This window comes from Paenarthrobacter sp. AB444 (assembly GCF_028736865.1).
Taxonomy (GTDB): domain Bacteria; phylum Actinomycetota; class Actinomycetes; order Actinomycetales; family Micrococcaceae; genus Arthrobacter; species Arthrobacter nicotinovorans_B.
Map to the genome: position 1 here is coordinate 568,718 of NZ_JAQZBY010000001.1, position 115,343 is coordinate 684,060.

The 115,343-nt window shown below is 63.4% G+C and carries 99 protein-coding genes (2 of these 99 running past the window's edge); 36 read left to right on the forward strand and 63 right to left on the reverse strand.

Annotated features, from left to right (window positions below; all coding sequences use genetic code 11):
* From PQ627_RS02615 to PQ627_RS02645, 7 genes are all read left to right on the forward strand, one after another.
* Positions 1-51, forward strand: partial view of a DUF6421 family protein gene (locus PQ627_RS02615; protein ID WP_274258229.1) — the 3' end only. 1,317 nt of this gene lie to the left of the window's left edge; 51 of the gene's 1,368 nt are visible here — the last part of the coding sequence; its start codon lies beyond the left edge, outside the window; its stop codon occupies positions 49-51.
* The gene (locus PQ627_RS02620) at positions 51-776 is read left to right on the forward strand and encodes an SDR family oxidoreductase (RefSeq protein WP_274258230.1); all 726 of its coding nucleotides are present in this window, start codon (positions 51-53) and stop codon (positions 774-776) included. Before PQ627_RS02615 ends, PQ627_RS02620 begins: the two co-directional genes overlap by 1 nt.
* A gap of 43 nt (positions 777-819) precedes the next feature.
* Positions 820-1,893, forward strand: coding sequence for a threonine aldolase family protein (locus PQ627_RS02625; protein ID WP_144662624.1), 1,074 nt, complete (start codon positions 820-822; stop codon positions 1,891-1,893).
* A gap of 71 nt (positions 1,894-1,964) precedes the next feature.
* On the forward strand, positions 1,965-2,621 hold the full coding sequence (locus PQ627_RS02630) for a DUF3000 domain-containing protein (protein WP_274258231.1): 657 nt from the start codon (positions 1,965-1,967) through the stop codon (positions 2,619-2,621).
* An 80-nt stretch (positions 2,622-2,701) separates the two neighbouring features.
* Complete coding sequence (locus tag PQ627_RS02635; RefSeq protein ID WP_274258232.1) at positions 2,702-4,024, forward strand: HRDC domain-containing protein; 1,323 nt, start codon at positions 2,702-2,704, stop codon at positions 4,022-4,024.
* Between the two features lie 196 nt (positions 4,025-4,220).
* Positions 4,221-5,495, forward strand: coding sequence for a thiolase family protein (locus PQ627_RS02640; RefSeq protein WP_274258233.1), 1,275 nt, complete (start codon positions 4,221-4,223; stop codon positions 5,493-5,495).
* A complete protein-coding gene (locus PQ627_RS02645) occupies positions 5,492-7,636 on the forward strand; it encodes a 3-hydroxyacyl-CoA dehydrogenase NAD-binding domain-containing protein (protein WP_274258234.1) in 2,145 nt (714 codons plus the stop codon). The genes PQ627_RS02640 and PQ627_RS02645 overlap by 4 nt, the downstream gene beginning before the upstream one ends.
* A 128-nt stretch (positions 7,637-7,764) precedes the next feature.
* Here PQ627_RS02645 and PQ627_RS02650 read toward each other — a convergent pair whose 3' ends face one another.
* From PQ627_RS02650 to PQ627_RS02685, 8 genes are all read right to left on the reverse strand, one after another.
* Positions 7,765-8,742, reverse strand: a complete 978-nt coding sequence (locus tag PQ627_RS02650) for an aldo/keto reductase (RefSeq protein WP_274258235.1) — start codon at positions 8,740-8,742, stop codon at positions 7,765-7,767.
* Between the two features lie 55 nt (positions 8,743-8,797).
* The gene (locus tag PQ627_RS02655; protein WP_144662510.1) at positions 8,798-9,022 is read right to left on the reverse strand and encodes a hypothetical protein; all 225 of its coding nucleotides are present in this window, start codon (positions 9,020-9,022) and stop codon (positions 8,798-8,800) included.
* 43 nt (positions 9,023-9,065) lie between these two features.
* Positions 9,066-9,626, reverse strand: coding sequence for a hypothetical protein (locus tag PQ627_RS02660; protein WP_144662511.1), 561 nt, complete (start codon positions 9,624-9,626; stop codon positions 9,066-9,068).
* On the reverse strand, positions 9,623-10,192 hold the full coding sequence (locus tag PQ627_RS02665; protein ID WP_274258236.1) for a DUF402 domain-containing protein: 570 nt from the start codon (positions 10,190-10,192) through the stop codon (positions 9,623-9,625). The genes PQ627_RS02660 and PQ627_RS02665 overlap by 4 nt, the downstream gene beginning before the upstream one ends.
* Complete coding sequence (dxs, locus tag PQ627_RS02670; RefSeq protein WP_144662513.1) at positions 10,189-12,162, reverse strand: 1-deoxy-D-xylulose-5-phosphate synthase; 1,974 nt, start codon at positions 12,160-12,162, stop codon at positions 10,189-10,191. Before dxs ends, PQ627_RS02665 begins: the two co-directional genes overlap by 4 nt.
* 177 nt (positions 12,163-12,339) lie before the next feature.
* Complete coding sequence (gene acnA, locus PQ627_RS02675; RefSeq protein ID WP_144662514.1) at positions 12,340-15,147, reverse strand: aconitate hydratase AcnA; 2,808 nt, start codon at positions 15,145-15,147, stop codon at positions 12,340-12,342.
* A 232-nt stretch (positions 15,148-15,379) separates the two neighbouring features.
* Entirely contained in the window at positions 15,380-16,756 is a 1,377-nt protein-coding gene (locus PQ627_RS02680) for a class I SAM-dependent RNA methyltransferase (RefSeq protein WP_274258237.1), read from the reverse strand.
* The gene (locus PQ627_RS02685; RefSeq protein WP_274258238.1) at positions 16,753-18,729 is read right to left on the reverse strand and encodes an APC family permease; all 1,977 of its coding nucleotides are present in this window, start codon (positions 18,727-18,729) and stop codon (positions 16,753-16,755) included. Before PQ627_RS02685 ends, PQ627_RS02680 begins: the two co-directional genes overlap by 4 nt.
* A 114-nt stretch (positions 18,730-18,843) precedes the next feature.
* Between PQ627_RS02685 and PQ627_RS02690 the strand changes: the two genes are divergently transcribed.
* Positions 18,844-19,515 carry a potassium channel family protein gene (locus PQ627_RS02690; RefSeq protein ID WP_144662625.1) on the forward strand — a complete coding sequence of 224 codons (672 nt, stop codon included), beginning with the start codon at positions 18,844-18,846 and terminating at the stop codon, positions 19,513-19,515.
* Positions 19,515-20,249 carry a potassium channel family protein gene (locus PQ627_RS02695; protein WP_274258239.1) on the forward strand — a complete coding sequence of 245 codons (735 nt, stop codon included), beginning with the start codon at positions 19,515-19,517 and terminating at the stop codon, positions 20,247-20,249. The genes PQ627_RS02690 and PQ627_RS02695 overlap by 1 nt, the downstream gene beginning before the upstream one ends.
* On the opposite strand, the gene PQ627_RS02700 is transcribed toward PQ627_RS02695, so the two are convergent.
* From PQ627_RS02700 to dut, 4 genes are all read right to left on the reverse strand, one after another.
* Positions 20,216-20,890, reverse strand: a complete 675-nt coding sequence (locus PQ627_RS02700; RefSeq protein WP_443192739.1) for a DUF3159 domain-containing protein — start codon at positions 20,888-20,890, stop codon at positions 20,216-20,218. The genes PQ627_RS02695 and PQ627_RS02700 overlap by 34 nt on opposite strands.
* Positions 20,891-20,994: 104 nt before the next feature.
* Positions 20,995-21,372: a hypothetical protein gene (locus PQ627_RS02705; protein ID WP_274258241.1), complete on the reverse strand. Its 378-nt coding sequence runs from the start codon at positions 21,370-21,372 to the stop codon at positions 20,995-20,997.
* Positions 21,365-22,123 carry a DUF3710 domain-containing protein gene (locus PQ627_RS02710; protein ID WP_274258242.1) on the reverse strand — a complete coding sequence of 253 codons (759 nt, stop codon included), beginning with the start codon at positions 22,121-22,123 and terminating at the stop codon, positions 21,365-21,367. Before PQ627_RS02710 ends, PQ627_RS02705 begins: the two co-directional genes overlap by 8 nt.
* 101 nt (positions 22,124-22,224) lie before the next feature.
* On the reverse strand, positions 22,225-22,755 hold the full coding sequence (gene dut / locus PQ627_RS02715; RefSeq protein ID WP_144662520.1) for a dUTP diphosphatase: 531 nt from the start codon (positions 22,753-22,755) through the stop codon (positions 22,225-22,227).
* Positions 22,756-22,849: 94 nt separating this feature from the next.
* On the opposite strand from dut, the gene PQ627_RS02720 reads away from it, so the two are divergent.
* Entirely contained in the window at positions 22,850-23,347 is a 498-nt protein-coding gene (locus tag PQ627_RS02720; protein WP_186313659.1) for a DUF3093 domain-containing protein, read from the forward strand.
* A gap of 39 nt (positions 23,348-23,386) precedes the next feature.
* On the opposite strand, the gene PQ627_RS02725 is transcribed toward PQ627_RS02720, so the two are convergent.
* Complete coding sequence (locus PQ627_RS02725; protein WP_018778688.1) at positions 23,387-23,686, reverse strand: DUF4193 domain-containing protein; 300 nt, start codon at positions 23,684-23,686, stop codon at positions 23,387-23,389.
* Positions 23,687-23,968: 282 nt separating this feature from the next.
* On the opposite strand from PQ627_RS02725, the gene sepH reads away from it, so the two are divergent.
* A complete protein-coding gene (gene sepH / locus PQ627_RS02730; RefSeq protein ID WP_274258243.1) occupies positions 23,969-25,312 on the forward strand; it encodes a septation protein SepH in 1,344 nt (447 codons plus the stop codon).
* On the opposite strand, the gene PQ627_RS02735 is transcribed toward sepH, so the two are convergent.
* From PQ627_RS02735 to PQ627_RS02750, 4 genes are read right to left on the reverse strand one after another with little or no spacing between them, the layout of a single operon-like run.
* A complete protein-coding gene (locus PQ627_RS02735) occupies positions 25,309-26,046 on the reverse strand; it encodes a thymidine kinase (protein WP_274258244.1) in 738 nt (245 codons plus the stop codon). The two genes, sepH and PQ627_RS02735, sit on opposite strands and share 4 nt — an antisense overlap.
* Positions 26,039-27,253, reverse strand: a complete 1,215-nt coding sequence (locus tag PQ627_RS02740) for an alkaline phosphatase family protein (RefSeq protein ID WP_274258245.1) — start codon at positions 27,251-27,253, stop codon at positions 26,039-26,041. The genes PQ627_RS02735 and PQ627_RS02740 overlap by 8 nt, the downstream gene beginning before the upstream one ends.
* Entirely contained in the window at positions 27,250-27,975 is a 726-nt protein-coding gene (locus PQ627_RS02745; RefSeq protein WP_144662524.1) for a DUF5998 family protein, read from the reverse strand. Before PQ627_RS02745 ends, PQ627_RS02740 begins: the two co-directional genes overlap by 4 nt.
* Positions 27,976-28,032: 57 nt before the next feature.
* Positions 28,033-30,720 carry a bifunctional acetate--CoA ligase family protein/GNAT family N-acetyltransferase gene (locus PQ627_RS02750; protein WP_274258246.1) on the reverse strand — a complete coding sequence of 896 codons (2,688 nt, stop codon included), beginning with the start codon at positions 30,718-30,720 and terminating at the stop codon, positions 28,033-28,035.
* Positions 30,721-30,775: 55 nt separating this feature from the next.
* Here PQ627_RS02750 and PQ627_RS02755 point away from each other — a divergent pair, with 55 nt between their 5' ends.
* Positions 30,776-33,292 (forward strand): DNA gyrase/topoisomerase IV subunit A, encoded by a 2,517-nt coding sequence (locus PQ627_RS02755; RefSeq protein WP_274258247.1) that lies wholly within the window; start codon positions 30,776-30,778, stop codon positions 33,290-33,292.
* Between the two features lie 69 nt (positions 33,293-33,361).
* On the opposite strand, the gene PQ627_RS02760 is transcribed toward PQ627_RS02755, so the two are convergent.
* Positions 33,362-33,745: a VOC family protein gene (locus tag PQ627_RS02760; RefSeq protein ID WP_144662527.1), complete on the reverse strand. Its 384-nt coding sequence runs from the start codon at positions 33,743-33,745 to the stop codon at positions 33,362-33,364.
* Positions 33,746-33,873: 128 nt separating this feature from the next.
* On the opposite strand from PQ627_RS02760, the gene PQ627_RS02765 reads away from it, so the two are divergent.
* Positions 33,874-34,392 (forward strand): DinB family protein, encoded by a 519-nt coding sequence (locus PQ627_RS02765; RefSeq protein ID WP_274258248.1) that lies wholly within the window; start codon positions 33,874-33,876, stop codon positions 34,390-34,392.
* Here PQ627_RS02765 and PQ627_RS02770 read toward each other — a convergent pair.
* From PQ627_RS02770 to PQ627_RS02785, 4 genes are read right to left on the reverse strand one after another with little or no spacing between them, the layout of a single operon-like run.
* Positions 34,389-35,399: a GNAT family N-acetyltransferase gene (locus tag PQ627_RS02770; RefSeq protein ID WP_274258249.1), complete on the reverse strand. Its 1,011-nt coding sequence runs from the start codon at positions 35,397-35,399 to the stop codon at positions 34,389-34,391. The two genes, PQ627_RS02765 and PQ627_RS02770, sit on opposite strands and share 4 nt — an antisense overlap.
* 9 nt (positions 35,400-35,408) lie before the next feature.
* A complete protein-coding gene (gene cydD, locus PQ627_RS02775; RefSeq protein WP_274258250.1) occupies positions 35,409-38,819 on the reverse strand; it encodes a thiol reductant ABC exporter subunit CydD in 3,411 nt (1,136 codons plus the stop codon).
* A gap of 6 nt (positions 38,820-38,825) precedes the next feature.
* Positions 38,826-39,908 carry a cytochrome d ubiquinol oxidase subunit II gene (gene cydB / locus PQ627_RS02780; RefSeq protein ID WP_144662531.1) on the reverse strand — a complete coding sequence of 361 codons (1,083 nt, stop codon included), beginning with the start codon at positions 39,906-39,908 and terminating at the stop codon, positions 38,826-38,828.
* An 18-nt stretch (positions 39,909-39,926) separates the two neighbouring features.
* Positions 39,927-41,531 (reverse strand): cytochrome ubiquinol oxidase subunit I, encoded by a 1,605-nt coding sequence (locus PQ627_RS02785; protein WP_274258251.1) that lies wholly within the window; start codon positions 41,529-41,531, stop codon positions 39,927-39,929.
* Positions 41,532-41,812: 281 nt separating this feature from the next.
* On the opposite strand from PQ627_RS02785, the gene PQ627_RS02790 reads away from it, so the two are divergent.
* Entirely contained in the window at positions 41,813-42,199 is a 387-nt protein-coding gene (locus PQ627_RS02790; RefSeq protein ID WP_274258252.1) for a BlaI/MecI/CopY family transcriptional regulator, read from the forward strand.
* Between the two features lie 5 nt (positions 42,200-42,204).
* A complete protein-coding gene (locus PQ627_RS02795; RefSeq protein ID WP_144662533.1) occupies positions 42,205-43,191 on the forward strand; it encodes a M56 family metallopeptidase in 987 nt (328 codons plus the stop codon).
* Positions 43,192-43,195: 4 nt separating this feature from the next.
* Here the strand turns inward: PQ627_RS02795 and PQ627_RS02800 are convergent, their stop codons facing one another.
* On the reverse strand, positions 43,196-43,753 hold the full coding sequence (locus PQ627_RS02800) for a Chromate resistance protein ChrB (RefSeq protein WP_274258253.1): 558 nt from the start codon (positions 43,751-43,753) through the stop codon (positions 43,196-43,198).
* A gap of 33 nt (positions 43,754-43,786) precedes the next feature.
* Here PQ627_RS02800 and PQ627_RS02805 point away from each other — a divergent pair, with 33 nt between their 5' ends.
* A complete protein-coding gene (locus PQ627_RS02805; protein ID WP_274258254.1) occupies positions 43,787-44,989 on the forward strand; it encodes an MFS transporter in 1,203 nt (400 codons plus the stop codon).
* A gap of 12 nt (positions 44,990-45,001) precedes the next feature.
* On the opposite strand, the gene PQ627_RS02810 is transcribed toward PQ627_RS02805, so the two are convergent.
* The gene (locus PQ627_RS02810) at positions 45,002-47,110 is read right to left on the reverse strand and encodes a DNA gyrase/topoisomerase IV subunit B (RefSeq protein ID WP_144662536.1); all 2,109 of its coding nucleotides are present in this window, start codon (positions 47,108-47,110) and stop codon (positions 45,002-45,004) included.
* A gap of 254 nt (positions 47,111-47,364) precedes the next feature.
* On the opposite strand from PQ627_RS02810, the gene PQ627_RS02815 reads away from it, so the two are divergent.
* Complete coding sequence (locus PQ627_RS02815; RefSeq protein ID WP_018778705.1) at positions 47,365-47,586, forward strand: DUF7455 domain-containing protein; 222 nt, start codon at positions 47,365-47,367, stop codon at positions 47,584-47,586.
* A 230-nt stretch (positions 47,587-47,816) separates the two neighbouring features.
* Here PQ627_RS02815 and PQ627_RS02820 read toward each other — a convergent pair whose 3' ends face one another.
* The 4 genes from PQ627_RS02820 to PQ627_RS02835 form a co-directional block, all read right to left on the reverse strand.
* Positions 47,817-49,127 (reverse strand): RNA polymerase sigma factor, encoded by a 1,311-nt coding sequence (locus PQ627_RS02820; RefSeq protein WP_144662537.1) that lies wholly within the window; start codon positions 49,125-49,127, stop codon positions 47,817-47,819.
* A gap of 244 nt (positions 49,128-49,371) precedes the next feature.
* Complete coding sequence (locus PQ627_RS02825) at positions 49,372-50,655, reverse strand: DUF4192 domain-containing protein (RefSeq protein WP_274258255.1); 1,284 nt, start codon at positions 50,653-50,655, stop codon at positions 49,372-49,374.
* A gap of 77 nt (positions 50,656-50,732) precedes the next feature.
* On the reverse strand, positions 50,733-52,088 hold the full coding sequence (locus PQ627_RS02830; protein WP_274258256.1) for an MFS transporter: 1,356 nt from the start codon (positions 52,086-52,088) through the stop codon (positions 50,733-50,735).
* A 34-nt stretch (positions 52,089-52,122) separates the two neighbouring features.
* On the reverse strand, positions 52,123-53,061 hold the full coding sequence (locus PQ627_RS02835; protein WP_274258257.1) for a proteasome assembly chaperone family protein: 939 nt from the start codon (positions 53,059-53,061) through the stop codon (positions 52,123-52,125).
* 276 nt (positions 53,062-53,337) lie between these two features.
* Here PQ627_RS02835 and PQ627_RS02840 point away from each other — a divergent pair, with 276 nt between their 5' ends.
* The 5 genes from PQ627_RS02840 to PQ627_RS02860 all read left to right on the forward strand — a co-directional run bounded on the left by PQ627_RS02840 (position 53,338) and on the right by PQ627_RS02860 (position 59,524).
* The gene (locus PQ627_RS02840) at positions 53,338-54,861 is read left to right on the forward strand and encodes a leucyl aminopeptidase (RefSeq protein ID WP_274258258.1); all 1,524 of its coding nucleotides are present in this window, start codon (positions 53,338-53,340) and stop codon (positions 54,859-54,861) included.
* A gap of 293 nt (positions 54,862-55,154) precedes the next feature.
* Positions 55,155-56,537 (forward strand): dihydrolipoyl dehydrogenase, encoded by a 1,383-nt coding sequence (gene lpdA, locus PQ627_RS02845; RefSeq protein ID WP_144662542.1) that lies wholly within the window; start codon positions 55,155-55,157, stop codon positions 56,535-56,537.
* Between the two features lie 113 nt (positions 56,538-56,650).
* Positions 56,651-58,411, forward strand: a complete 1,761-nt coding sequence (sucB, locus tag PQ627_RS02850) for a 2-oxoglutarate dehydrogenase, E2 component, dihydrolipoamide succinyltransferase (protein ID WP_274258259.1) — start codon at positions 56,651-56,653, stop codon at positions 58,409-58,411.
* A gap of 138 nt (positions 58,412-58,549) precedes the next feature.
* Entirely contained in the window at positions 58,550-58,903 is a 354-nt protein-coding gene (locus PQ627_RS02855) for a hypothetical protein (protein WP_144662544.1), read from the forward strand.
* Positions 58,904-59,095: 192 nt separating this feature from the next.
* Complete coding sequence (locus tag PQ627_RS02860; protein WP_274258260.1) at positions 59,096-59,524, forward strand: OsmC family protein; 429 nt, start codon at positions 59,096-59,098, stop codon at positions 59,522-59,524.
* Between the two features lie 104 nt (positions 59,525-59,628).
* Here PQ627_RS02860 and PQ627_RS02865 read toward each other — a convergent pair whose 3' ends face one another.
* Positions 59,629-63,129 carry a S41 family peptidase gene (locus PQ627_RS02865; protein ID WP_274258261.1) on the reverse strand — a complete coding sequence of 1,167 codons (3,501 nt, stop codon included), beginning with the start codon at positions 63,127-63,129 and terminating at the stop codon, positions 59,629-59,631.
* Between the two features lie 85 nt (positions 63,130-63,214).
* On the opposite strand from PQ627_RS02865, the gene PQ627_RS02870 reads away from it, so the two are divergent.
* Complete coding sequence (locus PQ627_RS02870) at positions 63,215-64,120, forward strand: TIGR01777 family oxidoreductase (RefSeq protein ID WP_274258262.1); 906 nt, start codon at positions 63,215-63,217, stop codon at positions 64,118-64,120.
* 1 nt (position 64,121) lies between these two features.
* Here PQ627_RS02870 and PQ627_RS02875 read toward each other — a convergent pair whose 3' ends face one another.
* Positions 64,122-65,717, reverse strand: coding sequence for a serine/threonine-protein kinase (locus PQ627_RS02875; protein ID WP_274258263.1), 1,596 nt, complete (start codon positions 65,715-65,717; stop codon positions 64,122-64,124).
* Between the two features lie 153 nt (positions 65,718-65,870).
* Here PQ627_RS02875 and lipB point away from each other — a divergent pair, with 153 nt between their 5' ends.
* The 3 genes from lipB to PQ627_RS02890 all read left to right on the forward strand — a co-directional run bounded on the left by lipB (position 65,871) and on the right by PQ627_RS02890 (position 68,420).
* Positions 65,871-66,539: a lipoyl(octanoyl) transferase LipB gene (lipB, locus tag PQ627_RS02880; RefSeq protein ID WP_144662548.1), complete on the forward strand. Its 669-nt coding sequence runs from the start codon at positions 65,871-65,873 to the stop codon at positions 66,537-66,539.
* Positions 66,536-67,543, forward strand: coding sequence for a lipoyl synthase (lipA, locus tag PQ627_RS02885; protein ID WP_144662549.1), 1,008 nt, complete (start codon positions 66,536-66,538; stop codon positions 67,541-67,543). The genes lipB and lipA overlap by 4 nt, the downstream gene beginning before the upstream one ends.
* Positions 67,544-67,658: 115 nt before the next feature.
* The gene (locus tag PQ627_RS02890; RefSeq protein WP_144662550.1) at positions 67,659-68,420 is read left to right on the forward strand and encodes a DUF4191 domain-containing protein; all 762 of its coding nucleotides are present in this window, start codon (positions 67,659-67,661) and stop codon (positions 68,418-68,420) included.
* Between the two features lie 98 nt (positions 68,421-68,518).
* On the opposite strand, the gene PQ627_RS02895 is transcribed toward PQ627_RS02890, so the two are convergent.
* Positions 68,519-68,956 carry an RDD family protein gene (locus PQ627_RS02895; RefSeq protein WP_274258264.1) on the reverse strand — a complete coding sequence of 146 codons (438 nt, stop codon included), beginning with the start codon at positions 68,954-68,956 and terminating at the stop codon, positions 68,519-68,521.
* 314 nt (positions 68,957-69,270) lie between these two features.
* Between PQ627_RS02895 and glnA (PQ627_RS02900) the strand changes: the two genes are divergently transcribed.
* Entirely contained in the window at positions 69,271-70,695 is a 1,425-nt protein-coding gene (gene glnA, locus PQ627_RS02900) for a type I glutamate--ammonia ligase (RefSeq protein ID WP_144662551.1), read from the forward strand.
* Between the two features lie 71 nt (positions 70,696-70,766).
* Here the strand turns inward: glnA (PQ627_RS02900) and PQ627_RS02905 are convergent, their stop codons facing one another.
* From PQ627_RS02905 to glnA (PQ627_RS02920), 4 genes are all read right to left on the reverse strand, one after another.
* On the reverse strand, positions 70,767-71,117 hold the full coding sequence (locus PQ627_RS02905) for a hypothetical protein (protein WP_274258265.1): 351 nt from the start codon (positions 71,115-71,117) through the stop codon (positions 70,767-70,769).
* 75 nt (positions 71,118-71,192) lie between these two features.
* Complete coding sequence (locus PQ627_RS02910; protein WP_274258266.1) at positions 71,193-71,717, reverse strand: GNAT family N-acetyltransferase; 525 nt, start codon at positions 71,715-71,717, stop codon at positions 71,193-71,195.
* A 43-nt stretch (positions 71,718-71,760) separates the two neighbouring features.
* Positions 71,761-74,772, reverse strand: coding sequence for a bifunctional [glutamine synthetase] adenylyltransferase/[glutamine synthetase]-adenylyl-L-tyrosine phosphorylase (locus PQ627_RS02915; RefSeq protein WP_274258267.1), 3,012 nt, complete (start codon positions 74,770-74,772; stop codon positions 71,761-71,763).
* Between the two features lie 9 nt (positions 74,773-74,781).
* Entirely contained in the window at positions 74,782-76,122 is a 1,341-nt protein-coding gene (gene glnA / locus PQ627_RS02920) for a type I glutamate--ammonia ligase (protein WP_144662555.1), read from the reverse strand.
* Positions 76,123-76,312: 190 nt separating this feature from the next.
* Between glnA (PQ627_RS02920) and panB the strand changes: the two genes are divergently transcribed.
* Complete coding sequence (panB, locus tag PQ627_RS02925) at positions 76,313-77,218, forward strand: 3-methyl-2-oxobutanoate hydroxymethyltransferase (protein ID WP_274258268.1); 906 nt, start codon at positions 76,313-76,315, stop codon at positions 77,216-77,218.
* Positions 77,219-77,258: 40 nt separating this feature from the next.
* Here panB and PQ627_RS02930 read toward each other — a convergent pair whose 3' ends face one another.
* The gene (locus PQ627_RS02930; RefSeq protein WP_144662557.1) at positions 77,259-77,423 is read right to left on the reverse strand and encodes an SPOR domain-containing protein; all 165 of its coding nucleotides are present in this window, start codon (positions 77,421-77,423) and stop codon (positions 77,259-77,261) included.
* Between the two features lie 108 nt (positions 77,424-77,531).
* On the opposite strand from PQ627_RS02930, the gene map reads away from it, so the two are divergent.
* From map to PQ627_RS02945, 3 genes are all read left to right on the forward strand, one after another.
* Entirely contained in the window at positions 77,532-78,410 is an 879-nt protein-coding gene (map, locus tag PQ627_RS02935; protein ID WP_144662558.1) for a type I methionyl aminopeptidase, read from the forward strand.
* A 72-nt stretch (positions 78,411-78,482) separates the two neighbouring features.
* Positions 78,483-79,286, forward strand: coding sequence for a polyphosphate--glucose phosphotransferase (gene ppgK / locus PQ627_RS02940; RefSeq protein WP_144662628.1), 804 nt, complete (start codon positions 78,483-78,485; stop codon positions 79,284-79,286).
* A 7-nt stretch (positions 79,287-79,293) separates the two neighbouring features.
* Positions 79,294-79,476: an SDR family oxidoreductase gene (locus tag PQ627_RS02945; RefSeq protein ID WP_274258269.1), complete on the forward strand. Its 183-nt coding sequence runs from the start codon at positions 79,294-79,296 to the stop codon at positions 79,474-79,476.
* A gap of 61 nt (positions 79,477-79,537) precedes the next feature.
* Here the strand turns inward: PQ627_RS02945 and nrdR are convergent, their stop codons facing one another.
* The 3 genes from nrdR to PQ627_RS02960 form a co-directional block, all read right to left on the reverse strand.
* Positions 79,538-80,041 (reverse strand): transcriptional regulator NrdR, encoded by a 504-nt coding sequence (gene nrdR / locus PQ627_RS02950; protein ID WP_144662559.1) that lies wholly within the window; start codon positions 80,039-80,041, stop codon positions 79,538-79,540.
* Between the two features lie 173 nt (positions 80,042-80,214).
* Positions 80,215-81,573, reverse strand: coding sequence for a histidinol dehydrogenase (hisD, locus tag PQ627_RS02955; RefSeq protein WP_274258270.1), 1,359 nt, complete (start codon positions 81,571-81,573; stop codon positions 80,215-80,217).
* Positions 81,574-81,577: 4 nt separating this feature from the next.
* Positions 81,578-82,111, reverse strand: coding sequence for a hypothetical protein (locus tag PQ627_RS02960; RefSeq protein WP_144662561.1), 534 nt, complete (start codon positions 82,109-82,111; stop codon positions 81,578-81,580).
* Between the two features lie 109 nt (positions 82,112-82,220).
* On the opposite strand from PQ627_RS02960, the gene PQ627_RS02965 reads away from it, so the two are divergent.
* Complete coding sequence (locus PQ627_RS02965; protein WP_337993525.1) at positions 82,221-82,721, forward strand: flavin reductase family protein; 501 nt, start codon at positions 82,221-82,223, stop codon at positions 82,719-82,721.
* Between the two features lie 49 nt (positions 82,722-82,770).
* Here the strand turns inward: PQ627_RS02965 and dnaE are convergent, their stop codons facing one another.
* From dnaE to dinB, 23 genes are all read right to left on the reverse strand, one after another.
* A complete protein-coding gene (gene dnaE, locus PQ627_RS02970; RefSeq protein WP_144662562.1) occupies positions 82,771-86,328 on the reverse strand; it encodes a DNA polymerase III subunit alpha in 3,558 nt (1,185 codons plus the stop codon).
* A 22-nt stretch (positions 86,329-86,350) separates the two neighbouring features.
* On the reverse strand, positions 86,351-87,277 hold the full coding sequence (locus PQ627_RS02975; protein ID WP_274258271.1) for an RluA family pseudouridine synthase: 927 nt from the start codon (positions 87,275-87,277) through the stop codon (positions 86,351-86,353).
* Positions 87,270-87,866 carry a signal peptidase II gene (gene lspA / locus PQ627_RS02980; protein ID WP_274258272.1) on the reverse strand — a complete coding sequence of 199 codons (597 nt, stop codon included), beginning with the start codon at positions 87,864-87,866 and terminating at the stop codon, positions 87,270-87,272. The genes PQ627_RS02975 and lspA overlap by 8 nt, the downstream gene beginning before the upstream one ends.
* Before the next feature lie 118 nt (positions 87,867-87,984).
* Positions 87,985-88,674 carry a DivIVA domain-containing protein gene (locus PQ627_RS02985; RefSeq protein ID WP_144662565.1) on the reverse strand — a complete coding sequence of 230 codons (690 nt, stop codon included), beginning with the start codon at positions 88,672-88,674 and terminating at the stop codon, positions 87,985-87,987.
* A 155-nt stretch (positions 88,675-88,829) separates the two neighbouring features.
* A complete protein-coding gene (locus PQ627_RS02990; protein WP_144662566.1) occupies positions 88,830-89,117 on the reverse strand; it encodes a YggT family protein in 288 nt (95 codons plus the stop codon).
* Positions 89,118-89,225: 108 nt separating this feature from the next.
* Entirely contained in the window at positions 89,226-89,762 is a 537-nt protein-coding gene (locus PQ627_RS02995; RefSeq protein ID WP_144662567.1) for a cell division protein SepF, read from the reverse strand.
* Positions 89,763-89,847: 85 nt separating this feature from the next.
* Positions 89,848-90,612 (reverse strand): YggS family pyridoxal phosphate-dependent enzyme, encoded by a 765-nt coding sequence (locus PQ627_RS03000; RefSeq protein ID WP_274258273.1) that lies wholly within the window; start codon positions 90,610-90,612, stop codon positions 89,848-89,850.
* The gene (locus PQ627_RS03005) at positions 90,605-91,318 is read right to left on the reverse strand and encodes a polyphenol oxidase family protein (protein ID WP_274258274.1); all 714 of its coding nucleotides are present in this window, start codon (positions 91,316-91,318) and stop codon (positions 90,605-90,607) included. Before PQ627_RS03005 ends, PQ627_RS03000 begins: the two co-directional genes overlap by 8 nt.
* Positions 91,319-91,344: 26 nt before the next feature.
* Positions 91,345-92,562, reverse strand: a complete 1,218-nt coding sequence (ftsZ, locus tag PQ627_RS03010; RefSeq protein ID WP_144662570.1) for a cell division protein FtsZ — start codon at positions 92,560-92,562, stop codon at positions 91,345-91,347.
* A 215-nt stretch (positions 92,563-92,777) separates the two neighbouring features.
* Positions 92,778-93,737 (reverse strand): cell division protein FtsQ/DivIB, encoded by a 960-nt coding sequence (locus tag PQ627_RS03015; RefSeq protein WP_274258275.1) that lies wholly within the window; start codon positions 93,735-93,737, stop codon positions 92,778-92,780.
* Complete coding sequence (murC, locus tag PQ627_RS03020; protein WP_274258276.1) at positions 93,730-95,100, reverse strand: UDP-N-acetylmuramate--L-alanine ligase; 1,371 nt, start codon at positions 95,098-95,100, stop codon at positions 93,730-93,732. Before murC ends, PQ627_RS03015 begins: the two co-directional genes overlap by 8 nt.
* Positions 95,097-96,212, reverse strand: coding sequence for an undecaprenyldiphospho-muramoylpentapeptide beta-N-acetylglucosaminyltransferase (gene murG / locus PQ627_RS03025; protein WP_274258277.1), 1,116 nt, complete (start codon positions 96,210-96,212; stop codon positions 95,097-95,099). Before murG ends, murC begins: the two co-directional genes overlap by 4 nt.
* 6 nt (positions 96,213-96,218) lie before the next feature.
* Entirely contained in the window at positions 96,219-97,520 is a 1,302-nt protein-coding gene (gene ftsW / locus PQ627_RS03030; RefSeq protein ID WP_274258278.1) for a putative lipid II flippase FtsW, read from the reverse strand.
* Positions 97,521-97,522: 2 nt separating this feature from the next.
* Positions 97,523-99,112 carry a UDP-N-acetylmuramoyl-L-alanine--D-glutamate ligase gene (gene murD / locus PQ627_RS03035; protein ID WP_400451616.1) on the reverse strand — a complete coding sequence of 530 codons (1,590 nt, stop codon included), beginning with the start codon at positions 99,110-99,112 and terminating at the stop codon, positions 97,523-97,525.
* Positions 99,094-100,203: a phospho-N-acetylmuramoyl-pentapeptide-transferase gene (gene mraY / locus PQ627_RS03040; RefSeq protein ID WP_144662576.1), complete on the reverse strand. Its 1,110-nt coding sequence runs from the start codon at positions 100,201-100,203 to the stop codon at positions 99,094-99,096. Before mraY ends, murD begins: the two co-directional genes overlap by 19 nt.
* Positions 100,200-101,690, reverse strand: a complete 1,491-nt coding sequence (locus PQ627_RS03045) for a UDP-N-acetylmuramoyl-tripeptide--D-alanyl-D-alanine ligase (protein ID WP_274258280.1) — start codon at positions 101,688-101,690, stop codon at positions 100,200-100,202. The genes mraY and PQ627_RS03045 overlap by 4 nt, the downstream gene beginning before the upstream one ends.
* Positions 101,691-101,696: 6 nt before the next feature.
* Entirely contained in the window at positions 101,697-103,328 is a 1,632-nt protein-coding gene (locus tag PQ627_RS03050; protein ID WP_274258281.1) for a UDP-N-acetylmuramoyl-L-alanyl-D-glutamate--2,6-diaminopimelate ligase, read from the reverse strand.
* Positions 103,329-103,429: 101 nt separating this feature from the next.
* The gene (locus tag PQ627_RS03055; protein ID WP_274258282.1) at positions 103,430-105,226 is read right to left on the reverse strand and encodes a peptidoglycan D,D-transpeptidase FtsI family protein; all 1,797 of its coding nucleotides are present in this window, start codon (positions 105,224-105,226) and stop codon (positions 103,430-103,432) included.
* A 42-nt stretch (positions 105,227-105,268) separates the two neighbouring features.
* On the reverse strand, positions 105,269-105,931 hold the full coding sequence (locus tag PQ627_RS03060) for a hypothetical protein (protein ID WP_274258283.1): 663 nt from the start codon (positions 105,929-105,931) through the stop codon (positions 105,269-105,271).
* A complete protein-coding gene (gene rsmH / locus PQ627_RS03065) occupies positions 105,928-106,956 on the reverse strand; it encodes a 16S rRNA (cytosine(1402)-N(4))-methyltransferase RsmH (protein ID WP_186313660.1) in 1,029 nt (342 codons plus the stop codon). The genes PQ627_RS03060 and rsmH overlap by 4 nt, the downstream gene beginning before the upstream one ends.
* Positions 106,957-107,090: 134 nt before the next feature.
* Entirely contained in the window at positions 107,091-107,522 is a 432-nt protein-coding gene (gene mraZ, locus PQ627_RS03070; RefSeq protein ID WP_026542500.1) for a division/cell wall cluster transcriptional repressor MraZ, read from the reverse strand.
* Between the two features lie 462 nt (positions 107,523-107,984).
* Positions 107,985-108,353 (reverse strand): DUF3040 domain-containing protein, encoded by a 369-nt coding sequence (locus PQ627_RS03075; RefSeq protein WP_144662582.1) that lies wholly within the window; start codon positions 108,351-108,353, stop codon positions 107,985-107,987.
* 251 nt (positions 108,354-108,604) lie between these two features.
* On the reverse strand, positions 108,605-109,867 hold the full coding sequence (gene dinB / locus PQ627_RS03080; RefSeq protein ID WP_144662583.1) for a DNA polymerase IV: 1,263 nt from the start codon (positions 109,865-109,867) through the stop codon (positions 108,605-108,607).
* Positions 109,868-109,939: 72 nt separating this feature from the next.
* Here dinB and PQ627_RS03085 point away from each other — a divergent pair, with 72 nt between their 5' ends.
* Positions 109,940-110,518: a hypothetical protein gene (locus PQ627_RS03085; RefSeq protein ID WP_274258284.1), complete on the forward strand. Its 579-nt coding sequence runs from the start codon at positions 109,940-109,942 to the stop codon at positions 110,516-110,518.
* Positions 110,515-111,609 carry a polyprenyl synthetase family protein gene (locus PQ627_RS03090; RefSeq protein ID WP_274258285.1) on the forward strand — a complete coding sequence of 365 codons (1,095 nt, stop codon included), beginning with the start codon at positions 110,515-110,517 and terminating at the stop codon, positions 111,607-111,609. The genes PQ627_RS03085 and PQ627_RS03090 overlap by 4 nt, the downstream gene beginning before the upstream one ends.
* A gap of 123 nt (positions 111,610-111,732) precedes the next feature.
* On the opposite strand, the gene PQ627_RS03095 is transcribed toward PQ627_RS03090, so the two are convergent.
* Entirely contained in the window at positions 111,733-112,086 is a 354-nt protein-coding gene (locus PQ627_RS03095) for an Rv2175c family DNA-binding protein (RefSeq protein ID WP_144662586.1), read from the reverse strand.
* Positions 112,087-112,343: 257 nt separating this feature from the next.
* Between PQ627_RS03095 and PQ627_RS03100 the strand changes: the two genes are divergently transcribed.
* Together PQ627_RS03100 and pknB are read left to right on the forward strand one after the other, a co-directional pair.
* The gene (locus tag PQ627_RS03100; protein ID WP_274258286.1) at positions 112,344-113,681 is read left to right on the forward strand and encodes a lytic transglycosylase domain-containing protein; all 1,338 of its coding nucleotides are present in this window, start codon (positions 112,344-112,346) and stop codon (positions 113,679-113,681) included.
* Between the two features lie 90 nt (positions 113,682-113,771).
* Positions 113,772-115,343: the 5' portion of a Stk1 family PASTA domain-containing Ser/Thr kinase gene (gene pknB / locus PQ627_RS03105; protein WP_274258340.1), read on the forward strand. Its footprint extends 468 nt past the window's final position; the window shows 1,572 of its 2,040 coding nt (coding positions 1-1,572); it begins with the start codon at positions 113,772-113,774; the stop codon falls past the right edge of the window.

Below are 115,343 nucleotides of genomic sequence, written 5' to 3' on the forward strand. Positions count from 1 at the left end.
CGTCCTGTCATCGAATCCACCACGGGCATCACGGGCGCCACGGCGGCCTGATGTCCCCACTGACAGTTCTGGTTACGGGCGGCAGCAGCGCTTCAGGCGTGGCTGTCGCCCGGGCCTTGTCCAGCGCCGGCCACCGTGTCCTGACTGTCGGTTCAGACCAGGCCCGGATTGAGGCGGCAGCCAGGGAGGCCGGCGACGGCGTGACTCCCCTGGTGTGCGATCTCGGCAGCCTGGAGTCCGTGCGCGGGCTGGCGGCGACGATGACGGACCACGGTGTTGGGGGCGTCGACGGAGTGATCCACCTCGTCGGCGGCTGGCGTGGGGCTACAGGCATCGAGGACCAAACAGATGCGGACTGGGAGGCACTTGAGCGCAGTGCCGTAACAACGCTGCGCAACGTATCCAGGGTCTTTTACGGCCAGCTTGAAGCTTCCCGCCAGGGCCGTTTCGCCATGGTGTCCTCAACCGCAGTCGCCAGCCCAACGGCCGCAGCTGCCAGCTACGCCGCCGCGAAAGCTGCTGCCGAGGCGTGGACATTGGCGGTCGCGGACGGCTTCCGTCGAACGCAGTCCCCTGAGGGAGACCCCAGCGGACAGCACAGCGCAGCTGTGATCCTGGTGGTCAAGGCGCTGGTGGATGAGTCCATGAGTCGCGCCCATCCCGGACGGCGGTTCCCCGGACATACCGACGTCGAAGAACTCGCAGCGGCCGTCGTCGGCCTTTTCGACCAACCAGCCTCCACCCTGAACGGCCAGCGGATCCTGCTGGCCAAATAGACTTGAAAGCGTGAACGAACAAGTGACAAGCACAACAGAGGCAATGCCCAGCGGGATCCAGGCTTCCGAGGCCGGCCAGCTGCACAACCCCGCGATCCGGGGTTTCGCTTCGGACAACTACTCCGGCGTCCACCCGGAGATCCTCGCGGCCTTGGCCGCCGCCAATGGCGGACACCAGGTCTCCTACGGCGAGGACGTGTACACGGCCCGGTTGCAGGCCGTCCTGGAGCAGCAGTTCGGCGAAGGCATTGAATCCTTCCCCGTATTCAACGGCACCGGCGCCAACGTCCTGGCGTTGCAGTCGCTCCTGCCCCGGTGGGGTGCAGTGATCTGCGCGTCCACCGCGCATATCAACATGGACGAAAACGGGGCTCCGGAGCGCGTCGGCGGGATCAAGCTCCTGCAGGTCCCCACCGAGGACGGGAAACTGACCCCGGACCTCATCGACCGCGAAGCCTGGGGCTGGGGAGATGAGCACCGCGCGCAGCCCCTGGTTGTTTCCATCACCCAGACGACCGAGCTGGGCACCTGCTACACGCCCGAAGAAGTACGTGCCATAGCCGACCACGCCCACTCCAAGGGCATGAAACTCCACATGGACGGCGCACGGCTGGCCAATGCCGCCGCCCACCTCGACGTACCCCTGCGTGCATTCACGCGTGACGCCGGCGTGGACATCCTCTCCTTTGGCGGGACCAAGAACGGCCTGCTCTTTGGCGAGGTGGTGGTAGCCCTCAACCCCGAAGCGGCTGACGGACTGAAGTTCCTCCGCAAAATGAACATGCAACTGGCGTCCAAGATGCGCTTCATTTCCGCGCAGTTCATTGCCTTGCTCGACGATGGGCTGTGGCTGCGTTCAGCCGCCCACGCCAACGCCATGGCCACCCGGCTGCGCAGCGCCGTTGAGGCGATCGACGGCGTCGAACCCACCCAGGCGACCCAGTCAAACGGCGTCTTCGCCATCCTGCCGGAGGGTGTCGCCGACCGCCTCAGGAAGTCCTTCGCCTTCTATGATTGGGACGCTGCCCGGCGCGAAGTCCGTTGGATGTGCTCCTTCGACACCACCGAAGAGGACATCGACACCTTCGTCGCGGCAATCAAGCACGAGCTGGCGTAACGCCGGCACCCCGGTCGTCCGGGGCGGCGAGCCTTCACGGGATCACCGCCCCGGACACATAATCTGCCAATGTGAACGCCCTCGCACAGGTTCCCCCGGACTTTCTCTTCGCCTTGGGAACGCTTCGAAAAGCACAGTGCCGCAGCGAATTGCGGCTTGATGAAATCCCCGCCCCCGCACGCTTGGCACCCTATGCAGTGGCCCTGGGTGCGGAAGTCTTCAGCCCGACCGCCGCCACGCGACAGGTACCCGTCCACGGGCCGGCCGCCAAGGCCTTCGCCAAAAGCCAAGGCAACAGCCCGTCCAGTGAAGAAGAAGACGAACTGGCCACGGGACGGTTTATCCTCCTCTACGACCCTGAGGGATCGGCCGTGTGGGAGGGCGAGTTCAGGATCGTCACCTACATCCGGGCCCAAATGGATGCCGAGATGGGCAATGATTCCATGCTTGGCTCCGTGGCCTGGACCTGGCTCGTGGAAGCCTTGGAACACCGCTCGGCCCCCTACAAGGCAGCAGGTGGAACAGCTACCAGGATTCTGTCCGAAAGCTTTGGGACCTTGGCCGAGCGTCCCGACACCATCGACATCGAACTCCGCGCTTCGTGGACGCCGTCCAGCGCCGACGTTCAATCCCACCTCGAAGCCTGGTCCGACATGGTCTGCACCTTCGCGGGGCTCCCGCCCCTGCCGCCAGGGGTCACAGGCCTGCCCAACAGGAGGCTCAATTGACCACCCGGCACCTGCCGATGGCTGCGCTCCGGAACGCAAAAGCGTCCCGGAAGGGGACGAATCGGTAAGCTTAAGCCACCATGACCCCTGAAAACCTGGAAAACACCACAGCCGGCGATCCGGCTGCTGATACCACCACCCATATCAAGGTAGACGGCTTCGACAGCCACGTCCCCGAAGTGATCGACCTCGACACCCCACGTGAAGGGGTCCCCCTGGTCATCGACACCATGGGCGGCCTGGAACGATGCGCCGCCGCCATCGCTGCCGGTACAGGACCCGCCGGAGTAGACGCGGAGCGGGCTTCCGGATTCCGCTATGGCCAGCGCGCCTTCCTGGTGCAGATCCGGCGGGAAGGCGCCGGAACCTGGTTGATCGACCCCGAACCGTTCGACAACCTCGACATCATCAATGATGCCCTCCGGGGAGTTGAATGGATCCTGCACGCAGCCACCCAGGACTTGCCTTGCCTGTCGGAACTGGGCATGTGGCCTGACAAGCTTTTCGATACCGAACTCGCTGCCAGGCTCGCAGGGCTCCCCCGTGTCGGGCTGGCGGCCGTCATCGAGCAACTGCTCGGTTTCGGTCTCGCCAAAGAACACTCCGCCGCTGACTGGTCCACCCGGCCACTCCCGGAACCTTGGCTTCGCTACGCAGCGCTCGACGTCGAGGTCCTTGCCGAGCTGCGCGAGGAACTCATCGAGTTGCTCGAAGCCGACGGCAAACTGGAGTACGCCGAACAGGAGTTCGCGGGCATCCTTGCCGCAGGCATTCCGGCACCGCGGGTGGATCCATGGCGGAAGACCTCGGGCCTCCACCAGATCCGGGACCGCAGGCAGCTGGCCGCCGTCAGGGAACTGTGGCTCGAACGCGACCAGCTGGCCCGCAAACGGGATGTGGCCCCCGGCCGGCTCATCCCCGATTCGGCACTCGTTGCCGCCGCCAAAGCCATGCCCACCACCGTCCCCCAGCTCCTTGCGACCAAGGGATTCCATGGGAGGAGCGCCCAGCGCGAGGCTCCACGCTGGCTGCGATGCATCACGACGGCCAGGAGCATGACGGATCTGCCGCCACTGCACCTGCCCACGAATGCCCCGCCGCCCCCGCGCGTGTGGGCGGACCGCGACCCCGAAGCAGCAGCACGCCTGGCGACGGCACGTCCCGCCCTCCAGGCGAAGGCCGACGAGCTCAACTTGCCCGTGGAAAACCTCCTCACCCCGGACTACCTCCGGAGAGTTGCCTGGCGGCCGCCGGCTGATGTGTCGCTGGCTTCGATCTCCGATGAACTGCGCACCCTCGGTGCAAGGGAATGGCGGATCTCCCTCGCCGCCCCGATACTGACCGAGGCATGCCTGAACCCCAAACCGCTGCCGGCCAAGGAATCAAAAGCCAAAGAACAGTAATCAGGAAATTGCAGTCCCTGCAGGGCCCGCCGCACGAACACGCGTTCAAGCGGCGGGCCCTTTTCGTTCCCGCAGGCACTGGGCTCCAGCCTCCACGGCCCTTGCACCCTAAGTTACTCACGAGTAACATTGCAGTAATGCCAACCGAAGCCCGCCCAGCGGACAACGGTGCCATGTCTCAACGAGGAGTTATTACATGAGTCCAACACGCAATGCCCAGCGGAACGTCCGTGACGTCGTCTTCGTGGACGGCGTCCGCACGCCCTTTGGCAAAGCCGGCGACAAAGGCATCTACGCGGGCACCCGCGCCGATGACCTGGTGGTGAAATGCATCCGCGAGCTCATGAGACGCAACCCTTCGCTTCCTGCCGACCGCGTCGACGAAGTAGCCATCGCGGCTACCACTCAGACCGGAGACCAGGGCCTGACGATCGGCCGCACAGCGGCCCTCCTGGCCGGCCTCCCCCGTTCGGTCCCCGGGTTCGCCATCGACCGCATGTGCGCAGGTGCCATGACGGCAGTAACGACGACGGCGAGCGGCATCGGCTTCGGCGCCTACGACGTCGTCATTGCAGGCGGCGTGGAGCACATGGGCAACCACCCCATGGGCGCAGGCGCGGACCCCAATCCGCGCTTCATGTCCGAACGACTGGTGGATCCCGCAGCCTTGAACATGGGCAATACGGCTGAGAACCTGCATGACCGCTTCCCCGCGATCACCAAAGAGCGCACGGACGCCTACGCCGCGGCATCCCAAGCCAAGCTGGCCGCCGCCTATGCCAACGAGCAGATCCAGCAGGACCTCGTACCCGTGGCCACCATGAAGCCGGGTCAGGGCTGGACCCTGAACACTACCGACGAGCCGCCACGCCCCGGCACCACGGTGGACGACCTTGCCGGATTGCGCACCCCTTTCCGCGCCCACGGCCGGGTCACTGCAGGCAATGCCGCGGGGTTGAACGACGGCGCCACCGCCGCCGTACTTGCGTCCGCAGAGGCCGCAGAAGAACTTGGGCTGCCCGTCAAGATGCGCCTGGTCTCCTACGCCTTCGCAGGCGTCGAGCCTGAAGTCATGGGCATCGGACCGGTCCCGGCCACCGAGAAGGCACTGAAGAACGCCGGCCTCGGCATTGATGATATTGGGCTGTTCGAGATCAACGAAGCCTTCGCCGTCCAAGTGCTCAGCTTCCTGGACCACTTCGGCATTCCCGACGACGACCCCCGCGTCAACCGCTACGGCGGGGCGATCGCCGTAGGTCATCCGCTGGCTTCCTCGGGCGTCCGGCTGATGAACCAGCTCGCGCGGCAGTTCGAAGAAGACCCGTCGGTCCGCTATGGCATCACCACCATGTGCATCGGTCTCGGCATGGGCGCGACCGTCATTTGGGAAAACCCACACCACGCCGATTACCAAGCTTCACTCCCCGAGCCGGCCACTGCCGCCACCACCACCGAAGGAGCCGCCGCATGAGCGCCGCCGAATTCCAGAAGCTCGCAGCACTGTTCCCCGACGAGGTTGTCACGCACTCCTACGTCCAGGACATCCAGCTCCCAGGCGGGGTGGGAACTTTTGCCCTCATTACGCTCGACAACGGCCTGGACCATTCCAAGCCCACCACACTGGGGCCGAACACCCTGGTTGAACTGGGCAACGTCCTGGAGGGCCTCAAGGAGCGGGCCGCGCGCGGCGAAATTGTCGGCGTCGGTGTCACCGGCAAGCCCTACTTCCTTGTCGCAGGTGCCGACCTTTCCGCCGTGAAGACGCTCAAGGAGCGCGAGCACGGGCTCTGGATGGCCCAGCTCGGCCATGCCGTCTACAGCACGTTGGCCAACCTCGGGGTGCCCAGCTTCGCCTTCATCAATGGTTTGGCGCTCGGCGGCGGGCTGGAGATCGCCCTTCAATCCACGTACAGGACTGTTTCCACCGGTGCCGGCGCCTTGGCACTCCCCGAGGCCTTCATCGGCCTGGTGCCGGGCTGGGGCGGGGTCTATATCCTGCCGCGCCTCATCGGTCCGGAAAACGCGGTCAAGGTGATGATCGAAAACCCGCTCAGCAACAACCGGACGCTCACCGGACCGCAGGCCTACGAGCTGGGGATAGCCGATGCCATCTTCGAGCCCGCGGACTTCGTGGAACAGTCCCTGGCATGGGCCGCACGCGTGATTTCCGGCGATGTCACACCCGAGCGCAGGAACGCGGTGGACGCCTCTGACGACACTGTGGCCACCCGCTGGGCAGCAGCGGTGGCGGCAGGCCGGGAGTTTGTCGAGGCCAAGACCTCCAACGCCTCACCCGCGCCGGCGAAGGTGCTGGACGTGATGGAAGCCAACCGGACCATGACGCAGCAGGAATCAGCGGAACTCGAATGCGAAACCCTGGCCGGGCTCATGCAGACCGACGAATTCCGCTCCACCGTGTACGCCTTCCTGGACCTCGTACAGAAACGATCCAAGCGTCCTGCCGGAGCTCCGGACCGTAAACTTGCACGCCCGGTGACCAAGATCGGCGTCGTCGGCGCGGGGCTGATGGCCAGCCAGCTCGCCTTGCTGTTCGCCCGTCAGCTCAAGGTGCCCGTGGTCATGACCGACATCGACCAAGCACGCGTGGACAAGGGCGTAGCGTACGTCCACGCCGAAGTGGACAAGATGCTGGCCAAGAAGCGGATCAAGCCGGACGCCGCCAACAGGACCAAGGCGCTGGTCACGGGTTCTGTCTCCAAGGCTGCCTTTGCCGACGCCGATTTCGTCATCGAGGCTGTTTTCGAAGAACTGCACATCAAGAAGCAGGTTTTCGCCGAAGTTGAGGAAATCGTCTCTCCCGACTGCATACTGGCGACAAACACGTCATCGCTGTCCGTCACGGCCATGGCTGAGGACTTGAAGCACCCCGAACGGCTGGTGGGCTTCCACTTCTTCAACCCAGTAGCGGTCATGCCCCTGCTGGAGATCGTGAAGGCTCCAAAGACCGACGACGCCGTCCTGGCCACCGCCTTCGAACTGGCCAAGGGACTCAAAAAAACAGCGGTACTGGTCAAGGACGCGGCCGCTTTTGTGGTTAACCGAATCCTCTTGCGTCTCATGGGAGAGGTCATCGCAGCCTTTGACGAAGGCACCCCGGCGGAGGTCGCCGACACTGCTTTGCGTCCAATGGGCCTGCCCATGTCACCGTTTACGCTCAGCGCCATGGTGGGACTGCCGGTGGCCCAGCACGTTCAAGAGTCCCTGCACGCAGCGTTCGGCGACCGTTTCCCGGTGTCACAGAACCTGCAAAAGTTGATCGACAACGGCGTGAAGTCTTTGTGGGTACCAGGGCCTGATGGGCAGCCCGTCATACCCGACGAAACGCTGGCCATAATGTCGTTCGGCAACACCCCTTCCACGGGCGCCGAAGTCCTTCGCCGCACCCAGGATGCCCTGGCCGAGGAAATCGGCCTCATGCTCGAAGAAGGCGTCGTTGCCGGCCCCGAGGACATCGACCTTTGCGTCATCATGGGTGCCGGCTGGCCGATGTTCCTGGGCGGGATCACCCCGTACCTGGACCGCGTTGGCGCCTCCGAACGCGTCAACGGCAAGCGGTTCCTGGCCCCGGGGATAGCGTCCGCCCCGGCCTAGATCACACGCTCTCTCACATCCCGCGGCATAAACCGGATCGCTCTCTCACCTTGGTGAGAGAGCGATCCGGTTTTTGTGTTTTTACGTGAGAGAGGGACGCATCAAAAGGGGCGGGATGTGAGAGAGGGCTAGAAAAGCGCCACCTTGGGTGACCTCGGGAAGATGTTGTCCAGTTCCTCCCGGTCCTCCTGGGTAGGAACCCAGCAGACAGCTTCAGCATTCTCGCGGATCTGCTCCGGACGGGTCGCACCGGCAATGACGCTGCTGACTCCGGTTTGGGCCGCCAGCCAGGAGAATGCCAGTTGCAGTTCGGTGATGCCCCGCTCCTTGGCGAACTGGCCGAAACGGCCCAACTGGTCCCAATCGGCGTCGTGAACCAGGTTGGTGCGTGTGTGGCTCAACCGCGAACCTTCCGGAGCTTTGCCAGCGGAATACTTGCCGGTCAGCAGGCCATTGGCAAGGGGGAAATAGGGAAGCACTCCCAAGGAGAAGGCCTCTGCTGCCGGAAGAACCTCGAGTTCAGCACGGCGGTCCAGCAGGTTGTAGTGGTTCTGCGTCGAAACGAAGCGCACACCACCGGATTGACGTCCCACGTATTCAGCCTGGGCGATCTGCCAACCGGCAAAGTTGGAGTGCCCGATGTACCGGACCTTGCCGCTGGATACCAGGTCGTCAAGGGCGGCAAGAGTCTCGTCGATCGGTGTGCGCGGATCCGGTGTGTGGAATTGGTAGAGGTCGATCCATTCCGTGTCCAGGCGGCGCAGGGATGCTTCAACTGCTTTCACGATGTACCGGCGCGAACCCCGGGCATCGAAATCGTTTCCGTTCACCCCGCGCATGTCCATGCCGAACTTGGTGCCGATAACGACGTCGTCCCGGCGCCCCTTGAGCGCTCTGCCGAGCATCGTTTCGCTGAGTCCCGGCTCACGTCCGTAGACATCCGCGACGTCGAAGAAGGTCACCCCGGCTTCGACGGCGGCGTGCACAACCGCGTTGGTGCCTTCCTGGGACTCAGTGGGCGTATTGGCACGTCCCAGATTGTTGCAGCCCAGCCCCACAGCTGAAACGGTCAGTCCGGAATGGCCAAGGCGTCGGTATTCAGTCATGAGCCCAGCCTATCCCGCCCTCAAGGCGAGATAGTCACCCTGGGCAACAAAACGCTTAGTTGCCCGCAGCTCCGTAGGAGATTCCTGATTCCTCCATGGCATCCTCAAGCTGGGCAATGGCCACCGGCCCCATCCCGTGGAGTTTGGAGACCTGCCCTTCCCCATACTCGGCCAGCTGCTCCAACGTCTCTATGCCCTGGTGGGCCAGAGCCCGCTTGGCAGGCGCCGCCAGTCCTTTCGGCAGAGGTGTATGTCCGGGCCAATTACTCTTTGACGGCATGGGGATCCTCCTGATGCGATGGAGCCAGTGCTGAGGGTGCTACTTAGAGACTAAAGCCAAGGCCCTGCTTGGGCGAGTGCTTAACCTTGAATGCCGTGGGATCGGCATAGGGCGCAGCAGCCACGGTGAGCTTGGTAAAGTCCAGGTCTTCCCCGCGGACACAGATCTTGATGGCGTTCACGGCCTTGTTGACGTCCGGGCAGAGGCAGAAGATGTTGAGGTGGCCGTTGCCGATTTCGGAGCGGTCCACGACGCCCAGGCCACGCCATGCCAGCTCCCCGGTCAGGGCCGTCTTGGCTTTTCGTTCAAGATGCCGGTCACGCTCGGTGCCGTCCTTTGTCTTGAGTGCAATCTGCGCCACCACCCAGAACTGCTCCGACTCGGGAATCTCGGCGTAGCCGTCTTCCTCGCACTGGGCAGCGAAGGCGGCCATCAATCCCTCAACGGAAGAATCGTCACTGACGTCGGTTTCATTGGTCTTGCTCTGGTGCCCTACGACGCCGTGGTTGACGACGAACTGCTTGTCGTCCTCGTCGTACCAGGCCTCCCGAAAGTGGAGCACACCCTCGTCGTCTGTCTTGTATGTCCGGATGATGCCGCTCACGCGCGTCCCTTCCTGAACCATTCGGCGCTCGGACTGTTCGGGTCCTGGATGTTGAATGGTGCTTGCATGGAGTGGACAGCCTCCAATAGCGCTGCGCATTCAGTGCGCATGGCGTCCACGGTTTCTTCCGGATAGCCCATGGCCACCCGGTGTTGCTCAAACTCGTCTTCGTCATCAACGAACACCCCACGCACGGTGGAGTGGATAACGTCCAAATCCATGTCGATCATGTGGAACTCGGTGACTCCCGGCTTGATGGGAGTCCAGTCGTGGGCGGTGGCAAGATCCACGTAAATCCGGAAATCCCCCGGGTAGCTGTCGTCGTAGAACGTCGCCACGAACTCGCCTGTCCGGGGAACCAGCAACAAGCAATCGGAGGCGGTGTAGAAGGCCGCTCCCGGGCGGGAGCAGAACTCCCCTTTGCCCTGGAAAATCCACCAGCCGTGGATGTCCTCACCGAGGTAACGGCCGGGCACCACCCAGTGGGCCGTGCCATCGAATTTCCTGTTCCGCGACACTACGAGGTCGCCGGGCAGCAGCGCGCCCGGTCCGCGATCGTTCCTCACAGAGTGGGCAAGCTGCCGGTGGTCGGGTGCTCCTGGCCCGGGAGGGGCCGCGCGAAGGGGACCTTTGTCCCCAAAACCTGGGCAACGACGTCGTGCGTGATCTTTTGGGCGGTGAGCCCAACGCGTTCCAGCACCTGTCCGCGGGAGCCGTGCACCAGGAACTCGACAGGCAGACCGACTTCATTCAGAGCGGTATCCACCCCTGCTGCGCGCATTTCCTGCCGAATACGTGAACCGACGCCGCCGGCTCGGACTCCGTCCTCGATGCAGATCACCAACCGGTGCCGGGCCGCCAAAGCAATGATTGATTTCCTGACGGGAAGGACCCAACGCGGATCAACCACAGTCGAGCTGATGCCTTGCGCGCCCAGACGGCCGGCCACATCAAGGGCCAGCTCCGACATCGCACCAACACTGACGATCAGGACGTCGTTCTCAGTGGATCCCTCGGGCCTGCGGGCGAGGATGTCCACGCCGTCGTGGAGCCGTTCAATGGCTTCGACTTCCGAGCCGACACTGCCCTTGGAGAAACGGACCACGGTCGGAGCGTCATTGATGGCGACGGCCTCGCGCAGTTCCTCACGGAGCCGGGTGGCATCACGCGGGGCAGCCAGATGCAGGCCCGGAACGATCTGAACCATTGCCATGTCCCACATGCCGTGATGGCTGGGGCCATCGGGACCGGTCACGCCGGCACGGTCGAGGACAACCGTGACACCGGCCTTGTGCAGCGCCACATCCATGAGGAGCTGGTCGAAGGCACGGTTCAAGAATGTTGCGTACACCGCAACGACCGGATGCAGGCCGCCAAAGGCCATTCCCGCGGCCGAGGTCAGCGCGTGCTGCTCGGCAATTCCCACGTCGATAACGCGCTCCGGGTGGCGCTCTGCGAACTTGTGCAGCCCCACCGGAATAAGCATGGCACCGGTAATGCCGACAATGTCCTCACGTTCATCGGCAATATCGGCGATCTCCTCGGCGAACACCGAGGTCCAGGACCTGGCTCCGGGAGTTTCGGTGGACTCCCCCGTCTCCGGGTCGATGATGCCTACGGCGTGGAACTGGTCCGCCTCGTTGGCCAGCGCCGGAGCATAGCCGTGGCCTTTTTCGGTCATGGCGTGCACGATCACCGGACCGCCGTAAGCCTTGGCGGTGTTTAGCGCATGCTCCATGGCTTGGAGGTTGTGTCCGTCCACAGGCCCGATGTACTTCATGCCGAGGTCCTCGAACATGCCCTGCGGAGCCCACCAGTCCTTGATGCCCTTCTTCATGGCATGCAGGCTCTTATAGGTGAACTGCCCGGCGGGGCCGCCGTTCTGCAGCTTCTTCTTCCACCAATCGAGCATTCGCTCGTAGGCCGGAGCCGTGCGGAGGGAGTCGATGGTGGGTCGAAGCGAGGCGAGGTAATCAGCCAGACCGCCGACGGTGGGGGCATAGGAACGCCCATTGTCATTGACCACGATCACGACGCGACGCCGCTTGTCCGCGGCAATGTTGTTGATGGCCTCCCAGGTCATGCCACCGGTCAGGGCACCGTCACCGACAATGGCGACGACGAACCGGTCGCCTTCGCCGGTCAGCTGGCGGGCACGGGAAATGCCGTCCGCCCAGGACAGTGACGATGACGCATGGGAACTCTCCACGATGTCGTGCTCGGACTCGGCACGGTCGGGATAGCCTGACAGGCCGCCCTGCTGGCGAAGGGTGCTGAAGTCCTGCCGCCCGGTCAGGAGCTTGTGCACGTAGGACTGGTGCCCCGTGTCGAAAATGATGCTGTCGCGCGGGGAATCGAACATCCGATGGACGGCGAGGGTAAGTTCAACCACACCCAGGTTCGGACCTAGATGCCCGCCTGTCGCGGCGACGTTGGTGATCAGGAAGGCCCTGATTTCGCCGGCCAGTTCTTCCAGCTCTTTGCCGGACAGTTTGGCCAGGTCCTGTGGATCCTTGACGGTTTCCAAAAGTCCCAACGGCCCTCCTTAGGGTGAATGACGTGCTCGTTAACTTTAGCGCGTGCCCGGAGTCCACGCGTTTCCCGGCGGCATCACCGCTGGGGCGCCAGCTGTCCTGGACGCCAGCAGCCCCGGCCGGTCGGATGACCAGCCGGGGCTGCATGGCGCGGAATCAGCTGTGACCAGCCGGATTCGCTATGCGGAGATCTGCCGCAGGACGTACTGCAGGATGCCACCGTTGCGGTAGTAGTCCGCTTCACCCGGGGTGTCGATGCGCAGCACGGCATCGAAGGACTTGGACGAGCCATCCTCAGCCGTTGCCGTGACCTTGAGGGTCTTCGGCGTGGTGCCGTTGTTCAGCTCGGTGACGCCTTCCACGGAGAAGGTCTCCGTGCCGGAGAGGCCGAGGGTCGCAGCGGATTCTCCTGCGGGGAACTGCAGCGGAAGAACACCCATGCCGATCAGGTTGGAGCGGTGGATACGCTCGTAGCTTTCGGCGATGACTGCCTTGACGCCCAGGAGGGCGGTACCCTTGGCTGCCCAGTCACGGGACGAGCCGGAACCGTACTCCTTGCCGGCCAGGACAACCAGGGGCGTTCCTGCGGCCTGGTAGTTCTGGGCGGCGTCGTAGACGTAGGCCTGCGGTGCGCCTTCCTGGGTGAAGTCGCGGGTGAAGCCACCTTCAACGCCATCCAGGAGCTGGTTCTTGATACGGATGTTGGCGAAGGTGCCACGGATCATGACTTCGTGGTTGCCACGGCGCGAACCGTAGGAGTTGAAGTCCTTGCGCTCCACACCGTTGGCCAGCAGGTACTGGCCTGCAGGAGTGTCCGACTTGAAGGAACCGGCCGGGGAAATGTGGTCGGTAGTGACGGAGTCGCCAAGCTTCAGGAGCACGCGGGCACCCTGGATGTCCTGGACGGGATCCGGCTGGGCCTTCATGCCTTCGAAGTATGGGGGCTTCCGGACGTACGTGGAGTCCTGGTCCCAGGCGAAGGTGTCACCGGCAGGAGTGTCGAGTGCCTTCCAGCGCTCGTCGCCGTCGAAGACGCCTTCGTAGCCCTTGGCAAACATGCCCTCGTCGATGGAGGAGTCGATGACTTGCTGGACCTCGGTGGGGTTCGGCCAGATGTCCTTGAGGAAGACCTCGTTGCCTTCGGAGTCCGTGCCCAGGGCGTCGGTGTCGAAGTCGAAGTCCATGGAACCGGCAAGGGCGTAGGCGATGACCAGGGGCGGGGACGCCAGGTAGTTCATCTTGACGTCCGGGTTGATGCGGCCTTCGAAGTTACGGTTACCGGAAAGGACAGCCGTCACGGAGAGGTCGTTCGCCTGGATCGCTTCGGAGATTTCCGGCTCGAGCGGGCCGGAGTTACCGATGCAGGTGGCACAGCCGTAACCCACGATGTAGAAGCCAAGCTTCTCCAGGTACGGGGTCAGTCCGGACTTCTCGTAGTAGTCGGTGACTACCTTGGAACCGGGAGCAACGGAGGTCTTGACCCACGGCTTGGAGGTGAGGCCCTTGTCAACGGCGTTGCGGGCAAGCAGGGCTGCAGCAAGCATCACCGAGGGGTTGGACGTGTTGGTGCAGGAGGTGATCGATGCGATCGATACTGCGCCGTGGTCCAGTTCGAACTCGCGGCCGTCGGCCGTGGTGACCTTCACCGGCGACGACGGGCGGCCGTTGGCGCCGTTGGCTGCCGAGAAGACACGGTCCGTCTCCGTGGTGTGCGAGTCAGCGTGCGTGAACGACGGGGCGTCCGAGGCCGGGAAGGTCTCGTCCAAGGCCTCGTCCACACTGCCGTCTTCGATGGCGACGTAGTTGTGGATATCCTTGCGGAACTGCTCCTTGGCGTCCGTGAGCTCAATGCGGTCCTGGGGACGCTTCGGGCCCGAGATGGACGGCACAACAGTGGAGAGGTCCAGTTCGAGGAACTCGGAGAAGCGCAGTTCGCGGGAAGGATCGTGCCAGAGGCCCTGTTCCTTGGCGTATGCCTCCACGAGGGAGACGTTCTCTTCGGAGCGGCCCGTCAGGCGCAGGTAGTCAAGCGTGACGTCGTCGATCGGGAACATGGCAGCCGTGGAACCGAATTCCGGGCTCATGTTGCCGATGGTTGCACGGTTGGCCAGCGGCACAGCCGCAACGCCCTCGCCGTAGAACTCCACGAACTTGCCAACCACACCGTGCTTGCGGAGCATTTCGGTGATGGTCAGCACGACGTCGGTGGCCGTGGCGCCTGCGGGGATGCTGCCGTTGAGCTTGAAGCCGACAACGCGGGGAATCAGCATGGAGACGGGCTGGCCGAGCATCGCTGCCTCGGCTTCAATGCCGCCAACGCCCCAGCCCAGGACACCGAGGCCGTTGACCATGGTGGTGTGGGAGTCGGTACCGACGCAGGTGTCGGGGTAGGCGCGAAGCACACCGTCGACCTCGCGGGTCATGACCGTGCGTGCCAGGTATTCGATGTTGACCTGGTGGACGATGCCGGTTCCCGGAGGAACAACCTTGAAGTCATCGAAAGCCGTCTGGCCCCAGCGAAGGAATTGGTAGCGCTCACCATTGCGCTGGTATTCGATCTCCATGTTGCGCTCCAGCGCGCCGGAGTTACCGAAAGCATCGATCTGGACGGAGTGGTCGATGACCATTTCTGCCGGCGCCAGCGGGTTGACGCGCTTGGGGTCGCCGCCAAGCTCCTTGACGGCTTCACGCATGGTGGCGAGGTCGACGACGCAGGGAACACCAGTGAAGTCCTGCATGATGACACGTGCCGGGGTGAACTGGATTTCCGTGTCGGGCTCCGCATTGGGGTCCCAACCGGCAAGGGCGCGGACATGGTCAGCCGTTATATTGGCGCCATCCTCAGTCCGCAGGAGGTTTTCAAGCAATACCTTAAGGCTGAACGGAAGGCTGTCTGCGCCCTCTACGGAGTTCAACCGGAAAATTTCATAGTCGGTGCCGGCTACATTCAGTACGCCTTTGGAACCGAAGCTGTCCACAGTGCTCATGGCAGGACTCCTCTCGCAACAGTTTCATCTTTGTCGCGTGGTTGGCCGCTAGCCAGTTAGGCGCACCTTACTTAGCCGGGCGGCATCTTTGTTGGTCACCCCGCCCCTGGAGGCCTTCGCATCCAACGGAACGGGACTACTAGGCCCATCGTAGTGGCTTTATCTCCGTGGAGGGCAGGAGCCACCAAAGCCGCCGCGACCGCAGTCTCCCGCGGACCGGCGGCCGGCCCCCTTATGCTGCCGGGACAAGCAGGCCGACAGTTTCCAAGTGGTGCGTGTGGGGGTAAAGATCAAAGGCGCGCAGCGACTCAAGCCGCCAGCCGCCCTGGTGGAAGTAACCCAGATCACGCGCAAAGGACGCGGGATCGCAGGACACATAGGCGATGGCGCGGGGGCCGGTGGCCATCAGTTGCTTGACCACTGCCTTGCCGGCGCCGGCTCGCGGCGGGTCCAGCACCAAGGAGTCGAAACTGCGGGCACGCTGATGCAGCACCCGCTCCACCCTTCCCTGGATGATCTCCACCTGGGGTGCTCCATGGAGGTTTTTCCGCGCGTCCCGGCTGGTTCCCGGGGAGCCTTCGACCGACAGAACCGTACCGGTCACCCCCACAACATCCGCCAGAAGGGCCGTAAACAGTCCCGCACCGGCGTACAGATCGGCCACGGCAGCGCCGGGGTGCAAATACCCACCCCCGGAAAGATAGTCGGTCACCGCGCCCGCCAGCGTGTCCGGCGCTTCCTTGTGGATTTGCCAGAAACCCTCACCGGTGACCCGGTACTCGTGGCCGGCGGCACTCTCCTGCACCCACGTCCTCCCCCGGAGTTGCCGAACCTCGGCCTTGCCCGGCTCAAAGGCCGCCACCGAGACGTCGTGGGGAAGTTGGGAGACGATGCTGTGCAGCCTTTTGGGGCTGGTGCCCTCTTCCGGCGCCAGCAGCACCAGGGGCCGGGAACCGTTGGAGGGAACGGCGACCTCGACCCGGGCAATGCCGGAAAGATCGACATCCCATAACCGGAGATCGTTGATTCCTTGAAGTGCCAGCGGCATCTCCTTGATGGGCAGCACCACGTCAGATCGATGCGCGTGCATTCCCAGGCGACCGTTGGGCGTTACCGCGAAGCTGGCGCGCGTGCGCCAGCCGAGTCCGCCGTCGTCGGAAGCTCCTACGGCCTCCACCTCAGTGGCGAGGTCGAGGCCCGCGAGCCGCTTCAACTGCTCAGCCAGGACGTCTGCTTTCAGCTCCCGCTGCCTGGCAAGGGAGATATGCCCCAGCTCGGCACCGCCGACAGGAGGGGTGCCGCGTTTCCAGGAGGCCAGGGCGTCGGCCGGCTTCCAGAAATGGGGAACGCGATCGGGTGAGGGTTCAAGGACCTCGACGACGTCGGCACGCCAGAAGCGCGACGACTCACCGGCGTCGGTCAACCTGATACGGACCTTCTCACCGGGGATGGCATGGCGGACGAAGATGACCCGGCCTTCGTGGCGCGCTACGAAATGCCCGCCATGGGCGATGGGACCGACGGTGACGACCGCTTCATTGCCTTCCACTGCTTGGTTTCCAGGGGTATCGCTGTGCCCCGTGAGGGCGGAATTGCTGTGGGAGGTCATTGGGTATCCTGCAGTGCCTTTGCTTCTTCGGACGATTTCAGCTGCCAGGGAACGCTGGCAACCATGACTCCGGGTTCAAAGTGGAGCCTCGTCTTGATTCTGAGTGCTGTCTGGTTGTGGACCAGCTGTTCCCACCATTTGCCCACCACGTACTCGGGGATGTAGACGACGATGAGGTCACGTGGCGAGTCGCGGCGCATGTTCTTGATGTAATCCATGATGGGCGTCACGGTCTCGCGGTAGGGGCTGGCCAATACTGTCAGCGGGACGGGAATTTCCAGTTTTTCCCAGTCCCTGACGGTGTGTTCGGTCTCTTCGGAGTTGATGTCAACGGTCACGGCGTCCAGCCGGGAGGGCCGCGAAGCGCGGGCATAGGCCAGGGCCCGCAGAACGGGCTTGCGGACGTGCGAGACCAGGAGCACAGCATGGACACGTGTCGGCAGGGCGCGTGGGGAGGAGTCCTCGTCCACGGCGAGCTCCTTGGCCACGTTGTCATAGTGGGCGCGGATGCTCCACATGATGAGGAACAGGATGAACATGGCGAGCAAGGCAATCCAGGCTCCCTGCTCGAACTTGGTGATCAGGACAATGACGAGCACCAGTGCCGTCATGCCGAAGCCCATCATGTTGATGGTGCGGGATTTGATGATCCTGCGGCGGACAACTTTGTCCTTCGCCAGCTTCAGCTCGCGACCCCAGTGGCGGATCATGCCAAGTTGGCTGGCTGTAAAGGAAATGAAGACACCCACGATGTACAGCTGGATCAGCTTGGTGACATCTGCATTGAACGCCAGGACCAGCACCAGCGCTCCCGCTGCCAGGGCCAGGACGCCGTTGCTGAAGGCGAGCCTGTCGCCGCGGGTCCGCAGCTGGCGCGGAAGGTAGCCATCCTGGGCGAGGATGGAGCCCAGAACCGGGAATCCGTTGAAGGCTGTATTGGAAGCAAACACAAGGATGATGCCCGTGGCTGCCACCACCACATAGAAAGGTATGGAACCGGCCCCGAAGATCGTGTCGGCGATCTGGCTGATCGCCGGAGTCTGGATATACCCCTCGTCCAGAGGCTTGCCGTCCACCAAAAACTCCTGGGCCGGGTCCAGCACGATATGTACCTTGGTGGCGTTGGCCAGATACAGGATGCCGGCCAACATGGAGGCAGCGATGACACCAAGCAGCAGCAAGGTCGTTGCTGCGTTCTTGCTCTTGGGCTTCTTGAAGTTGGGTACGCCGTTGCTGATGGCTTCGACACCTGTCAGGGCTGCCGCGCCCGAGGAGAAGGCACGAAGCAGCAGGAAGGCACCGGCCAGGCCAACCAGGCCTTCATCGAAACCGGGTGCGGGAACAATGGTGAAGTGCGCAGACGGCGCCTCCCCCAGCTGGCCTGTGGCTGCCTGGAAGATACCCACCGCGGTCATGCCAAGGATGGACGCCATGAAGATGTAGGTGGGAACAGCGAACACGGTGCCGGCCTCTTTGATGCCCCGCAGGTTGACCAGCGCGAGGATGATCACACCGATGGTGGCAATGAGGGCTTGCTGTCCATGAAGTGACGGGATGGCAGTCGTCAGATACGTGGCCGCCGAAGACATCGACACCGCAACAGTGAGGACATAATCCACCAGCAAGGCCGACGCAACGGTCAGGCCGGCGTACTTGCCAAGATTGACGTTCGCGATCTCGTAATCGCCGCCACCGGAAGGGTAGGCGTGGACATTCTGGCGATAGGACGCCACGACTGTGAGCAATACCACCATGACGGCGAGGCCAACCAACGGTGAAAACGCCACTGCGCTGACGCCGGCAAGGGCGAGTGTGAGCAGGATTTCGTCCGGTGCGTACGCTACCGAAGACAAGGCGTCCGAGGCGAAGATCGGCAAAGCGATGCGTTTGGGCAGCAGCGTGTGGGACAGCCGGTCGTTCCGGAAGGGCCGGCCCACCAGCACCCGCTTCGCGGCATTCAAAATTGTCAGCACTCCGCAAAGCTACTCTGAATACCCTGCGATGTCATGACGGCGAAGACGTGCTTAGCCACGTGGCAACGGTAAAGTCATACCGAGCGGCAGGGACGACACACATTAGGAGACATGGTGGCTCACTTCGTGATCATGGGTTGCGGGCGTGTTGGCGCAACCCTGGCACACACTTTGGAGGATGCAGGCCATTCGGTGGCCATCATCGATCAGGACGAGCGGGCCTTCCGCCGTTTGCGCAAGTCCTTCACCGGGCGGAAAGTCACTGGTGTCGGCTTCGACCGGGACACCCTTAAGCAAGCAGGCGTGCAGGAGGCCTACGCATTCGCGGCGGTCTCGAGCGGTGACAACTCCAACATCCTGGCCACCCGTGTAGCCCGCGAGACCTTCCACGTCGCCCACGTTGTGGCACGCATCTACGATCCCGGGCGCGCAGAAATCTACCAGCGCCTGGGAATCCCCACGGTTGCCGCGGTGCGCTGGAGCGCCGACCAGGTCCTCCGCCGGATCCTGCCCGAACAGCATTTGGCAGGCGATTACCGCGAACCGTCCGGACGCCTGGTCCTGGCCGAAGTGGACCTTCACCCGGAATGGATCGGCCACAGGCTCAGCTCCATCGAACAGGCCGCAGGTATCCGCATCGCTTTCCTGACCCGTTTCGGCGAGGGCCTGCTCCCCCAGGCCGGCACCGCCTACCAGGAAGGCGACACTGTCCACGCCATGTTGAACCTGGAACGCACTTCCGAGATCAGCCGGATCCTCGCCAAAGCACCCGCCAAGGAGTCTTAGTGAAAGTTGTCATCGTTGGCGCAGGCAGCGTCGGCTCGTCCATCGCGCGTGAGCTGCTGGCCCATCAACACCAGATCCTGTTGATCGATCTCAAGCCCGAAGTCATCGGACGCAGTGGACTCCGGGGCGCCCGCTGGCTGGTGGGCGATGCCTGCGAGTTGAGCACCCTGCAGGACGCCAAACTTGACGATGCCGACGTCGTGGTTTCGGCCACCGGCGACGACAAAGTCAACCTGGTGGTCTCACTCCTGGCCAAAACCGAATTTGGCGTGGGACGTACGGTGGGACGCGTCAACAACCCGAAGAACGACTGGATGTTCAACGACTCCTGGGGCGTAGACGTCGCGGTCAATACCCCGCAGCTCATGACGGCCCTCGTCGAGGAAGCGGTGGAGATTGGCGACATCGTGCGCCTGCTGACCCTGCAAACCGGTGTCGCGTCCATTGTCGAATTCACGGTTCCGCATGACTCCCATGTCATTGGAAGTACGGTGGGCGACATCGAGTGGCCGGAAGATGCCACGCTTGTGGCCATCCTGCGCGACCAGGCCCCTATTACCCCTACCCGCGATGACGTCCTGGACGGCGGTGACGAACTGTTCTTCGTCACCACCATTGCAGCCGAAAACGGCCTCCGTGCCTTGTTATCGAGGAATTCACCGACAGGCGAGGCGCGCGGGGAACACGCCGAAGAAGCCGATCACGTCTCTGACGACGACGGCTTCGACGGCTGAACTGCCGGCTTGGTCACAAGCCAGGCAACCCACAAGCCCAGGATGTAAAGCGGTGCACCCATCAGGAGCCGGGTAGTGGCCAGGGCGGTCAATCCGGCCTCGCCCATGAAATACAGCGGTACTTGCACCACCAGGCGCAAGGCCAGCACGGCCACCACGATCCACGTGCCCAGCTTGTAGGCACGGAGCCGTTCCGGGTCCTTCCGCCATTCGAGTCCCTCGTTGCGCACGAAGCCGAAAAGCAGGCCGGCAACAGGCCATTTGAGCACGATCGAAAGCACCATGGCGGCGATGTAGGCCAGGTTGGTGAAGAAGCCCAGCACATAGAAGTCCTCGGCCTTGCCGGTGGTGTTCGCCAACCAGGCCGAGATGCCGACGCCGACAACGCCTGCCAGCGCCTGCGTCAAGGGGCGCCGCTGGATGAGGCGCACGACCGTGAAGACTGCGGCGGCAGCAAGTGCCGCAATGAGCGACGGCGTCAGGTCGCGTGTGATGGTGAAGGTCACCAGGAAGACAAGCCCCGGGAAGATGCTCTCGGCGATGCCCTGCACGCCGCCGGCCGACTTCAGCATGTCGACGTGGCCGGCGCTGTTGCGGTGGAGTCCGGCTTTCTCGGCGTACCCGGCGGCGATGTCGGACATGCGCGGGCCTTCGCCGGCGGGCTTGGGCGCATCCGCGGGATCGGTGCTGCCCTGCTGGTGCGAGGACGACCCGCTGTCCTTGGGCTCTGATCCGTTGGCCACGGTCATAGGTGCTCCTGACGGGAAAGTATTTCGTAGCGCGGGTTGAACATGGCAGGGAAGCCGTCGAGCTGGGTCACCATTCCGTCGAGGCGAAGTTCAACGCCCGCCTCGATGCCGGGCACCCGCGTGCGTCCCAGCCAGATCACACGTAAGCGATCGTACTGTTTCCTGGAGCCCGCAGCCGTAGACGGCGCTTGAACTCCAGGACGCAACGCGTCCACCACGATGGCGGAGAAGAACGGTTGCGTGCTGGGCGGCTGGTGCGTCACGGACTCGATGAAACCGACGCACACGACCTTTCCCCGTTCGGGAAGGTCACGGATCCCCACCTCCACGGGAGGTTGGGCAGCCACTCCACCGTTGCCTGGCAAATCAGCCAATCTGGGTGGTCTCCGGGCCTCGCTCAGGCTGCTGCAAAGAAGGGCCCGACGGCGGGACGGCACCTTGGGGAGCACCGGCCTGGCCAGGTACAGCGGCATCCTTGGGCAAGCGCAGCTGCAGCAATTCGCGCGGAGGCATCGGATTGTCACCGCGGACCACCACCACGCGGCGGAACAGTTCCTCAAGGTCTGCAGCAGCGTCACGTTCCAAGGCCGCCTGTCCGCCCAGGACGCCGCGAAGGAACCAACGCGGTCCATCCACGCCCATGAAACGTGCGGCGCGGAAGCCCTTGCTTCCGTCAGCAGCTTCGGCAGGCAGCTTGGCCACAAGCTCTGTTCCGAACTCGCCCTGGATTTCCTCGGTCTCGCCGCCCTGGCTGGCCACGGACTGGGAGATCTGCTCCCGGATTTCATCCCAGAGCCCTTCGGAGCGGGGGGCAGCAAAGGCCTGAAGCTGCAGACTGGAGCCACCCAGGTCCAGGGTCACGGCGACGACACGCTGGGTAGCCTCCTCCACCTCCAAACGGAGCTGGAGGCCTTCAGAGGGAGCGATCAGGAGGGCACCGAGATCCACATAACCTTCGCGGCTGTCAATCTCATCAACGTCCAGCGGTCCCTTGCCGAGGCGGAAGTCGCCGGGAACGCGGTCCCCGGCGGCCGGGGTCTCCTCAGAACCTGCACCGGATTCCTCGACGGTGCCGGCGCTGTCTGCCCGCTCGGCCTTGGACTTTTTACCGCGCCCAAAAAGCATTGGGTTTTCTCCTTAGTAGTGATCTATCCCCAAGTAAACCGCAACCAGGTTGGTGCACGTTAACCAGACCACGGCGTCAATCGTCGCTGGGAGCAGCCGGCTCAGGCCTTGGGTGCGTTGAATCCGCCGGTAGAGCCGAATCCTCCAGTGCCACGGACCGATTCGGACAACTGGTCAACGGTGACGAACCGTGCGTACTCGACCCTCTGGATCACCATCTGGGCAATCCTGTCGCCGCGCTTGAGGCTGATGGGGTTGCTTTGGTCGGTGTTCAGCAGGGTCACTGCTATTTCGCCCCTGTAGCCCGCGTCCACGGTTCCCGGTGCGTTGACGACAGTCAGTCCGTGTTTGGTAGCGAGCCCCGAACGCGGATGGATAAGGGCAACGAAGCCGTCCGGCAGGGCAATGGAGACTCCCGTCGGAACCAGCTTGCGCTCTCCAGGGGCCAGGTGCACATCCTCGCGTGCCCGGAGATCAGCTCCAGCGTCGCCGGGGTGGGCGTACGACGGCGCTTCCAGGCCGTCGTCGAGCATTTTCAGCTGAACGTCCAAGGTCGGGGCCCCATAACTGGTGGCCGCCTCTACATCGGGGCTTACGGCGTCTTCACTGAATACTGCGGTCTCATTGCTCACAGTGGTCCATTCTACTGTTACTGGCATTTGCTGTTTTCCCGTGGTCGCTGCCCCGGCGGACTCCCGGCCCCTGGTGGCCGGATAAACTGGGGACATGCCTACGCCTGACCAGTCCTCGTCCGTGCCTGCCCGGAACACCCCCTCCCCTTCAGGAGTCCTGTACACGGAGAAACTCTGGCCCTCGTTGTGGATCTGGATCGTCGTCGTCGGACTCTCAAGCGCCGGGCTGCTGATGTTCGGCCCCATCAGCCCGGCCGCGGCCGCCATTGCTGCCCTTGCTTTGCTGGCCATCATGACCACCATGCTGGTCCTTTCCACGCCCACCATCACGGTCACCTCAGACACCGTCCGGGTGGGCCGGGCCAGCATTGACCGTGCGTTCGTAGGTTCAGTCCAGGCGTTCAGGAAGGCCGAAGCGACAGCTGAGCGCGGGCCGCGCCTGAACGGATTGGCCTACATGTGCTTCCGTGGCTGGATCGATCCCGTGGTCAAAATCGAGATCACCGATCCGGCCGACCGCACTCCTTACTGGCTGGCATCAACACGCAGGCCCGAAGAGCTCGTTGCGGCCCTGGCGGCGCCGCGCTCCTGAAGCCAGCCGGCCGGTCCTGTTCAACTTTCACACTCAGGTTCAGCTTTCACACTCAGTGCAATACAGATGGCCGCCCCGTTCGGCAGCTATTTGGGACCTGTGCTTGACCAGGAAGCAGTTGAAGCACGTGAACTCATCAGGCTGCGGAGGCATGACCTGAATCAGGAGTTCCTCTCCGGAGAGGTCGGCTCCCGGCAGTTCGAACCCGTCAGCAAGATCTGTCTCATCGACATCAACCGCCGAGGACTGTTTTCCCGATTGGCGCGTCTTGAGCTCCTCCAGGGAATCCTCACTGACGTCTTCCTCTGTCTTCCGGGGAGCATCGTAATCGGTAGCCATGGTTTTTCCTTGTCCTCCGTCCCTGCTGTGGGTGGGATCCCGGGCAACACCCTCTCGTGCCGCCCGGTGTATGCAACACCGGGCACGTCGGATTTGTGCCCGATATCGGCCAGATTGTCCTCCGCCGCCCAGCAAAAGTCCATAGCGCCCTCCTGGACCCGCTGATGCTCCCGATCTGCCCGCTTTCTGCGGAAAATCACGGCACGCCCTCGCTCCTAGTAGGAAATGCTCCCTGCTGGTGGCAGAGTTTCGAATGTCAGTTATGCCATGGTGGAGGGTGTTATGCAGGATCTACGGCTGGTAGGCGTCCACGACGACGGCGGGCACCTGCTCTTAAGCGGCCCGGGCGGTGCGATGTTCCAGCTTCCGATCGACGAGGCTTTGAGGGCAGCCGCGATCCGGACACCGGCACAGGTGGCCGCCCGCGCCTCCAACACGCCCATTGCCATGTCCCCCAGGGATATCCAGGCCAGAATCCGCAGCGGTGCGACCGCAGCAGAAGTTTCCGAACTCTCAGGCCTGCCACTGGCAAACGTCCAGCGCTACGAGGGTCCGGTCCTCGCCGAGCGCGAGTACGTTGCCCGCCAGGCCCGTGGGATTGAAGTTGCCGCCCCGGCTCCGGGCCATGACGCCTACCGTTCCGCATTCGGAGACGCACCGGCCACCCTGGGCGAAATGGTGGAGCACAGGCTTTCCGCACACGGCATCGACGCGTCGACAGTGGAGTGGGATTCATGGCGCCGCCCCGACGGTTCCTGGACTGTTGTTGCCAGGTTCGACACCGTTCCCGGCACGCACGGCAGTATCGGCGAGGAGCCACCGGCGATGTGGACCTTCAGCCCCCAACGCAAGTCTTTGCAGAACGCAAACCGTTGGGCCCAGCAGCTCAGCGAACTGGAGCCACTCGACGGCCCGGTACCTGCCCGGCGCCTCGCCGCGGTCTCCGACCGTCCCTTCGATTTTGAAACCGACGCCGAAACGGCTGCGCGCGCTTCCGCCAAGGAATCGGACAGCCTCCTGGATATGCTCCGCTCACGCCGCGGCCAGCGCCTTGGCGTCGACGAGGACGGCGACGACGCCTTGGCTGTCTTGCTGAGCAACGTGCCTGCGGCCCACCCCCGTCCGGGCGAGGACGAGGCCGAGTTGCCGACCGAAACCGACGACGCGAACCGCGGCTCCGAGGTTTCCGTGGAAGAGGAACTTGCCCGCAGGGAAGGCCGGCCCTCGATGCTGTCCCGGTTGAGCCTCGCGCCGCGCCACTTCGAAGCCGATGACGAAGACGATTCCCTGAAGCTCCACAATGGCGTAAGCACCGATACCCGGGAGATCACCGTCGTGGCGAGCCCGCTCCGTCCTGTCACACCCCTTGTGGGCCGCAAACCGGCCGGCCTCGACGAGTTGCTGGGCGGCGGCCCGGCGGCTGAAGCACGTGTAAATGACGACGGCGGCCACGCTGAAGACGTCAGTGGCGACGTTGCACCCACAGACGAAGCACCCTCGGAAGAGGGCGGCGAACCGGCCGCCCGGCAACACGTCGAACCACCGGCAGAACGCCAGCCGGCCCGGCCCAAGAGGTCGAGCATTCCCAGTTGGGATGAGATCGTCTTCGGAGCGCGCGGAGACTAGCTCTGAGTGCCCGGCTGGCCTTGTATGCCAGGCTGTCCGGCTCCCGGCCAGAGGCACGCATCGATGTCGAACGGCAAGGGCTGATCGGCGCCGGCCATAAGGTTGGCCCCGTGGGCGGTGACCCTTCGCATGTAGTGACGGCGGCACAGCGTTTCATAGCCCACGACGCCGGCATCGGACCGGCCTTCGCTGTCTCCGGAGGCAGGTGCGACATCGCCCACCATGACCTGTTCGCCTTCCACCACCATGATGCCGTTGAGCGTCCGGGCGTTCTGGGTAGCCCTTCGGCCGCACCAGCACAGCGCCTCGACCTGCAGGACCTGGACCCTGTCCGCCAGCTCAATGAGCCGCTGTGAGCCGGGGAACAATCGGGTTCTGAAATCAGATGTGATGCCGAACGCAAAGACATCCACGTCCATCTCATCCACCACCCGTGCCAACTGTTCGACCTGGCCCGGTGAGTAGAACTGGGCTTCGTCACAGATCAGGTAGTCCACCCGGAGTCCACTGGTTCGGCGGATCACTACTTCATCCCAGAAATCGGTTGCGTCTTGGACTTCCACTGCATCGGTCTGCAGGCCCAAGCGGCTCGAAATCACGGAATCGCCGGCCCGGTCGTTTCGGCTGAACCGGACACCACCACGTCCTCGGGCGCGGTGGTTGTGGTCCATTTGCAGCGCCAGCGTCGATTTACCGCAGTCCATGGTCCCGGAGAAAAAGACCAGTTCAGCCACGTTTGCCCTTCCTGCCGGTTGCACTGAAGCACACAAGAGGCACTTCGCGCTCAGCCCGGGTCAAGGAACCATGCTGCCCCACGACTTCCAGTGAGGACGGACGCACGCGGCGGGTGTCGTACAGGGCCAGCGTATCCCTGGCCGCAATCATGACATCGCCGATCCTGGGAGCAACAGAAGGAAGAACGTCGCCGAACAGCCCGGCGGCCACGGCTTGTTCGCGCGTGAAGACCCAGATCCTCTCGCCAAACCGCCGCCTCCAGGCATCCACCAGCGAAATGCGGTGGGCATCAGTGGCATCGGTTTCCAAGTAGAGATGCACCATGCGGGGTTCACCCGCTGTGTGCCGGACACCTGCCACCAGCGACTCATCGGCCGAGTAGTCGATCCGCTGGGATTCCGGGACGTCCAGCATGCCGTGGTCACCGGTCAACAGGATGGTGGTGCCTGCAGGCAGTGTCGCGGAAAGCCGCTTTACCGTGGAGTCAAGCTCCTCGATCTGGTGCTCCCAGCGCTCGGACTGGCATCCGTAGCGGTGACCTGCCTTGTCCAATTCGTTGGCGTAGAAGTACATCAGCGACCGGCCACCGCCGGACATGGCCTCGGCGGCCGCGGCGGTCCGGGCGTGCAGGGACGTCCCACCCACGAAGCGACTCCCGCGCAGCGCTGCTTGTGTCATGGGCGAGTTGCCGAACTGGGGCAGGCTCACGGTGACAACGTCCAGCTCCTGGGCTACGCGTTCAAAGACCGTTGGATGGGGCTGCCACGTCGCTGGATCCACCTGGGCGTCCCAGTTGCCAAGAAGGTTGACCACCTTGTCCTGGGCGGGGTCCAGCACGTCATAGCCGACCATTCCGTGGTGTCCGGCCGGCAGCCCTGTGCCAAGGCTCGCCAGGGAAGCTGCCGTGGTGCTGGGAAAGGCAGCATCCAGCCAGCTCGGGACGTTCCCTTGGCCTGAGGCAACAATCGAACGCAGGAACGGTGTGTGGGAGGCCTTCTGCTTGAGCAGGTTCCGTCCCAGTCCATCGGCGAGGACAACGCAGACACGCTGGGTGGATGGCAGCTGGAGCTGGTTGGTGAAACCGGGGACACCGAGGGCTGCCGCGGAACTCGTCAGAACTTCAGCGATCGATTTGGTCCCGAAGAGCGGTGGTGCCGGAAGCTCGGTTGTCGTCGTCGACGCAGGCGTCTGCGCGGTGTCGCTCAACGCTGGTGCCCGCGGCTCAGGCGGTTGCTGAAAACGCCCGAACGAGGCCTGGGGGCCGGAATACTGGAGTGCTGGACCGGGGCCGGGTTTCCCGTGTTGACTGCACGCAGGGCGCGCGCAAAGAGTTTGGCGTCCTGGACAGCCTGAAGCCCGTCAGCTTCGGCGCTGATGCGCAGCACGATGTCTTCCTGGGCGATGGTCCCGGTGTAGCCGTGATCAGCCTCACACTGGGGATCCCCACAGCTTGCCGGCCCCATGTCCAGCCGCTGCCCACCCGACCACGCGATGGATACGGTCAGCTCCCGGACGGGATCGGAGGACTTGTAGTTTTGCGGCTGGGAGTACATGTAGCTGAGGACCACCGAGCGGATCTGGGCAACGGGCACTGACTCCGTGGAGATCTGCGCAACGATCTGCTCGCCTGCCTCGTCCAGCTGCTGGTCATCGACATGGGTGATCACCAGCATGTCTTCCGTCAGCACCAGCACGGTGATGTGGCGCCGGACCTCCGCGCGGTCGAAGTGCGTCTCCAGGTGGACCAGGTGTGACAAGCACTCGCGGCCATCCAAGGCGTCATCGACGACGTCGGCCACCAACCGGGGGTAGAAACCGGCCTGCTGCAGGGCCTGCTCCAGGCTTTGTCCCTGCGAGCTGTGGTTGTGCGCGGCATGGTTCCCATTGTTGGACGGGCGGGATTGAGGCGTCGGAGACTGGGTGCTCATTCCCCCATTTTCACAGATCGCTTGGGGACTTCCTAACCGCCCACCGCTTGCCTGTGGCTAACTCCGCATCGCCCGGCGGGCACTGTCCGTGCGCTGGGCCGCGTTGCCGATCCACACTTCGGCCCCCAGGATCTTCGCGCCTCCGGGCCCCGCAAGAACCGGGTTGAACTCCACCAGCGCAATCCCGGGGTGGTCATCCTTGAGCTTGGCAAGCCTGGCGGCGATGTCCTCAAGGGCTGCCACATCCACTGCCGGGAGGCCCTGGTACCCAAAAAGTTTCCGCGACGCCCGTGGTGACCGGATGACATCATGCAAGTCGGCAGCCGAGAGCGGCGGCACCCTGTGCGCCCAGTCATCCAGAAGGTTCACGGCGTCACCGGCCAACCCAAACGAGACCACGGGCCCCAGGAGAGGGTCCTCCATGGCACGGAAAGTGCAGGCTTGCCCCACCGGAGCCATGGCTTGGACTTCCAGCGAGGGTGAGCCGAACGGCTCCAGTGCGCGGCGCATCTGCGCGATGTTCTGCCGCAGCGATTGGGCATCCTGGATGTCCAGGCGCACCCCACCCAGGTCCAACCTGTGCCGGAGGGCCGGGTCGGTCGTCTTCAACACCACCGGCCACCCCACGGCCTCAGCCGCTTCGATGGCCTCCTCATCGGTGCCGAAACCAATGCTCGGCAGCACCGCGATGCCGTAGCCTGCCAGCAATGCCGCAGCTGCACCGGCGTCGAGCTTCCTGATCTTTTCGCCGGTGACACCGGCCAGCATGGCCGCCAGCCTCTCACGTGTGCCGTCGACGTCGCAGCCCTCAGGCTCGACGAAAAGTCCGTGGTCGCGGTCCCGCCACTGGGCATAGCGGACGATGGCAGCCAGTGCCGCTACTGCCGCGCCGGCGTTGGAGTAGCACGGCAAGGGTGGCTTCCCCGCGGAGCCCACCATGCCCTCCACATGGACAGAAGGGTCGAGGATTCCCGTGAAGGCCGCGATAACGGGCTTCCCGGCCTCCTCGGCGCATTCGGCGAGGACACCTGCGAGCGCCTCCACGGTCAGGCCGCGGGCCGGGAGGAGGGCGGCCACCACGGCGTGGACAGAATCGTCTGCAAGGCTTTCCTGCAGGCTGGCCCGCAGCGCCGGCAGCGCAAGTGACATACCGGCGTCGAGGTCCACCTCAGTGACCAGGCGATTGACGTCCAGGCCCAGCGGAACCGCGCTGTCGGCCACCACTTTGGCCAAGGCGACGGAGTTGGAGTACACCGCCAGCCCCGGCCCTTGGGGCAGCGCCTGGGAGGAGGCGATCTGGGCGATGTCCATGAGTTGTTCGATGGTGTCGACCCGGATGACACCGGCCTGGCGCATCATGGCGTCCAAGGCAGCTGATGGCGCCTGGGTAGTCCGGACCTCGTGGCCAGGCGGTAGCGTGAGGCCAGTGACGTCCGACTTGGCAACAATCACCGGCTTGCTGCGTGAGAGCCTGCGCGCCAGCCGGGAGAACTTGCGGGGGTTGCCGATGGACTCCAGGTAGAGCCCGACGGCGGACGTGTCGGCGTCGTCCTCCCAGTACTGCATGACATCGTTGCCGGAGACATCGGCGCGGTTGCCGGCGGACAGGAAGGAGGACAATCCCAGTCGACGGCGGCTGGCGGCCGCATATACCGCCACGCCCACGGCAGCCGACTGGCTGAACAGGCCCAGGCTCCCGCGCGGAGGCATGGCGGGGGCCATGGAAGCATTCAAGGAGACCGCCGGGTGCGTGTTCAGGATCCCGAGCGACTCCGGACCGATAACGCGCATACCGTTGGCCCGTGCCCGGCGTACCAGCTCATGCTGGCGCGCCAAGCCCCGCTCGCCGTCGTCGGCGAATCCCGCAGTGGCCACCACAATCCCCTTGACCCCGGCCGCCGCGCAATCGTCCACCACCTTGGGCACTTCTTCATAAGGCACTGCAACGATCGCCAACTGGACCGGGCCGGGAATCTCGGACAATTTCGAGAACGAGATCATGCCGGCGAGCTCAAATGCTTCGGGGTTGACGGCGTAAACGGGCCCCTTGAAGCCACCTTCGATGATGTGCTCAAGCAGTTGGTAGCCGACCGTTCCCCACTTGCGGCTGGCACCTATGACAGCCACGGACGACGGCGACAGGAGGTCCCGTACGCTGCGAGCCTCCGCACGGTGCTCGCGGGACTCCATGACTGCCCGTGATTTCTCAGTGGGGTCGATGTTGAACTCGACACTGACCACACCGTCGTCGAATTGCCGTTTGAGGTCGTACCCGGCGTCTGCGAACACCATCAGCATCTTGCGGTTGTCGGGCAGGACCTCGGCGGTGAACCGACGGATGCCGTTCTCCCTGGCGGCGACCGCCAGGTGTTCCAGGAGGATCGAACCGATGCCGCGGCCCTGATGGGCGTCCGAAATGTTGAATGCAACCTCGGCTTCGCTGGGGTCATCGAGGCGGTCGTAGCGGCCAATGCCCATGATTTCACCACCAATGGTGATCACGAAGGCCACGCGGTTGAGGTGGTCCACTTCCGTGAAACGCCGCACTTCCTTCCCGGACAGCCGCGGCTTGAACGAGAAGAAGCGCATGTAGATGGAGGCCTGGGACTGGCCCGCGTGGAAGGCCTGCAGGGCATCTGCGTCTTCGGGCCGTATGGGGCGCAGGTGGGCGGTTCCTCCGTCGCGCAAGACGACATCGGCCTCCCAATATTCCGGATAAATGCCGACGCCGGGCTGATCCACCATAGGCTTAGCCTAGCTAAAACATCCGTAGTACAACTTTCGAGGATTTTCCTGCCCCATGGCCCGCAGCCAAACTTCCGCACGCAAAGCCGAACCGCTTGGCGATTTCACTGAGAACATCGTCGACATTGACGTCACTTCCGAGATGGAAGGCTCCTTCCTGGAGTACGCCTACTCGGTGATCTATTCACGCGCCCTCCCGGATGCGCGCGACGGGCTCAAGCCTGTCCAACGCCGCATTTTGTACATGATGTCGGACATGGGCCTGCGTCCGGAACGCGGACACGTCAAGAGTGCCCGCGTTGTGGGCGAGGTGATGGGTAAACTCCACCCCCACGGTGACGCCGCCATCTACGACGCCATGGTTCGCATGGCGCAGGACTTCTCGTTGCGCTTGCCGCTCATTGATGGCCATGGCAACTTTGGCTCGCTCGACGACGGCCCTGCAGCTCCGCGTTACACCGAGGCGCGCCTGGCCGCTGCGGCCTTGACCATGACAGACCACCTCGACGAGGACGTGGTGGACTTTGTCCCCAACTACGACAACCAGCTGACCCAGCCGGACGTCCTTCCTGCGGCTTTCCCCAACCTGCTGGTCAACGGCACCACGGGCATCGCGGTGGGCATGGCCACCAACATGGCCCCGCACAACCTGGTGGAGGTCATCGCGGCGGCACGGCACCTGATCGCCAATCCCGACGCAACCCTGGATGAGATCATGCGCTTCATCCCGGGGCCGGATCTTCCCACCGGTGGCCGCATCGTGGGACTGGATGGAATCCGCGACGCTTACGCCACCGGCCGTGGCTCCTTCAAGACACGGGCCAAGGTGGAGGTAGAGCAGTTGTCGGCCCGCCGCACGGGCCTGGTGGTTACAGAGCTTCCGTACATGGTGGGCCCTGAGAAGGTCATTGAGAAGATCAAGGACGCCGTCAACGCCAAGAAGCTGACCGGCATCAGCGATGTCGTTGACCTCACCGACCGCAACCACGGCCTGCGGCTGGTCATCGAGCTGAAGAACGGCTTCAACCCGAACGCCGTGCTGCAGCAGCTCTACCGCTACTCCCCCATGGAAGACTCCTTCGGGATCAACAACGTCACCCTGGTGGACGGCCAACCGCAAACCCTGGGACTCCTGGATTTGCTGCGGGTGTACGTGGAGCACCGGCTCAACGTGGTGCGCCGGCGTACCTCGTTCCGCCTGGGCAAGAAGAAGGACCGGCTCCACCTGGTGGAGGGCCTGCTGATCGCGATCGTAGACATCGACGAGGTCATCCAGATCATCCGCTCCTCCGATGAGGCATCGGCGGCCCGCGAACGGCTCATGTCCATCTACGACCTCACCGAGATCCAGGCCAACTACATCCTGGAGCTGCGGCTGCGGCAACTGACCAAGTACTCCCGGCTTGAACTGGAGAAGGAACAGGACGAACTCCGCCGCGAGATCGAAGCACTTGAAGCCATCCTGGCTTCTGACGCATTGCTCCGCGACCTCGTCTCCGGCGAGCTGGGTGAAATCGCCGAAAAGTACGGCACGCCCCGGCGGACCGTGCTGTTGGAATCCGAGGCCGTTTCACCCACTGTCGCAGCCGCCCTCGCTGCAGCTCCCGGCCCCAAGGGGAAGGCAGCCGCACTGCCTTTGGAGATTCCCGACGATCCTTGCTGGGCCTTGCTAAGCGCCTCCGGGCAGATCGCCAGGACCTCCAACCAGGAACCATTGGCCGAGGCTGGCCCACGCACCAAGCACGATGTCTTCCGGTCCGTGGTCAAGACCACCGCCCGGGGCGAAATCGGGGCAGTGACCTCGCAGGGCAGGATGCTTCGGCTGCAAGTGATGGACATGCCGGTCCTGCCACCGGTCTCGGGACTTCCCAACCTGGCAGGGGGTGTTCCTGCCAAGGACTTCATTACCTTGCTCAAGGGCGAGACCCTGGTGGCCTTTGTTCCCTTGGACGCCATTCTCGCACTGGGTACCGTCCAGGGTGTCGTGAAGCGCGTGCAGCCGGACTATCCGCTGAACCGCGAGGATTGGGAGATCATCTCCCTGAAGGACAAGGACTCGGTTTTGGCCGTGGAGCCCGCGCAGGAGGACGACGTCGATCTCGTCTTTGTGACCCGGCAAGCCCAACTGCTGCGGTTCAGCGCCTCCAACGTCCGTCCGCAGGGGCGGACGGCCGGCGGCATGGCCGGCATCAAGTTGGCCGCGGGCGACGAAGTGATCCACTTCGGTACCGTGCGCGCCAACGACCCCGCCGCCGTCGTCGTGACCATCGCGGGGACGAACGGCGCCTTGCCGGGTACGGCACCCGGAACGGCCAAGGTGACCGCCTTCGAGGAGTACCCGGCAAAGGGCCGCGCCACCGGTGGCGTCCGGGTCCACCGTTTCCTCAAGGGTGAAGACACGCTGCTGCTGGCTTGGGCAGGGCATGGACCGGCCAAGGCCTCATCCGCGGCCGGAGTGGCCCGGGCCCTTCCCCTTGAGCACGGGCGGCGGGATGGCTCCGGCGTGCCGTTGTCACAGCCCGTGGAAGCAATCGGGCCGAGCATGGCGTGGCCTGATATTCCAGCAGAGTAGGGCATGGCGAGGGCCGGCGGTTAAACCGCCGGCCCCTGTTGTTGGGGTGGCCATGCGCCCCTTGCCGCGTCAGCCGTTTTGGTTGATGCTCAGTATGTTTCCTTCGCTGTCAAGGAACCACGCTGCCTTCTCCCCGTCCGGCATGGTGGCAATGCCGTTCTCGGTTTTCAGTCCCGGGAAATCGTAGTCCTCAAACTTCACCCCTTTGTCCCGCAGCTCAGCGACTGTGGCTTCGACATCATCGACCATCCAGCCTATTTGGGTGTTCTTTGCCGTGCCCGCGTTGGAGGTTTGGTAGATGAGGAATCCGGTCCCGCCGCCGCACCTGTACTGGAGGTTGTCATCGGCGTCCGGATTGTCGGGTTCAAGTCCGAGCTTTTCGCTGTAGTAAGCGCGTGCCCGGGCGATGTCGTGTGCCGGTAGGACGGCACCAACCTGCTGATCCTTGAGCATTGTTTTCTCTTTCCGGCTCTCCTCCCGGAACGAACTTTACTCCTGGGCCGCACCGGAAGTAATCGCTAACGGCAGCGGAATTTACGGTCCTGCAGGGTAGGCGGACGCCGGGAGCTTAGACTGGCGGCATGCCGATCATCCCTGATGAAAAAGACTGGACCTGGGTCCTCTCCGAGCCGTGCCCTGAATGTGGTTTCGACCCCGCCACTGTGACGCCGGCAACGGTGCCTGGCACGGTCCTGAACATGCTCCCCCGGTGGCGCGCGGTCCTGCGCCGCGACGACGTCGCCGCACGCCCGAACGACCACACCTGGTCTGCCTTGGAATATGCCTGCCATGTTCGCGATGTCTTCAGCCTCTTCGACCAGCGCCTGAACCTGATGCTCACCGAGGACGATGCACGCTTTGCCAATTGGGACCAGGACCAGGCCGCGATCGATGGCGACTACGGCTCGGCGGACCCCGCTACCGTGGCTGACGAGCTGGAAACCGAAGGCACTGTCATCGCGGAATCCTTTGCCCGCGTGGTGGAGGATGACTGGCAACGCACCGGAATCCGCAGCAACGGTTCCTCCTTCACTGTGCTGACGTTTTCCCGGTACTTCCTGCATGACGTGGTCCACCATCTGCACGACGTGGACGGCTAGAGCATTTTCTCCCACGTCATGCTGCGGTTCACCGGGGTGTACCCCATGCCCAGATAGAGTTCCAGCGCGCCCGTGGGGTTGGCCGAGTCGACATCAAGGGACGCCACATCCATTCCGGCCAGGGCGTAGCGGCGCATGGCGTCAGCAAGAAGGGCCTGGGCGATGCCGCGACCGCGGTAGGCGCGCCGGACGCCAAGCAGCTCCGTGTAACCTTCCTTGAATCCGCGCTCGACGGCAGAATGGGGGTCGTGGCTGGTCAGTTGGTACCCGGCCACTGCACCGGTGGAAGCATCGATCACCACGGCGCTGAGGTCGTGCCTTCCCGTGGGTTCATCCATCGTGAAGCGCCACGATTCCTCGTCCCGTGGCTCGCTCCCCCAATGGTCCCTGAACGCATCGTTGTGGGCCATTCGCACGGGCTCAAAGAGCGCGGCCTCAAGGGTCCTGAGTTCGAACCCGTCCGGCAAGGACGCAGCGGGCAGTTGGTCCGCCAGGGGCCTGTGCATCTCATTGAACCAGCGAACGGCGTTATAACCGTGACCCATCAGGAGTTTCCCCTGGTGTTCGTGCTGCTGCTCGGTCTGGATACGGAGCCTTGGCGGGCTCGCCGGATGCCCAGCCGCGGCGTCGGCATCAAAGCGTTTGCGGGCCTGCTGCTCCTGCCACGCAAGGACCGCTGAACCGATGCCGCGTTGCTGCCATTGAGGGTCGACACATGCCATCCCGGTGGCTTTGTCGCCGTCGGGATTCTTGGCGATACGGCCGTATGCACGTGGCACGCCTGTGGCGTCAAAGCCCAGCAGCGTGCTCGTTTGCGGCGGGTTCTTGGTGGACTCCAGGATGTGGACCAAATCGCCACGCTTTTCGAACCAGACAGGATGTTCGACGGCGGCCGTCCGGGCGATCAATCCGGCCCACCCATCGAGGTCATCGGTGGTGGCGGGCCGCCAGCGGAGTCCGGTGGTTCCCGCATCAGGAAGGCAGTGGCTTGCGGCGTCGAAAGTCATGTCCTCAGGCTACTGAGGCCCTGGCCCCGCCACCAGCTCCTCCGTGTCCTGGGCAACCGCGGGTGTCCTCCTGGCCGGCAGTTCCAGCCGGGCGTCCGAAGGGTCGATGTCCTCGGGATTGTGGGTCACCAGGACCACCGTGACGTCCTTCAGCCCGGCACGAAGGATGGTCATCATTTCCCGCGCTGAGGCTGCATCCAAGTGGGCGGTGGGCTCATCGAGCAACAAGACGGAGGCGCCGGTCAGCAACGTACGGGCCATTGCGAGCCGCTGCCGTTCGCCCCCGCTGAGGAAGGAGCCGCCGGGACCAATACGGGCGTCCAAGCCACCTGGAAGGGCCCTCACCACGGCATCTAGCCCGACGGCGGCCAGCGCCTTGTACATCTCGTCGTCGTCTGGCTTCCGGCCGGCAGGCCGGCTGAGCAGGAGGTTTCCCCGGATCGTGGAATCGAAGAGATGGGCTTCCTGGGGGCACCATGCAGCGGTGCCGGTCAGCATCGCCGTTCCCTCCGTGAGGGGGAGGAATCCAAGGAGGACGGAGAGGAGCGTGGACTTCCCTGCCCCGGAAGGACCCGTGACAGCCAGCCAGCGGCCCGGTTCCGCGACGGCTTCGACACCGGTAAAGACGGTGGGCCCGCCAGGCCAGGCCGCGGCGGCACCGCTGAGCTCCAGTCCTTGCCTGCCGGGCCGGTCAGGCAGGTGCTGCGTTCCGCCGTCGTGCTCTTCCTGCGTGCCGGGACCGTCACCAGCGTCCAAAGCCCCGGATGCTGCCACCTTGTTCAGGACGTCGGCGAGTGCCGGCGCCTGGCGCACAGCGGAGACCATCCCCGCGAAAGGTTCCACCAAGGCAAGGTGCATCAAAACCATGACAGCCACGAGCTCAGGGGCAACGCCGCCGTCGAGGACAGACGGGACACTCAGCACCCCGGCCCAGAGCGCTGAAACAGAGCATCCAAGGACAACCACCGCCTGGCCCAGGCCTTCTGCCCATGCCGAACGTTTCGCTGAAAGGGTTGCCGCCCGGTCCTTTGCCGAGAGGGCGCTGATCAGTGGTTCGCCGACATTATTGGCTTGCAGCTCGGCGCGGGCGTCCAGGGCCGCGGCAACTCCCCGCAGCACCTCCGAATGCAGGTGCTGCCTTGCCTTCGCAGCATTGCGGTCGGCCAGGACGGCGAGCAGGGGCGCCACTGCCAGGCCCAGGGTGAACGTGAGCAGCACGGAAGGCATCGCCGCCGGCAAGACGATACCTGTGGCAAGGATGGCGGCCCCGCCCACGGCGACGGCTGTAATCGGAGGCAGGGCCACCCTCGGCAGGAGGTCCCGCAGGGTGTCAACGTCGTCCACGATCGAACCCAGGACGTTTCCACCTTGGAGGAGGCGTCGCAGGGACAACGCCCGGCGGCTCAGGGTGGCCCAGAGCACCCCACGAAGACGCGTCATGGCGGCGAAAACGGCGTTGTGGGTCAGCAGGCGTTCGCAATACCGAAGGACGGCACGTCCGATTCCGAAGAACCTGACGCCGACAATCGCGCCCAACAGGTAGAGGATCGGTGGTTGTTCGCTGGCCCTGATGATGAGCCAGCCCGACAAGCCGGACAGCGCCACAGCGAACAGCGCCGCAAGGACGGCAATGATCCCGGCCGCCGCGAACTTCCACTTGACCGGTTGCAGGACGCCCATCAGTCGTTTCAGGCTCCCGGCGGTGCTGTCCACCGGCCCGTCACCCAGGAGCTGTTCGTCCTTCCCGGTTGCGGCATCCCACGCCTTGGCTGCGGATTGCCCGACCACCCCAGCGCCGCGCCCTGCTGGCGCTGTCACCGGTCCAGGTGTTTGTCCTGGCCGCCCGAGCTGTACAAGGTGGTCAGCGAGCGCGCGGGTTGCGGCGTCGTGGGCCACGAGGATGACAGTGGTCCTGCCACGCAGCGACTCGATGGTACGGCGGATGGCCTCGGCCGACGCTTCGTCCAAGTGTGCTGTGGGCTCGTCGAGCAACAGGAGCGTCGCACCTGCTTCCACGCGTGCCAGGCCCCGGGCCAGGGCTACCCGACGCAGCTCCCCCGGGCTGAGCTCGGCGGGATGCTTTCCTGCAAGGTGGCCTGCCGAGGCGTTTCGGAGGACCCGTGCCGCGGCCAGCTCCACGTCTTTGTCGTAACCCTGAAGGTAAAGCTCGATCTCCTGCTGGACGGTTTCACAGGCCATGCTGGGATGCTGCGGAACCCAGGCGACCGTCCCGGGCCCAGCTCCGGTGACTCGTCCTGCCACGGTGGCTCCGGGGCCCTGTCCGATGAGTCCGGCAAGGACGCCCAGGACGGTACTCTTGCCGGCGCCGCTGTGGCCATCGAGGGCGGTGATCTTCCCCCTCGGGGCGATGAAAGCAAGAGGTCCGACGGCGGCAGCGGACCGTCCGCGGTAGGTCACCGTCAGGCCGGTCACCACAATGTCATCGTGATCCGTCCCTGCGGCATCCGGCACTGGCTGTTGCGACGGTGCTTCAAGCACTGCGTTGGTGGTTTCAAGGGCAGCCCGGCCGTCGTCGCTGGCGTGATGGGCGGTGCCCAGTTCCCGCAATGGGAGGTAGCAGTCAGGAGCGAGGATCAGCGCCAGCAGACCGGCTTCGAGCGCCATGTCTCCCGCTACCAGCCGCACTCCGATGAAGACGGCCACCACGGCAACGGAAATGGTGGCAATGAGCTCCAGGGCGAGGGCGGACAGGAAGGCGGTGCGGAGTGTGCCCATGGTCCGGCTGCGGTACTGCTCGGAGATCTCCTCCAGGGCGGCGCGCTGCTCGCTGGCGCGTCCGAGTCCCACCAAGACCGGGAGCCCCTTGGCCAGTTCCAGGATGTGGCCGGAAAGTTTTCGCAGGGTCGTCTGCGCATCCCTGACGCTGTCTTCTGTGTGCCGGCCGATCAGCACCATGAACAACGGCACCAGGGGCACCGTCAGGACGATGACCACCGCACTGACCCAATCGGCGAAGAGTATCCGGGCTCCGATCAGCAACGGGACCGTGGCGCAGTTGACCAAGGCAGGCAGGTACTGGGTGTAGTAGTCGTCCAGGGCATCCAGGCCGCGGGTGGCCAGTATGGCCAGGCCGCCGTCGTTCATCCCCTCAACGGAAGACGGGCCGCCGTCGTCCAGGGACCGCCTCAGCAGCCGCGCGCGCAGTTCCTCCTTGACGCCCAAGGCGGCGTGCCGGGCCGCGATGCCTTGTCCCCAGACGGTCAAGGACCTCAGCACCGCTCCCACTGCGCCCCACAGCAGGCCGCTGTTCCATTCGGACGAGCCTGTTGCCAGACCGGCAAGCATCACCGCCACGGCCTGCGCCATAAGGACCAGGGACAACGCCTTGAGCGCGGACATCAGTCCCAGGGCGTACAGCGCCGGGCGGGTGGCTTGTCCGGAAGGAAAAACGGGTTTCACGAGCGGTCAGTTTCCCGGTTGTGCGGGCTTGGTGGAGGCGCCGTCCTTGGAAATGAGTACTTTTGATGCAATGGCGGGCAGGAACCCGTGCGCTTCGGGAATATGCGCCGCGCTGACACGTCTTCTGAAGACCCAGTAGGTCCAGGCCTGGTAGGCGATCACCAGCGGCAGTCCCACGGCGGCAACAATGCTCATCAGGCCCAGTGTGTAGTCTGACGATGAAGCGCTGGAAATGGTCAGGTTGAAGGCCGGGTCGATAGTGGAGGGAATGACCACGGGGAACGCCGCCCCGAAGATTGAGGCAGTGGCGCACACGATGAAGGCGCCCAGGGCCCCGAAGGCGCGTCCCTCGGACCCGGCGCGGGCCAGTGTCCACGCGAGGACTACGGCAACCACTGCCACAGCTACCAGGGCCCACGTCCACGGTTTGCCGCTGAGGAACTGGACAGCCACCATCCAGCCGAACATGGGCAGGACCGCTGCCGGGACCAACCGCACAAACCAGCGGCGGGCGCGGTGCCGCACCTCGCCGTCGGTCTTCAAGGCAAGGAATGCAAGGGCATGCACCAGGGCAAAGGCGACCACACCGAAACCGCCCAGGAGCGCATAGCCACTGAACCAGGACAATGGCCCGCCGTCACGGTCTCCGTTGGCGTTCAAGGGAAGGCCCGTGGTGGTGAGCGCGAGCGCCGCGCCAATACCGAATGCGGCAACGAAAGACCCGACGGCGATCGCCCAGTCCCAGCGGTTGCGCCAGCGTTCCGAGTCCACCTTGCCGCGGTACTCGAAGGCGACAGCACGGAAGATCAGGGCAACCAATACAGCCAGCAGCGGCAGGTAGAGAGCCGAGAACAGGGACGCGTACCAGAGCGGGAAGGCTGCGAAGGTGGCCCCGGCCGCGGTCAGCAACCACACCTCGTTGCCGTCCCAGACCGGGCCGATGGTGTTCAGGAGAACGCGCCGGTCAGTGTTGTTGCGTGCGAACAGCTTCATGAGCATGCCGACGCCAAGGTCGAAGCCCTCAAGGAAGAGATAGCCGGTCCACAACACAGCGATGGCCACGAACCAGATGGTTGGCAACAGTTCCATTGTCAGTTTCCCCTGCTCCTAGTAGGCGAATGCCAGGACGTCGTCCCCGGACTTGTCCGGAGTGTCGTTGTCTTTGTCATGCCGCTCCCGGGCGTCATCGCCGTCGTTGGCATGTGCCAGTTCCGGCATGGCGGAGGCAACTCCGCCGCGGACGTACTTGACCAGCAGCTTCACTTCCACCACCAGCAACACCGCGTAGATGGCTGTCAGCACCACCAGCGACGCCATGATTTCTCCTGCGCTGACGCCGGGTGAGACTGCTGCGGCGGTAAACATGAACACTTGGTCGATGCCGTTCATATCCGGGTTGGGGGCCACGACGAACGGCTGGCGTCCCATTTCCGTAAAGATCCATCCGGCTGCGTTGGCGCCGAACGGTGCCAGGATGCCGAAGACAGCGAGCCGCATCAGCCACTTGGAGCCGGGAACAACACCCTTGCGCGTCACCCACAGTGCCAGCAGGGCTGCGAAGGCTGCGATGCCGCCGAACCCGATCATCATGCGGAAGCCCCAGTAGGTCACTTCCATGACGGGAACGTACTGGATTTCCTGGCCTGCGCGGTCACCGTACAGCGGGTTGTCCGGCAGGTGCGTTCCGTACTTCTCCTTATACTCGCCCAGGAGGCTGTTCACGCCCTTGACCTCGGTGGTGAAGTCTCCCTTGGCGAGGAAGGAAAGGATGCCGGGCACTTCGATGACTGCCACGATGTCGTCGCAGTTCTTAGCGCCGAGGTTGCCCACGCTGAGGACCGAGAAGCCCGTGCCGTCGTGGCAAGCGGCTTCGGCGGCAGCCATTTTCATGGGTTGCTGTTCGAACATGAGCTTGCCCTGCAGGTCACCGGTGATGGCCGTGCCGGCGAAGGAAATCATGGCTACTACGGCACCGATCCTCAGGGACTTCATCCAGACCGTGTAATCGGCCTTGTCACGCCCCGGGATGTCCTGCGCGGCACCGGGAATGATGCGGCCGTCCTTGCCAACAGTGTCGATGCCATCGTGCCGCCGACGCCACAGGTGGTACCAGGCGATGCCCAGCAGGAAGGCGCCCGCGACAGCGAGTGCACCGAACAGCGTGTGGGGCACGGCAACCAGCGCAGTGTTGTTGGTGAAGACGGCCCAGGCATCGGTCATGACGGGGCGCCCGTCCACCATCTCGACGCCCACGGGGTGCTGCATCCACGAGTTGGCCACAATGATGAAGTACGCCGAGAAGACGGAACCGATCACCGCAATCCACAGGCACGCCAGGTGGACTCCGCGCTTGAGTTGCTTCCAGCCGAAGATCCACAGACCCAGGAAAGTGGACTCCACGAAGAAGGCCAACAGGGCTTCAAGGGCCAGAGGCGCACCGAAGACGTCCCCTACGAAGCGGCTGTACTCACTCCAGGCCATGCCGAACTGGAATTCCTGCACGATGCCGGTGGCCACGCCCATGATGAAGTTGATCAGGAACAGCTTTCCCCAGAACTTGGTCATGCGCAGGTACTCGGGCTTTCCCGTGCGGTACCACATGGTCTGGATGATGGCCACAACCAGACCAAGGCCGATGGTGAGGGGCACCATCATGAAGTGGTAGACGGTAGTGATACCGAATTGCCAGCGTGCGATTTCCAAAGCGTCCATGGCTGTCCTTTGTGCGGTGGACCGAAGTACGATGACGTTACTTCTACGTAGCGTAGAAAACTTCTCTTCTACACAGTGTAGAACAAATGCCGGGCAACGAAACCCATTCTTCAAGTGGCTTCCACCACGCGCAAGAGGTGGCGCCCCGCGAGCGCCACGCCGATTGTTCTACCTCACGTAGAATGGAGGCTGGAAAAGCGGTAGATTTATGGTGGAATGTTGGATCATCGCTCCCGACGGCAGTCGCGCTGGCCCGGGATGCGGAAGGTAGGGAAGTATCGATGGCAAGTCTTGGGGAACTCGAGCGGGCAGTGATGGATCTGCTCTGGGCAGGCCAGGAAGCTGCAACCGCCAATATACTGCGTGACCTCCTGGCGCAGGATTCCGAGGCCGGGGACGGCACCGCCGGCCATCAAGGCAAAGACCTGGCAGTGACCACTGTCCTGACCGTGCTCTCACGCCTGGAAAAGAAGGGCCTGGTGGAACGTGAACGCGGAACACGCCCGCACCGTTACCAGGCTGTTTCCAGCCGCGCAGACCACACGGCCGAGCTGATGCACGAAGTCCTGGGTTCCGCCCCGGACCGCGAGGCAGTCCTGGCCCGCTTCATTGGCTCAGTCACCGAAAGTGAAGCAGCTACCCTGCGCAAACTGCTCGGCTACAATTAGCCACTATGTTCTGGACCTCATACCTGCTTGCGGTCCTGGCATTGATTCTGGCGTGGCCGGTTCCGGTCCTGCTGTCGCGGGCACAATGGCCGGCACGCTCTCCCTTCACGGCCATGATCCTGTGGCAGGCCATAGCCCTTGCCGGTGGACTGTCCATGATTGGCGCCATGCTTGTCTATGGACTCGAACCCATTGGCGACAACCTCCTGGCAGGGCTCAGGAGCCTGGCCGGGATGGTGTTCAACAATGAACCAACCACCGCACTGGGCTTCTGGCACCTCTTCGCACTGTCGGCAGCTGCGCTTCTTACGGCGCACCTGGTCTTTACCCTGCTGCTGACGTACTACAAGATCGAACGCCAGCGCCGACGGCACCGCGAGCTCCTGGCCCTCCTCGCATCCCCATCCGACGACGGACCAGGGACAGTGGTGATAAATCATGAATCCCCCGTCGCCTACTGCCTCCCCGGCGGCGCCCGCTCCGTCACGGTCCTCTCCGACGGCCTGATGGCCGCACTTGATCCCGCTGAGCTCCGGGCCGTCCTCATCCACGAAAATGCCCACCTTTCCCAGCGCCACGACCTCTTGCTGTGGGCTTTCGCCGCCTGGCGCCAGGCGCTGCCATGGTTTCCCACCACGCGCTTGGCCCAGACAGCAGTGAACTCACTGATCGAAATGTTGGCCGACGACGTCGCACTTCGCACCGAGAGCAAGGGAACGCTCATCAAGGCCATTGCCATCGTCGCCAGCGGCAGCTCACAGCCTGCCGTCAGCGCCGCAGCCCTCAAAGGCGGCGGGGCCGTCGTCGAGGGCTCTGGCGTCAGCGCCACCGGAGGTGCTGATTCACCACGCACGACGGCGTCACGCGTCAGCCGTTTGCTCTCACCGCAACCGCCGCTTACCACCGGCCTGAGGGCTTTGGTCCTTGCCGCCTCCGTGCTGCTGCTGGCAGTACCGACGGCACTCTTGATCGTGCCGGGGCTGCTCGGTTAGGGCACTACAGGCTGTTCCGACCACCCTGTTCGGGGAGCATGACCTCGTAGACCCGGGAAGAGAAGCCCTCCAGGGCTGCTGCGCACCGTGCCAGTTGCTCAGCGGCGTCCCCCGCCAGAGGAAGGTGCAGAACGTCGCGTGACTTCAACTCCCGGAACCAACGCCTCAACCGCTCCAGACTCTGTTCTTCTTCTTCAAGTTCGGCAAAAGTGAATTTCTCCTGCGCTATCTCCTTGGCGATTTCTGCCTCGAACTTCCGGCAATCGGCCATGAACTCGGCCCACTCCTCCTGTCGGGCAGCTTCATAAGCAGCCCTGAAAACGACGTCACCTGGCTGGCGTGGCACGGCATCCACCAAGGTCCAGGTCCCGCCACCCTTGGCTACGAGCTCGCCGGCACGGACCAGCCCTTCGTCAAAGGCGGGGTGGGCGGGGAGGAGCCACGTACCTGGACTCAAAGGGACGGCGCCGATCCTGCGCAATTCGCGCCACACAGCTACACGGTGCCTGGAGGGCTGGGACGGAACCTGAACCAGGATCAACAGCCATCGTTCATCAATCACAACAGCCAATGTAGCAGCTGTTACATTTAGTGCGTGAAGACCCCAGAGGCAGCCAGCGCTGCACGCACGACTCCCTACCACCGGTGGCCCCTCTACGCGGCCGGCTTCACTACCGCCTTCGGGGCCCACGCCGTGGCTGCAGGGCTCGGCGCCGAGAGTGCGGACATCGGCCTCAGCCTGCTTGGCTTGGGGATTCTGCTTGCCCTCTACGACATCGCCGAGGTCTTCCTCAAGCCCGTCTTTGGCGCCTTGAGCGACCGCATCGGGCCCAAGCCAGTCATCGTGGGAGGCCTTTTTGCCTTTGCTGCCGCCTCCCTGGTTGGCCTGTGGGCAGACCAACCAGCCATGCTCGCTGCGGCGCGGCTTGGACAAGGCATGGCGGCATCAGCCTTCTCGCCTGCCTCGTCTGCCAGCGTCGCCCGGCTTGCGGGGGGCAAGACCGGACGCTATTTCGGACGCTACGGCTCCTGGAAAGGCTTCGGTTACGCCATAGGCCCGCTCCTGGGCGCCTTGGCCATCCTCGCCGGGGGCTTCGCCCTTCTCTTCGCCGTCCTGTCGTGTCTTGCCCTCGTGACTGCCGTGTGGACCATCCTGGCCATGCCGCGCCTGGAGCCGCTGCCCAGGACCCGCTACGCCGTCCTGGACGTGTGGCGGCAGAGCACCGAGAAGTCCTTTCTGGGACCCACCCTGGTCCTGGCTGCGTCCACGGGAGCCCTCGGTGCTGCAGTGGGCTTCCTTCCCGCCCTCGCAGCACGGGACGGGCTGGGCACTGCGGGGAGTATCGCCGTCGCCACCGCCTTGGCGGTTGCCTCCTCAGCCGTGCAACCCCGCATTGGTGCCCTGCGGGACCGCGGGGTCCTCTCGGACAGGCCCGGGATGATCACGGGACTAGGCTGCATTGCTGCCGGAACCCTCCTCGCAGCTGTCCTGCCTGGAGCGTGGTGGGTCTATGCGGCCGCCGTCCTTATTGGCCTGGGCATTGGCGTCGCCACGCCACTCGCCTTTGCCCACCTTGCCGATTCCACCCCCAAGGAGCGACTCGGCCGGACGATGGGTTCGGCGGAACTTGGACGTGAGCTCGGTGACGCCGGAGGTCCGCTGCTGGTGGGTGGTATCGCCGTTGCAGCAGGTCTTCCCTGGGGCCTTGGAACACTGGCGTTACTGGTGGGAGCCGCCGCGTTTGCCGCCCCGGCGGCATCCGCCACCCGGGGCACTTCCGCCCAGGAGCCTGGCTGACACCCCCGCCGGCTATGCGTCGATGCGCTCCCGGTCCAACGTTGCCGCACCGGCGATGATGAACTCCTTGCGAGGTGCCACGTCAGAGCCCATCAGGAGATCAAACACTTCCTCGGCACGCTGGGCACTGTCGATGCCAACCTTACGCAAGGTCCTGTGCCGGGGGTCCATGGTGGTCTCCGCCAATTGCTGGGCGTCCATCTCACCCAGGCCCTTGTAACGCTGAATCGGTTCTTTGTACCGCTTGCCTTCCTTGACCAGTTTGGCAAGGAGCACGTGGAGCTCGGCTTCGGAGTACGTGTAGATCATCTCGTTGGCCTTCTGGCCCGGGTTGATCACTTCCACCCGGTGAAGAGGAGGCACAGCGGCAAACACGCGGCCGGCTTCCACCATGGGGCGCATGTAGCGGAAGAAGAGCGTCAAGAGAAGAGTACGGATGTGGGCGCCGTCGACGTCGGCATCGGTCATGAGGATGACTTTGCCGTAGCGGGCCGCGTCCAGGTCGAAGCTGCGGCCGGAGCCGGCGCCCACCACCTGGATCAGAGCCGCGCACTCGGCGTTGGACAACATGTCACCCACCGAAGCCTTCTGCACGTTCAGGATCTTTCCGCGGATGGGAAGAAGAGCCTGGAAATCCGAGGACCTGGCAAGCTTTGCCGTTCCAAGCGCGGAGTCACCTTCGACGATGAACAGTTCCGAGCGTTCCACGTCATCGGTGCGGCAATCGGCCAGCTTGGTGGGCATGGAAGAGGTCTCCAGGGCATTCTTCCGGCGCTGGGTCTCCTTGTGGACGCGGGCCGAGATGCGCGATTTCATTTCGCTGACCATCTTCTCCAGCAGCAGCGCCGACTGGGCCTTGTCATTACGGTTGGCCGAGTTCAGCCGTGCAGTGATTTCCTTCTCAACCACTTTGGCCACAATCGCCCGAACCGCTGAGGTACCAAGGATTTCCTTGGTCTGCCCCTCGAACTGCGGCTCAGCCAGACGAACCGTCAGGACAGCCGTCAGGCCGGCAAGGATGTCATCCTTCTCGATCTTATCGTTTCCGGCTTTGAGCTTGCGCGCGTTCGTTTCCACGGCCTTGCGGAAGGTCTTCAGGAGGGCCGCTTCAAAGCCCGACTGGTGGGTGCCTCCCTTGGGCGTGGCGATGATGTTGACGAAACTGCGGATGGTGGTTTCGTAGCCGATCCCCCAGCGCAGGGCGATATCGACTTCGCAATCCCGTTCCACTTCGGCGATCTTGCTGTGCCCGTTTTCGTCGAGAACAGGAACAGTTTCCTTGAACTTGCCTGATCCGTGGAGCCGCCAGATGTCCGTGACGCCGGAATCCGCAGCAAGGAATTCCACGAATTCGCTGATGCCACCGTCGTGGTGGAACACTTCCTCGTGGACGCCGTTCTCGCCCGGGGTCCCGGCCAGCTTGCGCTCATCGCGTACGGTGATCCGCAATCCCGGGACAAGGAACGACGTCTGACGGGCACGGGCCACGAGGTCGTCGTAGGAGAACTTTGCGTCAGGAGTGAAGATCTGGCGGTCAGCCCAGTAACGTACGCGGGTTCCGGTGACGCCACGCTTTGCCTTCCCGACCACATCCAACACCGAATTCTCGACGAACGGTTCGAACGGGGACGTGGGGCCGGGCTTTGATCCGGCATCGAGGAAGCGGCCGGGCTCACCGCGACGGAAGGACATCTGGTAGGTCTTGCTGCCGCGGTCCACCTGGACATCGAGGCGGCTGGACAACGCGTTGACCACCGAAGCACCAACGCCGTGGAGGCCACCGGAAGCGGTATAGGAGCCGCCGCCGAACTTTCCGCCCGCGTGCAGCTTGGTGAAGACGACCTCGACGCCGGACAGTCCGGTCTTCGGCTCGACGTCTACGGGGATGCCGCGGCCGTCGTCGTGGATCTCCACTGAATTGTCCGCGTGCAAAATGACTTTGATGTCGTGGCCGAAACCCGCCAAAGCCTCGTCCACCGCGTTGTCGATGATTTCCCACAGGCAGTGCATGAGGCCACGTGAGTCGGTGGATCCGATGTACATGCCCGGGCGTTTGCGGACCGCTTCAAGGCCCTCGAGGACAGACAGATGCCGGGCGTTGTATTCAGAACTCGGTGCCACGTGGGGGTGTGCTCCTTCGGGTATATCTAAAGCTGGTTCCCAGCCATATTCCGCTGGCAACTCAAGGCAAACACTGCCCATACTAGGTTAGCCGCGACGGGCCCTGCGTACCGGTTGCCACTCCCGGCCCGCGGCAAAAGGCCCAGTTGCGTTATGGACATGTGATACGCGGACAGCGAAAGTGACCCATCCTTGCCATGGATCTGCGTCGAATGCTGGTTATATGGATGTACAGAACTACTAAGGAGGCCGACATGACAACAGCAGTTGCAGACCGCACACTGAACGCCGCTGACCGGTGCGATCGTTGCGGAGCCCAGGCGTATGTCCGCGTTGTACTCGAGTCCTCCGGCGGTGAGCTGCTTTTCTGCGGCCACCACGCACGTGCAGTTGAAGCCACGCTCCGGCCCATGACTTCCGATTGGCACGATGAGACCGAGCGCCTCAACGAGAAGGCACCCGTCCCCGTCGACTAGAAGTGCAACCCGGCAAAGCCCGGAGTCACATCGCGCAGAAGGGCCCTTCCCCATTGGAAGGGCCCTTTTGCTGTGCCCCCCCGGGTTCCGCGGTTCCCGCGCGGCTTGCAGTTTGCTGCGGCCGGGCCGGCGCATCCACGGCGGAGAACAGCCCACTCAGTGAACAAGAAGGCGGCCCAGCCGGAAATCCGACTGGGCCGCCTTCATGCGTCCTGGGTTGCGCAGACCGTTTAGTCCAGGTAGTCCCGCAGTACCTGTGAGCGGGACGGGTGCCGCAGCTTGGACATGGTCTTGGATTCGATCTGGCGGATACGCTCGCGCGTCACTCCGTAGACCTTGCCGATTTCGTCTAAAGTCTTCGGCTGTCCATCGGTGAGGCCGAATCGCATGGCCACGACCCCTGCCTCGCGCTCGGACAGCGTGTCCAGCACGGAGTGCAGCTGCTCCTGCAGCAGCGTGAAGCTCACCGCGTCAGCCGGGACTACAGCTTCGGAGTCTTCGATCAGGTCGCCGAATTCCGAGTCACCGTCCTCACCAAGGGGGGTGTGGAGCGAAATGGGTTCACGACCATACTTCTGGACCTCGACAACCTTTTCGGGCGTCATGTCCAGCTCCAGAGCCAACTCTTCAGGCGTGGGCTCACGACCCAGGTCCTGAAGCATTTGGCGCTGAACGCGGGCCAGCTTGTTGATGACTTCAACCATGTGGACCGGGATACGGATCGTGCGGGCCTGGTCTGCCATTGCACGGGTAATTGCCTGGCGGATCCACCAAGTGGCGTAAGTGGAGAACTTGAAGCCCTTGGTGTAGTCGAACTTCTCCACTGCGCGGATAAGACCCAGGTTGCCTTCCTGGATCAGGTCCAGGAACAGCATGCCTCGCCCGGTGTATCGCTTGGCCAGCGAAACGACGAGGCGGAGGTTGGCCTCAAGCAGGTGGTTCTTGGCGCGCTTTCCATCATGGATGACGAATTCGAGCTCGCGCTTGAGCTTGGGATCCATGGATCCGTCGTCTGCATTGATCTTTTCCTCGGCGAAGAGGCCAGCCTCGATGCGGAGGGCCAGATCGACTTCCTGCTCGGCATTCAGCAGGGCAACCTTGCCGATTTGCTTCAGGTAGTCCTTGACGGGGTCTGCAGTTGCACCGGCCGACATGACCTGCTGTACAGGTGCGTCGTCGTCATCGGCGTCCGAGTAGACGAAGCCGGAGCCGGAGGGGGCAGCCTTGTCCTTGGCGGCAGTTGCGCCGTCCTCGGTGTCGTCGTCGCCGACTTCGACTTCCTCCGCTGCTGCGGGGTCAAAGTCTTCGTCCTCGACGCCTGGCTCTTCAGGATCTACAGCGGAGTCGCTCGCTGCTTCAGCAGCGGCCTTGGCGCCAGGCTTGGGTCCACGCTTCTTGGGGGCAGGCTTGTCAGAGTCGCCCTCTGAAGCCTTGTTGGCAGCACGTGTCGCGGCGCGCTTTGCCGATGTGGCCGCCTTCTTTTCCTCAGCGGACAATTCGGCCAGGGCGGCGGGTTCCTTCTCGACGGAAGACGGGGTCACAGAAAACCTTTCTAGCGGCGGTCTGTGGAATCACCATACGGGCAACACCACTATGACCCTGTCAAGTCCGCGATCAATTTCAAATGCGATCGCCGCCTGCAGAGTCTTTGACTACAACTACAGACGACACTGAATTGTTCCCGGCAGCCGGGCCAATCCAAGCATTCAAACGCGGACCCAACCGGGTCTCGGCATCCATTGTCTCACGGTTTTGCCAAACATACGCCTGTTGGATGGCGTGGAACTAAACCGGGACATTCCTTGACCCCTTCCAGGCTGAGTCGGGACGGCGCGCCCACCCACAAACTGACCCCTGTCCCATGACCCCCATCAGCAGTTCCGCCAACCGGTAGTTGGCATGGGCCTCGAGGGCCCGGCTCAGGCAAGCGTGGGCAACGGTACCCATGCCCTTGCACCAAAAGATCCATCCTTGGAGCGTCAGTGCTGCGGCAGCCACTTCTCCCTGTTCACCGTCGACGCCAAGTCCCGCCAGGAGTTGCTGCAGTACATCAAGGTCCTTCCAACACGGCAGCTCCGGACGCATGCCCAGGAGGACATCGCCGTAGGTGTACACGTTGAGGGGTTCACTTGATCCGGCAGCACTGCCAGCCGACGGTCCGGCCCCGGTTGCACCCCGATCCTGGGTAGCACTGGTGTCCACACCCACGTCGCTGGGGTCGAAGGATCCGGCGAGGGGGTCCTCTGCCTCGAAGAATCCGAACCCGGCAGCTCCGGCCTTGGCAGCTCCGACGCCAGCAGCTGCCATCACCACTACGGCATCCCGCCAAGCCGGTATTTTAAGAGTGGTTCTGAGGAAGCCCATGAGTCCTGCATCAGCTGAAGGCTCCAAGGGATCCCCTCGGTGGTGCCTGTCCAGCACGTGGCGCCACACAGCAAGTACCGAATCAAAGCAGGCCTCGCTGCGCCACAGGGGCAGGACGTTGTCGTCGAAGCCGTCTTCCGCTTCCAGCACCCGGGAGTCATGCGCTCCCGGCCGAGCCAAACGCAGTCCGTCAGCCCCCTTCCCAGGGAAGGGTCCAACAGCGCTGCCCTGGTACACGAGCTCTGTGCTGAGTCGGCTCTCCTTGATCCGTTCGATCGGGAATCCCGGAATCGGGCAGCAGCCGCCATCCTCGCAATAGGCGCCGCGCCAGTAATCTGTGCCCACCAACCATGCATCGCGGACAGTAAGGCCAGCGCGGTCAAAGCTGGCCCGCAGGGCATCGAGAAGCGGTGCGGTCCGCTGGATGACAGTGCCGTCATTCCAACCCTCCGCGGTGTACACGGCCAGAACAACGCCGTTGGCGGCCTCGTCGGCGATCAGATAGCTGAGGATTTGTTCGGCAAAGCAGGGCAGCCAGTCAGCTGGGGACAGGACGGGCAAGTCCACGCGGAGTGTGGCCCCCAGGACCTTTCCTTGCATGGTGATGGCCACGAGGCTGTCTTCAGGCCAGTAGCCCAGCATGTGGGGAATGTAGCCAAGGATGTCTTCGGGCTGGTGAATGCTGAGCGTTCTGTTGGTAGTCATGCTTCCAGCCTGCGCATCGGCGGAGGCAAGAAACAGGGAGCACTTTGCGTATGTGGAAAAGCCCCGGGAAAGGGATGCTACTGCTCCCCCGCCACCTTGGAGCGTGCTTCACGCCGCCGTTCCAGGCGCTCACGCCGCTGCCGTGCGAGCGCCGTTGCCAGTGGCGGCACGTGGATCCCTTGAGCGGCCATTTGCCGGCGGACCTTGCGGCGGGTCACAACAATGAGCAGGGTTCCGATCGCGAGCAACAGGAATTGGACGCTGAGGGCAATCCGGAACGGCTCCAGCCCGTACAGCTCCCCACCGGAAAAACCGCTGGCATTCAGGAGGTCAAGAACCAGGCCGATGAGGTAGATCGCGATCAGGGCTGCGATGAAGCCGCCCACGTTGACTATCCCGGTCGCCGTACCGATGCGATGCGAAGGATTGAAGGTCCGCGCGAAATCAAAGCCGATCATGGATCCTGGTCCGCCTACCGCCAGGACCACCACCAGGATGACCAGGAGCCACAGCGGAGCACGCTCGGGAAGAAGCAGTACGGCCGCCCAAGCGACGGCCGTTGCGGTAGTGATCAACAGCACCATGGCGGACCGTCGCATGGGATGCCGGGCCACGAACCGGCCGAAGCCAGGCCCGGCAACGATGGCGGTGGCCACGAACAGGGCCATCAAAGCAGAGACTGTTCCGGCGTCGAGTCCTTGGGCGGAGAGCAGGAACGGGTAACCCCAGGTCATCGCGAAGAGGTTGCCGCTGAACTGGACAGTGAAATGGCTCCAGAGCCCGAGCCGGGTTCCTGGCTGCTTCCAGGCGCGGGACAGGGAAACACCCGTGGCCCTCAGGCCTTGGGCCGTCACCGTGGCCGGATGTCCGGGAGGCGCATCCCTCAACAGAGCAAGGACCAGTACCACCGCCAGCACGGACATCGACGCCAGGGTCAGGAAAGCCGGCGTCCATCCCGCCGAGTGCAGCAGCAAAGCGAAGGGAACCACGCTGAACAGCTGGCCCAACTGCCCGCACATGCCGGTCAACTGCGTCACCAGCGGAACCCGGGACGGTGCGAACCACAGAGGAACCAACCGGATAACGGAGATGAAGGTCATGGCGTCGCCGGCGCCCACCAGGACCCGGCCAAGGACGCCTCCAGGGATGCTGTCGGCGAAAGCCAGCTGCAGTTGTCCCGCCGCCATGAGGACAGCACCGCCGGCCACCATGACCCGGGATCCAAACCGGTCCACCAGCACGCCGACCGGGATCTGGAGACCGGCATAGACCAACAGCTGCAACACGGTAAAAAAGGAAATCGCCGAGGCACTGGCATGGAACCGCTCAGTGGCCTCCAGGCCCGCGACCCCGAAGGAGGTACGCTGCGCCACAGCCACGAGGTAGGCAAAGATGCCTATGGTCCAGATCAGCCAGGCGCGGGGAGAAGTCACACCTCAATTATGCCGGTCAACCGTTAAAGCTGATTTATTGAGGCGTGTCTTTACGAGCCAGGTAGGCTTCCACAGCCGCGCCGATGTCCTCGGCATCGGGCAGTTCGTCGTTCTCGTAGGCAAGCAAGGAACGACGCACGATGCCTTCGGACTTCTCGTCGTAGCGGGCCTCAAGGTTGGCGACGACGGCCTGCACTTCTTCGGAAGCCTCAATCTGTTCGGCGATCTGCCGTCCGACCTCCCGGCCTGCTTCCCGGAGACGGTCCGTAGGAAGCATGAGGGACGTTGCGGCCCCCAGGTATTCCAAGCCGGCGACGGCCGCCGTCGGGTACTCGGCTTCGGACAGGTAATGCGGAACGTGGACAACATAGCCGGCCACGTTGCGCTCCGCCTCGGTGAGCCGGAGTTCAAGGATGTGGCCGATGGCAGCAGGAACCTCGACCGTAGGTTTCCAACTGGAGATCCCTTCGATCAGCTCAGGCCGGTTGCCGTGTACCGTCACACCGACGGGGCGCGTGTGCGGTACCGGCATGGGAATGGAGTGGATCCACGTGACGAGGTTAACGTCCAGCTTCTCCACAATCCCTACGACGGCGCGGGCGAAGCGCTCCCACTGCAGGTCCGGCTCAAAACCTGCCAGCAGCAGGAACGGCTGTCCCAGCCCATCCGTGAGCTTGTACAGGCCAAGCTTGGGCGCCTTGTAGTCCTGGAGGTGGTCTTCCACAAAGCTGATGTGTGGCCGGCGCGACCGGTAGTCAATGAGCTGGTCGGCATCGAACATGGCCACGACCTCGGCGTCGAGTTCATCCAGCAGTTCCGCATTAATCTGCCGGACCACGTGACCGGCGTCGGCAAATCCCGTGAATCCCATGACCATGTTCAGGCCACGGAGTTCGGGACTGTGGAAGGTCTCAATGTTGCTCGCGTAGAGAGCTTCTGGGTCCAGGAGGGTGCCGGATATCCGTTCAAACACGGCGTATTCCTTTCACGGGGCAAGTTCGGATGGTCTATTTGGGTACAACGCTGCACAGGAAGCGCGCATTCCTGCTGGGGGATGTGCGGCAGATCTCATTTAATTGCTTTCCGCGGGCGCCGAGAGACTACGATCGAAACAGGCCCGCGTCCGCTAACGACGCTGGGCCTGAAGACCAAGGCCGCCGTCGAATGAGGACGTCGGGCGCGTACCGGGGCAGGCCGCCAAACATGCGGCCCCGCCATGCACTGCAGAGAGAAGTGAGGACACATCCTCGTGGTCAAGACTACTGACATCAACCTGTCCATCATCGCCAAGGACCTGAAAAAGTCCCCCAGCGACGCCCTTGTGATCGGCGTTGCGCAAGGCGCTGAAGGGCCTGTGCTGCTCGCCAATCCCCTGAGCGCCAAGGCTGCCGAGTCCGTTGCGGGCTCCCTGAAGTCCCTGGGAATCAGCGGCGCGGCCGACCAGGTGCACCGGCTTCCCGGACTGCCGGAAACAGGCGCCGGGATCCTGGTCCTGGCCGGTGTCGGCAAACTCCAGCCCGGCGGCGGCCTCAGCGAAGAGGCGCTGCGGCGCGCAGCAGGGTCCGCTGTGCGCCAGCTCGCGGGACTGGCTGCAGTGACGCTGGCTTTCCCGACGCCGGCACTTGCCGACGTCGCTGCAGTCGCTGAAGGTGCCACCCTGGGAGCCTACTCCTACACCGAGCACCGCTCCTCCACGGACGGCCTGAAAGCACCGGTGGCCAAGGTCCAGATCTTCTCCGACGTGGACGCAAAGGACGCACAGCCGGCGCTGGACCGCGCCGTTGTGCTTGCCAGGGCCGTCAACGCCACCCGGACACTGGTAAACCAGCCTCCCAGCCACCTCTACCCCGAGTCTTTTGCGGAGTCCGCCAAGGAACTCGCCAAGGGTCTTCCCGTGAAGGTCACCGTCTGGGACGAGAAGCGCCTCGAAAAGGAAGGCTTCGGAGGCATCCTCGGCGTAGGCAAGGGCTCCACCCGCCAGCCGCGCCTGGTCAAGGTGGAATACGCTCCGGCCAAGGCCACCAAGAAGATTGCCCTCGTGGGCAAGGGCATCACCTTCGACACGGGCGGCATTTCCATCAAGCCGGCCCTCGGCATGGGCGACATGAAGAGCGATATGGCGGGCGCCGCCGTCGTTCTTAACACGGTCCTGGCGCTTGCGTCGATGGGTCTGCCCATCAAGGCGACCGCCTGGCTCTGCATCGCAGAGAACATGCCCTCGGGCGCCGCAGCGCGGCCCGCGGATGTCTTCACTATCCACGGTGGCAAGACCGTGGAGGTCCTGAACACCGACGCCGAAGGCCGCCTGGTGATGGCCGACGGACTCGTCGCTGCCAGCCTTGAGAAGCCCGACGTCATCATCGACGTTGCCACGCTGACCGGCGCCCAGTTGATTGCCTTGGGTCTGCGCACGGCCGGTGTGATGGGTTCGGATTCCGTCACGGCCGCGCTGAAGTCGGCAGCTGACCGCGCCGGCGAGCTGGTGTGGCCCATGCCGCTGCCTGAGGAGCTCCGCCCCAGCCTGGATTCGCAGGTTGCCGACATCGCCAACATCGGTGAGCGCAACGGCGGCATGATGACCGCCGCGGTCTTCCTGCGCGAGTTCGTGGGCAAGGACGGCAACGGCGAACAGATACCGTGGGCCCACGTGGACATTGCCGGGCCGTCGTTCAACAACGGCAGCCCCTACGGCTACACACCCAAGCAGGGCACGGGCTGCACAGTCCGCACCCTGGTTGCCTACGCTGAAGACCTTCTGGCGGTCACCGCCTAGCGGCACGCCCCCGCTCCCTTCCGGGTTGCGTGGTCCGTCGGCGCCCCCGCCAGGGCCGCGCAACCCCGGAATTATGCGGCGTGTAGCGCTGTGTCACAAGTGAACGTGAGTCTCGACACAAGCGCTCCACAAACACCCGCAGAGGGTGGAGCATGGGTAGGTGGTTCGCTAAGGTGAACACGATAGTCACAAATGCAAGAGAACTTAGGTGCTGGCATAATCACGGCAGAACAAGTTCCAAAGACCAGATGGCACGCAGTCCCGTGTCATCCTTCACGCGAGGGAGCGTTTTAGTGGCCGATCAGGCAACTGCGCAAGAATTCGACATCCTGGTACTCGGTGGCGGCAGCGGCGGCTACGCCACTGCCCTGCGGGCCGTGCAGCTTGGGTTCACCGTTGGCCTTGTGGAAAAGGCAAAGCTCGGCGGAACCTGCCTGCACAACGGCTGTATCCCCACCAAGGCCCTCCTGCACTCGGCCGAACTGGCTGACCACGCACGCGATTCCGCCAAGTACGGCGTGAACGTCACGCTCGACAGCATCGACATGTCGGCCGTGAACGCCTACAAGGACGGCATCATTGCCGGCAAGTTCAAGGGTCTCCAGGGACTCATCAAGTCCAAGGGCATCACCGTCATCGAGGGTGAAGGAAAGCTCCAGGGCAACAACACCGTCGTCGTGAACGGCACGGCCTACACCGGTAAGAACATTGTTCTGGCCACCGGTTCCTACTCACGGTCGCTTCCGGGTCTTGAAATCGGCGGCAAGGTCATCACTTCCGACCAGGCCCTCACCATGGACTACATCCCCAAGAGCGCTATCGTCCTCGGCGGCGGCGTCATCGGCGTCGAGTTCGCTTCCGTCTGGAAGTCCTTCGGCGTGGACGTCACCATCATCGAGGGCCTGCCCTCCCTGGTTCCCAACGAGGACGCCTCCATCGTCAAGAACCTCGAGCGTGCCTTCAAGAAGCGCGGCATCAAGTTCACCACGGGCATCTTCTTCCAGGGCGTCGAGCAGAACGACGACGGCGTCAAGGTCACCTTGGTTGACGGCCAGACTTTCGAAGCAGACCTGCTGCTCGTCGCTGTTGGGCGCGGTCCCGTCACCGCCAACCTCGGCTACGAAGAAGCAGGCATCACCATCGATCGCGGCTTCGTCATCACCAACGAGCGCCTCCACACCGGCGTCGGCAACATCTACGCCGTTGGCGACATCGTCCCTGGCGTCCAGCTCGCGCACCGTGGATACCAGCAGGGCATCTTCGTCGCCGAAGAGATCGCCGGCCTGAACCCGGCCATCGTTGAAGACATCAACATCCCCAAGGTCACCTACTGCGAGCCTGAAATCGCCACGGTCGGTTACACCGAAAAGGCAGCCAAGGCCAAGTTCGGCGACGACCAGGTCCAGACCCAGGAATACAACCTTGCCGGCAACGGCAAGAGCTCCATCCTTGGCACCGGCGGTATCGTCAAGCTCGTACGCCAGAAGGACGGCCCCGTCGTTGGTATCCACATGATTGGTTCACGCATCGGTGAGCAGATCGGTGAAGCCCAGCTGATCGTGAACTGGGAAGCCTACCCGGAGGACGTGGCCCAGCTGGTCCACGCCCACCCCACCCAGAACGAAGCTTTGGGCGAAGCCCACCTCGCCCTCGCGGGCAAGCCGCTCCACGGCTAAGTCTTTACCCAAGACAAACGGGTCGGGTGCATGCAGCGGAATCTGCCGGATGCACCCGGCCCGGACCAGCAGAATTCATCCGCACAAAGATCAATAAGGAGAACGGGGACGACATGTCTGAATCCGTTAACTTGCCCGCCCTCGGTGAGAGTGTCACCGAAGGAACCGTCACCCGCTGGCTCAAGCAGGTTGGTGACCGGGTGGAGATCGACGAGCCGTTGCTCGAGGTTTCAACCGACAAAGTAGACACTGAAATCCCTTCTCCTATCTCAGGCGTCATCGAAGAAATCCTCGTCGCTGAAGACGAGACGGCTGAAGTCGGTGCACCTTTGGTCCGCATCGGCGACGGCTCCGGCTCCGCCGCTGAGGCTGCCCCGGCCCAGGAAGCCCCGGCTGAGCAGGCAGCCCCGGCCGCCGAAGAGGCTCCTGCCGCCCCGGCAGAGGAAGCAGCAGCACCGGCAGCCGAAGCCCCCGCCTCTTCCGGCGGCGAAGGCCACGAAGTGACCCTCCCGGCACTGGGCGAAAGCGTCACCGAAGGCACCGTTACCCGCTGGCTCAAGGCTGTCGGCGACACGGTGGAGGTTGACGAACCACTTCTTGAGGTTTCCACCGACAAGGTCGACACCGAGATTCCCTCCCCCGTTGCCGGTACCCTCCAGGAAATCCGCGTCAACGAAGACGAAACCGCTGAAGTCGGTTCCGTCCTGGCTGTCATCGGTTCGGGCGCTGCTGCTCCTGCTTCCGCCCCGGCTCCGGCCGCACCGGCAGAAGCCCCTGCCGCACCGGCACCGGCTGCTGCTCCGGCTGCAGAGGCACCGGCCCCCGCCGCTCCGGCACCTGCCGCCGCACCCGCTCCTGCCGCTCCGGCTCCTGCTCCGGCTGCTGCCCCTGCTCCTTCTGCTGCGCCCGCCGCTTCTGCCGAGGCTGCAGGCTCCTCCGAGTCCGGCTACGTCACTCCCCTGGTGCGCAAGCTTGCCAACCAGCACGGCGTAGACATTGCTTCGGTCTCCGGCACCGGCGTTGGTGGCCGCATCCGCAAGCAGGATGTCCTGGCTGCAGCCGAAGCCAAGCAGGCCGCCGCAGCTCCTGCTGCACCGGCTCCTGCTGCTGCTCCCGCCGCCAAGGCTGCCGCCCCCGTCGTTGCTTCGTCCTTGCGTGGCACCACGGAGAAGGCTCCCCGTATCCGCCAGGTCATTGCCCGTCGCATGCGTGAGTCCCTGGAGGTCTCCACCCAGCTGACGCAGGTGCACGAGGTCGACATGACCAAGATCGCCAAGCTCCGCCTCAAGGCCAAGAACTCGTTCCAGGCCCAGAACGGCGTCAAGCTGACCTTCCTGCCCTTCATCGCCAAGGCTGTAGCCGAAGCACTGAAGCAGCACCCCAAGCTGAACGCCGCGTACGACGAATCCAAGCAGGAAATCACGTACCACAACGCTGAACACCTGGCGATCGCCGTCGACACCGACAAGGGCCTGCTGGTTCCGGTCATCTCCGACGCCGGCAACCTGAACCTCGCCGGTCTCGCCGGCAAGATCGCTGATGTCGCTGGCCGTACCCGCGACGGAAAGATCGGCCCTGACGAGCTTTCCGGCGGTACGTTCAGCATCACCAACATCGGTTCTGTTGGCGCCCTGTTCGACACCCCGATCATCAACCAGCCGCAGGTAGGTATCCTCGGCACCGGTGCCATCGTCAAGCGCGCTGTCGTAGTCGCTGACGAAAACGGTGACGACTCCATCGCCATCCGGTCCATGATGTACCTGTCCCTGACGTACGACCACCGCCTGGTGGACGGCGCGGACGCAGGACGGTTCCTGCAGACTCTGAAGGCACGCCTTGAAGAGGGCGCGTTCGAAGCAGACCTCGGTCTCTAAGTCGCTCCATCTGCGGGCACCGCTTGCAGGGTAAGACGGGCAGGTTGCCGGGGAAACCCGGGAACCTGCCCGTTACGCTTTTAACGCCTTCGCGTGGCTTTGCTACAGGACGTAGAACCGACTGGATAAGCTAAGGCCATGAGTATTCTCTTCAACATTCTGGTGTTCTTGCACATCGTCGGCGCAGCCATGATCGTGGGCTACTGGATCGCCACCCTCCGGGAGCCAACCGTCCACCCGCGCCAGCGCGACGGTGCTTTCCTCCAGCTCCTCACAGGCATCGCCATGATGGGCGTCCTTCCCATGCTGCCGGATGCTGATCCGAACTACTTCAAGCTTGGCGTAAAGTTTGCCATCGGCGTGGCCGTCGCAGTATTGGCCGTCATCGGCTCACGCAAAGTCAAGAAGGGCGAGGCAGTATCGACGGGCCTTGCCCACGGCGTCGGTGGACTTGCCCTGGTGAACATCGCCATCGCCACCCTCTGGCACTGACCCGACGCGATCCTCGGCCTGCGCCGGCGACCTTGCAACGCGCTTTCTTCGGTTTCCATCGCGTAAGTCCAGGGGTCACAATCCACTGACAGCAGAATGGCCGTGCAGTCCGGAAGTTCAATACCTAGGATTGAAACCGGTGGCACCTGCCAAAGGCCGGTTGCCGAATCACAACGACCCTAAGGAGTGGACATGGCAGCAACACGCACCGCACACACGGTTTGGAACGGCAACCTTATTGAGGGCGCTGGAAACACCACGCTGGACAGCTCAGGCCTGGGAACGTTCGATGTCACGTGGAAGGCCCGCACCGAGCAGTCAGGCGGCAAGACCAGCCCCGAGGAACTTATCGCTGCGGCCCACTCCGCCTGCTTCTCCATGGCTTTCAGCCACGCCCTGGCCGGTGAAGGCTTCACTGCCGAGGAAGTCAACACCAAGGCCGACGTCACCTTCGTTCCGGGCACCGGTATCACCGGCAGCCACCTGACCATGACCGCAAAGGTTCCGGGCCTCTCCCAGGAGGACTTCCGTCGTATCTCCGAGGACGCCAAGACTGGCTGCCCGGTCTCCGGCGCCCTTGCCAGCATCGACATCACCCTCGATGCCACGCTCGCTGAGTAGCCTGCCCGTCGCTTAAGACCCCAAAAGGGAAGAGCCCCTGTCACTCCCCACCCGGAGTGACAGGGGCTCTTCCCGTTCCATGGACCTAAGTCTCCTAAGTACCGCTACTTCTTCAGCTGCGGGCGCGCGGGCAGGGGTGCCGGACGCACCTTCCTGTAGCCTTCACGCAACGGAGGACGATCGGTGGGCAGCTCCTGGATCATTTCCTTGAGCGCGCCGATACCGTACTCCAGTTGTGGATCCGTGCCGGCCGCATAGGCATGGGGCGGGAACAGGACCTCGATATCCGGATCCACACCGTGGTTCTCAACATCCCAACCGATCCCTCCGCTGAACCAGGTGGCATAGCGCGGTTGGGTGACGCCGGTGCCGTCGGCCAAGGTGAAGCGGTTGTCAATGCCCACCACGCCACCCCAGGTCCGCGTTCCAATGACCGGGCCGATGCCCCTGAGCTTGGAGACCTGGGTGATGATGTCGCCGTCGGACCCGGCAAATTCATCGGCCAGGATGATCACGGGACCGCGCGGAGCATGATGCGGGTAGGTGCGCGGCTTCTCGCCACGCGGCATGCTCCATCCGGTCACTTTTCGACCGATCAGTTCGGCGACCAACTGGGAGGTGTGACCCCCGCGGTTGCGACGAACATCGACAATGAGCCCGTCCAAGGCCGTCTCGGTATCAAGATCGCGGTGAAGTTGGGCCCAGCCGTTGGCCATCATGTCCGGCACGTGGAGGTACCCGAATTTGCCACCGGAAGCCTCCCTGACAGTCCTGCGGTTGGCCCGCACCCAGTCCTGGTAGCGGAGCCTTTCCTCATCACGGATGGGAACCACAGCTACCCGCCGTTGCGATCCGGCAGCTTCGCCGTGTGCCTTACCGTTGAGCAGCGTCAGTTCAACCGTCCGACCGGCCGCGCCCACCAACTGCATCGCCGGTGTCAGGCCCGCTGAAAGCTCGACGCCGTCAATCGCCAGGAGCACATCGCCCACCTTCGCGTCGACGCCTGGTCGCGTCAAAGGGGAAGTAGCAAGGGGATCCGATGACTCGCCAGCGAGAATCCTGGTGATTTCCCAACCGTGGGCGCCGAGCTGCAGCTCCGCTCCCAGGCGGCCTTGTCCGTTGCGGCCCGGTTCCGTGACCGCTGCGGGACGAACGTAGGCGTGTGAGGTCCCCAGCTCACCGTGGAGTTCCCAGAGCAGATCCACCAGGTCATCGTGCGAACCGAGCCGGTCCACGATCGGGCGGTACCGCTTGTACACGGACTCCCAGTCCTGGCCTGCCATGTCAGCGGTCCAGAAGAAGTCGCGCTGCAACCGCCAGGCCTCATCGAAGGCTTGTCCCCAAGCAGCTACGGGGTCCAGGATGACGCGGATCCGGTTGAGATCCACTTTCACGTGGTCCGCCGAGTCCTCTTCCACTTTGCTGTCCGCGGGTACGGAAACGACGTTCTTGTCCAGGACGTAGACGATCCGGCCAAGGTCACCGGACACGCGGTAGTTCTCTACTGCGGGGACGATGGTTGTCGGCTTGCGCTTGGCGAGGTCATAACGCACCAGGGACGGTGCGGTCTTCTTGTCCTGGAGGGTGCCTTTGCCCTCACCGGTGACGCCGGAGAGTTCGGTATCCAACCACAACAATGCCCCGTCGCCAACAGCGAGGTCCGAGTAGTTTCCCTGGGGCACCGGCACAGTGATGACGCGGTGGGCAAGCCCTTCCGCATCAACCCGCACAGCCGGGACGTCGCCGTCGTCGGACTTCTCTGCAGCCGGCGGCGCGTCCTCCAAGGTGTCCACTGAAGGCCCGAAGGGCGACGGCGTGTCTGCTGCGAGCGCCACCATGTACGGCTTGATGGGGCTGGGGAACGAAAGATCGAAGGAGTGGCCGTCGTACACGGGGTCGAAGCTCCGGTTTGAAAGGAAAGCAAGGAACTTCCCATCGGGGGTGAACCGGGGCCACTCATCGCAGAACCGGCCATCAGTGACGTCAATAATCGCGGCATCGCCCTCTTCGGGACGGGCGATCCTCAGTTTGGTGCGAGAGCCGAACGAGGTCACGGGTTCGGACCAGGCGAGCCACTGCGAATCGCCGGACCACGAGAGTTGCTCGATGCTGCCTTCGCCCACACTAACGAGCTTCGTCAGCGTGCCGGTGGAGGTCTCGGCCACGAAGACGTCACCGAAGGACGTACCGACGGCGACCCAGCGGCCATCCGGGCTGGCTTCCAAAGTGCTGGTGCGCGTGGGCTTGGGAAAGTCGATACGGAGCTGCGCTGCATCCTCCGGAACAGGCTGCGCTTCAGGAGCGGAAATGCCACCGGCCGTATCGGCTGAAGGCTCGACCGGGACCGAAACGCCGGTGCCCGGGGCGGGCACGGTCGCTGGCGACGTGGACTGCGCCGACGAGGCGGTCTGTCCCACCACGTTGGAGACGGAAACCGGCTTCGGCAAGGAATCGTCTTCCTTCGCCGGCACGGGTGCCTCCACGGCCTTCAATACTTCCGCCGCCGCCAGGCGGGAGGCGATGCGCTTGATGTACAGCGCTTCCACTCCCCCGTGGTCCGCCACATAGGCGATCCTGCCGTCGGTCAGTGGGCGCGGAAGTCGGGCACGGACTCCCGGCGTGGCTTCCACCACGCGCGAGGGCCCATCCTTGTGCCGAAGCCAATGGATGGTGCCGTGCGATTCCACGGCGCTGGCCGTCCCCGCAGCGTTCGGGACCACGTCACCGAGGTGTGCCGAAGCTTTCAGGGGCGCAGGACGGCGTGCCAGTGAGGCCGAGCCGAGGGAGATTTCCAGCTTGGCGGGTTGGGCGTCAGCGTCGAGGGAGGGAAGAATCCACAGCTCGCCGGCAGATTCGAAGACGATCTTCTTGCCGTCCGTGCTGGCGTGCCGCACATAGAAATCTTCGTGGTCAGTGTGCCGGAGCAATCCGGAACCGTCGGGGAGGACCGAGTACAGGTTGCCGAAGCCTTCGTGGTCCGAGAGGAAAGCGATCCTGCCTTCCACCCACAAGGGGTCCGTGAGGTTGCCATCGAGCTGTGGGACCAGGCGCTCAAACTCGCCGTTGCCGTCAGCGTCGATCCACAGCTTGCCCGCCGTGCCTCCGCGGTACCGCTTCCACCAAGCGGGTTCACGCGAGAGGACACTGGCCAGCACCACAGGCTTCTCGTCGCCGACCTCCGGTCCGAACGCCACGGCCTCCACCGGACCAAAGGGAAGTTCGACGGCGGCACCACCGTCGAGCGGGAGGCTGTAGGCATGCGTGTGGCGGCTTTCGGCCTGCTGGAAGGCACTGGTGACAACCACGTGGCCTGCCGGAGTGAAACCCTTGACCTTCGTGGTGCTGTGGCCGAAATAACTCAACTGACGGTAGCCACCGCCGTCGACGTTCGCCGTCACGACTTCCGGGGACGTTCCCACCACCACTGTCCACACCAGCTGCTTTCCGTCCGGCGTAAACCGGGGGTTCCTGGCAGGAAGCTGCTGCGAGGAAACGCGCCAAGCGCGGCCTCCTTCGAGCGGCGCGACCCAAACGTCGTCTTCGGCCACGAAAGTGACCAGATCGCCGTGAACATGCGGGAAACGGAGGTAGCTGGAGGAGGTCATTGTTCGATCATAGTCAAGAGGCGGCTACCGTCGGCGGCACCGACAGGCGTTTCCGCCAGACGTTGGCCTTATGGTGAGATGGGTCATGCGCATCGTGATGTCCGGAGCTTCAGGAATGATTGGGACCGCACTGGCCGAGCATTTGGCCGGCCGGGGTGACGAGGTGGTGCGGCTCGTGCGGCGACCCGCTGCCGCGCCCGGAGAATTCACCTGGGATCCGGCCAAGGGCGAGCTGGATGAAAGCATTCTGGACGGCGCGGATGCCGTGGTGAACCTTTCCGGCGCTGGGATCGGGGACCGTCCTTGGACTAAGAAACGGCTTAAGGTGCTGCGCGATTCCCGCCTCCAACCCACACAGACTCTGGCAGGTGCCATGGGGCGGCTCGAAAATCCCCCTGCATCCTTCATCAGCCAGTCCGCTTCCGGTTATTACGGGGCGGACAGTGCAGGGGTTCTGCGTGAGGATTCGGCTCCGGGGGGCGGAGTGCTCGGTCCGTTGTGCGTCGAGTGGGAACAGGCCGCCAGGACCGCACCGGCCAGTGTCCGTGTTGTCACCCCCCGCACCGGTGTGGTGTTGAGCACCTCAGGCGGTGCCTTGGGCCCACTGCTCCCCCTGCTGAAACTAGGGCTGGGAGGACCCTTCGGTAACGGCCGCCAATACTGGCCGTGGATCACCCTCGCCGACGAGGCCTCAGCACTCGCTTTCCTCCTCACATCCGGGCTGGAGGGCCCGGTCAACGTCTGCGCTCCGCAGAGCGCGGACGTGAACACGATTGTCGCGGCCCTGGCAAAGGCCTATCACCGGCCGGCTTTTTGCCGGGTGCCGCGCCCTGCCCTGCGGCTGGTCCTGGGGAAGCTCGCGGATGAACTGGTTCTGGCAAACCAACGCATGGAGCCTGGCAGACTCTCCGACGCCGGCTTCCGGTGGCAGCATCCGTCCCTCGCGGAGGCTATGGCCTGGCTGCACGGGGACGAGCACCGGGAACGGTAGGTCAGTTACCTGGCGCTGTTATGTCCGAAAGCCACCAGCGTCCGTCCACGCGGACCAAGGACAAACGGAGCGCCTTGGCGACTCCCGCCTGCGCCGTCCTGATGACGGTCCCGTGCGCATCGCGTTCCTCATAGGCAGAGGTGGTTGCGGTGACGTCCACCTCAACGCGGTCCGCGGCCGTGGACGGCCGAACCTTTATCGCTGACAGCAGCGTGGTGAACCCGGCAAACCTCGTCCCGGATTGGCGCAACTGGGCGCTCAGCAATTGGTCCGACTCCCCTGCCGGAGATCCTTTGGCGTTGACGGCCTCAAGAAGTTCCATGTGGCCCTCCCGCAAAGCGGAGTCACGCAGTGCCGAAAGTGCCTCCACCGCGAGTGCAGGTTCCTCGGCTCGAAGGGCGCCGTCCACGCGATCGTGAAGAACCTCTGTTTGATCGCCTGGCACGGATGGGTCCTGGGCGGCCAGGCGGCTGACCTGGGTGTCCTCCTCAGGGCTGCTGATCCGAAGCCATCCCGGTGACTGGTTCCACGCCAAGTTGCCGACGAAGGCACAGGCCGCCAGGACCACCACGAACAACGGGGCAATCCGGGTGAACCTGGACTTTCGGGGTTGGTTTGCCTGCCCCCTGGTTCGCGGTTGGCCGCCTGCCCGGGGCGACAGCGGCACCCTGAGCCTCCATCGAAACCTGTGGTTGGCGCGGCGGGGCGAACGCCCGCGGACCTCCCGACGCGTCAGAAGCTCCGGGATGACGGAATGGTGCACAGCTCCGAACAAGTCCAGCGTCCTTGGTGCTGCACTCCTGAAAACAGCGGTGCCGAACTCCTTCGCCGTCGGACGCAGGAGCGGATCCGGATCCAAGGCAGCCTCAAGGGCCGCTGCCAAGCTCTTGGGGACCTCAGGCACCAACAGGGACAGCGGTGGCCTCAGTTGGGTTGCTTCAGGCACGACGCCGGTCAGGCAGTACCAGCCGATCGCCGCCAACGAAAATACATCCCGTTGCGGACGGAGCTCCCTGCCGTCGTCGCCTGTTGCTGCCGGGATGAATGGATCCCTGAACCCGGCGGTTCCCACATCATGGCCTTGTTCCGGATCACCCACCCGCGCGGCGAGACCCAAATCGGCCAGCAGCGGCATACCGACAGCGGTGAACAGGATGTTTCCCGGCGAAACGTCACCGTGCACAATGCCGTGGGAATGCAAATAGGCCAACGCCTGCGCAACCGGGGTGAGCACTGTCACTGTTTCCCCGATGCTCAGTCTTTGCCGTCCGGAGACCAAATTCGCCAGGGATCCACCTGCGGCATAGTCCATTACGATCCCCAGCGTCCCGGCGGGGCCATCGGCTGGCTTCAGGACTTCGTGGACGCGGACAAGATGCTGATGGTTGAGGTGGGACAGGAGCATGACTTCTCGTGCCGCATTTCCCAGGAGCTCCGCTTGTGCTTCCCGGCGGGGACATTTGATCGCAAACCGGGTCCCGTCGGCCAGCCGCGTGCCAAGCCATACCCTGGAGCTGCTGCCCTGCCCCAGCTGCCGGGTAATTTCGTAGCCGGGAAGAAGGGGTGCTACTGCGTCGGTAGTTGCCAGAGTTTCCATGGATAAGGTCTACCGGAGACGGAGAATATCTGCAGACGTTATCCACAGATCATGGCTGGACCTCTCCTCCACAAGCGCCAACACCGCATGATGCGACTGAGAGGTTCACCACAAAACCATGGCCAATCTCCTGCTGGGTCTAAGCTTGAACGCATGACTCTTGAGTTTTCACAACTGGGTCTTGCCCCGGACTTCGTTGATTACATGCAGGGCTGGGACCTGCAACGCGAGATCCACAACAAGGTTGTTGCGGGCGAGCAGAACAGCACCGTCTTGCTTCTGGAGCACGCCGCCGTCTACACGGCCGGCAAGCTCACCGAAGATCACGAGCGGCCCTTCGACGGAACCCCCGTTGTCCCTGTGGACCGAGGCGGAAAGCTGACGTGGCATGGTCCCGGTCAGCTCATCGCCTACCCCATCCTCAAACTGAAAAACCGGGCTGGAATCCGCGATTATGTGGAGCGCCTGGAAGCCACAATGATCGCCGTCATGGTCGATTACGGCATCAAAGCCGTCACGGTCAAAGGCCGCGCCGGCGTCTGGGTCCTGGCCGACGACAAGGGCCCGGACCGGAAAATTGCCGCCATCGGCATCCGCGTACTGGACGGCGTCACCATGCACGGTGTCGCCATCAACTGCAGCAACGACCTGGCACCCTATGCCCAGATCATTGCCTGCGGCATCACTGACGCCAGCGTCACCACAATGTCGCTGGAAACCGGCCGGACCATCAATCCCGCCGACATCGTTGACCGCTTCGTGGAAGAATTCCGCAAGCATGAAGAAGCACTCGTTTCCACCCCCGAAGGAGCACTCCAGTGACCCTGGCACCTGAAGGCCGCAAGTTGCTGCGTGTTGAGCAGCGTAACTCGGCGGTTCCTGTTGAGCGTAAGCCTGAGTGGATCAAGGCCAAGGTCCAGATGGGTCCGGAGTTTGTCGGGTTGAAGAACCTGGTGAAGAAGGAAGGCCTGCACACGGTGTGCGAGGAGGCCGGGTGCCCGAACATTTTCGAGTGCTGGGAAGACAAGGAAGCGACGTTCCTGATCGGCGGTTCCGAATGCACCCGGCGCTGTGATTTCTGCCAGATCGATACCGGCAAACCCTCCCCGCTGGACCGCTTCGAACCGACCAAGGTCGCCCGCTCCGTGCAGGCCATGCAGCTGCGCTACGCGACCGTGACCGGGGTGGCCCGCGACGACCTCGAAGACGAGGGTGTGTGGCTGTACGCCGAAACGGTCCGGAAAATCCATGAACTGAACCCCGGGACCGGGGTGGAGTTGCTGATCCCGGACTTCTCCGGCAAACCCGAACACATCGCCGCGATCTGCGACTCCAAACCCGAAGTGTTCGCCCACAACGTCGAGACCGTGCCCCGCATTTTCAAGCGGATCCGTCCGGCGTTCCGCTACGAACGGTCCCTGGATGTCATCACCCAGGGCAGGAACCTGGGCATGGTGACCAAGTCCAACCTGATCCTGGGCATGGGCGAGACCCGCGAGGAAATCTCCGAAGCCCTGCGCGACCTGCACGCCGCCGGATGTGACCTGATCACGATCACCCAGTACCTGCGCCCCTCCGAACGACACCTGCCCGTGGACCGGTGGGTCAAGCCCCAGGAATTCGTGGACCTCCAGCACGAAGCCGAAGAAATCGGCTTCCTCGGCGTCATGTCCGGACCCTTGGTGCGTTCCTCCTACCGCGCCGGCCGGCTCTGGGCCACCGCCATGCGCAAGAAGGGCTGGGACATCCCCGAAGCCCTCGCCCACATCGAGTCCTCCGGCACCACCCGACAGGAAGCCTCCACCATCCTCGCCGCCCACCACTGAACAGACCACGCCTGAACAGTGGCGGCAGCAGTACCAGTAAGCAGTTCCGAAGGACCGGATGCCTCATGTAACGGCGTCCGGTCCTTCGGCGTACATCACGTAGAATTAAGGCACTATGGCGAAATCCCCTGATTCCAGCAATTCGACACCCTCGGCCGACGCACCCAAGCGTGGGCTGTTCCAGCGCAAGCCCAAGGAAGCCAAGGCCAAGAAGCCGAGCCAGCTGAAGCAGATCGCTGAAGTCTTCAAGATGACACGACGAAATGATCCGCAGGTTGTCTGGATCATGCTGCTGGCGTTCCTCGCCGTGGTTGCCGTGGCCTTCCTGATCGGTTTCCTTCTGGAAAACTGGGTCACCGGCCTCATCATCGGCATTCCGCTGGGCCTCCTCGCAGCTGTATTCATCCTTTCCCGCCGGGCGGAAAAAGCTGCTTTCGCCCAGATCGAGAACCAACCAGGCGCCTCCGGTGCCGCCTTGGGAACCCTTCGGCGCGGCTGGATTACCCAGGACCAGCCTGTTGCCGTCAACCCGCGTACCCAGGATGCCGTGTTCATGGCAATCGGACGTCCCGGCGTCGTTCTGGTCAGCGAAGGTCCCACGCACCGCGTCAAGCCGCTGGTGGAAGCAGAGCGCAAGCGCTTGGCACGCATCCTGCCCAACGTCACCGTCCACGTCCTGGAATCGGGCCGCGGCGAGGGACAGGTCCCGCTCAACAAGCTGGCCAAGACCATGGGCAAGCTGAAGAACGAGCTCACCAAGGTGGAGGTCAATGCGGTGTCCAAGCGCATCAACTCGCTGGGCAACCGCTTGCCGATCCCCAAGGGCATCGATCCCTACAAGGCCCGCCCTGATCGTAAAGCCGCACGCGGCCGCTGATCTCTGAAGCCCGGTTGCTGAACCAAACAAACCGCCCCCGCCTCTTCATGTGAGGCGGAGGCGGTTTTTGTTTGCTTGGTTCACGGACACCGAAGCGGTCACATACGGATGAGGATGGTGTTCATTGCTTTGTCGTGAAGACCGCGCTGGTCCGGGTCGAAAACGACGGCGGGGATGACCAGGCACAGCAAAAGGGTTCGCACTACGGCCACCAGTGGACCTGCCGGTCCTCCGCCGAGGCGAACCACGTGGATGCCGGCGATTCTGTGTCCCACGCTGTAACCAAGCGTGCCGATCAGCAATATTTGTTCCACGGCGAAAATAGCCAGGGTTGCCCACTGATTTCCGCCGAACGCGAAGTTGCTGATGACCAATGCGATGGTCCAGTCGATCACGATGCCCAGGATGCGACGACCCGCGCGCGCCATGGAACCTGGACCGGACTCGGGCAGACCGAGCCTTTCACCAGGATATTTGGAGATTCCGGAGGTGTCCGGACCGCTCAACCAGGAGCCTATGTCTTTTCGATCTACCACCCTCCAAGCGTAGCCGCTGGAGCAGGCACGGGAATGACGGGCGGCCCGCTCCCGAAGGCACAGAGAGGGCGGGATGTTCGACCAGCGGACCGCCGTGGACCCGACACCGGGAAGCAGACTACCGTTTACATGACAGATGATTCTGTAACCTGCCGGAAACAATACTGACACCCCCGGGAAATCCCATCTCCCTATGGTGGTATGAGTTGCCAGCCACCATGGCAGGGGGACCTTTTTTGTGTTTCCCGCGCCTCGGTCTGGGCTGCACCACGGGGCCTTCCGGGCCTGTTACTTGATATGCATAAGGAGCATAGATGTTCAAGACTGCGGACGAAGTCCTCAAGTTCATCAAAGACGAAGACGTCAAATTCGTCGATATCCGCTTCACCGACCTTCCTGGTGTCCAGCAGCACTTCAACGTGCCGGCCAAGAGCGTTGACCTGGACTTCTTCGTCCACGGCCAGCTCTTCGACGGATCTTCCATCCGTGGCTTCCAGGGCATCGCCGAGTCGGACATGCAGCTCATCCCGGATGTAACCTCGGCCTTCATCGACACGTTCCGCATCGAGAAGACGCTTGCCCTGAACTTCTCCATCGTGAACCCGCGTACGGGCGACCCCTACCACCGTGACCCCCGCGGCGTGGCAGAGAAGGCAGAAGCCTACCTGGCATCCACCGGCATCGCAGACACCGCGTTCTTCGCTCCGGAAGCCGAATTCTTCGTCTTCGACAACATCCAGTACGAGTCCTCCCCGCAGGGCAGCTTCTACAAGATCGACTCCGAAGAAGCCCACTGGAACACCGGCCGCAAGGAAGAGGGCGGCAACCTCGGTTACAAGACCCCTGTCAAGGGCGGTTACTTCCCCGTATCCCCCACCGACAAGCAGGCTGACCTCCGTGACGCCATGTGCGTTGAGCTGGACAAGGCAGGCCTTGAGGTCGAGCGCTCCCACCACGAAGTTGGTTCCGCCGGCCAGGCTGAGATCAACTACAAGTTCACCACGCTGACCGCAGCTGCTGATGACCTGCAGAAGTTCAAGTACGTCATCAAGAACACCGCTGACGCCTGGGGCAAGTCCGTAACGTTCATGCCGAAGCCGGTCTTCGGTGACAACGGCTCGGGCATGCACTGCCACCAGTCGCTGTGGAGCAACGGCGAGCCCCTGTTCTACGACGAGAAGGGCTACGCCGGCCTCTCCGACACCGCCCGCTGGTACATCGGCGGCCTGCTGAAGCACGCTTCCGCCGTCCTGGCCTTCACCAACCCGACGGTCAACTCCTACCGCCGCCTGGTCAAGGGCTTCGAGGCCCCCGTGAACATGGTGTACTCGCAGGGCAACCGCTCCGCTGGTATCCGTATCCCGATCACGGGCACCAACCCGAAGGCCAAGCGCATCGAATTCCGCGCTCCGGACCCCTCGTCCAACCCGTACCTGGCCTTCGCTGCCCAGCTGATGGCCGGCATCGACGGCATCCGCAACCGCATTGAACCCCCGGCACCGATCGACAAGGACCTCTACGAGCTCCCGGCCGAGGAAGCCAAGGACATCCCCAAGGCTCCGGGTTCCCTGGAAGAAGCCCTGGAAGCCCTGCGCGAGGACAACGAGTTCCTGCAGGCCGGCGGCGTCTTCACCCAGGACCTGATCGACACCTGGATCGAGTACAAGTACGAGAACGAGATCCGCCCGCTGTCGCTGCGCCCGAACCCCTACGAGTTCGAGCTCTACTACGGCGTCTAAGCCCCAGGCTCATACACAAGAAGGCCAGCCCCTCCGCGAGGACGGGGCTGGCCTTCTTTCATGAGCAGGGATTATTCAGACTTGCCTTGCTCACGATCCCTGAGGTTCTTGGTGATGTCATCCAGTTTTTCTTTGACGAAGCTGGCCGCCTCGGAGAGACCCTTTTCCGCACTCCCCAGGGGATCGAGCTGCAAGTAGACCTTGTGGTCGATCGGCAGGTCGTACTCGTCCTTCAGGTGGGTACCGCCTCCCACGCCGTCGAGGGACAAATAAACGAGGGCTTCGGTCCGCGCAATGCCGGCAATGGTGCCAAAGACCACCGTGAAGTCATTGGGCTGAAAGCTGACCGATTGACCCACATGGCGCCGGTCCAGTTCCCCGGCCTTAACAGCTTTTTCAGTCGGGCTTCCGTTGTATTCCATGGACTTTCCCTCCGATTCGAGATCAGTGACAGTTGAAGTCTATAAGGACCCTTAGTGTCGAAGGCAAAGTATGTGTCAGTGAAAGGCTTTATACATTGTCCTTTGCGGCCCTGAGTTGCCGCCCAAGTAGCGTCCGGAGTCCACGAAGCCGGCTTTTGTGTAAGCGGCCAGCCCCGCCGGATTGCGCTCGTTGACGGACAGCACGACGCCGGTCTGCCCGCCGAGGTGCCGGGCGGTCAGCTTCCGGGCTTCTTCCACTGCGGCTTCGGCCGCCAGTTTGCCCAGCCCGCGGCCCTGCTGGAGAGAGTCAATCAGGAATCCCCGAAGCAGCCATACGGAATGATCATCCGGCCAGCCAGCGAGAGTGGCCGCACCGGACTGCAGGGTCAGCACACCGACGGCGGTTCCCTGGGACTCGATGACATAGGGCAAACGCGACTCTTCTTCCAACGCGATAAGCATCATCCGCAGAGGCTCTCCGACGAAAGCCCGTTGGCTCTCCTCTATTGCCAACTCCGCGACGGCGCCTAGCTGGATGGCCCGGGCGTCGTCGTCGAGCATTTTGAGGGGAATCAACCACACATCATCATCGGCAGGCATTTTCCACATCCTTCCATGGGAGTGGCACAACAGGTCTCCGGGCCTAATTGGCGTAGAACATCTTCTCGAAGACGGATCTGGCCCTGCGGCTCAGCCGCAAGTAGTGCTCTTCGAAGTGCCCGGCGTTACCAGGCGGGTACCCGCACCACCGCGCGACGGCTTCAAGGTCCTTGCGGGACGAGGGAAGGACATCGGAGGCGCGGCCGGTCACGATCACGTTGGCCGACCGGATACGACTGGCCAGACGCCACGCCTCACGGAGCAAAGCGGCGTCGTCCTTGCCGATGAATTCCAGTTCCTCGGCTGCAGCAAGGGCTTCCAGCGTTGAACTCGTCCGCAATTGCGGATGCTTGCCCGCATGCTGCAGCTGGATCAGCTGCACCAGCCACTCGACATCGCTCAGGCCACCTCGGCCAAGTTTGACGTGCCGTGCAGGGTCCGCCCCCCGGGGCAGTCGTTCAGACTCCACACGGGCCTTGATGCGCCTGATTTCGCGGACATCCTGTTCCTTGAGCTCCTCGGGGTACCGGATGGGGTCGATGAGCGCGACGAAGTCTGCCGCCAGTTCGTCCGAGCCGGCCATCGGGCGTGCACGCAGGAGGGCCTGGGACTCCCAGATGAGGGACCAACGGCGGTAGTACTCCGCATATGAATCCAAGGACCGCACCATGGCGCCGTTCTTACCCTCGGGCCGGAGGTCGGCGTCGACCATGAGCACCCGCTCAGCCATGATGGCAGGCTTGAGCGGCTGGGTGAGGAAGCTGGAAATCTTGGCGACGATCGCCGTCGCCTGTTCCTGAGCCTCGGCGTCACTGAAGCCGGGGCGGGCACGGTGAACGTACATCACGTCGGCGTCCGAACCGTAGCCGATTTCGCGGCCTCCCTGCCTACCCATGGCAACCACCAGGACGTCCGTCTTCAAGGGGCCCGAGTCGGCGACTACAGCCTCAGCCACATGCAGGGCTCCCAGCACGGCTGCCCGGTCTGTTTCAGCCAAAGCGATCCCCACCGCATCCTGGTCGAGGAGCCCTGCGCTGTCGGCAATAGCGGTCCGCAGGATCTCCCGGCGCCGGATCAAGCGGATGAGCCGCATGGCGTTCTCAGGGTCCGGGTGCCTTGAGAGCTTGGACTGGATTTCCTGCCACTGTGCATCGAAGGGCACCGGGGCCAGCTCTTTGTCGCTGCCCAGCCACGCTACGGACTCGGGAGAGACTTCCAGCAGGTCCGAGATCAAGCGGGAGTTCGCCAGGACCTGACACAAGCGCTCGGCTGCGGCCTGGGAATCACGGAGCAACCCGAGGTACCAGTGCGTGGTGCCAAGGGCTTCGCTGACCCGCCGGAAAGCGAGCAGGCCCGCATCCGGATCAACGCCTTCGGCAAGCCAGCCCAAAAGGATGGGCAGCAACTGCCGCTGCAGCGCCGCCCGACGACTGACGCCCGCGGTCAGAGCCTCAATATGCCTCAAAGCTCCTTGGGGATCCAAGTAGCCGAGTGCTGCAAGGCGGCCCTGGGCAGCTTCCGGGCTGAGCTTTGCCTCTTCGCTGCTTAGTTTGGCCGCAGTGTTGAGCAGCGGGCGGTAGAAGATCCGCTCATGCAGCTCCCGCACCGACTTTTTTGTTTTTTGCCAAGCACCCATCAACTGATCGGGATGGGGGCGTTCCTGGGAAAAGGGACCCAGCACGGCTTTGGCCAGGAAACGCTGGGCATCCTCAGCCACCGGCATCAGGTGCGTGCGCCGCAGCTGGAACAGCTGGATCCGGTGTTCGAGCAAGCGGAGGTAGCGGTAGGCATTGTCGAAGGCTGCGGCGTCCGAGCGTCCGATATAGCCGCCGGCCGACAACGCGGCGATGGCCGACGTCGTGTCCTTGCACCGTAGGGACTCATCGGACTTGCCGTGAACCAGCTGCAACAACTGCACGGTGAACTCGACGTCCCGTAGTCCGCCGCGACCCAGTTTGATCTGGCGTTGCTCCTCGGACGCCGGTATGTAGTCCGTAACCCTCCGGCGCATGGCTTGTACGGACTCGACAAAACCCTCCCGGCCTGCAGAAGACCACACCAGGGGCTCCACGGCTTTTTCGTAACGCTGGCCCAGGTCCTGATCGCCGGCGATGGTCCGGGCTTTGAGCAGTGCCTGGAATTCCCAGCTTTCGGCCCACCTGGCGTAGTAGCTCAAATGCGAAGCCAGCGTGCGAACAAGTGGACCCGATTTGCCCTCGGGACGGAGATTGGCGTCCACTTCCCACAGCCCAGGCTCGGCAGCGGACGATGAAATTGCCCGGGAAATGCCCGACGCCAGGGCAGTACCAATGGTGGACGCCCTCGCATCCTCCACTTCCTCGGACTCTATGACATAGATGACATCGACGTCCGAGATGTAGTTGAGCTCGCGGGCACCGCACTTGCCCATGCCGATGACGGCGAGTCCGACGTCGGCGATTTCGTTTGCGTCGTAGTGACCGGCCGCTTCGGCCCGGGACACTGCGAGGGCTGCCTCAATGGCAGCGCCAGCGAGGTCGGCCAGCTCGGCGCCAGCTGCGGGCATGAAATCCTGGGGCGAAGCCGCGCACAAGTCCTTGATGGCAAGTTCCGTAAGTCCCCGGCGATACGCCGTCCGCAAGGCAGCGTAGGCCGGCTGACCGGTGATGCCGGCCACCGGCCGATGGGATCCGGGCTCCGCCTTCACTGAGCGAAGCAACATGGCGCGAAGCTCGTCGCTCGAGGCCTGCATTGGCTCGGGGCTGACACGGATGTCAAAGACGTCCAGGTGTTCGGGCCTGCGCATCAGGAACTCCCCCAGCGCTTCCGAGGCTCCCAGCAAGCGGTACAGCGGCTCACTGGTGTCCGGATCCGCTGCAGCCAGCTTCTTCAGTCCGGGGTTTTTCTCGATCAGACGAACCAAAGACTGCAGGGCCGTATCAGGACTGGCAGCCATGGAAAGTCCGGCAAACAGCGCGTCTTCGTCAATGCCCTCAAGCTCCGGGGCAGCGAGGAAGCGCTGCCCCTTCTCAAGGTCGCTGAAGCCGGCCGAAATGAGCCGTCGTGCAAGGCTCACTGGCCCCGCCTAGAGAATGCCGAGATTGCGCTGCAACTCATACGGAGTGACCTGAAGCCTGTAGTCCTGCCACTCTGCCCGCTTGTTCCGGAGGAAGTGCTCAAAGACCTGTTCGCCCAGGATTTCCGCCACGAGCTCGGATTCCTCCATGGCGCGGATGGCATCGTGAAGGCTGGCAGGCAATGGCGCGTGCCCCATGGCCTTGCGCTCCGCGGTGGTCAGCGACCAGACGTCGTCCTCTGCGGCGGCGGGAAGTTCATAGCCTTCTTCGATGCCCTTCAGACCCGCTCCAAGCAACACGGCATATGCGAGGTATGGGTTGGTGGCCGAGTCAATACCGCGGTATTCGATACGTGCCGACTGGCCCTTGCCGGGCTTGTACAGCGGCACGCGTACCAGTGCAGAACGGTTGTTGTGTCCCCAGCTCAGGTAGCTCGGCGCTTCGCCGCCGCCCCACAGCCGCTTGTAGGAGTTCACGAACTGGTTGGTGACAGCAGTGAACTCCGGAGCGTGCCTGAGAATGCCCGCGATGAACTGACGTGCAGTCTTGGACAACTGGAATTCCGCGCCTGCTTCGAAGAAAGCGTTGGTGTCGCCTTCGAACAGCGAGAAGTGCGTGTGCATGCCCGAACCCGGGTGGTCGGTGAAGGGCTTGGGCATGAAGGTGGCGTAGGTGCCTTGCTGGAGCGCAACTTCCTTAATGACCGTACGGAACGTCATGATGTTGTCCGCCGTCTGGAGGGCATCTGCGTAGCGCAGGTCGATCTCGTTCTGGCCCGGTCCGCCTTCATGGTGGCTGAACTCAACGGAGATGCCTACAGATTCGAGCATGGTGACTGCGGTACGCCGGAAGTCCTGGGCAACGCCACCGGGGACGTGGTCGAAATATCCGCCCTCATCCACGGGAACCGGGGCACCATCGGGGCCAAGGTCCTTGGACTTGAGCAGGTAGAACTCGATTTCGGGGTGCGTGTAACAGGTGAAACCCATGTCCGCAGCCTTGGCCAGGGTCCGCTTGAGGACGTTGCGCGGGTCAGCGGCCGACGGTTCGCCGTCCGGCGTCAGGATGTCACAGAACATCCTCGAGGTCTGTTCGGTTTCACCGCGCCAAGGCAGGATCTGGAAAGTGGAGGGATCCGGCTGCGCCAGCATGTCGGATTCGAACACTCGGGCAAGGCCTTCGATTGCAGAGCCGTCAAAGCCAAGGCCCTCTTCAAAAGCGCCTTCAACTTCGGCCGGCGCCAGCGCCACCGATTTGAGCGAACCAACGACGTCGGTGAACCACAAGCGTACGAAGCGCACGTCACGCTCTTCGATTGTCCGCAGAACGAACTCTTGCTGGCGGTCCATAGGGCCTCTTTCCCGATTCGGTGTCAACGCCGCAGGTTTCATTGAATCGAAGCCACGGCAGCTCAGCCTTCACTCTACTAAGAGTTCACTGCTAATGCCGCAGCAGTAGCTGTGCGTAACACACCGTTTACATAAGGTGACGCTGGGCACAGTGCTGGCAGCCGCCGTCGGCACCGCTTAGGCTCTATCCATGGCCCCGATCAATCTTCCTGAGTCCAGCACGCCTGCCGAGGTTCCCGCCCCCTACGGAAGCGGCCCGGGAAGCGGTCCGCAGACGCCCCCGGCGGCAGGCAGGAAGCCGGTCAGCCGGATACGGATCCACCACCTCCAGCAGGCCAAGGACAACGGCGAACGTTTCGCCATGCTGACCGCCTACGAGCAGTACACGGCAGAGATTTTTGACCAGGCCGGAATCGAAGTCCTCCTGGTGGGCGACTCCGCTTCCAACAATGTCTTCGGCAATGAGACCAGCCTGCCCGTTACCGTGGACGAATTGCTTCCCCTGACCCGCGCCGTAAGCCGGGCCGCCAAGCGGGCACTGGTCGTGGCAGACCTGCCTTTTGGCAGCTATGAGGTCTCCCCCGGCCAAGCCGTAGCCACCGGCGTGCGCTTCCTGAAAGAGGGCCTGGCGCATGCAGTGAAGATTGAGGGCACCGCGTACTACGCCGAGACTGTCAAAGCCATGGTCCAAGCCGGTATCCCTGTCATGGCCCATATCGGCTTCACCCCACAGAGTGAGCATTCCCTGGGCGGCTACCGTGTGCAGGGACGGGGCGATGACGCGAAGCGCTTGATCGATGACGCGGTTGCCCTCCAGGACGCCGGCGCCTTCAGTGTGCTCATGGAGATGGTCCCCGCGGAAGCGGCGGCTGCCATTGACGCTGCCTTGAGGGTACCGACAGTGGGCATCGGCGCAGGGAACCAAACCACCGGACAGGTCCTCGTGTGGCAGGACATGGCCGGGCTCCGGGGCGGAAAGATGGCGAAATTCGTCAAGCAATACGCCGACCTGCGCACTACCCTGACCGACGCCGCGGCCGCCTATGGCCAGGACGTCCGGTCCGGGCAGTTCCCCGGGCCGGAACACTCCTTCTAGCCTGGAGGCACAAACGGCGCAGGCCTCGGTCGAGGCTGGCCTAATCGTCGTCCTGGGCATCCCAGGCGTCGTTGCGTGCTTTGACCTTTTCCAAGGCGTGCTCGGCTTCTTGCCGGGTCTTATACGGGCCAATCAGCTGGGTCCAATCGGACATGGCGTCCTCTTCGATCTCGTGCGTCTTGACGTTGTACCAGTACTCCGTCACGTCTCCTCCTCCTGGCTCGGGCCGTTGGACGCGTAACGTTGGCGCGGTCACAGTGACCTTGCCGCACATTGTTACTTACGTCTCGTGCGTGCCTTATATGATCAATCTATGCCTTCTCTTGCTTCGACCGCACCCATTGGCGCCCTCACCCCGGGAACCATCAGCCCTGAACGCTCCGTCCCCGCGTCGATTCCCCGGCCCGAGTACGTCGGGAAGAAGGCGCCGGCGAAGTTCACCGGCTCAGAGGTCAAGTCACCGGAGACCATCGAGAAGATCCGCAAGGCCAGCAAGATCGCGGCACAAGCGATCGTCGAAGTCGGCAAGCACATTCAGCCAGGTGTCACCACGGACCAACTGGACAAGGTCGGCCATGAGTTCCTCCTCGACCACCAGGCTTACCCGTCCACCCTGGGATACCGGGGCTTTCCAAAGTCCCTCTGTTCCTCCCTCAACGAGGTCATTTGCCACGGCATCCCCGACTCCACGGTGGTCCAGGACGGGGACATCCTGAACATCGACATCACCGCGTTCATTGGCGGCGTCCATGGGGACACCAACTACACTTTCCTGGTTGGCGACGTGGACGAAGAGTCCCGTTTGCTGGTTGAGCGTACGCAGGAGTCGCTCAACCGGGCCATCAAGGCCGTGGCCCCGGGCCGCGAAATCAACGTAATCGGCCGGGCGATCCAGTCCTACGCCAAGCGCTTCGGCTATGGCGTGGTGCGGGACTTCACTGGCCACGGCGTGGGCGAAGCCTTTCACACAGGCCTCATCATTCCGCATTACGACGCAGCCCCGGCATACAACACCGTGATAGAGGCGGGCATGGTCTTCACCATCGAACCCATGCTCACCCTCGGCACCATCGAATGGGACATGTGGGCTGACGACTGGACAGTTGTCACCCGCGACCACAAACGAACGGCCCAATTCGAACACACGCTGCTGGTCACCGAGACCGGCGCGGAAATCCTGACCCTTCCCTAAGCTCTCCGGAAGGTCCACACAGCCCGGCTGGCTGTGCCCTGCCCATCCCCTCCTGCCATGATCGGAAATGCATTGTCCAAGAAGGATGAGAAGACCCACAAGAACGCGCCGCTGATCGGTATCGACATCGGCGGTACCGGAATCAAGGGCGGCATCGTCGACCTGAAGAAGGGCAAGCTGATTGGCGACCGTTTCCGGGTTCCCACCCCGCAGCCGGCCACGCCCGAGGCCGTCGCCGATGTCGTTGCCGAGATCGTTGAGGAACTGTCCAAGCGTCCCGACGCGCCGGCAGCGGATTCCCCCGTGGGCGTTACTTTTCCAGGCATCATCCAGCACGGCGTGGTCCATTCAGCGGCCAATGTTGACAAATCCTGGCTCGAAACCGACATCGACAAGAAGTTCACCCACCGCTTGGGCCGTCCTGTCGAGGTCATCAACGACGCCGACGCCGCAGGCCTCGCCGAAGCACGCTACGGCGCGGGCGAAGGTGTCGACGGCACGGTCCTGGTGATCACCCTCGGAACGGGCATCGGGTCAGCGTTCATCTTCAATGGCCAGTTGGTCCCCAACGCCGAGCTCGGCCACCTTGAGGTGGACGGACACGACGCCGAGACCAAGGCGTCCGCCGTCGCCCGCGAACGCGACGGCCTCAGCTGGGACGAGTACGGCGTGCTGCTCAACCGCTACCTCCAGCACGTGGAGTTCCTCTTCTCCCCCGAACTTTTCATCGTGGGCGGCGGCATCTCCAAGCGTTCGGACGAGTACTTCCCCCACCTGGACCTCCGCACCAAGATCGTCACGGCAAAGTTGAAGAACGACGCGGGCATTGTTGGCGCAGCCCTGGAAGTTGCCCTGCACCACAAACTCGCCAAGTAGCTTGTCCATGGTCGGGGCAAGCGGCAGGGCACACGCTGTCGAGGCCGATGTCAGCTGCCCAACCGACGTCGAACGCTTGTTCGATGAAGCGCGCAGGTGGGGATCCGTGACGGCCGTTATCAACAATGCGGCCGTCACGGGCAATCTGATCGGCCCCTTGGTGGACGCGCCCGTGGAAACAGGACGCTGATCCCCCGCGGGATGTGGTGCCGGTGGCGGCTGCGGCTTCCCCTCCGCTGCCGCCACCGGAGCTAGAGTTGGCTCGCCTCGGTGCCCTTGGGTTGCTTGCTGGCTGCTTTCGCGTGGCCAACATGTTCGTGGCGAAGCAGGGCAATGGCGGACTCGAAGTCTTCCAACGATTCAAAGGCCTGGTAGACGCTGGCGAAGCGGAGGTAGGCCACCTCATCGAGTTTGCGGAGCGGACCAAGAATGGCGAGCCCCACCTCATGGGCATCGATCTCGGCGGCCCCGGAAGAACGGATGTTCTCTTCCACTTCCTGCGCGAGCATGGCGAGATCGTCCTCTGTGACAGGCCGCCCCTGGCAGGCCTTGCGGACGCCGCTGATCACCTTGATGCGGCTGAACGGTTCACCGACGCCTGAGCGCTTGATGACGGAGAGGCTGGTAGTTTCCACGGTGGTGAAGCGACGGCCACACTCGGGGCATTGCCGGCGGCGGCGGATGGAAGAGCCGTCGTCCGCCATTCGGCTGTCGACGACGCGGGAATCAGGATTCCGGCAGAACGGACAATACACGCTGGGCCTCCCCTGACAACTCCGGCACGTGGGCCAACCGGCAAGTCGCCGGATACGCAAAAGGTGCCGGAAGATTCACTTCCGGCACCAGTTTACGTAGGTACCCGCGATAATGACAAGCTTGTAATTACTACATGTTGTGGTGGGCACCCTTATATGTAGTGGTTATCGCTCTACTGAAAGCGGATCCGGACAGCATCTCCATGGCCCGGGAGGTCTTCCGCCCCGGACAAGCTGACGATGTGCCCGCTGACCTGTTCCAAGGCCTCGCGGTTGTAGTTGATCACCTGCACTGCGCGCAGGAAGGTGGTCACGTTCAGCCCGGAAGAGAACGCCGCTGTGCCACTGGTGGGCAGCACGTGGTTGGATCCGGCGCAGTAGTCGCCCAGGCTGACCGGGCTGTAATCCCCGACGAAGATCGCTCCGGCGTTGTGGATGCGGGCAGCCACCGCTGCGGCATCCGCCGTCATGATTTCCAGGTGCTCCGCGGCATACGCATTGCAGACCGCGATCCCCTGCTCAAGGTCATCCACCAGGACCACGCCCGACTGTGGGCCGGACAAAGCCTCCAGGACACGGGCGCTGTGCTTGGTCTGGAGGGCTTGCCGTTCCAGCTCACGGACGACGGCGTCAGCCAGCTCCGCGGAATCGGTCACCAGGACCGAAGCTGCTTTGGGATCGTGCTCGGCCTGGCTGATCAGATCCGCCGCCACCAGTGGAGGCTGCGCGGTGGAATCGGCGAGGATGGCGATCTCCGTGGTTCCCGCCTCCGAGTCGATGCCCACCACACCCTTGACCAGGCGCTTTGCCGTGGCGACGAAGATGTTGCCCGGGCCAGTAACGACGTCGACGGGCTCGATGGGCAGTTCATCCCCGGAACCCGGGATGCCGTAGGCAAACGAGACGATGGCCTGCGCGCCACCGATGGCATAGACCTCGTCAATGCCCAGAAGCTTGGCTGCCGCGAGGATCGTGGGGTGCGGCAGTCCGCCAAAGTCCTTCTGCGGCGGTGACGCCAGGGCAATGGATTCGACGCCGGCAGCCACCGCGGGAACGACGTTCATGATGACGGAGGAAGCCAAGGGAGCGAGACCGCCGGGCACGTAGAGACCCACCCGGCCTACCGGGATCCAGTTCTGGCTCACAACGGCGCCGTCTCCGAGGGATACGTCCACACTGGCGGGGCGCTGGCGGTCGGCGAACTGCCGGGCCCTGCTGATCGACTCTTCCAGTGCCGCCCGTACATCCGGATCAAGCCCGGCCAGGGCCTCGTCCAGCGCTTCCCGAGACACCCGGGGGTGGGACTGTTCCACGCCGTCGAACTTACTGGCCAGCTCCGTCAGCGCGCTGAAGCCGCGGGTGCGGACAGCGGAAATAATGTCCTGGACCTTCTGTTCCGCGTCCGCCATGGTCTGATGGCGCGCCCTGGGAACAGCTGCACGGAGCTCCGCCAGGGACAGGCGGCGGCCCCGGAAGTCAATGCTCCGGAAGTTAAGGGCGGCTGGGGCGGAAGTATCGGAGGAAGTGGTCACCCGGCTATTTTACGGGCTTCTTGGAAAGAACCCCGAACAGTGACAGGACGAAGGTGACAAAGGACGTCGCACCGGTCCACAGCAACAGCACGGCATAGGACCGGAGGGTAAAGCCGTACCCCGGGCCAAGGCTCGGGTTGGGCGGAGGACCCCACAGCTGTGCCGCGAGCAGGCCGGTAAGCCAAGCGGTGAGCGCACCCGCCACACCTCCCAGCAGTGCGTATACCAACCGGCGCCGCGCGGCCGCTCCTTCGAGCTTTCCGTCGAGCAGGAGCCCCACGACGCACCCGGCCACCAGCATGAGGGCCGCCAGGACCAGGTCGCGCGGCAGCCATGACGAGGGGTTGTCAGGGTTCGACAGATCGGGATTTCCGGAAATGAGATTGAGACCGCCCGGAGCCATCAGCCACCACAACAGGCCGACGACAAGTCCGGCAACCGCAGGCAGAACCAGCCAAAGGAAGTCCCTTCCCGCGCGTGATCCGGGGGCCGGAGCCGGTTGGGAAACAGTCGGAAGGTTCACAAGGGGCTCGGTCATGCAACCCAGATTAACAAAGGTTTACGCTGGCCCGGCAAAAAGAGGGAACCGGCGCCCGGGAGGAATACTCTGGGAGAAGAGTACGAGCCCACCCCAGGAGAACACCACCGTGGCAAGCGAACCATCCGGCTTTGAACAGACTTTCAGGGAAATGTTCCGCAGGCACGCCGCCGGAGTTGCCATCATCACGGCCAATCTCAACGGCAAACCCTTCGGATTTACCGCGACGTCCGTTGCGTCATTGTCCGCCGAGCCACCCCGCTTCACCTTCAACATGGCCAGGAGTTCCAGTTCATGGCCGGCCGTGGCAAACGCGGAATACATCGGCGTCCACATGCTCGGGCTCGAAAACCAGGCATTGGCCAACAGGTTCGCCCGCACCCGGGACCGCTTCGAAGGCGATCATTGGGAACCAGGTCCCCACGACGTGCCGATCCTCAAGGACGTCAGCGGGTGGCTGGTCGGCAAGATCCAGATGCGCTTGTCTTTTGAGAACAATGCAGTGGTCGTTGTGGAGGTCGTGGATGGCCAGGTGGGCGGAGACGGTGCACCGCTGCTGTACCACAGCGGCGCCTACAGCCAGCCGGCTCCGCTATACTACGAAATTTAGCGCGGCCCAGCGGAGGTGCAGCGGCACGGGGACCCGGCTTGCCTTGGTTTCAATGGTCCAGGCAGGCCGGCCCAAGCAGGACCTTGAGGTCTCCGAAGAGCGAAGGACTGGGATTCACCCGAAGATGCACGGGCAATCCCATGACCTCTACCTTGGTGTCGCCCATCAGTTTCAGCCTGACCTCTGAATTCCCCCGGTGCGTGCGGAGGACATCCCGCAGGTCCGTGACCACTGCTTCAGTGGCTTTGAACGTGGGGATGGTGATGACCACGGGGCCGTTGACGCTTTCACTCAGATCGGGCACCGAGAGTTCCATGCAGTTCAGGGTCACTGCGCCATCGTCCCGCCGCTGCAGGCGGCCCTTGACCACTACGATCAAGTCTTCAGCCAGCACGGAGGCGATAGGCCCGTAGACCTGGCCAAAGAACATGACCTCCATTGACGCCCCAAGGTCCTCGATCTCCGCCCGGGCGTAGGCGTTGCCGCTGGCCTTTGCGATCCTTCTGCTCAAGGAGGTGATCATCCCCGCAATGGTGACAATGGCGCCGTCGTGCGGTCCGTCCTCGGCGATGATCGACGCAATGGACTGTTCGGCGTGCTGGCTGAGGACCCCCTCCAGCCCCTGCAGGGGGTGGTCCGACACGTACAGGCCCAACATGTCGCGTTCGAAGGAAAGCTTGTCCTTCTTGTCCCATTCGGGAAGATCGGGAATCTCCGTGGTGAGCGAAGCTTCCGGCTCCTGGTCTTCAAACCCGGCAAAGAGATCGAACTGGCCGATGGCCTCATTGCGTTTGAGCGTAATGACCGAATCGATGGCTTCTTCGTGGACCATCGCCAGGGCCCTGCGATGGTGGCCGAGGGAATCGAAGGCGCCGGCTTTGATCAGCGATTCAATGGTCCGCTTGTTGCAGACCACGGCGGGGACCTTCAGCAGGAAGTCCTTGAAGGACGTGTACTTCCCCTCGGTCGCCCGGGTGGAGACCATCGCGTCCACGACGTTGACGCCAACGTTGCGAATGGCGCCCATGCCGAAGCGGATGTCCTGGCCCACCGGGGTGAAGTTCAAGGACGATTCGTTGACGTCCGGCGGCAGCACGGTGATGCCCATGCGGCGGCACTCGTTGAGGTAGATCGCGGACTTGTCCTTGTCGTCGCCCACCGAGGTCAGGAGGGCGGCCATGTACTCCGGCGCGTAGTGCGCCTTCAGGTAGGCCGTCCAGTAGGAGATAACCCCGTACGCGGCCGAGTGCGCCTTGTTGAAGGCGTAGTCGGAGAACGGGAGGAGAATATCCCACAGGGTCTTGACGGCCTCCATGGAGTAGCCGTTGTCCTGCATGCCTTGGGAGAACCCGGCGAACTGCTTGTCCAGTTCGGACTTCTTCTTCTTACCCATGGCACGCCGAAGGATATCTGCCTGGCCCAGCGAGTAGCCGGCCAGCTTCTGCGCCACGGCCATGACCTGCTCTTGGTACACGATCAGGCCGAAGGTGCCGCCCAGGATCTCTTTGAGCGGTTCCTCAAGCTCCGGGTGGATCGGGATGACCTCCTGGATGCCGTTCTTGCGCAAGGCGTAGTCCGTATGGGCGTTGGCGCCCATGGGACCTGGCCGGTACAGGGCAAGGACTGCGGAGATGTCTTCGAAGTTGTCAGGCTTCATGAGCTTCAGCAGCGACCGCATGGGACCGCCGTCGAGCTGGAACACGCCCAGGGTGTCGCCGCGGGCCAGAAGCTCGTAGGACGCTGCGTCGTCCAACTCAAGTGTCTCGAGGTCCAGTTCAATGCCCCGGTTCATCTTGATGTTTTCCAGGGCGTCCGAAATGATCGTCAGGTTTCGCAGGCCCAGGAAGTCCATCTTGATCAGGCCAAGGCCCTCGGACGTGGGGTAATCGAACTGGGTGATGACCTGGCCGTCCTGGAACCGGCGCATGATCGGAATGACGTCGATGATGGGATCCGAGGACATGATCACGCCGGCAGCGTGGACACCCCATTGGCGCTTCAGGCCCTCGATGCCAAGCGCAGTTTCGAAGACCTTGGCGGCCTCGGGGTCAGTGGCGATGAGTTGGCGGAAGTCCCCCGCCTCGCTGTAACGCTTTGACTCGGGATTCTGGATGTCCGCGAGGGGGATGTCCTTGGCCATGACGGCAGGCGGAAGGGCCTTGGTCAGCGTCTCGCCCATGCTGAACGGGTAACCAAGCACACGCGAAGAGTCCTTCAGCGCCTGCTTGGTCTTGATGGTTCCATAGGTCACGATCATCGCCACGCGTTCGTCACCGTACTTCTTGGTGACGTAGTCGATCACTTCCGAGCGGCGACGATCATCGAAGTCGACGTCGAAGTCGGGCATGGAAACGCGGTCGGGGTTAAGGAAACGTTCGAAGATCAGGCCGTGCTGGAGCGGGTCGAGGTCGGTGATCCTCATGGCGTAGGCCACCATGGAGCCTGCACCGGAACCACGGCCCGGACCTACGCGGATGCCGTTGTTCTTGGCCCAGTTGATGAAGTCGGCCACCACGAGGAAGTATCCGGGGAAGCCCATGGACGTAATGACGCCGAGCTCATAATCGGCCTGCTTGCGTACCTTGTCCGGGATTCCGTTGGGGTACCGGTACTTCAGTCCCGCATCGACCTCCTTGACCAGCCAGGAGGTTTCGTCTTCTCCGGGCGGGCAAGGGAAGCGGGGCATGTAGTTGGCGCCGGTGTTGAAGGACACTTCGCAACGCTCCGCGATCAGGAGCGTGTTGTCGCAGGCTTCGGGATGGTCACGGAACAGCTCCCGCATTTCCTGCGGAGATTTCAGGTAGTAACCACTGCCCGAGAAGGCGAAGCGCGAACCGCCGTTGTCGTACGTAGGCTCAAGCAACGTGGAACCGGATTGGATGGCCAGCAAGGCCTCGTGCGCCTTGGCGTCGTGTTCGTGGGTGTAGTGGAGGTCGTTGGTGGCGACCAGGGGGAGGTTAAGTTCCTTCGCCAGGCGGAGCAGGTCTCCGGTGACACGCCTTTCAATGTCCAGGCCGTGGTCCATCAACTCGCAGTAATAGTTTTCCGCGCCGAAGATGTCCCGGAACTCCGCGGCGGCTTCCACGGCCTCCCGGTAGAGCCCCAGGCGAAGCTTCGTCTGCACCTCACCCGATGGGCATCCCGTGGTGGCAATGAGTCCTTCGGAGTAGGTGTTGAGCAGCTCCCGGTCCAGGCGGGGCCACTTGCCGAAGACAGAATCCAGGGAGGCAATGGAGGAGGCCCGGAACAGGTTCCGCATACCCACGTTGTTGTAGCTCAGCAACGTCATGTGGGTGTAGGAACCGCCACCGGAGACGTCGTCCTTGCGCTGGCTTTCGTCGCCCCACCTGACGCGTTCTTTGTCGCCGCGCGCCGTCCCGGGAGTTACATAGGCTTCGACGCCGATGATCGGCTTGATGCCCTTGTCCGTGGCCTTGCGCCAGAAGTCGAAGGCGCCGAAGAGGTAACCATGGTCCGTGGTGGCCAAGGCCGGCATGCCCAAGCGCTCAGTTTCGTCGAACAACTCCCCCAGCCGGGCCGCTCCATCCAGCATGGAGTATTCGGTGTGGGTGTGAAGGTGGACGAACGAATCATTGCTGGAAGTCACCACGACAGTCTACCGTCCCGGGCTAGGCGGACCCTGTTGCCAGAAGGTCCAAGGCGTACTGGAGATCGGCCGGATAGTCGCTGACAACCTCCACCCATTCGCCCGTGCGAGGGTGGGTGAAGCCAAGCTGGCGGGCATGCAGCCATTGCCGGGTCAATCCAAGGGTCGCGGCCAGGCGGGGGTCGGCCCCGTAGGTGAGATCTCCGGCACACGGGTGGCGCAAAGCGGAGAAGTGGACCCTGATCTGGTGGGTGCGACCCGTCTCCAGGTGCACTTCGACCAAGGTCGCCTTGCCGAAGGCCTCCAAAACCTCATAGTGGGTGACGGACGGCCGACCGTCCTCGATAACCGCGAACCGCCAGTCATGGCCGGGGTGGCGGCCAATGGGCGCATCAATGGTGCCTACCAGCGGGTCGGGCAGGCCCTGCACGACGGCGTGATAGACCTTCTCGACGGTACGTTCCTTGAAGGCCTTCTTCAGCACCGTGTAGGCGTGCTCAGTCTTCGCCACCACCATGACACCGGAGGTCCCGACGTCGAGCCTGTGGACGATGCCCGCCCGCTCAGTGGCGCCGGAGGTGGAGATACGATAACCGGCACCCGCGAGGCCGCCAACCACCGTCGGCCCAACCCAGCCCGGAGAGGGGTGCGCTGCAACTCCCACAGGTTTGTCGATGACAACAAAGTCCTCATCGTCCAGCAGGATCTTCAGGCCTTCCACAACTTCCTCCACCACTTCCAGGGGGTCACGACGCTCGGGAACCGTGATGTCCAACACGGCGCCTGCAGTAAGCTTTGCCGATTTGCCCAAGGCAGCACCACCACTGGTGACATTGCCTTCAGCTATCAGCAGTGCTGCGGCGGACCTGGAGATGTCCAGCAACCGGGCCAGCCCGGCATCGGCACGGACGCCAGCCAGTTCGTCGGGTACGACGACGGAATCACTCACCGGCGCCACTCCCACCGGCCGGCTTCCTGTCCGAGGCAGGCTTGGCTGCCACGTGCCGGCTTCCGTCCATGCCGATCCCCCGCAGGGTGAGCAGGCAGATGATGACGACGCCGGATACCACCGCTGAGTCAGCAATGTTGAAGATGGCGAAATTGGGCAACTGGATGAAGTCGACAACGTGGCCCATCGCGAAAGAGGGTTCGCGGAACAACCGGTCGGTCAGGTTGCCAAGGGCACCGCCCAAAAGCAGGCCCAGGGACAACGCCCACCAGGCCGATCCCAGCTTACGAAGCTGGAAGAGAATCGCCACGGAGACAGCCGCCATGACGATGGTGAATATCCACGTCACATTTTCGCCGATGGAAAATGCTGCGCCGGAATTCCTGATGTAGTACCAGTGCAGCAGTGGGGGCAGGACCGGGATACGCTCCCCCTCGGTCATGGTGCTGGTCACCCAGAGCTTGGTGAGCTGGTCAAACGTGTACGCGAACGCGGCGAAGCCGGCAAAGAGCCAGAGCATGGCCGGACGCCACTTCCGCCGCGCGGTGGGCGCAGCCTGCGAGGCGTCGTCGCTAAGGTCGTCTGTCATAGTGCTTTCATTCCGGAGGCGTGGCGGGCTGCTTCTTGGCGCGGTTGTCCGCCTTGGTCTTTAACAAGCAAAGGCCGGTGGCCGAGGAGTCCTCAGCCACCGGCTTTCAGAATACTTGCTAAACGTCTGCGGTTGCTTCGCCGACCTCAGGGGCGGCAACGGAGCCACGGGCATCCAGATCGCGCAGCTGACCTTCGATGTAGGCCTTCAGGCGTGAACGGTAGTCACGCTCGAAGCCACGGAGCTGCTCAACCTTGCGCTCCAGGACCGAACGCTGCTGCTCGAGGGCACCAAGGATCTTGCGGGACTTCTCCTGGGCGTCGTTGACGAGGCTGGAAGCCTCGATCTGAGCCTCGGCAATGATCTTTTCCTTCTGCTGCGCACCATCGGCGACATGCTTGTCGTGCATCTGCTGCGCCATGGCAAGCAGGCCGGCAGCGGATTCAGCGGAGGGAGTCACACTGTTGCTTGCGGCCGGAGCCTTCGCAGCTGCGGCAGCCTGCTCGGCTTCCTTCTTCTTGGCAGCTTCGGCAGCCTTGGCTTCGGCTTCTGCCTTCGCCTCAGCTTCCTTGTCGACCTTGACGGGAGCCGGAACCTTTTCGACGACCGGAGCCGCGGCGGTTGCAGCAGGCACAGCGGAACCAGCTTCGCCGAGCTTCTTGCGAAGCTCGTCATTCTCCTGGTTCAAGCGGCGCAGTTCCACCACGATCTCGTCGAGGAAGTCATCTACCTCGTCCTGGTCGTAGCCTTCGCGGAACTTGGTCGGCTGAAAGCGCTTGTTGACAACGTCTTCTGGCGTCAAAGCCATCTGGTCACCTCGTTGGTCTAGTTAGTCAGTAGGCCTTCCGGCCGTTCAAAACTACGGTACCTAAATATCATCTGTTTCCTCCAATTCAACACCATCGTGTTGAATTGGCGAATTTGCGGCCTGTGGACCATCGGTGGCCCTGGTTCCGCGGGCGGCTACGCCAGGTTGTTGGTAATAGCCATGGCGATGCTCACGGCGATTATCAGGATCAGGAAGCCCAAATCCAAGGATATTCCGCCCAGCTGGAGTGGCGGTATCAGCCGCCGGAGCCTTGCCAAGGGCGGATCCGTGACGGAGTACACCACGTGTGCTGTTACCAATGCCACACCGCGCGGCCGCCACTGGCGGGCAAACATCTGAACCCACTCGAAAACGAGGCGGATGATCAGGGCGATGAAGAACAGGAACAGCACGATATAGATAAGGCCGAAAACAATGCCCACGAGTTAGCTCAGATCTCCCACTTGTTCCGGAACGTCGATCGGTCCCTACTATTGCAACACAGATGCCAGGCAGGGTGACCCACCTGGCATCTGCTTAACAGCTTGTTGTCAGCTCTGGTTGAAGAAGCTGGCCTGCGTTTCGCTGGCCTTCTTGTCATCTCCGATGACTTCAACATACGACGGCGACAACAGGAAGACCTTGTTGGTAACCCGCTCGATGCTGCCGTGCAGGCCAAAGACCAATCCGGCGGAGAAGTCCACCAAGCGTTTGGCATCGGCCTCACCCATGTCGGTGACATTCATGATGACGGGGATGCCGTCCCTGAAGCTCTCACCGATGACCTTGGCGTCATTGTAGGAGCGGGGATGAACGGTGGTGATCTGCCTCAAGCCCGAGGCATCTTCGCGGCTGGACGCCGCACGCTTAATGGGTGTCACGGGTGCGCGGTATTCCTCTTCGACCTCAACTGGGGGCATTTCACGGACAACTTCCCGGACGGGAGCCGGCGCGCGTCGCTCTTCCCGTTCCTGTGCCTGGGGGCGTTCTTCGTCGTGGTGCGCGGCGACGGACTGCTCAGATTCGTAGTGTTCATCGCCGTCGGCGAGCCCAAGATAGATCATTGTCTTGCGCAGAGCGCCAGCCATGGTGCACTCCTATCGTTTCTGCAGTAGGCGGGCCGCCATGACTTGACATATTGGAACCCCGGCCCGTCATTCCAATACTTTGACGCTACCCCACGGCTGGACGGGAACCGAGAATATCGGAGCCAATTCTCAGGTGTGTCGTCCCGAACTTCACGGCGGCCTCCAGGTCCTGGCTCATGCCGGCCGAAATGCCCGTTGCGCCAGGGTGGTCACTACGCAAGGCCTCGGAAATGCCGGCCAACCTGGCGAACGCTTCCTCGGGATCGGCACCCAGCGGCGCAACCGCCATCAGGCCGGACAGCCTCAGCCCGGGGGCGGACTCAATGCGTTCTGCGAGGTTCCCCACGAGTTCCGGCGCGGCACCGCCGCGGTGCGAACCGGCGTCGTCGTCCAGACTGACCTGGATGAAGCAATCGAGGTCGGTCCTTCCGGTGGCCTCCTGCTCCCGTGCGATGGCTTTGGCCAATGCATCAACCACTTGGAGCCTGTCGATCGACTGGACCGAGGATGCGTACTTGGCTACGGACTTTGCCTTGTTGCTTTGCAGTTGACCGATGAAGTGCCAGCGAAGGTCCAGGCCGGATAGTTCGGCAGCCTTCGCCGCAGCTTCCTGGTCACGGTTTTCGCCGACATCGGTGATTCCCAAGGCGGAGAGTCGGCGGACGTCATCGGCGGGATGGAACTTTGTGACTACTATCAGCCGGGGAGCTTCTGTCCGGCCGGCGGCCGCAGTGGCTGCCTGAATCCGGTGTGTAACGACGGTAAGGCGCTCCGCCAGTTGCGCGGAGCGGGCGTCACCGTCCCCGGCGATACCGCCATGGTGGCCGCCGTCGTTGCTTACGTCAGTCATGCGTCCATACCAATCCTGCGAAGCGGCCGGTGCGTGGATCCCGCCGGTAGGAGAACAGCGCTTCGCTCTCCAGGGTGCACTCCCCCAGGTACTCCACCGCGACTCCCGCCGCGTCCAACTGGGCACGAACCCCGGCCGGCAGGTCCAGCGAGGGCGTGCCCCAGGACGTGGAAGACCAGGTGGCCGGCACTGCAGCGGCAACCTCGGAGCGCAGTTGCTCCGGAACTTCGTAGCATGCTCCGCAGATGGAGGGGCCAACCCAGGCACGTATGTCCAGGGCACCATGGTCACGCATCCCGGCAACCGTCGAGGTCACTACTCCCGAAGCCACCCCCGGCCGTCCGGCATGGGCAACCGCGATGACCGGGTCGGCGCTGGAATCAGTTCCCACCAGGACCACAGGCACGCAGTCGGCCACCATCACCGCCAGCGGCTGGGGCGAACCGTTGGGGATGACCGCGGCAGAGACCATGGCATCGGCGGTGGGGCCGGCGCCGTGGGAGGCGATGAACTCGACGTGGTTGCCATGAACCTGGTCCATGAATTGAAACTTCCTGGGGCCCAGGGCTGCTGCTTCTTCCAGCTGGACACGGCGTATGTTCACGTCGTCGGGGTTGTCCCCCACATGGAGGGCCAGGTTCCCGGCGCCCGTATCCGTGAAGGCTACGGTGACGCCGGGCAGGACTTCATCTCGCCACAAAAACACCAGGTACTAACTCTTCCGGACGCGGCTTACTTCAGGAAGTCAGGTACGTCGAGGTCGTCCGAGCGGCTGCCCGAAAGATCCGGTTCAACCACAGCGGGCAGATCGACGTCGAAACCTGAGTCGGCGGGCAAGGCGGAAGGACGCTGCTGGCCCCAGTTGCTCAGTCCGGAGGCGCCGATGCCTGCCGTTGCGTGCTGCGGAGCAGCGTTCGACGGCGCACTGGACGGCGCGGCCGGCCGGTCAGCCGGCACGGGGTTCTGGGCGGGACGGGACTGGTCCATCGACGGCGAGGTGGCCTTGACGTCGTCGAACCCTGCGGCGATGACCGTCACGCGGGCCTCGTCACCAAGGGCGTCGTCGATGACCGCACCGAAAATGATGTTGGCTTCGGGGTGGGCGACTTCCTGGACCAGGCGGGCTGCCTCGTTGATCTCGAAGAGGCCAAGGTCCGAGCCACCCTGGATGGAGAGCAGCACGCCATGGGCACCGTCAATGGAGGCTTCCAGGAGCGGGGAGGCAATGGCAAGCTCGGCAGCCTTGACAGCGCGGTCCTCGCCCCGGGCGGAGCCGATACCCATCAGGGCCGAGCCGGCACCCTGCATGACGGACTTGACGTCGGCGAAGTCCAGGTTGATCAGGCCCGGAGTGGTGATGAGGTCGGTGATGCCCTGGACACCGGAAAGGAGCACCTGGTCCGCGGAGCGGAAGGCGTCCAGGACGGAGACGTTGCGGTCGCTGATGGACAGGAGGCGGTCGTTGGGGATCACGATCAGGGTGTCGACTTCGTCGCGGAGCGCGTCGATGCCGGCTTCGGCGGAACCGGCACGACGACGGCCTTCGAAGGTGAAGGGACGGGTCACCACGCCAATGGTCAGCGCGCCGAGCGAGCGCGCGATGCGCGCAACCACGGGAGCGCCACCGGTGCCGGTGCCACCGCCTTCTCCAGCGGTAACGAAGACCATGTCAGCGCCGCGGAGAACTTCTTCGATCTCGTCAGCGTGATCCTCTGCGGCCTGCTTGCCAACCTCCGGGTTGGCGCCGGCGCCGAGACCGCGCGTCAGTTCGCGGCCGACGTCAAGCTTGACGTCGGCGTCGCTCATGAGCAGCGCCTGCGCGTCAGTATTGATGGCGATGAACTCGACTCCCCGAAGGCCGACCTCGATCATGCGGTTGACTGCGTTCACGCCACCGCCGCCGATGCCGACGACCTTGATGACGGCCAGGTAATTCTGCGGTGCTGCCACGTTTCGTGCCCCTTGCTTGTGTCCTATAGCGAAACTGATCGAGTCCAACGTGAATCCTTGGACCTTAACCCTCTAGTTGAAGGTTATAGTTATGTCAAGTAACTCTACTGCGACGGTATTTCCTCTGGTTCGCACATGCAATGACCGCTTGCGCGTGTCGTGTGAATGTCGCGAATTAAGGCTACCGGCGCCTGCAGTGTCACTCTCGAAGCTTGTTATTTGGTGAATGGATGCCGCGGCACGCTGACGTCGTAGACGCTCACGGGAACCTTGGGATCGGCCGGCATCTTGAGCAACGCCTCAAGTGCCTTCGCCTTCAACTCCCTGTCCTCGGCATTGCCCCACACTACCGTCTTTCCGTCCACCAGTCTGAGTTCCACCGCATCCGGCGAAGCAGCGGACGCGGTGGACATCCTGGCCCGGACGTCCGCAGGCAAGGTGTCCAGAACGGCAGCAATGGCCTTGAACAGTTCAGTGTTGGTTGACGCCGCGCCCGCGTCGATCAAAGGGAGCGCCACGGCCGAAAGGTCCTTTGTAGCCCCCAGCTGCACTCCATCGACATCAACCATGATGTAGGAATCGCCTTGCTTGAGCAGAGCCACCGGGACGCGCTCGTTGACGTGAACCAGGAGCCCGGACGGTGGACGGGCCTCCATGGTCGCTGACCTGACCTGCACCAGCGGCTTGAGGAGCTCATTGATCTCCTGCTCGCTGACCTGCGGCAGAGGCTTACCGTCAAGGGGTGACAACGCCTTTTGGACGGCGTCGGGCGTCAACAATGTGGTGCCGTCAACCGTTATGGACCGCACTGCCAACGCTGGGGAAAAGATGGCCCCAGCGATCAGCGCGGCAACAAGGGCAGTCACTACGGACACGGTCCACCACACAACCCGGCGTTGGCGCCGGCGCTTGGGCTCCGGAAAGGCAATGACGTTGTCCCCGGATGGCCCGGAGGACTTGGACGCCTTCCCGGCGGTCTTGGCATTGGATGATTTCGCAGATTTGCCGGCGGACTTGCCCACTGCTTTGCCGCCCGATGCGGCCTCGGGTTCGAGATCACGCTGGGCGCTGATGACGCCACCGGAGTCACTGCCGCCCGAACCGGAAGGACCCGCAGCGTCCTGGCCGCCCGCACTGGCGGTCGGCTTGAACGTCGGCTTCCGGGTGCTAGCCACCCAGCGCCTCCACGATCATGGGCCCATACGCTGTGACGTCTCCGGCTCCAACCGTCAGGACCACATCACCCTCACCCGTGGCCGCGACGATGGCATCCACGGCCTCAGCGGCCGCGACAAGGCGCCCGGTGGACAACTGCTCAGTAATCAACGTGCTGGTGACACCGGGAATGGGGTCCTCGCGCGCAGGGTAGATATCCAGGACCAGGGCCGTGTCCGCGGCATCCAAGGCGGACGCAAACTCACGGGCGAATTCGCGGGTCCGGGAAAACAGGTGCGGCTGGAAGAGGACGTGCACCTTGTGCTCCCCCGCCACCGAACGTGCCGCTGAAAGGGCTGCCCGGACCTCCGTGGGATGGTGGGCGTAGTCGTCATAGACCCGGACTCCGCTCCCCTGTCCCTTCAGTTCAAACCTCCTGGAGGCACCTGTGAAGTGACCCAACGCTGCCGCGGCGGCAGCTGGAGCCACACCGAGTTCAAGGGCGACGGCGAACGCCGCTGCTGCGTTCAGCGCATTGTGGCGGCCCGGTACCTTCAGGTCGAGGCGGTGGATGTCATCGCCAACTCCCACCGAAACATCTCCCGGGCCACCGTCATGGAGCTTGATGTCGGCGTCCTGCGATGTCCCGTAGCTAAGGACACGGGTAGTTCCGGCGGCAGCGGTGCGTTGGGCGAGGGCAAGCGCGCCCGGGTCGTCGGCGCACGCAAGCAAGAGGCCATCCGGGGGCAACAGCGCTGCGAAGGCGTCGAACGAGGCAAAGACCGCTTCTGGCGTCCCGTAGTGGTCCAAGTGGTCGGCCTCGACGTTCGTCACCACGGAGATCAGCGGCTGATAGTTCAGGAACGAGCCATCGGATTCATCAGCCTCGGCCACAAAGATGTCCGAAGAACCGTGCGCCGCATTGACGCCCAGCGAAGGAACGTTTGCCCCGATGGCGAAGGACGGGTCCAGGCCTGCTTCCTTAAGGAGCACGGCAATCATGGACGTGGTGGTCGACTTTCCGTGCGTGCCTGCGACAGTGACCACCCGGTGACCGGCCATGGTGGCAGCCAGCCCTTCAGAGCGGTGAAGAACGGGCAGTCCGGCGCTGCGTGCTGCGACGAGTTCCGGATTGTCGGCCCTGATGGCCGAGCCCGCGACGACCGTCTGGGCATCGCCAAGGTTGGCGGCGTCGTAGCCAACAGCGATCCGTGCGCCGGCTGCTGCGAGGTCCCGCATGACCGGAAGGTCCTTGGCGTCGCTGCCGCTCACCGGGACCCCACGGGCCACCATGATCCGGGCGACGGCGGACATGCCGACGCCGCCGATGCCAACGAAGTGGACCCGGCCGAGGTTCTCGAGGGGGACGATGCTGTTGGTCATGCGGATACCGCTTCCAGGACAAGATCAGCCATGCGCTGATCGGCGTTTCTAATACCAAGGGCTTCAGACTTCCGGGCCATGGCGTTCAACTTGCCACGGTCCGAGAGCAGGGGAATCAGCTCCTGCTCCAGCCACTGCGGACCAAGGCCCTGGTCGGCCACGAGCAGTGCACCGCCGGCTTCCACCAACGGAGCAGCGTTCAACGCCTGCTCCCCGTTCCCGATCGGCAAGGGTACGAAAACCGCGGGAACACCAACCGCAGCGACCTCGCTGACTGTTCCCGCTCCAGCGCGGGCCAGCAGCACATCGGCGGCGGCGTAAACGTTCTCCATCCCATCCACGTACTCGACCTGCCGATAGCCCTCACCGGCCAGCAGGCCGCCGTCGTCGTTCTTGACGGCTTTGCCGACGCCGGTGATGTGGAGCGTCTGGATGCCGGCCGCGGCGAAGGCGGGCAGGGCGGCCGCGATGGCCCGGTTGATGCTGAGGGCACCCGACGAACCGCCGGTCACGATCAACGCCGGCCGGTCGGGGTCCAGGCCGAGCAGGGCCTTGGCAGCCGGAGCGGCCGAGCCCCGGTCGAGCGTGGAGATGGCGCGCCTCATAGGCATCCCCACGTGGCGGGCGCCCTTCAGGCGTGTGCCTGCGAACGCCACGGCGACGTGGCGGCTGAACCTGGCACCGACGCGGTTGGCAAGCCCTGCCTTCATGTTGGCCTCGTGGACGACGATCGGAATACCGAGTCTCCGGGCCGCGAGATACATGGGCGTGCACACATATCCACCCACCCCTACCAGGACGTCGGCCTGCGCGTCTTCGAGGATGCGCCTGGCCTGCTTAACTGCCCCGGCGAGGCGGCCCGGAAGCTTGAGCACGTCAACGGATGGCCGGCGCGGGAAGGGAACGCGGTCGATGGTGGCCAGCTGGTAACCGGCCGCCGGAATCAGCCTGGTCTCCATTCCCGACGGCGTTCCTACAGTCAGGATGGACGCATCCGGCCGTTTTTCCTTGATGGCATCGGCGATGGCCAGCAAGGGGCTGATGTGCCCGGCCGTTCCGCCGCCTGCGAGGACGACCGACAATGGCTTGGACGCGTGGGAATCAGAAGTCATGAAGTGCTAGGTACGCTTTCGTGCGGGTTTGGGTGAACGGCGCGGCAGGAATCGTGGACGTTGCTGGGGTGGCAGCTGGCCGCGGGCCAAAGACAACACTACGCCCACACCACACAAGGACATGATCAGTGCCGAACCGCCGTACGAGATGAAAGGCAAGGGCACTCCCACCACGGGAAGCAGCTGCGTGACGACCGCCATGTTCATGCTCGCCTGGCCCAGGAGCCACACCATGATCCCACCGGCCAGGGTCCGCTGGAAGGGATCGGTCTGGCGAACCACCACCCGGAAAATCGCAATCCCCAGGATGGCAAACAGCACCAGGACCACAATGGTCCCCACCAAGCCGAGCTCCTCACCGATGATGGCGAAGATGAAGTCGTTGTGGGCCTCAGGGAGCCAGTTGTATTTCTGCCGGCTCTGGCCAAGACCCAGGCCTGTCCAGCTCCCCTGCGCCAGGCCGTACATGCCGTTGGTTGACTGGAAATCGAAGTCGAACTGCTCGGTGCACGATGCCGAAGCCGTGCCCAGCCAGGAAGTAATGCGGCACATGCGGTTGGAACTGCTGACCGTGGCAAGAATGGCCCCGACCACGCCCACGACGCCCGCGATGCCCAGCATTCGTCCGGGGACGCCGGCGAAGTAGAGGCCAGCGGCTGCGATGGCCGCTATGACAATGACAGTACCGAGGTCGTTGCCGAGCATCACCAAACCGATGACCAGCCCTGCTCCCGGGACTACCGGGATGATGACATGCATCCAGCGGTTGAGGAGCTTCTGCTTCCGTGCAAGAACGGCGGCAATCCACACGCATAGGACAAGCTTGGACATCTCGGAGGGCTGGAGCGTGACACCACCGATGTCGATCCAGTTCTTGTTTCCGTTGACGCTGTTGCCCATCACCTGAACCAGGGCGAGCAGCACCACGACTGCGCCAAGGGCCCACCACGACAACTTCTTCATCCAGTCAACGTTGGTCCGCGAAATGATGTACATCGCGAAAAGGCCGACGACGCCAAACGCGGCTTGCTTCATGGCATCGGCGTAGGGCGACTTTCCTTCGGAAATGGCCTCGACGCTGGAAGCGGACAGCACCATCATGATGCCAATGGCCGTCAGCGCCAATGCACAGCCCAGAATGAGGTAGTACGTAGAGCTGTTGGGAGCCTTGCTTCTGCCTTCAAGGCTTTCCCAGAAGCTGCGCCAGTGCCGACGGAGTCCTTGGGGCTGTCGGCCGCCTTGGGGCGTGGCCTTGTCCTTCCCGTCCTTTGGCTCCTTGCCGCGGGTGCGGGTGGGCGTGCTGACCATTGTTACTCCTCGGTGGTCTGTGCCTGCCCTTCCACAAGCTCGCGAACTGCCTGGACGAATGCGTCGCCACGGTGAGCGTAGGAAGAGAACTGATCCATGGATGCAGCCGCCGGCGCCATCAGGACGGTATCGCCGGAGGTGGCTACGCCCGCCGCGGACGCCACAGCCTGGGCCATGACGGTCTCGCCGAAGATTGGCGAAGCTGCGTTACCGGCTGCGGTCTGCACACTCTCAGTGTCACCCTTGGCTTGGGATATCACGGGGACATCCGGCGCGTGTCGCTGGAGCGAAGCCTCAAGCTGGCCGGTGTCCGTTCCAATCAGGACCACAGCCTTGAGCCGGGGTGCGTGCTCCTTGATCAGTTCGTCATAGTTGACGCCCTTGGACAAGCCCCCGGCAATCCACACAACGTTCTGGAAGGCCGAGAGGGCCGCCGAGGCAGCATGCGGATTGGTCGCCTTGGAGTCGTTGATCCACAGGATGTCGTTGTGCTTGGCCACCAACTGGATGCGGTGGGCGCCGGGCAGGTAGTTGACCAGGCCCTGCTTCACTGCGGCAGGTTCAACGCCGTAGGCCCGGACCAAGGCTGCGGCAGCCAGCGCGTTGGCCACCATGTGGCGCGGGGCGACCGGACCGAGGTCTGACATGGCAGCGAGCTCTGCCGCCGAGTCCTTGCGCTCAGCGATAAAGGCCCGGTCCACCAGGAGGCCGTCCACTACCCCCAGCATGCTGATGGCCGGGGTGTTGGTGGTAAAGCCGATGGCACGGCAGCCTTCGACGACATCCGCCTCCTCCACCATGCGTTCTGTTTCGATCTGCTCGGCGTTGTAGATCGCGGCCTTCTGGGTGTTCTCGTACACCTTGGCCTTGTCCGCGAGATAGGACGCATAAGAGCCGTGCCAGTCCACGTGGTCCTCGGCGACGTTCAGGCACACGCTTGCCACCGGCGACAGGGAGTGGCTCCAGTGGAGTTGGAAGCTGGACAGCTCCACCGCAAAGACGTCGTAGTCAACGGGATCCCGGAGCGCGTCCAGGATCGGTGTTCCCACGTTGCCCACGGCGATTGCCTTCAGGCCCGCGGCCTGAAGCATGGATTCGGTCATTCCCACCGTGGTGGTCTTGCCGTTGGTTCCGGTGATGGCCAGCCATTCGGTCGTCTTGCGTCCTTCGCGGACGCGCAGGCGCCAGGCCAGTTCGACGTCGCCCCAGACCGGGATGTGCTTCCGCTTGGCCGCTGCGAGCAGAGCTTGGTCCGGACGCCAGCCGGGCGAGGTCACCACCAGGTCGGGCAATGCGTCGTCGATCAACGGGAGGGTGTTGACGGCGTCTTGCCCCAGAAGGACATCGACAGCTCCCACGATCTTCAGGGTGTCCGCCTGGGCTTTGGCTTTGTCGGTGGTTGCGGCATCCACCACCACCACTTTGGCGCCAAGCTCGATCAGCGTGTCGGCAGCCGAGAAGCCGGACAGGCCGATGCCTGTCACCACAACCCGCAGCCCGCTCCAGTTGGCATCCCAGCTGGTGAGGTCCTTGAGCCGGTCGGAGGTGAAAGTCATGTTTTCGGGGCTTTCGTTCACAGCAGCACCACCCATTCAGCGTAGAAGATTCCCAGGCCCGCGGCCACGAAAAGCCCGGCAAGGATCCAGAACCGGACCACTACCGTGACCTCGGCCCAACCCTTCAGTTCGAAGTGGTGCTGGAGCGGGGCCATCTTGAAGACCCTCTTGCCCCCGGAGAGCTTGAAGAAGCCCACCTGGATGATGACCGAGAGCGTAATGAGGACGAACAGGCCGCCAATGAAGGCCAGCAGCAATTCCGTGCGGGAGAGGATGGCGAAAGCTGCGACCGCTCCGCCGATGGCCAGCGAACCGGTGTCGCCCATGAAGATCTTGGCCGGTGAAGTATTCCACCAGAGGAATCCCACCAAGGCAGCACTGAGGATCGCGGCGAGCAGGGCGAGATCCATGGGGTCCCGTACCTGGTAGCAGCCGCTGCCGAATTCCCGGGGAGAGCCGCAGGCCTGGTTGTTCTGCCAGATTCCCATGATCGTGTACGCGCCGAAAACCATGATGGACGCGCCTGCGGCAAGGCCATCCAGGCCATCCGTGAGGTTCACACCATTGGTGGCTGCCGTGATGATCAGGTTGGACCACACAATGAACAGGATGGCACCCAGTACCGTCCCGCCGAAGGCAAGGTCCAGCCAGGGAATGTCCCGCACCAGCGAAATCTGCGTCGAAGCGGGCCGGAGTCCGTCCTCGTTCGGGAACTGCAGGACCAGCACGGCGAAAATGATGCCGACTGCCGCCTGGAGGATGAGCTTGGCGCGTGCATTAAGGCCCAAGCTGCGCTTGTTGGAGATCTTGATGTAGTCATCGAGGAACCCGACAAAACCCATGCCGACCATGAGGAACAGCAGCAGAAGCCCGGACGCCGAAGGACCGGCTGAACGGGGATTCATCATCCACATGATCAGGTGGGTCACGAAGTAGCTGATGAGCACTGCCGCCACCACGACGGTTCCACCCATGGTGGGGGTACCGCGCTTCGTGTGGTGCGAGGTGGGCCCATCATCACGGATGAATTGCCCGTAGCTCTTGGCTACCAGGAACCGGATGAACAGGGGTGTGCCAATCAAGGCCACCAGAAGGGCGACGCCGGCGCCGATCAAAAGTGCAATCACAGCAGCTCGTTCCCTTCGCTTGCGGCAGGTTCTGCCGCGCTTTCTCCGGTGGGCTCGGCCCGTGGAGGTAATGCTATCCGATCGCCCAAGTGCCTCAGCCCAACCCCGTTGGAGGACTTGAACAACACGAGGTCGCCCGGCCTGAGTTCGTTCTGCAAGAGCTCGTAGGCTTCCTCCACGGTCTCCGTGAAGGAGCATTCGTCACCCCAGGAGCCTTCCTGGATCGCCGAAACGTACAGGGCGCGTGCTTCGCGTCCGACAACCACCAGTCGGGAGATGTTCAGCCGCACCACCTGTGTGCCCACCGCCGTGTGCTCGCGGATGGAGTCTTCGCCCAGCTCAAGCATGGCTCCCAGGACGGCCCACGTCCTCCGGCCTTGCCCGATGTCCGCCAGGGTGCGCAGTGCTGCGCGCATGGATTCAGGGTTGGCGTTGTAGGCATCGTTGATGATGGTGACGCCATCTTCGCGTTCGGTGCGTTCCATCCGCCACCTGCTCGCAGCCTGTTGCGAGCTCAAGGACGATGCGATGTCGGCGGCCGGAATGCCCGCGGCGAACGCCGCGGCAGCGGCGGCCAGCAGGTTCGTCACATGGTGGGCGCCGATAAGGCGGCTGTGGACATGAACCGAGGGGCCGCCGTCGGGAAGCACGAGATCAAAGCCGGGGTAGCCGTCAGCGTCCACCACCACGTTGCGGGCCTCAACCTCTTCGGTGGTTGCCGGCTGGGCCGAGAATCCCAGCACCTTCGCCTTGGTCCGTGAGCGCATGGCAGCCACGCGGCCATCGTCAAGATTAAGCACAGCGGTGCCGTTTTCGCTGAGGGCTTCGACCAGCTCGCCCTTGGTTTTGGCAATATTCTCCACGCCGCCGAACTCGCCGGCGTGCGCGGTGCCAACCATCAGGACAACCCCGATGTCGGGTTTGACCATGCCGGCCAGGTACTTGATGTGCCCCAGGCCCGTTGCACCCATTTCGATGACCAGGAAGCGGGTCCGGGCGTCAGCTGCGAACACCGTAAGCGGAACGCCTACCTCACCGTTGTACGAGCCCTGCGGAGCCACCGTGGCTCCGGCCGTGGACAATATCCCGGCCAGGAGGTCCTTGGTCGTCGTCTTTCCCGCTGAGCCGGTGATGCCGACCACCGTGAATTGCTCACCGCGCTGTTCACGCTCGGCCCGGATACGGCGCACGGCTTCAGCAGCCACGGCGCCCATGGCCAGCACGGCATCGTCCACCACTACGGCGGGATACGGGTTGCCGTCGGCGTCGGCAACTTCGCGTTCGGCCAGGGCCAGGACGGCTCCCCGTGCGAACGCGGCGTCGACGAAGCTGTGGCCGTCGGCGTGCTCGCCAGGCTTGGCCACGTACAGCGCGCCAGGAGTGGCCTCCCGCGAGTCAGTGACCACAGAGGAAGGAACGATGCCCGGATCTCCGGTCAATCGGCCATGGGTGATGTCGGCGATCTCCGCCGCAGTAAATGCAATCATCTCGGTTTAGGACTCTATCCGCTGGTCCGATGAAACGCTGAATCCCCTGGATGTCAAGGCAGCCCTCAGCTCTACCCTGTCGTCCAGGGCAAGGTTCACGCCTTTCACTTCCTGCCAGACCTCATGACCACGTCCTGCAATGAGAATGGTGTCCTTGGCCGTCGCTGCCTCCACGGCACGACGGATGGCAGCATCACGAGGGTAGGACTCGACGATTTCGCAGTCCAGGTTCTCTTCCTCACGTGCCGCGTAGGCGCCCGCCAGGACGTCCGCGCGGATCGCCGCGGCGTCCTCGTCATGGGGGTCGTCATCGCTGATGATGACGACGTCCGCAAGTCGGGCTGCAATGGCTCCCATGGTGGGTCTCTTGCCTTGGTCACGCTGGCCGGTGGCACCAAAGACCACGATCACCCGGGAACCTTCCTCAGGCGAGCGGACGGCCGTCAGGGCCCGGGCCAGGGCATCGGGATTGTGGGCAAAATCAACGACGGAAGCAGGTTCGGTGGAGACCAGTTGCATCCGTCCTGGAACCGCGACGGTGAACGGATCATGGGCGTCGAGGGCTTCCTGGAGATCTGCTTCGTCCACACCCGATGCCAGGACCATGACGGTGGCCAACGCGGCGTTGGCCACGTTGAAGTCCCCCGGCAAGCCGGTGTGTACGCGCAAGCTCCGGCCGTCCCGGTGCTTCAGTTCGAATTCCGATCCAAGACCACGCGCGTTGACGGAAGAGACGTGCCAGTCAGCGTCGTCGCTGGTGGCCGAAAGAGTCGTCACGGGGATATCGGCCTGCCCGGCAAGCCTGCGGCCCCAGTCGTCGTCCACCGTAACGACGGCCCTCCGCGCACGGGCGGCCGTAAAAAGTTCGGCCTTGGTGTTGAAGTACTCCTCCATGCTGCCGTGGAGGTCCAAGTGGTCCTGGGTCAGGTTGGTGAATCCGGCGACTTCGAACATGACGGCATCCACGCGGCGGTAGGAGATCGCATGTGAAGAGACCTCCATTGAAGCGGCATCCAGTCCCCGCTCGCGCATCAAGGCCAACAGCGCATGGACGTCGGTGGACTCCGGTGTGGTCAGGAGGCTGGGAATAGGCTCTCCCCCGGCCACGATCTCGATGGTGCCGATCAGTCCGGGACGCCGGCCCAGGGCGCGCAGCAACGAGTTGATGAAGTAGGTGGTGGTGGTCTTGCCGTTGGTTCCGGTGACCCCGAACAGCGATGGGTAGGACGCGTCCTCCGGCTGGCTGCGGTAGATCAATGCGGCCAAGGGCCCGACGACGGCCCGCGGCTCTTCGACGATGAGGACCGGGACTGGTTGTTCGGCTGCCAGCGCAAGCTGGCGCGCTCCGGCGTCGTCCGTCACGACGGCGACGGCACCGGCGTCGATGGCCTGCGGAACGAAATCGGCACCGTGGCGTGTCGCGCCCGGCAGTGCCAGGTAGAGGTCGCCCGCTTCCACTGCGCGGGAATTCAGGGTGATGCCCGTGACGCCGGTGTCCTGGCTGCCGTCCGGAGCGGTTACACCCAGCGCACTGGCTATGGCGGCCAGGGGCACCGCCGCCACGGAGGCGGGACGGAAGCCTGACCTTCCGGCGTCCGGCGTGGCGGTATTGGAAGCTGGCTCGTTGTGCTCTGACACGTGGTTCTCCGTTGGTGCTCGTGGAACGACCGGCCGGGGGCCAGCGGCGCCCGGGCCGTAGTTGTGGATCGAATGGTGCCCGAAACAGACGCCCAAAAAGCTTACTTGACGAACTGGGGCAGCCGCGCGGGAGTCCCTGTGGAAGGTGCCACGTTGTAGGTCCGCAGGACCTGTGACATCACCGAGCGGAATACCGGTCCGTTGGTGATTCCATAGATATTTCCCTTGGGGCGCTGCAGGACTACTTCCACGATGAACCGGGGGTCGTCCATGGGAGCCATACCCACCATCGATGCCGTGTAGCCATCGAATCCGGGCAATCCGTCCTCCCGGGGTGCCTGCGAGGTACCAGTCTTGGCTCCGACGCGGTAACCGTCGATGGCGGCGTCCTTAATCTGCCCCTCGGTCACCGCGCTTTCAAGGATGTCGCGGACCTGCTGGGCTGTCTCCTTGGAGACCACCTGGCGCGAATCCTTGGCAGGGGCTTTCTGCTCTTGGCCGTCAGGACTGATATACCCGTCAATCAAACGGGGCTGCAGCATCACACCGTTGTTGGCGATGCTTTGGAAGGCCCGGACGGTCTGGAGCGTGGACTGCGAGACTCCTTGTCCGAACAGCACCGTGTACTGCTGGCGTTCATCCCACTGGTCGGGCGTGGCGAGGATACCCGTAGCTTCGCCCGGAAGACCAATGTCCGGTTTCTCCCCAATGCCGAATTTCTTGAGCCAGTCATAGCGCTGCTCTTTGCTCAAGCGGCTTCCGACCATCACCGTGCCGGTATTCATTGACCATCCCAGGATGCCCGCAAGGGTCCGCTCTTCGGTGCCGTGCTCGAAAGCGTCCGTGAACGTCTGGCCGTCAATGGTGTAGGCCGACGGGATGGTGAAGTGGTCCAGCGGGAAGGACTTGCCTTCCTCGATGGCAGCCGCCGCTGTGATCATTTTTTGGACTGAGCCGGGTTCGTAGGCGGCGGTTACCGAACGGACGCCACGGTCCTTGGCGTCGACTTTGCCGGGGTCGTTGGGGTCAGGGGCATTGGTATCGGCCAGCGCGATGAGGTTGCCGGTCTTGGCGTCCATCACGACGATGGAACCCCATTCGGCGTTCATCTTGTTCACCTGGCTCTGGATGGCCTGTTGCGCGAAGTACTGGATGTCCGTGTTGATGGTCAACTTGACGTCACTGCCATCCACGGCGGGCGTCAGCTCGTCCGTGGCCACCGGGATGCGGAGACCGTCTGCGCCGATCTCGAAGACTCGTTTTCCTTCCGTGCCGCGAAGAATCTCGTCCTGGGTTTGCTCAATACCGGCCTGGCCAGTAGTTCCGTCCTTCAGGAAACCAACCACCCCGCCTGCCACGCTGCCGTTCGGATACACACGCTTGCTGACGCCTTCGGCGCTGAGCCCCGGGATGTACAGCTTGGTGATGCGGTCTTCCAGCTCAGGCTTGATGTCCTTGGCCACGACGAAATAGCGCTTATCCCCCGTCAGGGACTCGCGCATTTTGGCGACGTCGGTGCCCAGCAGGGCTGCAAGATCCGCGATGCCCTGGTCCCTGGTGATTTCGTCGAGCTTTTCCGTTTTCTCGTTGTACCGGTGGAATGTGGCGGTATTGGTGTTGACCGTCTGGTCCACCACGATGTTGTACCTGATGACACTGCTTGCCAGGACGGTGCCGTTCGCGTCCAGGATCTGACCCCGCTCGGCCGGGAGGACCTGGGGGGTCAGCCGCTTAGCGAGGGCAGCTTCGGCCATCCCGCCCATGTCCAGGCCCTGGACCATGAACAACTTGCCACCTACCACCAGCAGCAGGCTCAACATGACGCCGAGCCCAACACGCAGCCGCCTACGTGCCACCGGCGTCTTCGTTTTTTTCGATGTGCCGGGGTTCTGAGCCACGTTTCTTCCTTGCTACTGGCCTTGGTTCAGTGGACGGATGGACTATTGCCCGGGTGTCTTCTGCTGGGGGGCCGGGACCGACCCTCCATGAAGATCCACCGGCGGTGTCGCTGCCGGGGATGCCGGTGCAGTCGGCGTGGTTGCCTGCGCTGCCGGCGCTGCGGGTGTAACTGGCTTGAGGTTCTCCAGCGGATCCTTGGTGGTCACCGAGGGAACAACGTCAAGGACGCCTCCCACGGCGGGTGGAGCCAGAACAGCACCAGGGTTCTCGCCCTTGACTGCGGGAGTCGCCTTACCGGTCACTGTCATCGTGTTCAGGTCAATCTGGCCTTTGACGGTGGAAGGTACCATTCCCAATTCTGTAGCCTTGGCTGCCAGATTCTGGGGAGCTTCGTAGTTCTGCTTCTTCTGTGTCAGGTCCTGGTTTTCCTTGTTGAGCGTCGCGGCCTGTGCTTTGAGCTGCACCAACTGGTACTGCGCTGTGGACACGGAGATGTTCAGTACAAGGACCGTCAGGAGCGCCGCGGCCATGGCGACGAAGCACAGAACCACAAAAGGGGTCCTGCGCCGGCCCGGGGCGCTGCGTACCACGGACAGCGGCGTGCGCGTCCTGCGTGCACCATCAGGTTTGCCAGCGGGAGCCGGAAGGGCGCGGGCGGTGTTGCCCACCACGGAGGGCAAAGTCCTCGCTGCGGCGTTGCTCATGCGTCTCTCCTCGGTTTGATGCGTTCGACGGCCCTCAGGCGAGCGGAGGCTGCCCGGGGGTTCTCGGCGATTTCGGCCGCCGTGGGCACTTCCGTCCCTTTGGTGATGGTCTTCAGTTCAGCTTTGTGTTCTTCCAGCTCCACGGGGAACCCGAGCGGGGCCGAGGATTTGGAGCCCTTTTGGAAGACGGATTTCACGATCTTGTCTTCCAGGGAGTGGTAAGACATGACCACGATGCGTCCGCCCAGGGCCGTGGAAGCTACTGCGGCCGGTACTGCTCGCTCCAGGACATCGAGTTCTTCGTTGACCTCAATGCGCAGGGCCTGGAACGTGCGCTTGGCCGGGTGTCCGCCGCTCTTTGCCGCAGCCGCCGGGACTACGCTTCGGATCTGTTCCACCAGCTCACCGGTAGTCGCAAACGGTTTCTCAACCCTGGCGTTGACGATCCTGTTGGCGATCCGTCCTGCGAACTTTTCCTCACCCCATTTGCGGATGATGCGGACCAGGTCTTCCTCGCTGTACGTGTTCACGACGTCGGCGGCAGTCTGCCCACGGCTCGTGTCCATACGCATGTCCAAAGGAGCGTCGTAGGAATAGGCGAAACCACGCTCGCGTTCATCCAGCTGCAAGGAAGAAACCCCGAGGTCCATCAGGATTCCATGGACCTCCGGGATGCCGAGGTCAGCCAGCACGTCCTCGATTTCGTCATACACGGCGTGAACCAGGTCCGTGCGCTGCGAAAAGGGTTCCAAGCGGGCGCCGGCCAGCGACAATGCTTCCTCATCCCGGTCGATGCCGACCAGGTGGAGATCTGGGAAGCGCTGCAGCATCGCTTCGGAGTGCCCTCCCATGCCGAGGGTCGCATCAATGGCAACGGGAGTCTCTCCACGACTCCTTGCGGCTTCAAAACCGGGAGCGAGCAGGTTGATGCAGCGGTCTTTCAGGACGGGCACGTGACGCTCAGATGTGGGCTTTGCCGCGTCCTGCTCTTCCACGCTGCCTCCTCTTTCCTCAGTTACGTGCATGGTGATTCTTGAATCGGATCCCCATCCGCGCCTATCGTCCGGCCGGCCTGGCTCAGGGGAAGTTGAGCCAGGAAGACTGTTCGATGGGCGGCTGGAGATCCCATTCAAGAAGCGATGGTGCTTCCTCTGACCGGTCAGATAAACCCGGGCAGATTGTCGTCATCCGTTTCCGAGAAGGCTGCTTCCTTCTCGTTGAGGTACTCATTCCAAGCTTCGGCATCCCAGATCTCGGCCCGGGTTCCGGCACCAATTACCGCCAGTTCCCGCCCCAAGCCTGCGTATGCACGGAGCGCCGGCGGAATCGTCACACGCCCCTGCTTGTCAGGTACTTCATCAGAGGCTCCTGACAGAAAGACCCGGATGTAGTCACGTGCCTGCTTGGAGGACAACGGCGCCTCCCGCATCGACTCGTGAATACGTTCGAATTCCTTCTGGCTGAAGACGTAGATGCAGCGCTCCTGGCCCCTTGTGAGAACCAAGCCCTCTGCCAGCTCCTCGCGGAACTTGGCGGGAAGTATGATCCGGCCCTTTTCGTCCAGACGAGGCGAGTGAGTGCCCAGAAACACTGGCCCCACCGCCCCTCAGTCAAGGTGCCCGCACATACCCAACACTGCCACTACCCTCTTATGCGCTCCACTTTACTCCACAACGCACCACAGTCAACGCAAACATGGGCGTTTCTCCACCACATTGACATTCAGCAAGGGCGGATTGACGCGGATGTGCCCGGGTGGAGCGATGTGGAGGCCCCTACGGTCGGGGGCGCCGCCGCCGTCGAATCCTGCCCGGAAAAGGGCGCCGGGAACAGCCGGGAACCGAAATCGTGCGGTTATCGGGAGGAAAGTGGAGACAGTGGTGGGAAGTGGAGGGATGGAAGCCCTGCCCTTAACAGCAAAAGGACCCGCGGAAACGGGCCCTTTGATTAAGGAGGTCAGTATTTAGGTGTTTAGGAGCCATTCAGGGCACGCCCGATGACGGCTGACAACTCATGCGGCGTCCACTCCCCTGGTCAGGAGCGCTTTGCTCCGTCAGTGGTCGTCGCGGCGCCGTTCATCCCAGCGCTCTTCGAGGCTGCTCATGAATGTGCTCTTGGGCTTGGACTTCGCAGGTTTTCCCTTGCCGGCTTTTCCGAAAGCCGATCCTCGCAACGTTGCGAAGTACACGCCAGCACCCATGACAATGAAGCCGAGGACACCCACTGGAATCGCCTGCAGCGAAACGCCAACGAGCAGGAGAAGAATGCCGGCAATCGCACCGAGGACGCCAATGATGACGTGCCGGGTTGACCAGCTGCGGATGGGATCCGAACCCATGGTGTTGGCAAACTTCGGATCGTCCTCGTGAAGTTGCTTTTCGAGTTGCTCAAGCAGCTTCTGTTCGTGCTCCGAGAGGGGCATCGCGACCTCCTTTAGTCAGCCAGCGTCTGGACACAACGCCTTCTGTGCGTCTGCTTACCCCAACGATCGGACCAAGAATTTCGTTCCCAAAATACCCTCTTGGTTCAGCGGGCATCCCAGGGCCGACTGTTCAGGAAACAGTTTGTCCAGACGATCTAAATCTCTGTAATAAATAGGATAGTTTGTCGCGGGCTGTTCTGAAAGACGCCCGGGACCATGCGGGACCAAGGTCACAGTGAGCGTCGCAGGGGTCAACGATCAGAGGCAGGCTTGCCCGGTTCCAGGAGCCGGGCAGGAAGCAGAGTCTTGGATCCAAACCGCTGTGAAACCCGGTCCAAGGCCTGCTCGGCCGCACGCCAGTTGTCATCCCGGCGGTCCAGGCTCAATTGCATCGACGTCTGGCCGGCCGGTTCCAGTTGCTCGGCCCTGACACCCACCAGGCGGACGCTCATGGCACGGGTGCCAAGTGACTCCAGGAGTTGCACCGCCACCTGGTAGATCAGCTGGGCACTGTCGACGGGAGTGTGCAACGTCCGGCTGCGCGAGACGGTGGAGAAATCGGCGTAGCGCAGTTTCAAGGCAACAGTCCGGGCAAGCATGCCGGAGCTCCGAAGCCGGCTGGCAGTGCGGTGGGACAACCGCAACAGCTCCCTGTGCAGCAAGGCATCATCGGCTGTGTCAACGGAAAAGGTCTCTTCCGCGCCAATGCTCTTCTCAAGCCGGGTGGGTGTTACAGGCCGGGGGTCGATACCCATCGAAAGCCGGTGCACGTGTTCGCCACTTGCACCAAGGACCTTCTTTAGTGAGGACAAAGGAGTGGCAGCGACGTCGGCAACCGTTCGGATCCCCATGCGCGCCAGGACCTCACCGGTCTTGCCGCCTACGCCCCACAGCGCACTGACGGGAAGGCTGTGAAGGTACGCAAGGGTATCGTCGGCGTCAATCTGCAGGATGCCATCGGGTTTGCACCGGGTGGAGGCGATCTTGGCCACGAATTTACTGCCGGCAATCCCGACCGAAGCGGTGATCCCCAACTCCGAGTGGACCCGTCGCCTGATCAGCTGGCCGATGTCCAACGGCGAACCCAACCGACGGATAGCCCCACCGACATCCAGGAACGCTTCATCCACGCTGAGGGGCTCCACCAGGTCCGTGATGGAGGCGAAGATCTCCATGAGCTGCCCCGAGACCTCGTAGTACACACTGTGCCGGGGATTGATGACTACGGCAGCGGGGCACCGCCGCATCGCAATGGACATCGGCATGGCGGATTTTACCCCTGTGGCACGCGCTTCGTAGGAAGCGGACAGAACCACGGAACGCTCGGCGGGGAATCCCACAATCACCGGCTTGCCGCGCAACTCAGGCCTGCTCCGGAGTTCCACGGAAACAAAGAAGGCGTCCATGTCCACATGCAGGATGCTGGTTCGCCGCATTTCCCGCAGGGCATCTCCAGCACTGCGGGCTGGACTCTGGCCGGCGCTTGACTCGCTGCCGGGTGCTTCCTGCCTCACAACGGCAATACTATGCCCGGGCACTGACTAAACTGGAGGCAATGTCAGGCTCAGCCCCAGGAAGGATACCCTGTGAAGCTCTTTGGAACTCCTCAGTCGCGAGGGTTTGCCCTGCTCGCAGTCAGTGTCGCAGTGGCGGCCTCCGCATGCACGCCATCACCCGGCAGTTCGGCCGCACCATCGCCCACCGGCACTTCCTCGTCCACCTCTGCGCCGTCACCGTCCGCCACTGCCTCCCAGGCCAGCAGCACCCCTTCTCCTGAGACCACCGGTTTCACGGAGTCCAGCACTCCCGACCCGAATGCCACGGCCACGGTCAACGCACTGGTTCCCGGATTCCCCGAGCAGCTGATTCCCGTCATGCCCAAGACGTCGGTACGATCCAGCAGCTTCGACAAGAATGCTTCACTCGCGACAGTGGCGCTTGTCGGAACAATCAAAGCGCCTCCGCAGGGTGTGGTGGACTACTACAAGACCTCCCTGGAAGCCCAGGGCTTCAAGCTGGTCCCCGGGCCCGAGGCCGTGGGAAATGTCACGTCGTTGGACTTCATCCGCGGTGACGGGGAGACAGTGAACGTTTCCATCACGCAGAAGGAAGGCGTCTCAACCTTCACCATCGGCGCCAACGTGGCGGCCGGGTCCATCAAGTGACGCCTGATTCTTTCGTGGCCTCCGAACAGGCCCGTTTCATCGAGGGCGTCTCCGCCAGGCTAAACGGCTTCCTTGCGGAGCAGCGGGACGTCATGGCCACGGTTTCACCGGATGTCGCCCCCCTCATCGGCTCCATATCCACCCTGGTCACAGGGGGCAAACGGCTAAGGGCCCTGATGTGTTACTGGGGCTGGCGCGGCGCCGGTGGGCTCGCAGACGACGCCGACATCGTCACCGCTGGCTGCGCCCTGGAACTCTTCCAGGCAGCAGCCCTGATCCACGACGACATCATCGACCGCTCCGATACCCGCCGGGGCGGCCCCAGCGTGCATAAGCGCTTTAGCCACCTCCATGAAAGCAATGGATGGGCCCTGGACAGCGAGCACTTTGGCGACGCCGCAGCCATCTTGACCGGTGACCTCTGCCTCTCGTTCAGCGAAGAAGCGTTCACTGACATCGGATCCCGCGCAGCCTCGGGCAGCCCGGCCCGACGGATCTTCAACGTGATGCGGGCTGAGGTCATGGCCGGTCAATACCTTGACATCCTCGAGGAGGTGGCTGGCCCGGTCCGTGACCACGCCGGCTCCGTGGACAGGGCCAGGTCCATCATTCGCTACAAGTCTGCCAAGTACTCCACAGAGCATCCGCTCGCTTTGGGCGGCGCTCTGGCCGGCGCTCCCAGCGATCTGCTCAAGGCCTACTCGAGCTTTTCGCTGCCCCTCGGTGAGGCCTTCCAGATGCGGGACGACGTCCTGGGAGTCTTCGGCGACCCCGCAACAACCGGCAAGCCTGCCGGCGACGACCTGCGGGAAGGCAAACGCACAGTGCTCGTGGGTTTTGCCCTGAACCAGGCCACGGCATCGGAGGCCGCCCTTCTGGACCGCATGCTGGGAAACCCTGATCTCGGAGCGGAGGACGTCGAGCGGATCCGTCACCTGATGGTCGAGTGCGGCGCCTTGGACGCCACCGAAGCCCTGATTGCGCAGTTGAGCACGGATGCCTTTGAAGCCCTGGAACGGCTGCCTTTGGATGAGGTTCCACTTTTGGCACTGGGACAGCTAGCTGAAGCGGCGGTCAGCCGCGCTGCCTGAGACGGAAGCCGGCTTCTGTCGGGCGGTCCGGGCGAGGCAATGACAAGACGACGACGGCGGTTGGGGACCGCCGTCGTCGTCGTCGTTTTATGTCTTTGTTTTTCCTGAACCACGCAGACGCAATTACCAGGCCAGAGACTGGGCGCGGCGCCTGATCTCTGTTTTGCGGCCTTCACGCAGGGCGTCGATGGGGCGTCCGCGCAGGGATTCATCGGGAGTAAACAGCCAGATGATCAATTCTTCGTCGTTATAGCCGGCGTCGCTGAGCACCGCGATGGTGCCCTTAAGACTGTCGACAACGTGCCCGTCTTGTATAAACAGGGCGGGGATGGAGCGGATATTCCGTTCCCCCTGCCTGATGGCGACAATCGCGCGCTCATCCAACAGTCCGTGGACTTTGGTGATGGAAACGTCCAGCAGCTCGGCAACATCCGGAAGCGGCAACCACTCGGAAACAAGGCTTTCTACATTACTCACGGATCAAGGTTGCCACGCCGCCCCGCCCCGCGCCTAGCCGGGGATCCAAAGGCACGATCCGGACGCGCCCGAATCCCCCAATTCCGGCATCAATAAATGGTTTCGGCAATCTTCCTTGACTGGATTTGTTGTGTCGGGTCAATAAGTGTGAGAGATTCACACTGATCACACTTGCACCATTGATAACATCAGTAACATTGGCAACACTGACAACAGCGTTAACAATCAACCCCGCTGTTTGAGATGAGGACTCTTTCATGACGACGACCCGCTCGCCGAAACGAACCATGAGCATGCCCGTTATCGCGGCAACCACGGCTGCGCTTCCCGCCGTGGTTTTGTCGTCGCTCGCGCTGGCTCAACCGTCCGTCGCAGCGCCCGCACCCCAACCCCGCAAGCTTCCCGCCACCTTGGTGGCTGCCATGGAGGCGCAGGCTGCCGCAGCGGGTACCGTGATCCCCGCCCAGGCGGTTCCCGCTACCCTCCCAGCGGCACTCCGCCCCCTGGCACCTGCGGTGCCGGCCAGCTACACCGTGGTCCGCGGCGACACCATCAGTGCGATCGCCCGACGGTTCAACCTGGATACTTCCGCAGTACTCCAGCTGAACAACCTGACCCCCACGACGCTCATCTATCCCGGGCAGAGCATCAAGCTCAGCGGCACGGCACCGGCGGCCCCCGCGCCCAGCGCCCCGGCGGCATCCGGCTCCACCAGCACCGCCACCGTGTACACCGTGGTCTCCGGAGATACGCTCGGTGGCATCGCGGCCAAGCACGGGGTTCCCTTGTCGAGCATTTTCAGCTGGAACAACCTCAACGGAAGCTCCATCATCTACCCCGGCCAAAAGATCAAGGTCAGCGGCGGATCAGCGCCGTCAGCACCTGCAACTCCTGCCCCGGCGCCAGCACCCGCACCTGCTCCTCTGGCGAGCACGGGCTCCTATACCATCAAGGCCGGCGACACCCTCAGCTCCATCGCCTCGCGGTTGGGTGTCTCGCTGTCCGCACTCATGTCGGCCAATAACGTGACCGCAAGCACGGTCATCTACCCGGGCCAGAAATTGAGCATCCCGGGTAACAGCCTGCAGCCCGCAGGCGACACAAAACCCCTGGTTCCCAGCACTTTCCTTGGCTTCACCTATCCCCCGGCCGTTGTCAGCTCTGCCAACGAGAACAAGGCACTGCTCAACGCTTCCCCCGTACCGAGCCGCGCTGAAATGAAGACCATCGTGGCAGATACTGCACGGCGGATGGGGGTCAGCCCGTCACTGGCACTGGCCTTTGCCGAACAGGAATCCGGATTCGACCAGCGGGCCGTTTCCCCGGCCAACGCCATCGGCACCATGCAGGTCATTCCGTCATCGGGCCAGTGGGCCTCCGATCTGGTCGGGCGAAAGCTGAACCTGTTGGATCCCTACGACAACGCCACGGCAGGCGTCGCGATCATCCGGGCACTGGTGGCCACGAGCAAGGATCTGGATACTGCCATTGCCGGCTACTACCAAGGCCAGTACTCGGTGAGCAAGTACGGCATGTACGAGGACACCAAGCGTTATGTCGAGTCCATCAAGGCACGTCAGCGCACGTTCGGCTAGGCCTGTCCCGTACCTCGGAAGGGGCCCGCATCCATAGGGGATTCGGGCCCCTTCCGCAGTCTCGATTAGGATCGTAGGGTGCAAGAACCAATGCAGGACCACCTCATCGGGACCACCGTGGACGGGCGCTACGTGGTCCGATCCCGCCTGGCAAAGGGCGGGATGTCCACCGTCTACCTGGCAACGGACAGGCGCCTGGAACGCGATGTGGCACTGAAGGTCCTGCACCCGCATCTTGCCAACGATCAAACGTTCCTGGAACGGCTCAGCCGCGAAGCAAAAGCCGCAGCGAGCCTCTCCCACCCTCATATTGTTGGCGTCCTCGACCAGGGCGAGGACGCCCACATTGCCTACCTCGTCATGGAGTACGTGAAGGGACACACCCTCCGTGATGTCCTGAACAAACAAGGAGCCCTGCCTCCACGCCTGGCTCTGGCTCTCATTGATCCGGTGATCGAGGGCCTGGCCGCCGCCCACAACTCCGGGCTGATTCACCGCGACATCAAACCTGAGAACGTGCTTATCGCGCACGACGGCCGGATCAAGGTGGGCGACTTTGGCCTGGCCAGGGCAATCTCGGCAAACACCAGCACCGGCGCCCTGATAGGCACCGTGGCCTACTTGGCTCCCGAGCTCGTCCTTGGTCAGCCGGCCGATGCCCGCAGCGACATCTATTCGGCCGGAATCATGCTCTACGAAATGCTGACGGGCAAACAACCGTACAGCGGCGATTCCCCGATCCAGGTGGCGTACCAGCATGTGAACTCAGCTGTTGGCCGTCCCTCGGAAGCCGTCCCAGGCCTTGCTGAAGACCTGAACGAACTCGTTCAGTGGTGCACCGCCGCCGATGCCGAAAAGCGGCCAGTTGATGGTTCAGCCTTGCTGACGGAACTGCGCCACATCCGCACGACGCTCAGCGACGAGCAACTTGACCACCGCCAGCAGCCGGCCGCCACGAGCCTTTCCCACGCATCCACGGCCGCCACCGTTGCCCCAAATCCTTTCAGCAATGCCACCGAGGCGATAGCGACCACCGCTTCCCCCACGGAGTTCATTTCCCACCAGAGCAACCCGACCACCATCATGGCCGCCGGTGCTCCCTCCTTCCAGGCGCCTGCCGGCGCCGCAGGAGTGGACACGCGGCCACCGGGCAAAAGGGACCTGAAGCGGATCGAACGGCAGCAGGCCAAGGACCGTGCACGGGCGGCGGCAACTCCCGTGCGGCCGCTCAGGGAAGGCAACCCCCGTCGTCGTGGTCTCATCTGGACCGTGGTGATCGTTATTCTTGCGCTGTTGGCGGCCAGTGCGGGCTGGTTCTTCGGCATGGGACCGGGCGGGCCGGGAACCGTCCCGGATGTCAAGAACAAGACGGTCGCCGAAGCCCAGCAGCTGCTCCGGACCGCGGGCTTCCAGTCTGAACCCCAAGACGTTTTCGACGACGACGTCCTCGCCGGGCTCGCCGTGGGCACCAGACCGGAGTCGGGCGCCGAAGTCCGGAAGTTTCAGCCCATCACGCTTTTCGTGTCCAAGGGAGCCCAGCTGTTCCCCCTCCCGGACCTCACCGGCGGCACCCTCGATCAGGCCAAAACTGCACTGAATGGAGCACAAATGGCCCTCGGCAATGTCACCCAGGCGTTCGATGAGAAGGTTCCGGCGGGGGTC

What these genes read in the sequence shown, in the direction of transcription:
- PQ627_RS02620 (WP_274258230.1), top strand. Translation starts at nt 51, where the DNA reads ATGTCCCCACTGACAGTTCTGGTTACGGGCGGCAGCAGCGCTTCAGGC.
- PQ627_RS02625 (WP_144662624.1), top strand. Translation starts at nt 820, where the DNA reads ATGCCCAGCGGGATCCAGGCTTCCGAGGCCGGCCAGCTGCACAACCCC.
- PQ627_RS02635 (WP_274258232.1), top strand. Translation starts at nt 2,702, where the DNA reads ATGACCCCTGAAAACCTGGAAAACACCACAGCCGGCGATCCGGCTGCT.
- PQ627_RS02640 (WP_274258233.1), top strand. Translation starts at nt 4,221, where the DNA reads ATGAGTCCAACACGCAATGCCCAGCGGAACGTCCGTGACGTCGTCTTC.
- PQ627_RS02645 (WP_274258234.1), top strand. Translation starts at nt 5,492, where the DNA reads ATGAGCGCCGCCGAATTCCAGAAGCTCGCAGCACTGTTCCCCGACGAG.
- PQ627_RS02650 (WP_274258235.1), bottom strand. Translation starts at nt 8,742, where the DNA reads ATGACTGAATACCGACGCCTTGGCCATTCCGGACTGACCGTTTCAGCT.
- PQ627_RS02655 (WP_144662510.1), bottom strand. Translation starts at nt 9,022, where the DNA reads ATGCCGTCAAAGAGTAATTGGCCCGGACATACACCTCTGCCGAAAGGA.
- acnA (WP_144662514.1), bottom strand. Translation starts at nt 15,147, where the DNA reads ATGAGCACTGTGGACAGCTTCGGTTCCAAAGGCGTACTGAATGTAGCC.
- PQ627_RS02680 (WP_274258237.1), bottom strand. Translation starts at nt 16,756, where the DNA reads ATGACCTCCCACAGCAATTCCGCCCTCACGGGGCACAGCGATACCCCT.
- PQ627_RS02700 (WP_443192739.1), bottom strand. Translation starts at nt 20,890, where the DNA reads ATGTCCGACATCGCCGCCGGGTACGCCGAGAAAGCCGGACTCCACCGC.
- PQ627_RS02710 (WP_274258242.1), bottom strand. Translation starts at nt 22,123, where the DNA reads ATGCTTTTTGGGCGCGGTAAAAAGTCCAAGGCCGAGCGGGCAGACAGC.
- PQ627_RS02720 (WP_186313659.1), top strand. Translation starts at nt 22,850, where the DNA reads ATGCCTACGCCTGACCAGTCCTCGTCCGTGCCTGCCCGGAACACCCCC.
- PQ627_RS02725 (WP_018778688.1), bottom strand. Translation starts at nt 23,686, where the DNA reads ATGGCTACCGATTACGATGCTCCCCGGAAGACAGAGGAAGACGTCAGT.
- sepH (WP_274258243.1), top strand. Translation starts at nt 23,969, where the DNA reads ATGCAGGATCTACGGCTGGTAGGCGTCCACGACGACGGCGGGCACCTG.
- PQ627_RS02745 (WP_144662524.1), bottom strand. Translation starts at nt 27,975, where the DNA reads ATGAGCACCCAGTCTCCGACGCCTCAATCCCGCCCGTCCAACAATGGG.
- PQ627_RS02750 (WP_274258246.1), bottom strand. Translation starts at nt 30,720, where the DNA reads ATGGTGGATCAGCCCGGCGTCGGCATTTATCCGGAATATTGGGAGGCC.
- PQ627_RS02755 (WP_274258247.1), top strand. Translation starts at nt 30,776, where the DNA reads ATGGCCCGCAGCCAAACTTCCGCACGCAAAGCCGAACCGCTTGGCGAT.
- PQ627_RS02760 (WP_144662527.1), bottom strand. Translation starts at nt 33,745, where the DNA reads ATGCTCAAGGATCAGCAGGTTGGTGCCGTCCTACCGGCACACGACATC.
- PQ627_RS02765 (WP_274258248.1), top strand. Translation starts at nt 33,874, where the DNA reads ATGCCGATCATCCCTGATGAAAAAGACTGGACCTGGGTCCTCTCCGAG.
- PQ627_RS02770 (WP_274258249.1), bottom strand. Translation starts at nt 35,399, where the DNA reads ATGACTTTCGACGCCGCAAGCCACTGCCTTCCTGATGCGGGAACCACC.
- cydB (WP_144662531.1), bottom strand. Translation starts at nt 39,908, where the DNA reads ATGGAACTGTTGCCAACCATCTGGTTCGTGGCCATCGCTGTGTTGTGG.
- PQ627_RS02785 (WP_274258251.1), bottom strand. Translation starts at nt 41,531, where the DNA reads ATGGACGCTTTGGAAATCGCACGCTGGCAATTCGGTATCACTACCGTC.
- PQ627_RS02790 (WP_274258252.1), top strand. Translation starts at nt 41,813, where the DNA reads ATGGCAAGTCTTGGGGAACTCGAGCGGGCAGTGATGGATCTGCTCTGG.
- PQ627_RS02795 (WP_144662533.1), top strand. Translation starts at nt 42,205, where the DNA reads ATGTTCTGGACCTCATACCTGCTTGCGGTCCTGGCATTGATTCTGGCG.
- PQ627_RS02815 (WP_018778705.1), top strand. Translation starts at nt 47,365, where the DNA reads ATGACAACAGCAGTTGCAGACCGCACACTGAACGCCGCTGACCGGTGC.
- PQ627_RS02825 (WP_274258255.1), bottom strand. Translation starts at nt 50,655, where the DNA reads ATGACTACCAACAGAACGCTCAGCATTCACCAGCCCGAAGACATCCTT.
- sucB (WP_274258259.1), top strand. Translation starts at nt 56,651, where the DNA reads ATGTCTGAATCCGTTAACTTGCCCGCCCTCGGTGAGAGTGTCACCGAA.
- PQ627_RS02855 (WP_144662544.1), top strand. Translation starts at nt 58,550, where the DNA reads ATGAGTATTCTCTTCAACATTCTGGTGTTCTTGCACATCGTCGGCGCA.
- PQ627_RS02860 (WP_274258260.1), top strand. Translation starts at nt 59,096, where the DNA reads ATGGCAGCAACACGCACCGCACACACGGTTTGGAACGGCAACCTTATT.
- PQ627_RS02865 (WP_274258261.1), bottom strand. Translation starts at nt 63,129, where the DNA reads ATGACCTCCTCCAGCTACCTCCGTTTCCCGCATGTTCACGGCGATCTG.
- PQ627_RS02870 (WP_274258262.1), top strand. Translation starts at nt 63,215, where the DNA reads ATGCGCATCGTGATGTCCGGAGCTTCAGGAATGATTGGGACCGCACTG.
- PQ627_RS02875 (WP_274258263.1), bottom strand. Translation starts at nt 65,717, where the DNA reads ATGGAAACTCTGGCAACTACCGACGCAGTAGCACCCCTTCTTCCCGGC.
- lipB (WP_144662548.1), top strand. Translation starts at nt 65,871, where the DNA reads ATGACTCTTGAGTTTTCACAACTGGGTCTTGCCCCGGACTTCGTTGAT.
- PQ627_RS02890 (WP_144662550.1), top strand. Translation starts at nt 67,659, where the DNA reads ATGGCGAAATCCCCTGATTCCAGCAATTCGACACCCTCGGCCGACGCA.
- glnA (WP_144662551.1), top strand. Translation starts at nt 69,271, where the DNA reads ATGTTCAAGACTGCGGACGAAGTCCTCAAGTTCATCAAAGACGAAGAC.
- PQ627_RS02905 (WP_274258265.1), bottom strand. Translation starts at nt 71,117, where the DNA reads ATGGAATACAACGGAAGCCCGACTGAAAAAGCTGTTAAGGCCGGGGAA.
- PQ627_RS02910 (WP_274258266.1), bottom strand. Translation starts at nt 71,717, where the DNA reads ATGCCTGCCGATGATGATGTGTGGTTGATTCCCCTCAAAATGCTCGAC.
- glnA (WP_144662555.1), bottom strand. Translation starts at nt 76,122, where the DNA reads ATGGACCGCCAGCAAGAGTTCGTTCTGCGGACAATCGAAGAGCGTGAC.
- panB (WP_274258268.1), top strand. Translation starts at nt 76,313, where the DNA reads ATGGCCCCGATCAATCTTCCTGAGTCCAGCACGCCTGCCGAGGTTCCC.
- map (WP_144662558.1), top strand. Translation starts at nt 77,532, where the DNA reads ATGCCTTCTCTTGCTTCGACCGCACCCATTGGCGCCCTCACCCCGGGA.
- PQ627_RS02945 (WP_274258269.1), top strand. Translation starts at nt 79,294, where the DNA reads ATGGTCGGGGCAAGCGGCAGGGCACACGCTGTCGAGGCCGATGTCAGC.
- PQ627_RS02960 (WP_144662561.1), bottom strand. Translation starts at nt 82,111, where the DNA reads ATGACCGAGCCCCTTGTGAACCTTCCGACTGTTTCCCAACCGGCTCCG.
- lspA (WP_274258272.1), bottom strand. Translation starts at nt 87,866, where the DNA reads ATGACAGACGACCTTAGCGACGACGCCTCGCAGGCTGCGCCCACCGCG.
- PQ627_RS02985 (WP_144662565.1), bottom strand. Translation starts at nt 88,674, where the DNA reads ATGGCTTTGACGCCAGAAGACGTTGTCAACAAGCGCTTTCAGCCGACC.
- PQ627_RS02995 (WP_144662567.1), bottom strand. Translation starts at nt 89,762, where the DNA reads ATGGCTGGCGCTCTGCGCAAGACAATGATCTATCTTGGGCTCGCCGAC.
- PQ627_RS03000 (WP_274258273.1), bottom strand. Translation starts at nt 90,612, where the DNA reads ATGACTGACGTAAGCAACGACGGCGGCCACCATGGCGGTATCGCCGGG.
- murC (WP_274258276.1), bottom strand. Translation starts at nt 95,100, where the DNA reads ATGACCAACAGCATCGTCCCCCTCGAGAACCTCGGCCGGGTCCACTTC.
- murG (WP_274258277.1), bottom strand. Translation starts at nt 96,212, where the DNA reads ATGACTTCTGATTCCCACGCGTCCAAGCCATTGTCGGTCGTCCTCGCA.
- ftsW (WP_274258278.1), bottom strand. Translation starts at nt 97,520, where the DNA reads ATGGTCAGCACGCCCACCCGCACCCGCGGCAAGGAGCCAAAGGACGGG.
- murD (WP_400451616.1), bottom strand. Translation starts at nt 99,112, where the DNA reads ATGGGTGGTGCTGCTGTGAACGAAAGCCCCGAAAACATGACTTTCACC.
- PQ627_RS03045 (WP_274258280.1), bottom strand. Translation starts at nt 101,690, where the DNA reads ATGATTGCATTTACTGCGGCGGAGATCGCCGACATCACCCATGGCCGA.
- PQ627_RS03060 (WP_274258283.1), bottom strand. Translation starts at nt 105,931, where the DNA reads ATGAGCAACGCCGCAGCGAGGACTTTGCCCTCCGTGGTGGGCAACACC.
- rsmH (WP_186313660.1), bottom strand. Translation starts at nt 106,956, where the DNA reads ATGCACGTAACTGAGGAAAGAGGAGGCAGCGTGGAAGAGCAGGACGCG.
- PQ627_RS03075 (WP_144662582.1), bottom strand. Translation starts at nt 108,353, where the DNA reads ATGCCCCTCTCGGAGCACGAACAGAAGCTGCTTGAGCAACTCGAAAAG.
- PQ627_RS03100 (WP_274258286.1), top strand. Translation starts at nt 112,344, where the DNA reads ATGACGACGACCCGCTCGCCGAAACGAACCATGAGCATGCCCGTTATC.